Annotated in this window: 94 protein-coding genes and 1 tRNA gene (2 of these 95 running past the window's edge); 46 read left to right on the top strand and 49 right to left on the bottom strand. The window is 36.3% G+C overall.

All coding sequences use genetic code 11. The features are described 5' to 3' along the window. Nucleotides 1-18 carry the 3' end of an ADP-glyceromanno-heptose 6-epimerase gene (gene rfaD, locus JKP34_RS05960; protein ID WP_201919338.1) on the top strand. 936 nt of this gene lie to the left of the window's left edge, so the window shows 18 of its 954 coding nt (coding positions 937-954); the start codon falls outside the window, past its left edge; its stop codon occupies nt 16-18. Here the strand turns inward: rfaD and JKP34_RS05955 are convergent. The 5 genes from JKP34_RS05955 to JKP34_RS05935 form a co-directional block, all read right to left on the bottom strand. After that, nucleotides 15-389, bottom strand: coding sequence for a hypothetical protein (locus JKP34_RS05955; RefSeq protein WP_201918686.1), 375 nt, complete (start codon nt 387-389; stop codon nt 15-17). The genes rfaD and JKP34_RS05955 overlap by 4 nt on opposite strands. A 56-nt stretch (nt 390-445) precedes the next feature. After that, a complete protein-coding gene (locus JKP34_RS05950; RefSeq protein ID WP_201918684.1) occupies nt 446-4195 on the bottom strand; it encodes a T9SS type A sorting domain-containing protein in 3750 nt (1249 codons plus the stop codon). A 100-nt stretch (nt 4196-4295) separates the two neighbouring features. Beyond that, nucleotides 4296-5882 (bottom strand): SusD/RagB family nutrient-binding outer membrane lipoprotein, encoded by a 1587-nt coding sequence (locus JKP34_RS05945; protein ID WP_201918682.1) that lies wholly within the window; start codon nt 5880-5882, stop codon nt 4296-4298. Between the two features lie 18 nt (nt 5883-5900). Continuing rightward, nucleotides 5901-9134 (bottom strand): SusC/RagA family TonB-linked outer membrane protein, encoded by a 3234-nt coding sequence (locus tag JKP34_RS05940; RefSeq protein ID WP_201918680.1) that lies wholly within the window; start codon nt 9132-9134, stop codon nt 5901-5903. Nucleotides 9135-9280: 146 nt separating this feature from the next. After that, on the bottom strand, nt 9281-9577 hold the full coding sequence (locus JKP34_RS05935) for a HesB/IscA family protein (RefSeq protein ID WP_201918678.1): 297 nt from the start codon (nt 9575-9577) through the stop codon (nt 9281-9283). Between the two features lie 121 nt (nt 9578-9698). Between JKP34_RS05935 and JKP34_RS05930 the strand changes: the two genes are divergently transcribed. Further along, nucleotides 9699-10220, top strand: coding sequence for a DUF7935 family protein (locus JKP34_RS05930; protein ID WP_201918676.1), 522 nt, complete (start codon nt 9699-9701; stop codon nt 10218-10220). Nucleotides 10221-10222: 2 nt separating this feature from the next. On the opposite strand, the gene JKP34_RS05925 is transcribed toward JKP34_RS05930, so the two are convergent. Further along, nucleotides 10223-11125, bottom strand: coding sequence for a hypothetical protein (locus tag JKP34_RS05925; RefSeq protein ID WP_201918674.1), 903 nt, complete (start codon nt 11123-11125; stop codon nt 10223-10225). A 119-nt stretch (nt 11126-11244) separates the two neighbouring features. Between JKP34_RS05925 and JKP34_RS05920 the strand changes: the two genes are divergently transcribed. The 4 genes from JKP34_RS05920 to dtd are packed head-to-tail and all read left to right on the top strand — an operon-like array spanning nt 11245 to nt 12991. Continuing rightward, a complete protein-coding gene (locus JKP34_RS05920; RefSeq protein WP_201918672.1) occupies nt 11245-11466 on the top strand; it encodes a hypothetical protein in 222 nt (73 codons plus the stop codon). Continuing rightward, nucleotides 11459-11884: a YkvA family protein gene (locus tag JKP34_RS05915; RefSeq protein WP_201918670.1), complete on the top strand. Its 426-nt coding sequence runs from the start codon at nt 11459-11461 to the stop codon at nt 11882-11884. Before JKP34_RS05920 ends, JKP34_RS05915 begins: the two co-directional genes overlap by 8 nt. Beyond that, nucleotides 11871-12542 (top strand): NAD(P)H-binding protein, encoded by a 672-nt coding sequence (locus tag JKP34_RS05910; protein WP_201918668.1) that lies wholly within the window; start codon nt 11871-11873, stop codon nt 12540-12542. Before JKP34_RS05915 ends, JKP34_RS05910 begins: the two co-directional genes overlap by 14 nt. Further along, nucleotides 12539-12991 (top strand): D-aminoacyl-tRNA deacylase, encoded by a 453-nt coding sequence (gene dtd / locus JKP34_RS05905; RefSeq protein ID WP_201918666.1) that lies wholly within the window; start codon nt 12539-12541, stop codon nt 12989-12991. Before JKP34_RS05910 ends, dtd begins: the two co-directional genes overlap by 4 nt. A gap of 2 nt (nt 12992-12993) precedes the next feature. Here dtd and JKP34_RS05900 read toward each other — a convergent pair whose 3' ends face one another. From JKP34_RS05900 to acnA, 3 genes are all read right to left on the bottom strand, one after another. Further along, nucleotides 12994-15219 (bottom strand): efflux RND transporter permease subunit, encoded by a 2226-nt coding sequence (locus tag JKP34_RS05900; protein ID WP_201918664.1) that lies wholly within the window; start codon nt 15217-15219, stop codon nt 12994-12996. A gap of 59 nt (nt 15220-15278) precedes the next feature. Then, nucleotides 15279-16772 carry a cryptochrome/deoxyribodipyrimidine photo-lyase family protein gene (locus JKP34_RS05895; protein ID WP_317193653.1) on the bottom strand — a complete coding sequence of 498 codons (1494 nt, stop codon included), beginning with the start codon at nt 16770-16772 and terminating at the stop codon, nt 15279-15281. Nucleotides 16773-16841: 69 nt separating this feature from the next. Beyond that, a complete protein-coding gene (acnA, locus tag JKP34_RS05890) occupies nt 16842-19616 on the bottom strand; it encodes an aconitate hydratase AcnA (protein ID WP_201918662.1) in 2775 nt (924 codons plus the stop codon). Between the two features lie 125 nt (nt 19617-19741). On the opposite strand from acnA, the gene JKP34_RS05885 reads away from it, so the two are divergent. Next, complete coding sequence (locus JKP34_RS05885; RefSeq protein ID WP_201918659.1) at nt 19742-20389, top strand: hypothetical protein; 648 nt, start codon at nt 19742-19744, stop codon at nt 20387-20389. Between the two features lie 84 nt (nt 20390-20473). On the opposite strand, the gene JKP34_RS05880 is transcribed toward JKP34_RS05885, so the two are convergent. Next, nucleotides 20474-23923, bottom strand: a complete 3450-nt coding sequence (locus JKP34_RS05880; protein WP_201918657.1) for a pyruvate carboxylase — start codon at nt 23921-23923, stop codon at nt 20474-20476. Between the two features lie 206 nt (nt 23924-24129). On the opposite strand from JKP34_RS05880, the gene metG reads away from it, so the two are divergent. From metG to JKP34_RS05860, 4 genes are all read left to right on the top strand, one after another. Then, the gene (gene metG, locus JKP34_RS05875) at nt 24130-26199 is read left to right on the top strand and encodes a methionine--tRNA ligase (RefSeq protein WP_201918655.1); all 2070 of its coding nucleotides are present in this window, start codon (nt 24130-24132) and stop codon (nt 26197-26199) included. A gap of 24 nt (nt 26200-26223) precedes the next feature. Continuing rightward, nucleotides 26224-26883 (top strand): phosphoadenylyl-sulfate reductase, encoded by a 660-nt coding sequence (locus JKP34_RS05870; protein ID WP_201918653.1) that lies wholly within the window; start codon nt 26224-26226, stop codon nt 26881-26883. Nucleotides 26884-26948: 65 nt separating this feature from the next. Continuing rightward, nucleotides 26949-27878, top strand: coding sequence for an NAD-dependent epimerase/dehydratase family protein (locus JKP34_RS05865; protein WP_201918651.1), 930 nt, complete (start codon nt 26949-26951; stop codon nt 27876-27878). Further along, complete coding sequence (locus JKP34_RS05860; protein ID WP_236664902.1) at nt 27875-28285, top strand: hypothetical protein; 411 nt, start codon at nt 27875-27877, stop codon at nt 28283-28285. The genes JKP34_RS05865 and JKP34_RS05860 overlap by 4 nt, the downstream gene beginning before the upstream one ends. On the opposite strand, the gene JKP34_RS05855 is transcribed toward JKP34_RS05860, so the two are convergent. From JKP34_RS05855 to JKP34_RS05835, 5 genes are all read right to left on the bottom strand, one after another. After that, nucleotides 28282-29172 (bottom strand): flavin reductase family protein, encoded by an 891-nt coding sequence (locus tag JKP34_RS05855; protein WP_201918647.1) that lies wholly within the window; start codon nt 29170-29172, stop codon nt 28282-28284. The two genes, JKP34_RS05860 and JKP34_RS05855, sit on opposite strands and share 4 nt — an antisense overlap. A gap of 30 nt (nt 29173-29202) precedes the next feature. Next, a complete protein-coding gene (gene asnB, locus JKP34_RS05850; RefSeq protein WP_201918645.1) occupies nt 29203-31023 on the bottom strand; it encodes an asparagine synthase (glutamine-hydrolyzing) in 1821 nt (606 codons plus the stop codon). Nucleotides 31024-31121: 98 nt separating this feature from the next. Beyond that, nucleotides 31122-31415 carry a type II toxin-antitoxin system RelE/ParE family toxin gene (locus JKP34_RS05845; RefSeq protein ID WP_201918643.1) on the bottom strand — a complete coding sequence of 98 codons (294 nt, stop codon included), beginning with the start codon at nt 31413-31415 and terminating at the stop codon, nt 31122-31124. Continuing rightward, nucleotides 31400-31627 carry a hypothetical protein gene (locus JKP34_RS05840; RefSeq protein WP_201918641.1) on the bottom strand — a complete coding sequence of 76 codons (228 nt, stop codon included), beginning with the start codon at nt 31625-31627 and terminating at the stop codon, nt 31400-31402. The genes JKP34_RS05845 and JKP34_RS05840 overlap by 16 nt, the downstream gene beginning before the upstream one ends. A gap of 68 nt (nt 31628-31695) precedes the next feature. After that, nucleotides 31696-32424 (bottom strand): NUDIX hydrolase, encoded by a 729-nt coding sequence (locus tag JKP34_RS05835; RefSeq protein ID WP_201918638.1) that lies wholly within the window; start codon nt 32422-32424, stop codon nt 31696-31698. Between the two features lie 100 nt (nt 32425-32524). On the opposite strand from JKP34_RS05835, the gene pfkA reads away from it, so the two are divergent. From pfkA to JKP34_RS05815, 4 genes are all read left to right on the top strand, one after another. Further along, nucleotides 32525-33496: a 6-phosphofructokinase gene (gene pfkA, locus JKP34_RS05830; RefSeq protein ID WP_201918636.1), complete on the top strand. Its 972-nt coding sequence runs from the start codon at nt 32525-32527 to the stop codon at nt 33494-33496. Between the two features lies 1 nt (nt 33497). Further along, on the top strand, nt 33498-34355 hold the full coding sequence (locus JKP34_RS05825) for a hypothetical protein (protein ID WP_201918634.1): 858 nt from the start codon (nt 33498-33500) through the stop codon (nt 34353-34355). Between the two features lie 48 nt (nt 34356-34403). Continuing rightward, the gene (locus tag JKP34_RS05820) at nt 34404-35384 is read left to right on the top strand and encodes an ROK family protein (protein WP_201918632.1); all 981 of its coding nucleotides are present in this window, start codon (nt 34404-34406) and stop codon (nt 35382-35384) included. A gap of 72 nt (nt 35385-35456) precedes the next feature. After that, on the top strand, nt 35457-37799 hold the full coding sequence (locus JKP34_RS05815) for a heparin lyase I family protein (protein WP_201918630.1): 2343 nt from the start codon (nt 35457-35459) through the stop codon (nt 37797-37799). A gap of 286 nt (nt 37800-38085) precedes the next feature. On the opposite strand, the gene JKP34_RS05810 is transcribed toward JKP34_RS05815, so the two are convergent. From JKP34_RS05810 to JKP34_RS05800, 3 genes are all read right to left on the bottom strand, one after another. Then, complete coding sequence (locus tag JKP34_RS05810) at nt 38086-38904, bottom strand: hypothetical protein (protein WP_201918627.1); 819 nt, start codon at nt 38902-38904, stop codon at nt 38086-38088. Between the two features lie 146 nt (nt 38905-39050). After that, on the bottom strand, nt 39051-40682 hold the full coding sequence (gene pruA / locus JKP34_RS05805) for an L-glutamate gamma-semialdehyde dehydrogenase (protein WP_201918625.1): 1632 nt from the start codon (nt 40680-40682) through the stop codon (nt 39051-39053). A 252-nt stretch (nt 40683-40934) separates the two neighbouring features. Beyond that, nucleotides 40935-43580: an AsmA family protein gene (locus tag JKP34_RS05800; RefSeq protein WP_201918623.1), complete on the bottom strand. Its 2646-nt coding sequence runs from the start codon at nt 43578-43580 to the stop codon at nt 40935-40937. A 141-nt stretch (nt 43581-43721) separates the two neighbouring features. Here JKP34_RS05800 and JKP34_RS05795 point away from each other — a divergent pair, with 141 nt between their 5' ends. From JKP34_RS05795 to JKP34_RS05750, 10 genes are all read left to right on the top strand, one after another. Beyond that, nucleotides 43722-45257, top strand: coding sequence for a cryptochrome/photolyase family protein (locus tag JKP34_RS05795; protein ID WP_201918621.1), 1536 nt, complete (start codon nt 43722-43724; stop codon nt 45255-45257). Between the two features lie 149 nt (nt 45258-45406). After that, nucleotides 45407-50752: a CARDB domain-containing protein gene (locus JKP34_RS05790; RefSeq protein WP_201918619.1), complete on the top strand. Its 5346-nt coding sequence runs from the start codon at nt 45407-45409 to the stop codon at nt 50750-50752. Between the two features lie 68 nt (nt 50753-50820). Further along, nucleotides 50821-53574 (top strand): alpha-amylase family glycosyl hydrolase, encoded by a 2754-nt coding sequence (locus tag JKP34_RS05785; protein ID WP_201918617.1) that lies wholly within the window; start codon nt 50821-50823, stop codon nt 53572-53574. Further along, a complete protein-coding gene (locus JKP34_RS05780; protein WP_201918615.1) occupies nt 53574-54305 on the top strand; it encodes an ion transporter in 732 nt (243 codons plus the stop codon). The genes JKP34_RS05785 and JKP34_RS05780 overlap by 1 nt, the downstream gene beginning before the upstream one ends. Nucleotide 54306: 1 nt before the next feature. Further along, nucleotides 54307-54648, top strand: coding sequence for a hypothetical protein (locus tag JKP34_RS05775; RefSeq protein ID WP_201918613.1), 342 nt, complete (start codon nt 54307-54309; stop codon nt 54646-54648). A 107-nt stretch (nt 54649-54755) separates the two neighbouring features. Further along, nucleotides 54756-57614: a M16 family metallopeptidase gene (locus JKP34_RS05770; protein ID WP_201918611.1), complete on the top strand. Its 2859-nt coding sequence runs from the start codon at nt 54756-54758 to the stop codon at nt 57612-57614. A gap of 126 nt (nt 57615-57740) precedes the next feature. Further along, a complete protein-coding gene (gene rlmF / locus JKP34_RS05765) occupies nt 57741-58628 on the top strand; it encodes a 23S rRNA (adenine(1618)-N(6))-methyltransferase RlmF (RefSeq protein WP_201918609.1) in 888 nt (295 codons plus the stop codon). Between the two features lie 74 nt (nt 58629-58702). Next, nucleotides 58703-59728, top strand: coding sequence for a carboxypeptidase-like regulatory domain-containing protein (locus JKP34_RS05760; protein WP_201918607.1), 1026 nt, complete (start codon nt 58703-58705; stop codon nt 59726-59728). Between the two features lie 4 nt (nt 59729-59732). Beyond that, nucleotides 59733-60218: an RDD family protein gene (locus JKP34_RS05755; protein WP_201918604.1), complete on the top strand. Its 486-nt coding sequence runs from the start codon at nt 59733-59735 to the stop codon at nt 60216-60218. 211 nt (nt 60219-60429) lie between these two features. Beyond that, nucleotides 60430-61722, top strand: coding sequence for a M20/M25/M40 family metallo-hydrolase (locus tag JKP34_RS05750; protein ID WP_201918602.1), 1293 nt, complete (start codon nt 60430-60432; stop codon nt 61720-61722). A 7-nt stretch (nt 61723-61729) separates the two neighbouring features. Here JKP34_RS05750 and JKP34_RS05745 read toward each other — a convergent pair whose 3' ends face one another. From JKP34_RS05745 to JKP34_RS05705, 9 genes are all read right to left on the bottom strand, one after another. Next, on the bottom strand, nt 61730-62158 hold the full coding sequence (locus JKP34_RS05745; protein ID WP_201918600.1) for a hypothetical protein: 429 nt from the start codon (nt 62156-62158) through the stop codon (nt 61730-61732). Between the two features lie 88 nt (nt 62159-62246). Then, on the bottom strand, nt 62247-63128 hold the full coding sequence (locus tag JKP34_RS05740) for a DUF808 domain-containing protein (RefSeq protein ID WP_201918598.1): 882 nt from the start codon (nt 63126-63128) through the stop codon (nt 62247-62249). Nucleotides 63129-63357: 229 nt separating this feature from the next. Next, complete coding sequence (locus JKP34_RS05735) at nt 63358-63840, bottom strand: hypothetical protein (protein WP_201918596.1); 483 nt, start codon at nt 63838-63840, stop codon at nt 63358-63360. A gap of 111 nt (nt 63841-63951) precedes the next feature. Beyond that, nucleotides 63952-64701, bottom strand: coding sequence for a hypothetical protein (locus JKP34_RS05730; RefSeq protein WP_201918594.1), 750 nt, complete (start codon nt 64699-64701; stop codon nt 63952-63954). Between the two features lie 66 nt (nt 64702-64767). Next, nucleotides 64768-65754, bottom strand: a complete 987-nt coding sequence (locus JKP34_RS05725) for a hypothetical protein (RefSeq protein ID WP_201918592.1) — start codon at nt 65752-65754, stop codon at nt 64768-64770. A 106-nt stretch (nt 65755-65860) separates the two neighbouring features. Further along, nucleotides 65861-66124, bottom strand: coding sequence for a hypothetical protein (locus JKP34_RS05720; protein WP_201919335.1), 264 nt, complete (start codon nt 66122-66124; stop codon nt 65861-65863). Between the two features lie 76 nt (nt 66125-66200). Continuing rightward, the gene (locus JKP34_RS05715; protein WP_201918590.1) at nt 66201-66701 is read right to left on the bottom strand and encodes a GNAT family N-acetyltransferase; all 501 of its coding nucleotides are present in this window, start codon (nt 66699-66701) and stop codon (nt 66201-66203) included. A 17-nt stretch (nt 66702-66718) separates the two neighbouring features. Continuing rightward, nucleotides 66719-66895, bottom strand: a complete 177-nt coding sequence (locus tag JKP34_RS05710; protein ID WP_201918588.1) for a hypothetical protein — start codon at nt 66893-66895, stop codon at nt 66719-66721. A 141-nt stretch (nt 66896-67036) separates the two neighbouring features. Continuing rightward, nucleotides 67037-68146 carry a GAF domain-containing protein gene (locus JKP34_RS05705; RefSeq protein ID WP_201918585.1) on the bottom strand — a complete coding sequence of 370 codons (1110 nt, stop codon included), beginning with the start codon at nt 68144-68146 and terminating at the stop codon, nt 67037-67039. 268 nt (nt 68147-68414) lie between these two features. Here JKP34_RS05705 and JKP34_RS05700 point away from each other — a divergent pair, with 268 nt between their 5' ends. From JKP34_RS05700 to JKP34_RS05680, 5 genes are all read left to right on the top strand, one after another. Beyond that, nucleotides 68415-68885, top strand: coding sequence for a YehS family protein (locus JKP34_RS05700; RefSeq protein WP_201918583.1), 471 nt, complete (start codon nt 68415-68417; stop codon nt 68883-68885). An 81-nt stretch (nt 68886-68966) separates the two neighbouring features. After that, nucleotides 68967-71255, top strand: a complete 2289-nt coding sequence (locus tag JKP34_RS05695) for an acyl-CoA dehydrogenase family protein (protein ID WP_201918582.1) — start codon at nt 68967-68969, stop codon at nt 71253-71255. 122 nt (nt 71256-71377) lie between these two features. Beyond that, complete coding sequence (locus JKP34_RS05690; protein WP_201918580.1) at nt 71378-72934, top strand: SDR family NAD(P)-dependent oxidoreductase; 1557 nt, start codon at nt 71378-71380, stop codon at nt 72932-72934. A gap of 131 nt (nt 72935-73065) precedes the next feature. Then, on the top strand, nt 73066-75204 hold the full coding sequence (locus tag JKP34_RS05685) for a glycoside hydrolase family 97 protein (RefSeq protein ID WP_201918578.1): 2139 nt from the start codon (nt 73066-73068) through the stop codon (nt 75202-75204). Between the two features lie 89 nt (nt 75205-75293). Further along, nucleotides 75294-75803: a hypothetical protein gene (locus tag JKP34_RS05680; protein WP_201918576.1), complete on the top strand. Its 510-nt coding sequence runs from the start codon at nt 75294-75296 to the stop codon at nt 75801-75803. Nucleotides 75804-75862: 59 nt separating this feature from the next. On the opposite strand, the gene JKP34_RS05675 is transcribed toward JKP34_RS05680, so the two are convergent. Continuing rightward, nucleotides 75863-76336: a DUF6265 family protein gene (locus JKP34_RS05675; RefSeq protein ID WP_201918575.1), complete on the bottom strand. Its 474-nt coding sequence runs from the start codon at nt 76334-76336 to the stop codon at nt 75863-75865. 73 nt (nt 76337-76409) lie between these two features. On the opposite strand from JKP34_RS05675, the gene JKP34_RS05670 reads away from it, so the two are divergent. The 9 genes from JKP34_RS05670 (at nt 76410) to JKP34_RS05630 (ending at nt 83940) form a co-directional block, all read left to right on the top strand. Beyond that, nucleotides 76410-77357, top strand: coding sequence for an alpha/beta fold hydrolase (locus JKP34_RS05670; protein WP_201918573.1), 948 nt, complete (start codon nt 76410-76412; stop codon nt 77355-77357). Between the two features lie 22 nt (nt 77358-77379). Further along, nucleotides 77380-77670: a hypothetical protein gene (locus JKP34_RS05665; RefSeq protein ID WP_201918571.1), complete on the top strand. Its 291-nt coding sequence runs from the start codon at nt 77380-77382 to the stop codon at nt 77668-77670. A gap of 17 nt (nt 77671-77687) precedes the next feature. Next, nucleotides 77688-78953 (top strand): hypothetical protein, encoded by a 1266-nt coding sequence (locus JKP34_RS05660; RefSeq protein ID WP_201918569.1) that lies wholly within the window; start codon nt 77688-77690, stop codon nt 78951-78953. An 8-nt stretch (nt 78954-78961) separates the two neighbouring features. Beyond that, nucleotides 78962-79519, top strand: coding sequence for a pentapeptide repeat-containing protein (locus JKP34_RS05655; protein ID WP_201918567.1), 558 nt, complete (start codon nt 78962-78964; stop codon nt 79517-79519). A gap of 40 nt (nt 79520-79559) precedes the next feature. Continuing rightward, complete coding sequence (locus JKP34_RS05650) at nt 79560-80633, top strand: hypothetical protein (protein WP_201918565.1); 1074 nt, start codon at nt 79560-79562, stop codon at nt 80631-80633. A 70-nt stretch (nt 80634-80703) separates the two neighbouring features. Next, nucleotides 80704-81489, top strand: coding sequence for a tryptophan-rich sensory protein (locus tag JKP34_RS05645; RefSeq protein WP_201918563.1), 786 nt, complete (start codon nt 80704-80706; stop codon nt 81487-81489). 62 nt (nt 81490-81551) lie between these two features. Next, a complete protein-coding gene (locus JKP34_RS05640; RefSeq protein WP_201918560.1) occupies nt 81552-82190 on the top strand; it encodes a transglutaminase-like domain-containing protein in 639 nt (212 codons plus the stop codon). 40 nt (nt 82191-82230) lie between these two features. Then, a complete protein-coding gene (locus JKP34_RS05635) occupies nt 82231-83217 on the top strand; it encodes a bestrophin family protein (protein WP_201918558.1) in 987 nt (328 codons plus the stop codon). Nucleotides 83218-83511: 294 nt separating this feature from the next. Continuing rightward, a complete protein-coding gene (locus JKP34_RS05630; RefSeq protein ID WP_201918556.1) occupies nt 83512-83940 on the top strand; it encodes a response regulator in 429 nt (142 codons plus the stop codon). On the opposite strand, the gene JKP34_RS05625 is transcribed toward JKP34_RS05630, so the two are convergent. Beyond that, entirely contained in the window at nt 83930-84343 is a 414-nt protein-coding gene (locus JKP34_RS05625; RefSeq protein ID WP_236664901.1) for a DUF7793 family protein, read from the bottom strand. The genes JKP34_RS05630 and JKP34_RS05625 overlap by 11 nt on opposite strands. A gap of 175 nt (nt 84344-84518) precedes the next feature. Between JKP34_RS05625 and JKP34_RS05620 the strand changes: the two genes are divergently transcribed. Continuing rightward, nucleotides 84519-85280: a hypothetical protein gene (locus JKP34_RS05620; protein WP_201918552.1), complete on the top strand. Its 762-nt coding sequence runs from the start codon at nt 84519-84521 to the stop codon at nt 85278-85280. Here JKP34_RS05620 and JKP34_RS05615 read toward each other — a convergent pair whose 3' ends face one another. The 5 genes from JKP34_RS05615 to JKP34_RS05595 all read right to left on the bottom strand — a co-directional run bounded on the left by JKP34_RS05615 (nt 85281) and on the right by JKP34_RS05595 (nt 91854). Further along, nucleotides 85281-86411, bottom strand: coding sequence for a DNA polymerase III subunit (locus JKP34_RS05615; RefSeq protein WP_201918550.1), 1131 nt, complete (start codon nt 86409-86411; stop codon nt 85281-85283). A gap of 1 nt (nt 86412) precedes the next feature. Next, nucleotides 86413-87240, bottom strand: a complete 828-nt coding sequence (tatC, locus tag JKP34_RS05610) for a twin-arginine translocase subunit TatC (protein WP_201918548.1) — start codon at nt 87238-87240, stop codon at nt 86413-86415. Between the two features lie 5 nt (nt 87241-87245). After that, the gene (locus JKP34_RS05605; protein ID WP_201918546.1) at nt 87246-88517 is read right to left on the bottom strand and encodes a serine hydroxymethyltransferase; all 1272 of its coding nucleotides are present in this window, start codon (nt 88515-88517) and stop codon (nt 87246-87248) included. A gap of 126 nt (nt 88518-88643) precedes the next feature. After that, nucleotides 88644-89075 (bottom strand): thioesterase family protein, encoded by a 432-nt coding sequence (locus JKP34_RS05600; protein ID WP_201918544.1) that lies wholly within the window; start codon nt 89073-89075, stop codon nt 88644-88646. A 1-nt stretch (nt 89076) separates the two neighbouring features. After that, entirely contained in the window at nt 89077-91854 is a 2778-nt protein-coding gene (locus JKP34_RS05595) for a triple tyrosine motif-containing protein (RefSeq protein WP_201918542.1), read from the bottom strand. A 235-nt stretch (nt 91855-92089) separates the two neighbouring features. Here JKP34_RS05595 and clpB point away from each other — a divergent pair, with 235 nt between their 5' ends. After that, nucleotides 92090-94711 (top strand): ATP-dependent chaperone ClpB, encoded by a 2622-nt coding sequence (gene clpB / locus JKP34_RS05590; protein WP_201918540.1) that lies wholly within the window; start codon nt 92090-92092, stop codon nt 94709-94711. A gap of 447 nt (nt 94712-95158) precedes the next feature. Here clpB and JKP34_RS05585 read toward each other — a convergent pair whose 3' ends face one another. The 11 genes from JKP34_RS05585 to JKP34_RS05535 all read right to left on the bottom strand — a co-directional run bounded on the left by JKP34_RS05585 (nt 95159) and on the right by JKP34_RS05535 (nt 105452). Then, complete coding sequence (locus JKP34_RS05585; protein ID WP_201918538.1) at nt 95159-95461, bottom strand: GIY-YIG nuclease family protein; 303 nt, start codon at nt 95459-95461, stop codon at nt 95159-95161. Nucleotides 95462-95763: 302 nt separating this feature from the next. Beyond that, nucleotides 95764-96288: a DUF4442 domain-containing protein gene (locus JKP34_RS05580; protein ID WP_201918536.1), complete on the bottom strand. Its 525-nt coding sequence runs from the start codon at nt 96286-96288 to the stop codon at nt 95764-95766. Between the two features lie 27 nt (nt 96289-96315). Beyond that, on the bottom strand, nt 96316-97335 hold the full coding sequence (locus JKP34_RS05575; RefSeq protein WP_201918534.1) for a Kiwa anti-phage protein KwaB-like domain-containing protein: 1020 nt from the start codon (nt 97333-97335) through the stop codon (nt 96316-96318). Then, the gene (locus JKP34_RS05570; RefSeq protein WP_201918532.1) at nt 97332-97952 is read right to left on the bottom strand and encodes a hypothetical protein; all 621 of its coding nucleotides are present in this window, start codon (nt 97950-97952) and stop codon (nt 97332-97334) included. Before JKP34_RS05570 ends, JKP34_RS05575 begins: the two co-directional genes overlap by 4 nt. A gap of 161 nt (nt 97953-98113) precedes the next feature. Next, on the bottom strand, nt 98114-98713 hold the full coding sequence (locus JKP34_RS05565; protein WP_201918530.1) for a hypothetical protein: 600 nt from the start codon (nt 98711-98713) through the stop codon (nt 98114-98116). Between the two features lie 6 nt (nt 98714-98719). After that, complete coding sequence (locus tag JKP34_RS05560) at nt 98720-99217, bottom strand: RNA polymerase sigma factor (protein WP_201918528.1); 498 nt, start codon at nt 99215-99217, stop codon at nt 98720-98722. 25 nt (nt 99218-99242) lie between these two features. Then, nucleotides 99243-100121: an alpha/beta fold hydrolase gene (locus JKP34_RS05555; protein ID WP_201918526.1), complete on the bottom strand. Its 879-nt coding sequence runs from the start codon at nt 100119-100121 to the stop codon at nt 99243-99245. Nucleotides 100122-100265: 144 nt separating this feature from the next. Beyond that, complete coding sequence (locus JKP34_RS05550) at nt 100266-100811, bottom strand: hypothetical protein (protein ID WP_201918524.1); 546 nt, start codon at nt 100809-100811, stop codon at nt 100266-100268. Nucleotides 100812-100942: 131 nt separating this feature from the next. Beyond that, nucleotides 100943-103429 (bottom strand): YbcC family protein, encoded by a 2487-nt coding sequence (locus tag JKP34_RS05545; protein WP_236664900.1) that lies wholly within the window; start codon nt 103427-103429, stop codon nt 100943-100945. 9 nt (nt 103430-103438) lie between these two features. After that, a complete protein-coding gene (locus JKP34_RS05540; protein WP_201918522.1) occupies nt 103439-105106 on the bottom strand; it encodes a proton-conducting transporter transmembrane domain-containing protein in 1668 nt (555 codons plus the stop codon). A 40-nt stretch (nt 105107-105146) separates the two neighbouring features. After that, nucleotides 105147-105452, bottom strand: a complete 306-nt coding sequence (locus tag JKP34_RS05535; RefSeq protein WP_201918520.1) for a hypothetical protein — start codon at nt 105450-105452, stop codon at nt 105147-105149. Between the two features lie 86 nt (nt 105453-105538). On the opposite strand from JKP34_RS05535, the gene JKP34_RS05530 reads away from it, so the two are divergent. Beyond that, nucleotides 105539-106432, top strand: a complete 894-nt coding sequence (locus JKP34_RS05530) for a LysR family transcriptional regulator (protein WP_201918518.1) — start codon at nt 105539-105541, stop codon at nt 106430-106432. Here JKP34_RS05530 and pafA read toward each other — a convergent pair. Beyond that, nucleotides 106429-108093, bottom strand: a complete 1665-nt coding sequence (gene pafA, locus JKP34_RS05525; protein WP_201918516.1) for an alkaline phosphatase PafA — start codon at nt 108091-108093, stop codon at nt 106429-106431. The genes JKP34_RS05530 and pafA overlap by 4 nt on opposite strands. Before the next feature lie 93 nt (nt 108094-108186). Then, on the bottom strand, nt 108187-110748 hold the full coding sequence (locus JKP34_RS05520; protein WP_201918508.1) for a tetratricopeptide repeat protein: 2562 nt from the start codon (nt 110746-110748) through the stop codon (nt 108187-108189). A gap of 159 nt (nt 110749-110907) precedes the next feature. Here JKP34_RS05520 and JKP34_RS05515 point away from each other — a divergent pair, with 159 nt between their 5' ends. The 3 genes from JKP34_RS05515 (at nt 110908) to JKP34_RS05505 (ending at nt 114001) form a co-directional block, all read left to right on the top strand. Continuing rightward, the gene (locus JKP34_RS05515) at nt 110908-111555 is read left to right on the top strand and encodes a protein-L-isoaspartate(D-aspartate) O-methyltransferase (protein ID WP_201919330.1); all 648 of its coding nucleotides are present in this window, start codon (nt 110908-110910) and stop codon (nt 111553-111555) included. A 62-nt stretch (nt 111556-111617) separates the two neighbouring features. Continuing rightward, nucleotides 111618-112250, top strand: a complete 633-nt coding sequence (locus JKP34_RS05510; protein ID WP_201918506.1) for a TlpA family protein disulfide reductase — start codon at nt 111618-111620, stop codon at nt 112248-112250. A 2-nt stretch (nt 112251-112252) separates the two neighbouring features. Further along, nucleotides 112253-114001, top strand: coding sequence for a GAF domain-containing protein (locus tag JKP34_RS05505; RefSeq protein WP_201918504.1), 1749 nt, complete (start codon nt 112253-112255; stop codon nt 113999-114001). A gap of 149 nt (nt 114002-114150) precedes the next feature. Here the strand turns inward: JKP34_RS05505 and JKP34_RS05500 are convergent, their stop codons facing one another. Both JKP34_RS05500 and JKP34_RS05495 read right to left on the bottom strand, forming a co-directional pair. Next, nucleotides 114151-114375 (bottom strand): GIY-YIG nuclease family protein, encoded by a 225-nt coding sequence (locus JKP34_RS05500; protein WP_236664935.1) that lies wholly within the window; start codon nt 114373-114375, stop codon nt 114151-114153. 87 nt (nt 114376-114462) lie between these two features. Continuing rightward, nucleotides 114463-114537: transfer RNA gene (locus JKP34_RS05495), tRNA-Val, on the bottom strand. 252 nt (nt 114538-114789) lie between these two features. Here JKP34_RS05495 and JKP34_RS05490 point away from each other — a divergent pair. Beyond that, nucleotides 114790-115343 carry the start of an AsmA-like C-terminal region-containing protein gene (locus JKP34_RS05490; RefSeq protein ID WP_201918502.1) on the top strand. The gene runs 1939 nt beyond the window's last position, so the window shows 554 of its 2493 coding nt (coding positions 1-554); its start codon is at nt 114790-114792; its stop codon lies beyond the right edge, outside the window.

Here is a 115343-nt window from a genome sequence, read left to right as displayed (position 1 = left end):
GAACTAATTAAAGCTTAGTTCTTAACTTCCACATTTAGTTTCTTATTCCTTTTACCAGTTTTCACATCAATCGTATAAGTATAATCCTCAAGGGTAGCTTTATTACCATTAGGTATACCCGGTGGCGATACTAGTTCAAGTTTATACTGATCAACCCATTTAACTGATCCATTACTCACACTTGTTTTATAAGTAACCTTATTGGTGGACTTTTCCACAACTGCTATTTTTAATGGTTCAGAACCAGGCACATCTGTTGGCTTCATGTAAGTACATAGCACGTAGTCATTCGATGAATTTTCTTTGAAATCAATCATAGGAGCATTTACCGCTTCATAGGCTGCATTCATAAAATCTTCCGAATAACCAGATTGTTGGCTGTTCGACATTTTAGGCGAACAACCAACAATCATTATTAAACAAATCGATAATAAATAATACCTCATTATTGCTTCACTATTCTTTTCGTTTTGATAGCTCCGTTTTTATCAGTTAACTGAACTAAATACATTCCTTCTTCAAGTTCCCCAACATTAACAGTTGTTAATCGAGAGGCTTCATTCAGTTTAAGTGATTTTACCAGTTTTCCGTTTGAAGTAAATATCTGTACTCTTCTCAAAGCTGAAGTTTCATCTTCGATATTTAGTTCTGAGACTACTGGATTAGGGTAAAGGCTGACCCCTCTTTCAAATGCTGATTGGTTAGAAGTAACTACGTTATTTAGAACACTCTCAAAGACAATATTGCCTAAATAGGACTTTACTGTAACAGTAAAAGTACCTTGATCCTGATATTTAAAACTAATAATCCTTTTCTCATCTTCGACAGTCAAAGTCTGATTATCTGTATGAACTAATTGATCATCAAAATAAACTTCAACTTTATTAAATGGCTCTGTATTTTCGACTTCCAACACAATAGGGTATCCATCTGCAACCAAGTCTCCCGTTTCAAACTTTAATATTTCAGGGGAGCTATCAATTTCTTCTATACTATAACTTGCTCTGAATTGTTGATTAATAGCTGAAGCTGAAATAGTTATTTTTGCCCCTTTCAGATATGTGAAAGAATCAAAAGAATAAACATTATCTCCCATTTCAGGGCTCTCGATTGTATCTAAAATTACTCCATTTGCTGATATTGTCAATTGTTCATAGGCGTTTGGCAATGAATATCTCATTTCAGCATTTCCATAACCATTATATGTGAAATCATTGATAGATAAGGCAGCGTATGATAAGTCATCGATTGTCGCTGTCCAAATACCACGTCCATGAGTCCCTATTACAATTTGATCATCCACTGCCTTCATTGACCATATAGAAACAGATGGAAAATCATTTCGGATATTCCATGTTTCACCACCGTCTAATGACTCAAATAATCCAATTTCAGTTCCAACCCAGATTATATCTGTGTTAAACGGCATAACCAATAAACTATGTACATATACATCTGGAAAACCATTATTACTTTGATCCGCTCCAGTACCGAAACCAGAAATATCAGTCCACGTTACACCCAAATTTTCTGTTTTAAGAATCTTTGCCCTATCTGCAACCGAAAATAAAATATAAGCTGTTTCTTCTTCTATAGGGTGCGTATAAATACCTGTACAATAAGCCCTTGGTGCTTCTAAAGGAATATCCGTTACTTTATAACTTTCTCCTTTATCTGTAGAAACGAACATTCTTACTACACCACTTGCCATACCAGCTCCAGCCCAAACAATACTATCGTTTGCTAACGACACTTCTACATCACTAGAGCTATTATTACCAGCCCATTCAGCTGAATTGATCGATTTAAGCGTCCAATTTGACCCGAAGTCTGTGCTTTTATATACACCTCCATCACCTATTGCATAAACTATATTCGGAGATGATTTCGAGTTTGCCAATCTCGTTATAAATGGACCATCGTCATTAGCAATTCCCGTACTAGACGGTTGAAAAATGGTTCCTCCATTAGTGGATTTGTAAATTCTATTATTATAAATAGTTCCCAATACTAAGTCAGAATCTCTGGAATTCCAAAGTACTTCAAAACCATCACCACCTAAAACAAAAGAGTAACTGTTCGTATTGTCAACATTCTCACCATTAGACACCCATGTCCCATTGTCTTGAGTACCTCCTATAAACTTATCTTCACCAGGTTTTTTATCTGCACCATAAAACTGAGAGGTTACATAGCCTTTTTCTCTTTCTTCAAATGTAATACCATTATCAGATGAAAAACCAAAAGCACCATCATTGCCATTAACCACCATAAATTCTTTGTTGGCCTCATTTGTCTTTACAAACGTTAAATTATGATGATCAGGGTGGAGTGTATTTCTATTTTCACCGTTCCAATCTCCATATGCATCGTAAATCGTGGTAGCCTGTGCTGATGCGAACACCTCTGCTCCATATTTAAATCTTAAAATTGCATCAGTAAAAGATGATGGATTCCAAATAGCTCCTTCGGCCAAAATAGGCCAAAAGTAATACATATTTTTGTACTCTACTCCACCTGATCTACCAGTTATATCTGAATCAGGATTCTCTGGGTCATATGTAATATCGTGAATATATAAATACTCTCTAGCGGTTAGTAATTCAGGATCTGCGTTATCGTCTCTAGGATTTAAATTAAAAGTCCCGTCAGCCTCTTGATCTCTGAAAGAAACCATCAACTGTCTATCATTTTCAATATCCCAAACCTCAAAAGGTACGTCAACATAATCCTGATAAGAGTAATTAGTTACTGGGACACCAGCCCCGCCATCGGAATTACTTCCACCATTTGAAGGAACCTCAAATCTATGAGCTTTTTGCACATTATCGCCTCCCCATCTAATCTCTACTGATACTGGATTTTGAGAAGGTGACAAACTTCCGTCAGAAATATTTAAAGAACCACTATTATAAGTAGCTCCGAAATTGACAAACGATAAAAATGAAGTGTTTTCTTCATCGATACCTAGAAACTGTCTATCAGATTCTGTGATAGAACTCGCATTAACTTTAAATTTGCCAATGCTTACTCCACCAACAAAAACCTCCGTAGCATCATAAGGATTTACTTCTATTGTATTGTCATACCAACCCTGTCCACCTAGAAAATCAGTGTTTTGACTCTCATCTTTCGCTTTTACCCAAGTTTCTCCGCTGTCTGTTGAAACATACAATATTGTTGTAGTTCCTACGTAAGTAGAAGTATAAACTACATCAGGATTACTTGGTGCCACTGCAACTTCAAATCTGAGACCCTCAGATATACCTTCGCTTGATTGAACCCAAGTTTGACCAGCATCGATTGATTTATAAATACCACGACTATTAACACCAGCATATTGTATCGAGAAATCATCTGGATTCACTTGTAAGTCTTGAACAGAAGAACCTGCAGGAGAATCAAAAGTTTCTATCCAAGAATTTCCACCATCAGTAGATTTGTAGATACCACTATTGGTTGCAATAACTAAAATATCTTCATCAAGAGGGTCTACAGCTATTCTATTCACAGAAATGTAATCGGTATTATCTACAGTAGAATTCAGAAGACTCCAAGTACCCCCCCTGTCCGTTGATTTATAAATACCATCACCACGAACAAAAGTTGCGTTTCCGGCAAAAACTTCACCTGTACCTACATAAATAACATCTGGATTACTAGCTGCCTGAGCAATAGAGTTTGTAGATAAATTAGGTAGACCCTCAGAAATATTTATCCAACTTAAACCACAATCTGTAGTTTTCCATAGTCCGCCACTGGCAGCACCTGCAATCCAGGTACAGTGTGTTTGGTCATCAGGATCAACAGCTATCGCCCTCGTACGACCTCCTACGTTGCCCGGACCGCGAGAAATAAAAGTAGCACTTAGGTCATTAATATTCTTAGATGCATGCTTAGAGTTCTTGTAATTCAGAAAAGACTGATTCAGTTCTCTCGTTCTATAACCTTTTGAATACGAGTCATGATTTTGTCCTATTTCCTTATTGACCTGATTAAAATATTCTATGAAGCCATCTGGTTTCATATATTCATCTTGTCCACCCTTTATTCTTGCCTTCTTAGAAGACCAAAATTCTGACTTAGGGTCATTTTCAGATAGAATTTGATCCTTGGGATAAGGAATAAAGATAATCATACCAATCAAACAACTAATGGATATGAGTATTAAGGCTTTCTGTAAATTTATCTTCATATTTTATTAATTTAGCTAGAGAAAATTCTTTTTCTACAATAATACAAAAAAAGGTCAGAAATAATTCTGACCTTTTAAAAATTTGTTGAGCAATTCAACCTTAGTTCATATCCCAGAAAATCTTGGTGGTAACTTCATCACCACCAATAGCTGAAGCAGCAGCACTCAGATTCTGACCATTAAGCTGGGCTTCTTCAAGTGGGTATGGTAAACGAAGAGGAATAGACAAATCTGTTTCACCAGGTAATGGGACCAACCCATCAAAATCAAGTCTTTTCCAAGTATTCCAAGACTCAAAACCCTGATTATATAAGGCCACCCACATTTGAAAACCAATTTTTTGCTTATAATCACCAGATGCAGTAGCATACGCTATTTCTGGTTGCGCGATATAATCGACATAACCTGAAGCACCCCATTGATCAAATGAAGCCTGTATACCTGCATTATAATGCTCCTCAGCAGTTCCGGTAACAGAATACCCTCCTCTTTCAACAGCTTCGGCCATCAAAAACTCTAGTTCTGCATAGTTCAATATTGTACCTGGATATTCTGGATCATCATAAAGTAATGCACTAACTTTAGAGAAAGCATTAAACGAATTATTAGTACCGTATACACCTCCTTGAATATAAGATACCGATCCCTCTTGATCAGCAGTAAGAGTTACTTCCCCAGACACATGAGTGGTTTCTCCATCAATAATCAGGAATAAACCATCAGTTGTAAAGGTCGTATCCTGTGTTACATCATTATCATCAGTTGGAAAAGGAAAATCTATCGGACCACTTGCATATCTAAATAGTCTACCATCCATGGTACTATTTAATTTATCTGCAAGAACATTTGATATCACATAATCACTCCTTCCACTTAATACCAATGCCGAATAAACTGGATTCGTATTAGGTGCTGCACTTTGGTATGCCATAGAAGCATTATCCGCGTTTGACGTAAAAACTCCAGCATTAAGCGCACTATTAACTACAGAAACTGACTTTGATGAATTGACATCAGCTAATCTCATTCCTAATCTGAATTTGACAGAATTAGCGAATTTTGTCCATGCCATCATGTCACCACTGTATAGTACATCTTGTCCTCCGGTAAAGCCGTCCTCAGACGCATCTACAGCAGATAATGCTCCATCAATCATTGTAAGTACATTATCATATACAGAGCTAGCATCATCATAAGCTGGTGTAATGTTATCAGGATCTAAAGCTTCAGTAAAAGGTACATTACCAAATACATCAACAAGAACAGCATAATTATATGCCATTAAAATGTCGATAACCGCCACCTGATTTGTTAACTGAACAACGTTTGTTGAAGGAGTTGGATTCTCAATCTCCAAAGAAATTAGTCTTTTAGCTTCTTTTAAATCCACTAAAACATCTCTATAAACATTTGTCCAAAAACCAGCAGGTATATTTCTACTAGTTAGATTATACTGTGATTCCTCAGGATATGTTGTCTGAGACCAATACTGACCATATAACTTAAATGGATTAGAGTTTACGTTAGGTGTCACCATGTTATTAAAAGTTTCTACTAAACCTCGAGTAAACAAAGATGACGGATCAACCTCTGCGGGGTTGATTTTATCTGTATTTAATTCATCCAATCTATCATCACATCCGAAGAATCCGATAGTTAGAAGGATGAGAAATAATATCTTTTTCATACTATATCTAATTTATAATTAAAATGTGATGTCTAATTTGAAACCAGTAGTTCTAACCGTTGGATAAGACCCTACCAAGAAACCCTGTGCTGGACCAGAACCTAAACCTGATTCAGGATCAGCATAAGGAACGTTTTTGTGTATTATCCAAAGGTTTCTACCTACAAATGAAAGATTAACGCTTCTAGCGAAACTTTCTACCATACTCTGTGGCAAGCTATAAGTTAAAGATGCTTCTCTTAATCTTACTGATGAAGCATCATACACTGTCATTTGGTTAGGTTGTCTACTTGAGTTACCCCAATAAAAGGCACCTCCATAAAAAGATGCATCCGCGTAAGTTGTATTAGGCTCTCCACTTTCAGTTACACCTTCATAAAGAAAACCACCGCCATCGGCAACAGGTTCACGCACATTCACACCATTAGCATTTAAAGCAGCTGTTTCAGGATATAGACCAGTACCTCTTCCATAATGCATATCCAGCGAATAAACATCACCTCCTTTTTGCACATCAACTAAGAAGTTTAAAGCAAAACCTTTATAAGATAAAGTATTATTCACACCCAATGTCCAATCTGGGTTAGGATCACCAATTATCTGATCAGCTACTGCTACAGGGTATCCGCTTCCGTTGATAACAATTTCTCCGTCAATATACTCGTAACCTGTACCTTTAAGAACACCGAAAGGCTCTCCTACTGTAGCATTTGATGTCACACCAGATTGGAAAGACCCAAATACATAATTCTCAGTATCACCAATTAAACTAAGAACTTCACTAACATTTTTAGTAAAGTTAGCAGTCATATTAAATTTGAAATCATTATTTCTAATGATATCACCACCTAATACTAACTCAACACCCTGATTTTGGATAGCGCCTGCATTTAAATAAGTAGATCCATAACCAGTGGCTTTAGATAGTTGAACGCTTAACAGTTGGTTAGACGTTTCTCTATTGTAATAAGCTAAATCAACGTTTAATCTTCTATTTAAACCTGTGAATTGTAAACCAACCTCATATTCCTTTGTAATTTCAGGCAATAAGTTACTGTTATTCTTGGTTGTTGGTAACGTTGTCTGTATTGCAGTACCAAAGTTTGGTTGCCTTAAGTAAATATCTTTCACTCTAAGAGCAGTTGCATCATTACCTACCGTACCATAACTAGCCCTGAATTTACCAAAATCCATCCAGTCAATATCAACTAATTCAGAAAATACGAAACCTAAACCAAGTGAAAAGTAATCATATTGATTATTATCTAGCGGCAAAGCTGAAGACACATCTACTCTATAGTTTCCATCTAAATATAGGAAGTCTCCGTAACCTAAGTTGATATTACCAAAGTAACCATACACTTCTTTCTCTAATATTTGCTCAAAAGGGAAAGGATTAGGGTTTACAGAATTCCCTAATGCATACAAACCAGGAACGGCTAAACCACCACTTGTAGATTTTTGAGAATACTCATAACGCTCTTTTCTAAGATTAAATCCTAACAAACCTGAAATAGAGAAATCTGCTGAAACTTCTTTGGTTCCTGAAAGAACACCATTATAGTTATACTCAGCACTAGTAATATCAGTTCTTTGATAACCTGATGACTCAGAATTTCTTTGCACACCAAATGCAGTTGGAACGGAACCAACAGCTCTGCGCTCTTCTCTTTCTTCAAAATAAGTGTCAATTGAAGCGCGACCAGAGAAATTTAACCAATCATTAATTTGGTAATTAATACCAATTTTTGATAAAATTCTATCTCTAGTATCTGAATTGTAGTTCTCATATCTTGTCCAATATGGATTATCCCAATAAATTGGATTAGTAGGATCTGCGAATGGGTCGGCAGCATTCCATGTGTAATTTTTTCCAGTTTTATTGTAAATATCTTCTTGTTCTTTAACATCAACATTTACCTGCCACCACTGTCTAAAATTGGACATAATGTTATCGCTATATCCAGTAGAATATCTACCAACTACATCTTGCCTGTTATATTGAAATAAAACATCAGTAGAAAGCTTTTCAGACAACTTAGTTGAACCAGTAAAATTGATAGTGTTTTTATCCATTGTACTGTTTGGCATGATACCACTCTCATCAACATTAGAATAACTTAATCTGAATGAATTATTTTCATTGCCTCCAGATAAGGCTATTGAATTGTTCCAAGTTGTTTGCGTTTCAAAAAACTCTGCAGGACCGTTTGCTGCTGCAACCCATGGTTTTGCGGTTCTGTAGTTATCTGACTCAGGAACAAATGCATCCCAATGAAAAACGTTTGATCCATCGAAAGCTCCTCCATAAGATCCATCCTCTGTTGTAGGTACGTAAAAATCCTCTGTACCATCTCCATCAACGTCACCATCTTCAAAGTAACCAGTACTGCCATAGTATGGACCATATCCAGCACCATATTTATCTTGGTATTCAGCAAACGTACTTCTATCGATAGATCCAATAGTTAGTCCTGAACTAATAGTAATTCCCAGGCCTTTACCTTTATTACCTTTTTTAGTAGTTATTAAAATTACACCATTTTGGCCACGAGCACCGTATAATGCTGTAGCGGCTGCGCCTTTAAGAACGGACATAGATGCAATATCCTCAGGGTTTATATCAGCAGCTGGATTACCGTAATCATAACCATAACCACCGTTTTGTTGAGCAGCTGAGTTATTAGTCTCATTACTAACTGGCACACCATCTATCACGAATAAAGGCTGGTTATTAGAAAATGAAGAATTACCTCTAATTGTAATATTCGTTGAACCACCCATGGTGTTATTTTGACGAACATTCACACCAGCTACTTTACCAGACAAAGAATTAATAAAGTTAGTTTCCTTAACTTTACTAACTGCATCGGCATCCAAGGTCTGTTGGGAATAACCTAATGAAGCCTTATCTCTAGAAACGTTCATAGCAGTCACTACTACCTCAGATAACTGCTGGACATCCGGAGCTAGACTAACATCAACTACCGACCTGGAGCCTACTGTAACTTCCTTTTTCTCCATTCCAATAAAAGTAAATACAAGAACGGCATCGCTTGAAGGGACAGATATTTTGAACTGACCATTAAGGTCAGTATTCACACCATTACTGGTACCCTTAATTAAAACATTCACACCTGGTAAGCCTTCACCTGTTTGTGCATCGGTGACTTTACCACTTACAGTGCGATCCTGGGCCCATGCGTAAAGCACGAACACCAACATGAAACATGTTAGTAGAATCTTCTTCATATTAGTTTGTTTAGGTTAAAAATTGTTTACTCAATAACAAACTTAACAAAGAATTAATGGTATAAAAATTTTATACGGGATTTTTAGTTAATATTTTAAAAGGATAAACTCCTATTATTCAAAGATTAAAAGTAAATATTCTTAGATTAAACCTTTTCAAAAACAAAACCGCTACTCTCATTGTCATTTACAAACTTCACCTTTGTTCCTATAATATACATAAAATGACTCTTCTCTATATATATAGTGACACCGTCCACCTTAAATTCTTTATCTGTTGCCTTCTTCTTGTCAAAACCTAATATATAATTCATACCAGCTACTGAACAACCTCCTCCACCTCTTACACCAATGCGTAAGCCATATCCTTCAGGGATATTCTTGTTTGCCATTATATTCTTCACTTCATCAAGTGCCTCTTTGCTAATATCTACAGGAATCATTGATTTTATTTTTTACTTTATAGGGCAACGAATAAAAACAAAAGTAAGTTTTCTGATTGCTTAAGCTATGTAGTAAAGCCATTTTAATTTACTTTTGGAAAAATTCAATACGTTTTCGCTTATGGAACCATTATGGGACTTACTTAAAATTATAATACCTGCTGCTATAGTTTTATACGCCATGTATCTGGCCATTCAAACAATGCTGCAGAAATCAAATGAGAGAAACCTTATCAATTTAAAAGGTAAAAATAAAGAGATCATTCTTCCGCTAAGGTTACAAGCTTATGAAAGGATGTGTCTCTACCTTGAAAGAATTTCACCTGAACAATTAATAAGAAGGGTTCAGCAAAAAGATCAGAATGTGGCGGAGTTACAGTTTTTGCTTCTTAACGAAATTAGAGAAGAATTTAATCATAACCTGGCTCAGCAGGTTTACATAAGCAATGATGCCTGGTCATCTGTAAAAACCGCAAAAGAAGAGCTGATTATGTCAATTAACCAGGCCGCAAAAGAGCTCAACCCGGAAGATAAAGCCTTATCACTGGTGAAACGTATTTATGAACAGGCGCTGAGTAAAACTAATGATTCAATTGCCTACAGCTTAGCCTTATTAAAGGAAGAAATTCAAAGAGAATTTTAAATCTAAAATTTATAAGAAAAGCCAATAAAAGGAATTCCTAAAACAGGAAGCTCTTGCGTTATTTCTTCTGTTGTTAGAAAGCCAAGGTCAAAAGTAGTTTTCATATTATGTAAGCGCATGGCGGCTGTTGTAAGATATTGATATTTGTCTTCACTGAATCGAAACAATAAATTATCTGCAATAAAACTTAATTTTCTGGTTACCCTTACCATTGCGGCTACCGAGTACAGAAAATCCGTAGAACCAAAATCAGAAGCATAGCCATAATATATTGATGAGGTTAAATGAGCATTTGGACTCCCTATTGTTACGCCTGTATTAAGAATGGCTGCAGCGGCACTTTCATTTTCAACGCTTGCGCCTACAAATGCATCCAGACCAAACTTAAGCCGTACATAGTCATTAATTCTTACAGTATATTTTGGGCTAATATATAATGCTCCTACTCCTCCCAAAATGGCTAGTACACTGGTTCCAAATCCCATTGAGAAATTATCGGAGAAACCATATCCAAAAGTCAGTATGTTATTTTTCAAGGTAGACTCACCTTGTTTCAGATTAAAGGCTGAACTTGAAAGTATGTAATACTGCTCATTTAAATATACTTCGCCATTTTTATTTGATAATGTCTTTTCCCTAATTTCAACTTCTGTTAAATCGTTTCGATCAGTATTAGCATCTTGTAAAACAATTTTATCAATTTGTTTCACTGAGATGGTTAATGTACCTGCTATTATACTTTCCATCTTTAGATACTCCCTATCTTGTGAAATTAAATATCCTTTGATAACATCACCTGTTTTTGTGTGTACTACAATCAGTGTCTTAGTAGTATCTGTATCAATTTGAGCCCTGGCTGATAAAGTGAAAAAAATTAGTAGTATTGGTAAGATAGTTTTAAGCATGATGTAACATTTCGGTTAACGAATTAACAGACACAGAAAAAAACTTTTTGGTTGTTATTAAGTAAACTCTTTCATTAATAATTGATTCATTAAATTAGACATCGATCAAATCATTATTTATGGAGGATAAATTTATTAAAACTCAAATAAAGGCTAATAATATAAGGATAGTGCTTGGTATACTTTTTACAATAGTTTTCTGGGCCATATTCATTTACAAAAATCTGCTCACAGATTTCTATCTGATCCTTTTAGGTTCTTTTACACTTTATACCCTATATGCTTACATCTATGTGCCTATAAAGAAGAATAAAAAATTAAAGCAGCATAATAATGAGTAAGAAGTTATCCTATAAAAATGCTGTAAGGCGTGCATCATTTATCTTGAGAGATAAGAAACTCAGCAATAAGCTTATCAGGAATGCCAGTGAAACACTGCAGTCAAAGGCAAAAGTTTCTAAGAAGGTAAGAGCTACCAGAAAGGTTTTTGCTGACTTTATCAGACTTATCAAGTCATACGTGAATGGTTCATACAGGGATATTTCATGGAAAAATATGCTCTACATTACAGCCGTCATCATATATTTCATTACTCCGACAGATTTAATTCCAGATTTCATACCAGTAAGTGGTCTTCTAGATGACGCCTCTCTTGCCTTATGGACCTATGATAGATTACAGTCTGAACTAAACGAATTTTTATTATGGGAAAGAAAAAGTAAAACTAATAACAAGGAAATAATAGATGAAAACCAATAAAAGAATAGCATGTATAACTGGGGCTACAGGCCTAGTTGGAGGGCATTTGCTCGATATGCTAATAGAAGATGATTCCTTTGAGCAAGTAATTGTAGTGAATAGAAGAAGTCAAGAACTGCAGGATGAAAGTAAGGTGAAAGAGGTTATCATGGATGATTTCAGCAACATGAATAACCATCAAACTGAATTAAAGGCAACTGATTACTTCTGCTGTTTGGGTACTACTATTAACAAAGCCGGCAGTAAGGAAAACTTTAAGAAAGTAGACTACCAATATGTTGTTGACTTTGCTGCTGTAGCAAAGGAACATGATGGTGATTCGTTTAGCCTTATTTCAGCAATGGGTGCAAAATCCTCATCAATGATTTTTTATAATAAAGTGAAAGGCGAAACTGAAGATGCTGTAAAATCACTAAAGATTAATAGAACTTATATACATAGACCTTCATTAATTACGGGTGAGCGAAATGAAAAACGTTCAGGTGAAGCCACTGCTAAATGGCTAATGACTAAATTAGACTTTATTTTTAAAGGTCCTTTAAAGAAATATGGCCCAGTAAGCGCCAAGCAAATTGCCCATGCTATGAAGCACTTTGCCTTAAATTCATCGGAGAACTTCAAAGTAATAGAATCTGATAAAATACAAGAAGTAAAATGATTGCTGTAATTCAAAGGGTAAGTGAAGCCTCTGTTAAAATAGCAGGTGATATAAAAGGTCAAATAGAGTCAGGATTAATGATTTTGCTTGGAATAGAGGAAGCCGATAATCAGGAAGATATTGACTGGCTAAGTAGGAAAATTGTAAATATGAGGCTTTTTAATGACGAAGAAGGCGTTATGAACAAGAGCTTGATCGATGTGCATGGTGAAATACTTCTAGTAAGTCAGTTTACACTACATGCAAGCACTAAAAAAGGAAATAGGCCTTCCTACATTAAAGCTGCAAAACCAGATATTGCAATTCCTCTTTATGAGTCCATGATTAAATCATTGAATAATTCGATCCCGACAGAAATTCAGACTGGAGAGTTCGGTGCAGATATGAAAGTAAATTTAATAAATGATGGACCTGTGACTATAATTATTGATTCAAAAGACAGAAAGTAGTTTTATCTATTCTTTGGTAGAATAATAGGTAGTAAGAAAATATCCGTCAATAGCGCTATTAGAAGCGATAAGGACAGAAATAAACCCAAATAAAAGGTAGTGGCAAAACTACTTAATATGAAAAGAGAGAATCCACTCACAATGATAAGTGTGGTGATTATGATGGAAAGTCCTGCTAGTCTAAAGGTTTTTAGCGTGTTCCATATGTGATTCTTAGCGCTTTGCTTTTTATAAGAGGCTATAAAATGAATAGTATCATCAACGGCAATACTAAAGGCAACTACAAAAATGATAGTTGTAGTAAGCTTAATAGGCACTTGCATTAATCCCATTAAACCAGCTGTTATTAAGAGAGGTACTAAATTAGGTATTAAGCTAATCAAAAGTATTTTGAATGATTTGAAATAAACTGCCAGAATAATTGAAATTAAACCAATTGCTATCAGCAATCCCTTTAGAAGATTCAATGATACAAGTTCATTGCTCTTATCAATCAAGAATGAGGTACCTGTCAGTCTATAACCGAGTACTTTTTGATCTACATTATCAGAAATAAATTTAACGAGTTTTGCATTTTTCCTAGTCGTTTTACTTGCTCCCCAATCGGGCATGAAAGCTAATATTCTGGCATAATTTCCTTCTTGATTGATTACTGCCCCATTCAAATAGCGATTAAGTTTTTCAGCTGTTCCCATTAAATCTTGAGTATTTTCATAAGGATAAGCATAGTTACCAACCAATCCGCCCTTATTTACCTGATTAGCATATTTCAATAATTGAGACGGTGCTACTACTCTTCCAAAGTCAAGAGAATCGTTTAAATACGAACTAATCTTATTCACCTCATTCATAAATTCAGCATTCCAAACAGTTTCCGAACTGTCCGTAGGCCACAATGCTATTTCCCAAGGTTTGGATCCTCCAAAACTGTTGTCGACCAGCTCAAAACTCTGCCTTACCTCATCATCTTCAGGTAAATCTCGTAGTAAATAACTATCGGTATTGAGCTGAAAGGTAAAATACGCAGAGAGCAATATGAAGCCACCAAAAATAACATAAATCAGTTTCCTATTTCGGAAAATGATAACCGTTAAGGCTTTCCACGGAAGCTTGCCTTGAGCTTGCTTGTAATTCTTAGCCAATAAAAGCGGGGCAAATAGAAAATTTACGATAAAGGCAAGTAGCACCCCAGTTGCAGCTAATATACCCAATTGTTTTATAGGACTCGATGGAAGAAAAATTAAGCTGATGAAGCCAATTGCCGTTGTTAAAGAAGTTAAAAATGTAGGAATCAAAACCTTATGAACAGCTTCTGACAATCGATTATTATGTGAGGATTTTTGAGTATGTCTGAAACTATTTAACAAGTGAATAGCATCAGAAGTTGAAACAAATAATATGATGGTTGGCAATAGTACGCTTAAGATACTGAGCGGAATTCCTAACATTGAAGTAAGCCCTAAAGTGAAGAACATAGCGGTTACGCTCATCAAATAAGGTACTAACATTAACCTGAATGAACGATAAATTAAGAGCAGAATAATAGCAGAAAGGATCAACGCCAGTGAGGAAAACCAAATAAAATCATGTTTGATGTTCTCAACGAATGACTGCTGAGCTGTTAGCCTACCTACAAGACTAGTTTTTGATAAATTTGAGCTGTTTAAGCTGGCTTTGAGTTGTTTGAGGAAGTCCTCTTCTACTTTTTTATCGGTGAAATGGACATGTTGTATAACAGCTATCATGGCCTTTCTCTCAAAACTAAAATATTGTTTGTATAAAGGATGTTGCGCAATTTTAGAGCTGTCGGCCGCTAACTTGGTACTATCTTCGAAATGAATTAATGGGTAAGCGGTCAGTCCAAAAGGTGTTTCAATTACTCGCTTTAAGGATAATGGCGAATTGATTTTCTCTACACCTTCAATGCGAGAAGCTTGCTTCTGCCATTGATCCAAGGCCGTAAAAACAGATGAAGAGAACAGTCTATTTTCGGCTTCAATGATGAGCAGTAAGTAATCATTATCATAACCAAAAGCCTTCTTATGTTCATCGTAGAATTGCTTATCGGGGCTGTCCTGAGCAAAGAATGACTCAAAGTCGAAAGCTAATTTTAAATATTGTAGCTGGTAAATAGAGATACCTATAAGGGAAATCCAGCAAATTAATAAGCATAGGCGGAAGGATTTTTTCCTGTAAAGACTATAAAAGTATGTGAGGCTATGCTTCAAAGTTGAAGAATTGGTTTATCACACAAACGTAAGTAATTAATTATTCAGATTGGAGGTCATTAAACGATTCTATTCTCAGTAGTGTGTTTTCTTAAAATACGCTTGGCTTCTTGTTTCACTACAGGATCTTTCTTCATAGCCCAAATTTCATTTCTCGCATGTTTACCGGCCTTTTCAAAATCAATAATAGGTTGAGGATAATCTTCTCCTAATGTAAAATTGTATTCACTCATTTCCATGGCTGTTAATTCCCAAGGCTGTAAAGCAAAATGAGCAGGTAACTCCCTTAATTCAGGCACCCATTTTTTAATAAATTCAGCCTTACCATCATGATCCTGAGACTGCTTAACAGGATTGTAAATTCTGATGGTATTGATACCTGTTACACCAGATTGCATTTGAAATTGCGGATAATGAATGCCTGGTTCAAAATCTAAAAATTGCCTTCCAAGAAATACTGCGCCTCTTCTCCAGGGTTGCCATAAATGGTATGTTAAGAAAGATACCAGCATGGCGCGCATCCTGAAATTAAGATATCCAGTAGCTTTTACGCAACGCATGCACGCATCAACAAGTGGAAAACCTGTTTCGCCAGCTTCCCAGGCTTCATATAAAAATTTATCTTCTTCCTGCCTGATAGAATTATAGCCTCGATTGATATTCTCAAACTCATAACGATCTTCCATCTCAAATTTCTGAATGAAATGGCAGTGCCACCGCAAACGAGACATAAAGCTATTGAGTGCACTTTTATTTCCTTTTTCCTTTGCCTTCTTAGCTCCCTGATAAACCTCTCGCATACTCAAATTGCCAAAGGCTAAATAGGGACTTAACCTACTGCACGATCTTCTTGAAGCTTCCGGTTTACTAATATTCTTATTGTAGGAAGCGTGCCTATCAAAAAGAAATGAATTGAAATATTTTATGGCTGTATCCGATCCTCCCTTTTGCATGTTATGATTCGCCAGAAGTAACTCCTTGGAAATTCTTTGGCCATTAAGCTCTAAAGGAATGTCAAGATCATTTACACCGTTTAATTTCTCTATTGAAATGCTTTCAATAGTTTCTTCCATAAAGGCATACCATTCTTTAGCCCAATCCGTCCGATTAGCCCGACCTCTTTGCACTCCGAATTGCTGATATTCAATCCACTCAATATTATTTTGATAACAAAAACGCTTAACTGCCTTGTCACGATCATAAGTGAGTTTAAGCCCAGTTTCTTCATGTGATAAGAGATATTTCACATCGTACTTTTCATCCAGATATTGAAAAACATCTACTACTTCACCTCTAAACTGATGAATGGATAAATTATATTTTGAAAGTTGGTCGGATAGATCATTTAGAGATTCAGCAATAAATCTCCAATGGCGCTCACTGTAATCTTCCGCCTTCATGAGGGATGGTTCCCAAACGTACAGTAACAAAGTGGGCAATGCGCTATCAACTGCTTTCTTTATTGGCGCGTGATCTGTTAAACGCAAATCCCGCTTTAACCATACTATTTGAATGGGTTGTGACATTAAAAGAGCAACACTGTAGTAAGACACATGTTTTAATCTTGAGACATAAAAAAAGCCCCAACAATGTTGAGGCTTCAATAAATGATTATTATGAAACTATTCCTTCAAGAACTGTCTTAGCACATACTGAAGAATACCTTCATTTTTATAATATTCTATTTCTATTCCTGAATCTAATCGGCAAAGTACTTTAAACTTAGTCTCTTTACCCTCTTTTGATTTAGCAATAACATCAAGTTTTTTACCTACGGATAAACCATCAGAAATTCCTGTAATGGTGAATTGCTCTGTACCATCTAATCCTAATGAATCAGCAGTATCACCTGACTCATATTGCAATGGAAGCACTCCCATTCCTACTAAATTACTTCTATGGATACGTTCGTAACTTTCAGCTATCACCGCTTTAATACCTAATAAGTAAGTGCCTTTTGCAGCCCAGTCTCTGGAAGAACCACTACCATATTCTTTACCTGCCAGTACAATAGTAGGTGTGTCGTTTTCCATATATTTGCTAGCAGTTTCGTACACTGTTGCCTCTTCACCACTCGGGATATGTGTTGAATAACCACCTTCCTGAGTTGCCAACTGATTCTTAATACGGACATTGGCAAATGTACCTCTCACCATTACCTCATCATTACCTCTTCTTGAACCATAAGAGTTAAAATCCTTTCGCTCTACTCCTCTTCCTTTTAGGTATTGTCCTGCTGCTGATGCTTCTGCAAAAGCACCTGCCGGAGAAATATGATCTGTTGTGATTGAATCTCCTAATTTTAATAAGACGTAAGCATCTTCAATATCCTTAGCTTCTTTTGCATCTACAGAAAGATTTTTGAAGAATGGTGCTTCTTTGATATAGGTCGAATTATCATCCCATTCATAATCTTCATTTTCAGGAGCTTGCATAGATTTCCATTGTTCATTGCCCTCAAAGATCTCTCCATAGTTTTTATCATAACTTTCAGGAGAAAGGACTTTGCTCATCACTTCATTGATTTCATCATTGCTTGGCCATACATCTTTCAAATAAACAGGCTCATTGTTGGCATCGTAACCAAGCGCATCATTATTTAAATCGATGTCTACTCTACCTGCAAGGGCATAGGCAACCACCAACATTGGCGACATCAAGAAATTCATTTTTACCTGAGGATGCACCCTTGCTTCAAAATTTCTGTTTCCTGATAATACAGAAGCAACAACTAAATCACTTTCTTCAACAGCTTTAGAAATATCAGCTGGTAATGGTCCAGAATTACCAATACATGATGTACAACCGTATCCTACTAAGTGGAACCTCAAGGCTTCCAGATCACCTAACAAATTAGCTTTTCGTAAGTAATCAGTTACTACTTTAGAACCTGGCGCTAAACTCGTTTTCACCCATGGTTTCACATCAATACCTCTTTCAACAGCTTTCTTAGCTACTAAACCAGCACCAATCATTACACTCGGGTTTGATGTATTGGTACAACTGGTTATGGCCGCAATGGCGATGGATCCATCACTCAAATCATACTCACCATCTTTAGTTTCAATGCTAACGGTTTTGAGACCGTTGTTTGATTTCTCTTCAACTACTACATCTTCTCCACCACCTTGGCTTTGCTTATTCATCTGAGCACCACCTTCTGCATACCAGGTACTTACCTGCCTGTCGTTAGGAGCTACATAATCTCTACCATGCTCAGTTTTTAACAAATCCTTAAATTTATCATGAAATTCAGATACAACAATTTTATCCTGTGGTCTTTTAGGGCCTGATACTGTTGGTACCACTGTGCTTAAATCAAGCTCTAATACGTGCGAATAATTAATTTTATCTTCATCTTCTCTCCATAACTTATTGGCTTTGCAATACTTCTCAACCAGCTCTATCTGATCTTTTGATCGATTGGTTTTGTCCATATAGGCCAAAGTCTGATCATCTATCGGGAAGTAAGTAACAGTACAGCCAAACTCTGGAGACATATTAGAAATAGTGGCTCTGTCGGGAACACTTAAATGCTCCAGTCCAGGTCCGAATACCTCCACGAATTTACCAACTACTCCATAGTCTCTAAGCAGTTTGGTAATAGTTAATACCATATCTGTGGCGGTTGTTCCAGTAGGTAATTTACCTGTTAGCCTTAAACCGATAACCTCTGGCATGATGAAATAAATAGGCTGCCCCAGTATGGCAGCTTCAGCCTCTATTCCTCCAACACCCCAGCCAACAACACCAATTCCGTTGACCATTGGTGTGTGCGAATCAGTACCTACTAAAGTATCAGGAATTAAATATCCGTCACGCTCTATAACGCCTTTAGCCAGGTATTCTAAGTTTACCTGGTGACAAATGCCCATGCCTGGAGGTACTACCGAGAAGTTGTTAAAGTATTTTTGTGCCCATTTTAGAAATTTATATCGCTCACCGTTTCTTTCATATTCAACATCCACATTCTTTTTATAGGCATAATTGGTTCCGAAATAATCAATCTGAACTGAGTGGTCAATAACCAAATCGACAGGTATTAGTGGATTTATTTCTTTTGGTTTTTTCCCTTTTCTTACTGCTTCTGCCCGCAATGAAGCAATATCAACTACTGCCGGTACTCCAGTAAAATCTTGCATCAATACTCTTGCAGGTTTATAAGGAATGTCTTTGTCAGATGGCTCTGGCTTCCAATTTAAAAGCGTTTCAACATTTTCTTTTGTAATGGCAAAGTCGTCAAAGTTTCGGACTGCATTCTCCAGTAGTACTCTGATGGAGAAAGGTAATTTTGAAATTTCATGACCTTGATTCTCCAGTTCTTTCAAACTGTAGTATTTAAGGTTTCCATTCTTGGTGGATAGTTCTTTTACAATTTTATAAGGGTCCTTTGCCATAATTAAAAAGTTTAATGTTCACAATAAGTTGTTCTCTATTAACATGGTAGAACATTAAGTGTTATAAGATCATACCAAAAACTTTGCTACTTTCGTTTATACCCAATAATCAAACCTTACTTAAGATGAAATACTTGATATTATTGCTATTGATTGCTGTTATGTCTTCTTGTAGCTGTGGACCTGATGTTAAAGTAGGTACTTCAAAATTAACTGAGCAATCAAAAAACTTTTTGCCCTACTCTGGAAAAGAACAACTGATTTTCATCAATCAAGACAATGAGAAAGTTGTATTCACCATTTCAGAGGACTTTAATGAAACTTCAAATAATATTCAAACTAAGAATTTATGCAATGAAAGCTATGTAGATAAGCAGTATGAATATTATGATGGGTCTTCTATTAAAGGTATTTTCACCAGTGAATCTGGAGAAATGAGTATTTATTTAAGAACAAGTTCTGGTCCAATTGGTGATGATGTATATTTATTTGATTATCTGCATATTATCACATATATAAACAACGAAGATAAAACTCCCTTCAAGCTAATTACGGATACAAAAGACTATCAATTTTCAACAGACGAGTTTTATTTAGATGTTGATGTCATGCATCTTGGAGACACTACCCTTTTTAGCAGACCTTTTAAAGATGTATACATGAATATTGATAACAACTCAGGTTCTAAGTCCTATTATAGTACCGAAAAAGGACTGATTGCCTTACAAGATAATGAGATTGAATACTGGGTTCTGGATCAGGTTATAAAATAGATTGTATACGTAATTCTGATATCAAAAAAGCCAGTTCCTGAAAACAGAAACTGGCCTTTTATTTAAACTTCTATTTTATAGAAGTTATTCCAAAGTAACTACTAAATCATCTTGAGCAACCATATCACCACCTTTCAAATGCACCTTTTTGACTACTCCTGCTCGTGGTGGAGTAATGGTAGATTCCATTTTCATGGCCTCAATAACAAATAATGGCGTGTTTTCGGTAACTTCTTCTCCTACTTTAACCTTTATTTCTGCCAGTTTTCCTTGTAAGGGCGCTCCAACCTCATTTTCTTCTACGGCCTTCACATTATTGACCTTATCAACCTTGGCAGATTCATCTTTCACCTTAACCCTTCTGGTTTGACCATTCAATTCGAAAGAAACCGTTCTCAGTCCTTCTTCATTTGGTTCAGAAACAAAAAGTAAACGGATAACAATGGTTTTACCCTCTGCTATTTCAACCAACATTTCTTCCCCATTTTTCAAACCATAGAAGAATGGCAATGTAGGGATGTACCAAACTTCGCCATAGGTTTGCAGGTGATTGTAATACTGCTCATAAACCTTAGGGTAAAGCAGATAAGAAAGTAGATCAAGCTCCGTTCGGTTTTTGTCAAATTTCTTTTTGAATTCAGCCATTTCCTTATCCAAATCAACCGGCTTCAAATGAGCATTTGGTCGATCTGTAAAAGGCTTTTCACCTTTAAGGATAATTTCACTTAGCTTAGAAGGAAATCCACCTTCAGGCTGACCAAGTTCTCCTTTAAATAAGCTCACCACTGATTCAGGGAATGAAAGTGATTTACCTTTTTCCAATATATCTTGAGTGGTAAGGTTATTAGAGGTCATATAAAGTGCCATATCACCCACTACCTTTGACGATGGTGTTACCTTCACCAAATCACCAAACATTTCATTTACAAGCGCATAATTCTTCTTAACTGTTTCAAACTTCTCTGCTAAACCAAGTGCCTCAGCTTGTGGCCTTAAGTTTGAATACTGCCCACCAGGAATTTCATGATCGTACACTTCAGCAGAACCAGCTTTTAAGCCTGATTCAAATGGGTAGTAGAACTCTCTGACATCTTCCCAATAGGTACTGTAATCATTTAAGGAATCGATATTGAGTGGTAACTCTCTTTCCTGCCCTTTCATGTAAGATGCAACAGAATTAAAATTCGGTTGCGATGTTAAGCCCGACATTGCGCCTAATGCAACATCAACCACATCAACGCCTGCTTCAATAGCTTTTAGGTAAGTAGCAGATTGGATTGATGAGGTATCATGTGTATGAAGGTGAATAGGTATATTAACCGCATCCTTTAAGGCTGCTACCAATTCTGTAGCTGCATAAGGCTTAAGCAAGCCCGCCATATCTTTTATGGCAATGATATGTGCTCCTTCGTTTTCTAATTGCTTGGCAAAGTTGGTATAGTAGTCAACCGTATATTTGGTCTGATTTGGATCAAGAATATCACCTGTGTAACAGATTGCGGCTTCCGCGATAGAATTAGTTTTTTCGCGAACAGTTTTAATGCTGACCTTCATGGCTTCTAACCAGTTGAGCGAATCAAATATTCTAAATATATCAATACCTTCTCCGGCACTCTTTATAATAAACTCTTCAATCAGATTATCAGGATAAGCCTTATACCCTACTCCATTCGAGCCTCTGAGTAGCATTTGCAATAAGATATTTGGAACAGCTTTTCTGAATTTAGCTAATCTTTCCCACGGATCTTCATTCAGGAAGCGCATACACACATCAAAGGTGGCTCCTCCCCAAACTTCCATAGAGAAAACTTCAGGATTATTCTTTGCAAAGCCTTCAGCTACCTTGAGCATATCAACCGTTCTCATTCTGGTTGCCAGTAATGACTGGTGAGCATCTCTAAAAGTAGTATCAGTATAATGTATAGACTTTTCATTCTTTAACCACTGAGCAAACTTTTCAGGCCCTAGTTCAGTCAGCTTGTCTTTTGTGCCTTTCGGGTATTGACCGTATTTATCATAATCCGGTACAGTAGGTGTTCTGAAGTACTTATTTTCGTGTTTTACTTTAATATCCGGGTGACCATTAACGGTAACATTAGCCAGGAATCTTAGGGTTTTCGTGGCTCGGTCAAACTTCTTACTTATTTCAAAGAGATCAGGATTATCATCAATAAATTTTACGGTACACTCACCATTATAAAAAGTAGGGTGTGCTATTACATTCTCAAGGAAACCAATATTGGTTTTTACACCTCTTATTCTAAACTCTCGTAAGGCCCTGTGTAATCTTTGTGATGCTCCTCTTAGCGTTCTACCAGAGGCAGAAACTTTAGCCATCATGGAATCAAAGAATGGCGATATGGTCACTCCCGGATAAGAACTACCTTCATCTATTCTGATACCGAAACCACCAGCATTTCTGTAGGCTATAATAGTACCATAATCCGGTTTGAAGCCATTTTCAGGATCTTCAGTGGTTATTCTACACTGTATTGCATAGCCATTGCACTGTACGTCATCCTGACTCTTTATATAAATACGTGGATCGTCTAAAGCATGGCCTCTAGCTATTAAAATCTGCGAGCGTACAATATCTATTCCTGTAACCTCTTCGGTAATGGTATGCTCAACCTGAATTCTTGGGTTTACTTCTATGAAGTAGATGTTTTCTTCTTTATCTACGAGAAACTCAACTGTACCAACATTATTGTAATTTACCTGCTTGGTTATAGCTAGCGCGTAATTGTAGATTCTATTCTTTGCCTCTTGTGACAAAGTCATACACGGAGCTACTTCAACTACCTTCTGAAAGCGCCTTTGCACAGAGCAATCTCTTTCAAATAGATGTACAAGGTTTCCATAATTATCGCCCATTATCTGCACCTCAATATGCTTAGGCTCTTCTATAAATTTCTCCAGAAATACAGTGTCATCTCCAAAAGCATTACCTGCTTCATTCTTTGCTTCACTAAATGATTTTTTCAAATCATTATCATTGCGAACTACACGCATTCCTCTACCTCCACCACCGGAAGCCGCCTTTACCATAATCGGATAACCGATTCTGTTTGCTTCTTTTAATGCAGTTTCTGTATCTACAAGATCTTCTTTGCTATCCTCAATAATAGGAACATTAGCTTTGAGTGCAATATTTTTAGCAGCCACTTTATCTCCAAGGTTCTGCATAACCTCAGGTTCTGGCCCAACAAAAATGATCCCTTCTTCTCTACATCTTCTGGCGAAGTTTACATTCTCTGAAAGAAAACCGTATCCCGGATGAATGGCATCAATATTCTTATGCTTTGCCAAGCTTATGATTTCCTCAATATCTAAATACGGTTTTAAAGGATCATCATCCTTGCCAATTTGATAAGCTTCATCAGCCTTATATCGATGAAGTGAATATCTATCTTCATAGGTATAAATGGCAACGGTTCTTATTCTTAACTCAGAGGCTGCTCGAAGTACACGAATGGCAATTTCGCCTCTGTTGGCAACTAATATTCTGTTGATATCCTTTAATTCAGTTTGCATAAGGTTGATGAAAAATTCTTAAAATATTATCTATCTGTATTTAAAATGGTATCCTAAGTTAGGAAGGACTTTGCTATTGTGAAAATAAATAAATCTTTTCCCCACCCAGATGTTTATAAAAGATGGAATAAGAAAAAAAGTTGATATCAAGCCACACATTCTTTTTACAATACTCTAGTTGCTATATTTGCCCCAAATATTAATACATGACACTTAAGAATAACAGATATACCATTACAGCAGCACTTCCTTATGCCAATGGACCACTACATATTGGTCACATTGCAGGTGCTTACCTACCAGCAGATATTTTTGTCAGATATCTGAGACTTAAAAAGAAAGATGTTGCTTTCATGTGTGGAAGTGATGAACATGGAGCTGCTATTACTATCCGTGCTAAAAAGGAAGGTATTTCTCCGAAAGAAATAATTGATAAGTATCATGAGTTGAACAAAGGTACTTTCGAAAAATTCGGAATAAACTTTGACATGTATCACCGAACTTCTGAGCCTATTCACCATGAGTTATCTCAGGAATTTTTCATGAATTTGTATGAAAAAGGTGAGTTTGTTGAGCGTGAAAGTGAACAATATTACGATGAAGAATTCAACCAGTTTTTGGCTGACAGGTATATAACCGGTACCTGCCCGAAATGCGGTAATGAAGGTGCGTATGGTGATCAGTGCGAAAAGTGTGGTTCATCATTAAGCCCTACTGACCTAATTAATCCAAAGTCAACTTTAAGTGGTAAAACACCAGTTTTAAGAACTACTAAACATTGGTTCTTACCCCTCGATAAATACCAAGCTTGGCTCGAGAAATGGTTGGTTGAAGGTAAAAAAGGCAAATGGAAATCAAACGTATATGGTCAGTGTAGTTCTTGGCTAAAAGCCGGATTACAACCCAGAGCTATGACACGTGATCTTGACTGGGGAGTTGATGTTCCCCTAAAAGAAGCGGAGGGTAAAAAACTTTATGTTTGGCTAGATGCTCCTATTGGCTACATTTCTGCCACCAAGCAGTGGGCCAAAGACAATAACAAAAATTGGGAAGATTACTGGAAAAAGCATCAAAATCCAGAGGACGATTCTACGCTTATCCATTTTATAGGAAAAGACAATATCGTTTTCCACTGCATTATTTTCCCAGCTATACTTCATGCGCATGGCGAATACATTTTGCCGGAAAACGTGCCTGCTAATGAGTTCTTAAATCTGGAAGGAGATAAGCTTTCCACAAGCAGAAACTGGGCAGTATGGCTACACGAATATTTAGAAGATTTCCCTGGTAAAGAAGATGTATTGCGTTATGCACTTGCCTCTACTTTACCTGAAACAAAGGATAGCGAATTTACCTGGAAGGATTTTCAGCAAAGAAATAATAGTGAGCTGGTAGCCATATTTGGCAACTTTGTAAACAGAGCAGTAGTTCTTACACACAAATATTATGATGGCAAAGTACCAGCAGCTGGAGAATTACAGCCTTATGACGAGGAAATAGTTGAACAGCTAACAGGCTACCCTCAGTTAATTGAAGATAAAATCGCTCAGTACAGATTCCGTGAGGCACTAGCCCACATGATGGATTTTGCCCGTCTGGGTAATAAATATCTCGCTGATACTGAACCTTGGAAATTACAGAAGGAGAATCCAGAGCGAGTTAAAACCATTATGAATATTGCGCTTCAGATAGTTGCTAACTTAAGCATTGTAGCAGAGCCATTTTTGCCTTTCACAACTGAAAAGCTAAGAAAAATGCTTCAGATAGATAGACTAGAATGGGAGCAAGCTGGAAGTATTCATTTGCTTGAAGCAGGCCATCAGCTCAATAAACCAGAATTGCTCTTTGAGAAAATTGAAGATTCAACTGTTGAAGAGCAAATACAAAAATTAGAAGACGCCAAAAAAGAAAACGCCAAAGATAAGGCTATAAAAGTAAGTCCTATGAAACCAGAAATAACATTTGATGACTTTATGAAAGTTGACATCCGTATTGGAACGGTTGTTTCAGCTGAAAAAGTAAAGAAATCTAACAAATTGCTCAAACTAAGAGTGGATACAGGTTTAGATGAAAGAACTATTTTAAGTGGAATTGCCAAGCATTACTCAGCAGAAGAAATGGTTGGTAAGCAAGTGAGTGTTTTGGTAAACCTTGCACCACGGCCTATGATGGGAGAAGTTTCAGAAGGTATGGTGCTCATGGTTGAAGATTCAGAAGGACAGTTAAAACTTTTAAGCCCTAGTGATCGTGTAAATCCGGGTAGTTCAGTGAGCTAATCTTTCGGATGATAAAAAACACTTATGACTTTTCAGGAACTTGAAGACAATATACACCAACTAAAAGCTGAAGGGAAGCAGTATTTTACTACTTCTTCCTTTCAAACACACAGCCTTGTTTTACTACACATGCTGAGTAAAATAGACAAGGCTATTCCTGTATACTTTATCAATACAGGTTATCACTTCCCTGAAACGGTGGCCTTCAGAGATAAAATCATGAGTGACTTTGGCTTAACCAATCTGGTTGATTTAAAACCTTTAACGCCAAAGAATATGCAGCGTGGTACCGATGGCAAAATGTTCTTCACCTCTGATCCTGATTATTGCTGCTATCTCAACAAAACCCAACCAATGGATGCAGTACTTATGAAGTACGATTATTGGATTAATGGTGTTCGTGCAGACCAAAGCAAGACCAGGGCATCTATGAAAGTGGTACAAGATGCTCCACATGGTACCAAAAGGCTACATCCTATGCTGGACTGGAACAGTAAAATGATTCATGACTACAGAAAGGAAAATCAATTACCAGAGCACCCGCTTGAGGCGAAAGGCTACTTCAGCATTGGCTGTGAACCTTGCACACGAAAATTTGATCTGGATATGCAGGAAAGAGAATCACGCTGGTATGGTATGAACAAAACCGAATGCGGATTGCACACCGATTTAATCGAGAAGTAGCTTAAATGTATTAAGTATTATGATTATTCTTAATACTTGAGACTTAATACATATTATCAAAAAATATGAAAAACATTTTAATAACTGGAGGAGCTGGATATATAGGTTCAGCCTTGGTTACCCAATTAGTTAATAATAAAGAGGTTAAGTCTATCACAATATATGATAACCTGGCCAGAAAGAATTATCATTTCTTCTTAGGAACTCCTCTTCAGCAAAGAGGAAAATTAAGTTTTATCGATGGCGAATTGTTAGATTCACGTAAGCTAACAAAAGCACTAAAAGGGATTGATACGGTTATTCATTTAGCTGCTAAGGTGACTACCCCTTTTGCCGATGCTGATCCACATTACTTTGAACAAGTCAATCATTGGGGAACAGCTGAATTAGTATATGCTGTGGAGGCATCATCTTCAGTGAAAAAATTCATTTTTGCAAGTTCCGTATCAGTTTATGGTTCGTCTTCTGATTTGATTAAAGAAGGTCATCACACCAATCCTCGTACGATATATGGAATCTCCAAAATGCGTGGAGAAGAGCATGTCGCGCGACTTTTCGACAAGATAAATACACAAATTTTAAGATTAGGAAATGTTTATGGCTATGCACAAGCTGTTCGTTTCGATGCCGTGATTAACCGCTTCATGTTCGATGCAAACTTCAACGGAAGAATTGCCATCAATGGAGATGGAAAGCAGCACAGACCATTTATTTCAATTAACAAACTTAGCTCTATTGTAGAACAGGTATGTTTTAATAATGAAATTCCTTCTGACTACTACAATGTAGTGGATAACAATTTACAGGTACTAGATATAGTTGATGTACTTAAAGAACTTTATCCGGAAATGGAATTTACCTTCATTAATCAGCACCTTAAGCTAAGGGAACTGCTTGTTAGTCCTGAAACCAAGCTTAAGCAATATGTTGATTTTGGTAAGCCGGGCGTTCTAAAAGATGATTTAATGACGTTTAAGGAGAACTTGAGGTTTTGAAAAGTGGCTTCCTAATAAAATTAATTTTTGCCTTAGCACTTATTGCAGTCTTAGCTGCGATGTTATTTGACTTATTTTTAGCTGAAAATATTAACAGTATTGAAGGTGACTTTGAACAAATTGGATTTGTTCGAAATAAGAATAATACGGGTCCTATCAAGAGATTGTATGCCTATAATGTGTCTGATACATTGTGGGAAAATATAGAAAAGCACGCTAATCTTTTACCACATACTAAATACGGTACTACCGAAGTTTATTACTTTTTAGATGTAGGTGAAACAACAATTCAATTGAATTTAAACAACAGTCAAGAATCATTATTAGGTAAAGAAAACTGTGTTGCCCATGCCCTGAAAAATGGCATGGGAGAGTTGCATTTCTCTAAATACCCAAAGGCTTATTAATTAGCACGAAGCAACACCTGCCAAGCCTGAGCCACACGATTCTCTTCAAGTAACTCATGTGCATAGCTATGCAAAGCAGATAAGCTTAAGCCTTTCAGTTTTTCCGGTTTCATGGTAGACCTGAAATTTTCGTCATTTTCTAGTATGGAATTATCAACCTCAGGAATTGCCTCCACATTACCCAGCTTTCCTAAATCATTACCTGTAAGTACATCACTGTTTTTTATAGTGTCTGGCAAGGCATCAACGCCAATTCCCAGCTTGGCCAGCGGCTTCTCCACTTCAAAGAGTGCCTGTTTAGATCGGGTATACCAATTACCTCCAAGTCTACCGATAGGGTCTAATTTAAAGGGATCAATCTTTCCAGCTTCGTCAAGTATAGCTTCATTCACATGTAGGTGAACCACTTCACAAATCACCAAATTTCCTGCGCCACCCTCCTGACCCGTTTCAACAACTTCTTTAACAATACATTCAAAGGCCACTGGCGCTTCCGCTACTCTAGGAGGTTTTACTTTCTCGGATTTCGCCTCGGTAAAACCTGCTTTAACAAATTCATTTACCCCTTTAGCATATTCTGTTGAAGAAAGAGACATCTGCTCAACCATAGGGTAATTAGCAATGTTGATCACCACTTCAGCAACTTCCTTCACATTTTCGTAGCTGTGTTTGACTGTATTATCTCTTCCTCTTCTGGCAGGAGAAAAAATAAGTGTAGGAGGGTTCGATCCAAATACGTTGAAAAAGCTGTAAGGACTGAGATTTACGTTTCCTTCCTTATCAATTGTACTGGCAAAGGCAATAGGCCGTGGTGCTATTGAGCCCAACAATAAGCCATGTAATTCGGGTGTTTTTAACGATTTGGGGTCGATTGATTTATAAGCCATTCACAAAGCTTGTTAAAGTTTAAATGTAAATCAAGTGTTTTCCTGAAGCCATAACTCAAGAATTAATAGAGCATAAATAATATAGTCAACATTCCTATCTTGGTACTTTCTATATTGAAGTATCAGCTGCACCTCTTCATACACCAGAAATTGGTAGATTTTTGCTTCTTTAGGAATTAATAGTTCCTCAACCAAAGACGTAAAATCATTCTGAAGCCATTGTTGCAATGGTGCTTCGAACGAAACTTTTTTCCCATTGACTACCTCCTCAGGAAGTTTATCACCATATAATTCTTTCAGTAAATATTTACGCTTAAAGTCCCTCACTTTATACTTATCTGGCAGGCAAGAGGTGTATTCAAATAATTTTTGATCTAAAAAGGGAGAACGGGCTTCAATAGAGTGCGCCATGCTAGCTCTATCCATTTTCACCAAAATACCCGATAGCATGTTAAACTTCCTGTCATGGTGCATAAGATTGTCGAGCCCAGTTAAATGAGGTTTAAGCTTGCGATTCAACTGTTTATCGATCAAATCAGTTTTTAACTCATTTCTCCAAATAAAAGGAATATCAGCTTGATTAAGCATATCCGTGGTATATGCCAAATATTGATCTGCACCAGACTGACCAATGATTTTACTTACTCTGTTTATAAAACCTTTTTGGGATCGTCTTGTGCCGGATGAGGATAGCTTTAAGTTCTTCAATAAAGAAAGTCGATTTACATTTCTAGCAAGGAAATACCTTCTATAACCGCCAAACTGTTCATCTCCTCCATCACCATTCAGCATCACCTTCACATGTTCAGAAGCTGCCTTAGCAATGGCCAGATTAGGAATAGCACTGCTATCAGCAAAAGGTTGGTCAAAGGTTTTCACTACATCCATTAGTGCTTCTTTAGGATTTAAGTCAACCTTTATAACCTCATGAGACAAGCCCAATGATTCAGCCGTTTGCTTAGCAACTTTCGCCTCATTCTGACTGGTTTCAAAAGGGTAAGTAACCGTGAAGGTTTTTATATCCTTTGTGAATTGACTGGCTTCATAAGCTATTACCGAGCTATCCCAGCCTCCTGAAAGAAATAAGCCAATGGGTACATCTGCTCTTAGCCTTATCTTAACAGCCTCAGAAATAATGCTTTTTGTTTCATTTAAAACCTCTTCTTTATCAGCTTTATTCTTTGGTGAATAATCATAATCCCAATATTTGGTAGTAGTAATCTTTCCTGCTTTAAGCTGCATAAAATAGCCTGCCTCTAAAGCACAAACGTTCTTATAAATAGTATCAGGTTCAGGAATATTTGAAAAGCATAGGTATTGATAAATCGCCTCCTCATTAATTTCTGGATTGATACCGTAAGTTTTCATCAGTCTCACTAATCCTTTTATTTCAGAGGCAAAAAGGAATAACTCCTCGGTTTTATAGTAGTAAAGTGGCTTTTGCCCTACCCTATCTCTAGCGAGCAACAACTCATCTTTTGATTGATCATAAAATGAAAAGGCGAACATACCTCGCAGTTTCTCAAGACAGAAATCCCCATATTTTTTTAATAATTCAAAAAGCACAACACTATCCGAAGCAGAATCTATTTCATGCTCATTTGCGAGTTCCGGGTAGTTATAAATGGCACCGTTAAAGACCAAACTTCGTCCTGAAGCATCGTAAAGCGGCTGATTTCCGAATTTAAGATCGATAATTTTTAGTCTGTTAGCACCTAAAATCACGTTTGCTGATTTCCTGATTTCTGTATGATCAGGTCCGCGATGACGCATTAATTGTAGGACTTCCCTGAAAGAAGATTCATTAAGCTGATTAGGATCTTTATGCCATATACCTGCGATTGCACACATAGACACAAAATTTACTCAACTTTTTGAGTATGCAATGGAAAAAGGAGAATTATAAACGGATTACTTTCAAACGACCGGGTGTATAGCCAAATAAGCACCTAAAGACCTACTTTATTTGGGTTTCTTCTGGTATCCCACACTCTTAAAATTTGAACTTCATCAATTCTTAAACGATAGAATATTTTATAATCCCTAACAATCTTGGCATACACATTTTTGTAATTGGTAGGAGTTCCGATAAGTGGAAATATTGAAATAGCTCTAGCTGACTTCTCAAATAATTCATCCAGATTCCTAGAGTAAACTTCAGACTTGTTTCGTTCAGCCCAATATTTATAAATTTCTACTCTATCCTTAATAGATTTATCAGTCCATTTTACTTCTTTAGCCATTGATTCATTAATGCTTTGGCATCCTCACTAGACTTTAGTAAGCCCTTATCAGCTTCAACTATGCCTTCATCAATTGCTTTTTTCTCGCTAGAATTTAATTCATGAAAATTTTCTATCTCATGTTCTAACTCAATTGCACTTAGCAATTCATTTAAAAGTTCGGGATCATTAATGTCATTAACCCTTTTTATTATCCTTTCTTTGATATTCATAATGTATTAAGGTAAGCCTTTAATAAAACTTTAGCTAATTATTTTAACACTAGCTAGGATTAATTAATTCAAAACAAAAACCATTGATCTTTGGCAAAGTCTTCTTTGTAGATTTCTTTATCGAAAGCAAAATACTGAGCAGGTTTATGAGAAACATTCTGCTCTTTCTCGTCAAGCGGTACTATAAATTTATTACGTAGCATACGTTTCCTGAAATTACGCTTATCCAGCTCATTACCAACTATGGCTTCATAGAGCGTTTGTAACTGACGCAAGGTGAATTTTTTTGGTAAAAGGTTAAAGGCAACTATTGGCTCACGCTTAATTTTTTCTCTGAGCATGGCCCATCCTGTATTGGCAATATCATTATGATCGAATGCTAATTTCTGAGGCTTTTCAATCGGATGCCACATCACCTCTTCTGCAAAAGAAGAAGCATGAATTTCAAAATCATTAGTCTTGATAATAGCATTATAGCCCACTGTAATTACCCGTGCTTCTGGATGTTCCCTAATAGACTTCAACCATTCAATATCAGCAGGATCCTGAATTCTATCTGGCGAACCAAATGTTTTAAACTGCTCCTGATACACGTTTGAAAGCCCTGTTAATTCGGACAATATACGCGCTGCGGCAACATCTAAATCCTCTCCTTTTTTAACCAAATCACCTGGCAGGGCATAAACTTTTTTATCTATCTGCTTACGTTTAATCAATAAAATATTGATTTTTTCGTCATCGAAACCGAAGATTACACAGTCGACTGAAATATGTGGGTTATAGTGAAATGTTGCCATCTTGTTCTAAAAAGTAAAGGACAAAGATAATAAAATACTATTGGGTAAGTGTACCTATTACACTATCTTTGGCAGGCTGATAAAATTTAATATGACAAACATGAAGCGGATTGGCGTTTTTACGTCAGGAGGAGACGCTCCTGGTATGAATGCTGCCATCAGAGCAGTAGTAAGGGCAGGAATTTATTACGACAAAGAAATCATAGGAATTTACAGAGGCTATGAGGGAATGATTGAAGGCGATTTTGTACCCATGGATGTACGCTCTGTTTCTAACATTCTTCAAAGAGGCGGCACCATTTTAAAATCGGCACGTTCAACAGAGTTTAAGACCCCTGAAGGAAGAGCCAAAGCATATGAACAATTAAAAAAGCATAATATCGATGGCTTAATAGGCATAGGTGGTGATGGTTCCTTTACTGGTATGCATCATTTATACAAGGAGCATGGTATACCTTATGTATGCTTACCCGGTACTATTGACAATGACATTCCGGGAACCGATTATACCATCGGTTTCGATACAGCAACCAATACCGCTGTTGAAGCAATTGATAAAATCAGGGATACTGCATTATCTCATAATCGTCTATTTTTCATTGAAGTAATGGGAAGAGACTCGGGCTATATAGCCATCAATGCAGGCATTGCAGGAGGCGCTGTTTCCGTAATCATACCTGAAGAGCAAACTTCCATTGACGAATTGGTAAAAAAATTAAATGAGGGTGGCAAACACAATAAGAGCTCAAGTCTTGTTATAGTAGCTGAAGGAGGAAAATCTGGCTCTGCAATGGAAATAGCCCAAAAGGTTAAGGAAAAATCCTCCTATTTTGACACAAAAGTAACTATATTAGGTCATTTGCAGCGTGGTGGTGCTCCTACATATTTTGATAGGGTATTGGCCAGCAAAATGGGGGTAGCGGCAGTTGAGAGCCTTGATGAAGGCAAAACTGACGTAATGATTGGTATTGTGAACAATAAAATGGTTTACAATAAATTTGAGGAAATCATGACCCAACCAAAATACGTTCATAAAGACGACCTTAGAATAGCAAAAATATTATCAATCTGATATGATCTTAATAGGAACAAGCGGCTCTACCAAATGCGATTGGCAATTAGTTGAAGACAAAAAGCCAACCGTAAGAAAAAGCACACATGGCATCAATCCATTTTTTATGGATGACATAGCCATTTCTGAAACCGTAAAAACCCTTGGTGACGACATCCTTCAACATAAGGATAAGATCGAGGTAGTTTATTTTTTTGGTGCAGGTTGTTCAAGCAGACACTTTTCTGCCATGGTTGAGCGTGGGCTTTCTATGGTATTCAACAAGCCTCACTTATATGTGAAAGAGGATATAGTAGCAGCAGCTTTTGCCACCTACACAGGCGAACCTTCAATTACTGCTCTAATTGGCACAGGTTCTAATGCCTGCCTTTTTGATGGTGATATTGTGAGGCAGGAAGTAAGCGGACTAGATTTTATTCTAGGCGATGAAGGAAGTAGAAGCCACTTCGGAAAGACGCTATTGAGCAAATACCTTAAAAAACAATTACCAGCAGAAATACATAGAGAGCTTGAGCAGGAGTTTCAACTATCTAAGCAGGACATTCAATTAAGCGTTTACATCAAACCTTACGCGAATGTATTCTTCTCAAGCTTCAGCCAGTTTTTGAAGGAGCGTATTGAGCACCCTTTCGTGCATGACATGGTAAAGAGTAGTATTAAAGATTTTTTTGAGATATACATTCTGCAGTATAAAAATGTAGAAAACTACAAGATCAATTTTGTTGGTTCTGTACCCTACCACTTTGAACAAATTGTTAATGAGTTAATAGAAGAAAAAGGGTTGAATAAAGGCCAGTTTATTGAAGAGCCTATCAATTTGTTGGTAGACTACCTAATAGACAAGCATTATAAAAATTAAGAAAAGCGTTTCTGTCAGAGAAAATAGCAACTCAAAAATAGAAGAATTATGAAGGTAAGCATTGGCATAGACATAGGAGGAACAGGTACTAAATTCGGTATCGTTAATATGGAAGGTAAGGTATTATACCAGGGAAGCTTACCTACTCAAACCGAAGCTATTTTTGAGGATTTCATAGGCGCAGTTGCCAAAGAAATAAGAAAAGGATTAAATGCTGACGAACATGACTTGATTGGTATTGGCGTTGGAGCCCCAAATGCCAACTACCATAAAGGTACTATTGAACATGCACCAAATCTTCGTTGGAAAGGCATACTTCCACTCGCCAATTGTCTGGAAGATGAGTTTAGCGTTCCTGTTGTGGTAACTAACGATGCCAATGCTGCCGCTGTAGGTGAAATGATTTTTGGTGGTGCCAAGGATATGAAAGACTTCATTGTAATCACCTTAGGCACTGGCCTGGGTGCAGGTGTTGTATCCAACGGACAAATAATCAATGGAGCACACGGTTTTGGTGGTGAGCTTGGACATACTACGGTAAATTATACCAATGGCCGTTTTTGTGGTTGTGGCAAACGCGGTTGTTTAGAGACTTATGTATCAGCTACAGGCATTAAAAGAACTGTTTATAAGCTCATTGCTGATTACACTGAACCTAGTGAATTGAGAAGTGTAAGCTTTGATGAACTCAGCCCAGAGATGATCACCAAATATGCACTAAAAGGTGACATTATTGCCAAACAAGCCTTTGAATATACAGGCCGCATTTTAGGGACCAAACTTGCCGACACCGTTGTGCATACTGACCCTGAAGCCATTTTTATCTTTGGCGGACTTTCTCAGGCTGGTGATTTAATATTTGAACCTACCAAGAAGCATCTTGAGAAACACCTGATGCCCATATTTAAAGGAAAAGTAAGAGTGATCTCTTCTCAACTACAAAACCAATCAGCCCCAATTATTGGCGCCAGCAGCTTAATTATTGACAAGCTCAAAAAAGACAAGGAAGATGTTTTGGTGGATAAGTAGCCACCTAAGAATAGATTCTTTATGTGCTGAGGATTATATTGTTTGTGTTTGAGAATTAACTCACCTAATAACATGAAAAAAATAATACTAATTTTAGCCATTCATTTATTTATTAATCAATTAAATGCCCAGCTATATTTTTATGATGATATAGAGGAGTATGACAATTACAACGACCTTATTGAAAACCCATATTACCAACCAAGCCAATCTGGAAGCTGGGTGGATCTCAACCAAAATAATCAACAAGAGGCATTTGAAGTATTCAAAAACACTTCAATTTTTAATGGACCAGATGGCAACACTGCTATAAAAGTTGAATTTAACCGGATAAGTGACTCCCTATTTTTTAACTATAATAAGAACACTACTGAAAGTCCAATAAATTTTCAAACTTTCATGAATAGAAATGAATTTACCGTAACAAACGAATGTGATTTAAAATATGATCCAAATAAAGAACATTGGTTTCACTACAGAATTAAATTAGATCCAGATTATGAATTAGAACCTATCTACTCTTTCAATGAAAGTGACCTAAGTAAAAATAGTCACGATATCATTGGACAATTTCATACTAAGAGCAAACCATCAAAACCACCATTAAACATTCAAATTATTGGTCATGATTGGTATGTGGTAACTCATGGAGAAACTTCTAATACCCAAAGATATCGAATTGCAAGTGTAATAAAAGATGAATGGGTAAGTTGGAAAATAAGAGTCAAATTTTCAATTGATAATAATGGACTGATAGAAATTTGGAAAGACAACGAATTAGTTTTTTACCAAATGAATGAAAGAAACCAACCAGTCTTATTTAATTTATATTGGAAGCTAGGTATTTATAAACCAAATTGGTGGAATTCACAGGCTCCTACATCTACAGAAAAGAAAGTTTTTTATATTGATGACATTTGGGCTTCAGATCACGATCTAAACCCTATTAATATTGAAGGTTCTCATTTAAGCTTAAAAGAAGAAGATTGTAATAAACAGATTGATGGTACTGATATGAAAATATCCGCATTTCCTGTTGATGGTAATTATACTTATAAGTTTAGAATACGTAATACAGCTAATGAAACAATTCATTTCGTTGAATCCTCTTCTCCCACTATAGACCTTTCTAGTAAAGAATGGATAGTACCAAACACCACTTATCAAGTACTTGTACGGGCGGTAAATCATCCCATTTTCGGTAGTTATGGTAATACTTTATGTACAATTAGTACACCTTCAAACTTATCACTTAAATTAATTGATGAGGATTGTAATAAGCAGATTGATGGTACTGATATGAAAATATCCGCATTTCCTGTTGATGGTAATTATACTTATAAGTTTAGAATACGTAATACAGCTGATGAAACAATTCATTTCGTTGAATCCTCTTCTCCCACTATAGACCTTTCTAGTAAAGAGTGGATAGTACCAAACACCACTTATCAAGTACTTGTACGGGCGGTAAATCATCCCATTTTTGGTGGTTATGGTAATACTTTATGCACAATTAGTACACCTTCAAACTTATCACTTAAATTAATTGATGAGGATTGTAATAAGCAGATTGATGGTACTGATATGAAAATATCCGCATTTCCTGTTGATGGTAATTATACTTATAAGTTTAGAATACGTAACACAGCTGATGAAACAATTCATTTCGTTGAATCCTCTTCTCCCACTATAGACCTTTCTAGTAAAGAGTGGATAGTACCAAACACCACTTATCAAGTACTTGTACGGGCGGTAAATCATCCCATTTTTGGTGGTTATGGTAATACTTTATGTACAATTAGTACACCTTCAAACTTATCACTTAAATTAATTGATGAGGATTGTGGTAATAAAATTAACGACTGGATAATTTCAACAAATTCATTGAACAATGATTTTACTTATGAATTTAAGTTTGAAAGAATCAAAAATAACGGAACAACAGATTCTATCATTTCTACTCATATTGAATATTCCTTAAAACCCTCAATTGATCTTTCAATGTTTAATTGGATAAAAAATGATTGGCTGTACCGTGTTTCTGTTAGGGTAACAAACAATTATAATTTCAATAACTTTGATTCATATTGTTATATTAGAACATCTTGCTTAGCAAGCACTTCGGAAAACAGAAGCACAGGGACATCTGCTTCAGAATCTAGCAAAGCCAAGTTATCTAATTTTACGGAAACCAGAACCATCGATGTATTTCCCAATCCATTTTTCAATAGGTTTTACATCTCCGAAATAGAGAGTTATGACCAACTAGAAATATACAGTATTGATGGTCAAAAGATTGAATTTAATACAGAAGGAAACTCCATTTTCATAAGAGAAAATATTCCAGCCGGAATATATCTAATAAATGCTACACGACAAGGAAAGGTTAGATTTGCAAAAATAATAAAGAAATAAATTGACGTTAAGTTATAAATATTTGAGATGAATGAGAGAATAAAGGTTTTTAAGATTAAACTATTATCCTAAACACCTATTGGAGATTGTATACACTATGCTTAGAAACAAAATTTATCCAATATTAAATAAACAGTTTGGCTAATAATTAGAACGAAAAAAAATATACAATATCCCTTAAAGACTACCTTAACTGTAAATAGGTAGATCTTCTGTGATTAACTTTATACAATCAAGCTTTAAAAGAAGTTAATAATAAAAACAAACCCGTTGATTTAAATATTATCTAAGGCAAAGGCACCATCTTCTTATTTTCTACCCCAAACAAATCTTCAGTTTCCTTAGTAAAGCGGATATTACTAATGCTGGCTTTTCCTAACTGCTCACCTAGGCCCGTTTCAAAGCTCCAATTATGGAAACTCCATTCTGTAGCCATTTGAACACCATCAATTTCAGTATAGCTATCGTAAACTATAGCATGCGGATTTTTCTCTGCTTTTTCCTGAGGAGTGTTTCCGAAAGTAACTATGTAAGCCATAGCTTTTAGCAAATGGCTGTCATCATATTGAAAGACGATATACCAATCGTCTGGTGCATCGCCTATGCCCTCTCCAAAAGTCAACTTCAAAGTAGGTTGTTTTTGTTTGCCAATATCTAACGGTAGCGAATCATTTTCCTCCCAATTAGTGCCTTCATCTTTAAATTTGAAAGGTGCTAAAGCAAAATATTGCCAGGTAAGCGCATCAAAGCGTACGCCTTTGGTATCAGCACTATCAGGACTTATATACACTTCACTCCCATCGAAAAATAATTTCACACCATCCTTCTTTTCAACCAATACCTTAGTTGAATTGGTTCTTGAGTAAATAGTACCATCCAATCTTAAGTTACCTCTGAAATATAATTCAATATCGAAGGCAATCACTTCCTTATTGTTAAAAGCTTCCATATTATGAGCTTTCGTTAAGTCATTTAATGACTGTGGATATTCAGTCTTTGACTCCATTTTAATTTCTTGTACTGATTCAGCTGACTGATTTTCTTGCTTTGTTGAGCAAGAAAATATAATTATTGAAGTAAGAAAGAAGGAAGTAAATATTCTCATAATATAAATTTTGGTATAAAGATGTTGAATATCATTTGAGCAAATACAATTAATTGAAGGTTTTTATTCTATTGGTCAGGTAGCTGACCACAAAAAAAGCCTCCCAATAGCTATCAGGAGGCTTCAAATACTCAATTTGAGTTAATCTATTCTTTTCCCATGAAAGGATATTTGTAATCAGTTGCTGGTACAAATGTTTCTTTGATAGTTCTTGCCTGAACCCATCTTAACAAGTTCAATTTAGAACCTGCTTTATCATTTGTTCCTGAAGCTCTTGCTCCACCAAATGGCTGCTGACCTACAACAGCACCTGTCGGCTTATCGTTGATGTAGAAGTTACCGGCAGCATTTGAAAGCCTTTTTGTAGCCTCTTCAATGGCATATCTGTCTTGGCTGAAGATGGCTCCTGTTAAGGCATAAGGAGATGTTTCATTCACTAAAGTGATGGTCTCATCAAAGTTATCTTCCTGATACACATAGATAGTCACTACAGGGCCAAAGATTTCTTCTTTCATTGTGGTGTACTGAGGATCTTTAGCTTGTATGACAGTTGGTTGAATGAAATATCCTTTTGAATCGTCACATTCGCCACCTGCAATAATTTCAGCCACATCACTCTCTTTAGCTGCGTTGATGTAACCTCTAATTTTATCAAAAGCCTTTTTATCAATCACGGCATTGAAGAAGTTCTCGAAATCTTCAGGGCCACCCATTTTGATGTCCTTAATGTCTTCCAATAAATACTTCTTCACGTCATCCCAAAGATTTGATGGAATGTAAACTCTTGAAGCAGCTGAACATTTCTGTCCCTGGAATTCGAAAGCACCTCTTGTAATGGCAGTTGCTACTTCTTTAGCTTTAGCCGTAGGGTGCGCAAGAATGAAATCTTTACCACCTGTTTCACCTACAATTCTAGGATAAGATTTATAAGTATCAATATTCTCACCAATAGTTTTCCAAATGTGTTTGAATACACCAGTACTTCCTGTAAAGTGAATTCCTGCAAATTCAGGATGCTTGAAGATTACATCACCTGTTGTTGGTCCATCAACATAGATTAGGTTGATTACACCATCAGGCACACCAGCATCTTTAAATACTTCCATCACCACCTTAGCCGAGTAAATCTGGCTATAAGCAGGCTTCCATACTGTAACATTTCCCATTAGGGCAGCACTTGAAGGTAAATTACCTGCAATGGCCGTAAAGTTGAATGGTGTAAGTGCAAATACGAAACCTTCAAGCGGTCTGTATTCCAATCTGTTCCACATGCCTGGAGAAGATTCCGGCTGCTCATTGTAAATTTCGGTCATGTACTGCACGTTGAACCTCAAGAAATCTGCTAACTCACACGCTGAATCAATTTCTGCCTGATAAGCATTTTTCGACTGAGCCAACATGGTAGCTGCGTTAATTTTATCTCTGTAAGGACCAGAAATCAAATCTGCGGCTTTTAAGAATATTGAAGCTCTGTGCTCCCAAGGGAGGTTAGCCCATTCTTCTTTTGCAGCAAGAGCAGCATCAATAGCCTGCTTCACATGACTGGCATCTCCTTCGTGAAAATGACCTAGAATATGTTGATGATCATGTGGCGGACTTAATGGCTTTGTATTATCAGTTCTAACCTCGTCCGCACCAATGTACATAGGAACATCAACCTTCTTAGAACGTGCTTCTTTCAAAGCCGCTTGTAGCTTTTCACGCTCTGGTGTTCCCGGTGCATAGCTGTTTACCGGTTCGTTTTCCGCAAAGGGTACATGGTAAATTCCTTTTGGCATATCTATCTAATTTTATCTGTTATTTTATAAAAGCAACCAAAGGTATAAAATAGTGTTTAGGATAACTAGGATTTCTGCTTTTGGGAGTGGGATATAAGCAGTAATGAGCTTCAAGTTTCGAGCTGCGGGTTACGAGCTTCAACAATTATCTTGAAGCTCGTAACCTTTTACCCGTACCTCTTAACTAAAAAAGTATAATTCAATAATTTGCAAGTCAAAGGCAATTGATCATTGTCCATTGATAATTGATAATTATTGAATTCCTCCTCCACCAAAGATATCTTTCAATTTGCTTTTTGCTTTATCTTTCAGTTTTTTGGCTTCCTCTTCAGCTTTCTTTTTAGCTTCTTCTTCGGCTTTTTTCTTCAAGCGTTCAGCCTCATTTTTTGCGCTGTCTTTAGCTTGCTGGATTGTCTCCTCTGCCTCTGCTTTTAGCTTCTCTTTTTCCTCATCAATTTTATCATTCACAGCTGACTTTACACTACCCGAAACAGATTGCCCTCCCTCAGTTGTGGTTTTACCTAGCTTCACTTGAGGATTATCATAAGTACCACCAATGTTGAAATTCATATTGACAGAATTACCTACTACGCTGGTTTTAGACCCAAGCAGATTTGATATAGCCTGATTTGCAGCTGTACCTAAACTACCTGTAGGCACATTAAGCATAAAATTGTAACCTATTTTACCGGTAAAAGTGGTGTAGCCGTCAATAGTAGCTTTATACTTATCATACTTAATATCGAAAGGCTCTACACTAAACCTGCCATCTTTAATTTGTGCTTTTAATTTCACATCATTCAACTCAATGGTATTGGTTTTATCAAGCTTCGAAAGACTAGTTATTCCACTAATCACTTTGGAATCTTTCACAGCTGCTTGAGCCAGTTTAATCAAACCTGCACCATTTAAGGTCTCAAAATCAGGCATCATTTCCTGTGTCATGGCACCGTTCAAGTTAAAATTAGTGCTGAATTTACCTGTCATTTTCTCAGCCACAGGAATAAATTTTTGCACCGTCACCACATTCTTGAAAGTTTCAGGAATACTCAATTCAGAAATATCAAGATCGAAATTGAATTTAGGATCAAGCTCGTTTTCAGTGTTATAGTTACCAACCATTTTAATGCTTCCACCTAAGGTTTGGAAACTCAAAGGATCCATGGTGAGTATGCCATTTTGGATTTTTAACACCCCAACAGCATTTTTTAAATTAAAATTATCATAAACGATGGTGTTTATGTTGGCCTTAAAAGTAAAGTCAATGTCTTTCGGAACCACTACTAATTCCATTGCAGTAGTGTCAGTTGACTCTTCTGTGCTCTCTTCTGATTCTCCCATCATCTCGTTTACATCGAGCATATTAGCATTCAAGCTCATATTACCCACTAAAAGAGCATTTTCATCAAGTGCATAAGCCAAATAGTTGCTCAGTTGGCCTGAAACGGTAAAATCTGTTTTACCGAAATTTCCTTGCATATCACTAAGGGCAATGTTTTTAGGATCAAAGCTCATGGATGCTTTGGATATTTTCACTTCAGGATATTCTGCGCTTACATAGGTGAAGTTTTGTAATTGTAAAGTACCGGAAGTTTTAAGTTGATCGTAAGCTTCTGCTTCTACAGCTGCATAATTACCGGCAGAATTCAAATTAGCAATGATCACTCCGCCAACAGTAAAGTCTGTAGTTGGCTGAATTTTAGAGATGATGTCTAAATTTAGTTTGCCATTGGCTGTTAAATCCCAGCTTGGTGAATCAAAATTATTGACTTTTGCTTTGGCTGTAAACCTATCTTTATCAATATTCAACCCAAAGTTGTTAACAACCAAAGTACCTTCTTTCATGTCACCACTTTTTGATTCTGCCACCATGTCCAGCGCAATTTTCTCTATCGGAACTGGTACTTCAGCCGATTTCACATAAGCATCCTTAACATTTAAGGCTACTTTAAAACCTGGCATTTGCGTTTCATTATAAACGCCTTTTACGTAACCTGATAAATCAAAAGTGCCGTTGGTTTCCAAATCATCAAAGCCTTCGGCATACATACCAGGCACTAATGAAAGCACACTTTTAAAGCTATTATTATCAGCTTTGAAGTTGATGTCCATTTCATAATCATCAGTTGGCATGGCAAAGAATCCATCGAAACCTAAGCCCAATTGATTGACCTTAGCTTTTGCATCCTTGAAAGTGAATTTCATATTGTCTAGATCCATCCCCAAAAGCATATCAGCTTCTAAAGTTTTGTTGGACACATATACCACATCCTCATAGGCGAAATTGAAACTCTTCACAGAAGTGGAAGTATTCATATCAAAAACTGAAAGGGTAAAATCTCCGCTTCCACTGTGGTCAACCCCCTTTAATGAAAGCGCAATCTGCCCAGCCTGATCAAAGTAGCCAATAGTACCATCAATGATCTCCCAATGATCTACCCCAATCTGAATAGGTTCCGAACTGCTATCGGTTGTTTCTTCGGCTGTTTCATCAGAAGGCACTGTTATGTCATAATTAGCAGTGCCATCCTCTAACACCAATATATTGATGACTGGTTTATTAAGACTGATACCATTGATATTGATCGGGTCATCTGAAATAACTGACAATAAATCTAATTCAATAGAAAATTGCTGGGCTGCAAAAAGGGTATCTCCTTCAAAAGGAGCTTTATTAGTAATGGAAAAATCTTCAATCCCTACAGTGATATTCGGGAAGTTGGATAAAAGTGACAAACTAAAATTGGAGGGATCAAGATTGATATTGGCATTGACAGATTTGTCGATCTCCTTCTGAACGGTTTCAAAAATTTTATCCTTGAAAAGAAAAGGAACTAATATTACGGTTAGAAAAAGTAAGCCAATAATGCTTCCGAGAATGATCAAAAGTTTCTTCATTGCTGTGGTTTTGATGTTTCTATAAAGTTATAATAAATATACGCACGTTCATAAAAAGAAATTGTTAAGGGTGCGCTTATGTTTGGTTTTCATTAAAATAACAATCAAACCGGCATTCAGTTATTTTCCAAAATCATTTGTATGCCTAAAACCCTTCGATTAATACTGGGCGATCAGCTCAATCAGCAACATAGCTGGTTTAAAGAAAAGAATAGTCAAGTCACTTATTTAATGATGGAAATGCTGCAGGAAACAGACTACGTCACCCATCACATCCAAAAAGTGGCTGGCTTTTTTGCCGCCATGCGCGCATTCAAAGATTGGCTAAGAGAAGAAGGTCATCAAATAGTTTATTATAAAATTGATAGTGAACAAAATCAGCAGGATTTAAGCAAGAACATCAAAGCCTACCTAAAAGAAAACGAATTTGATAAGCTCGAATATCAGTTACCAGATGAATACAGACTTGATCAACAGCTAAAAGATTTACGTAACGAATTAAATATTGAAACGGAGGCTTTTGATACAGAGCATTTTCTCACGCAAAGAAATGATGTTGCCGAATTCTTTAAAGGCAAGAAGCAATATCTGATGGAAAACTTCTACCGCATGATGCGCAAAAAGCATGACATCATGATGGAAGGTGATGAGCCGGAAGGTGGTAAGTGGAACTACGATGAAGAAAATCGCAAAAAGTACAAAGGTGAAGTACCTATTCCCAAAGCATATTCTTATAAAACTGATGTATCCGACATAGTCTCATCAATTGAAAAAGCCGGCATCAAAACCATTGGTTCTATAGATGCTGAAAATTTTCATTGGCCCATTGATCGGCAACAGGCGCAGCAATTTGCCCGATACTTCTGTAAAGAGCTACTCCCCCATTTTGGTCGTTTTCAGGATGCCATGCATACTGAGGAGAAGTTTCTTTTCCATTCCAGAATTTCCTTTGCACTCAATACTAAATTGATCAGTCCGACAGAAATGGTGGATTATGTGCTTAAATATTGGCACGAAGATCAGGACAACATTTCAATTGCGCAGGTGGAAGGTTATATCAGGCAAATTATTGGCTGGCGCGAATTTATGCGCGGTATCTATTGGGCTAAAATGCCTGATTACGCTGAAAAGAATTTTTTCGACCACAAAAGAAAACTTCCAGAATGGTATTGGACGGGTGACACCAAAATGAAGTGCTTAGAGAAATCCATCAAACAATCATTATGCGATGCTTACGCACACCACATTCAGCGACTGATGGTTACCGGTAATTTTGCCTTACTCAACTTAACCGATCCTGCCGTAGTGGATGAATGGTATTTGGGAATTTACATCGATGCCATTGAGTGGGTAGAAATAACCAACACAAGAGGTATGAGCCAGTTTGCTGATGGAGGCATTATTGGTACAAAACCTTATGTAGCAAGTGCCAATTATATGAATAAAATGAGTAATTATTGCAGTAATTGCCATTATAGCAAAACCAAGAAATATGGTGATAAAGCCTGTCCTTTCAACTCACTTTATTGGAATTTCTACCATGTGCATGAGGATAAACTCAAGGGTAACCAGCGCATATCCATGATGTACCGCACCTGGGAAAAGAAAGGCAAAGAAGAGCAGCAAAAAATATTGAAGCAAGCAGAAACTTATTTGGATAAGGTGGATGAGTTGTAAACATGCTATTTACAGATTTAACAACTCATTCAGCATAAAAGACATACTGTTCATCGATAAGTTAGTCTCATGTACTAAAAAACTTAGTTTTTATATATTCTAAAAGCTTGATTCTCATTACTTTTGCAACTTGATTTATGCAAAATTCTATGAGAAAAGTAATATTACTATTTAGTTTCATACTGTTTACTTCCTTAAATTCTTTTGGTCAGGATTTAACCATTACCTCCATGACCATAGAAGAAAGCTACCATAGGCACTCGGCTTTTACTTATAGCATTACTGTAAAGAACATTGGAGTAGTTACTTCCAATTCAGCAACTCTAAAGGTATATTTAGGAGGTAATGCAACAGAGTATACCCATTATGTTGACTCTTATACAATTCCAGCACTTTCTGCTGATGAAAGCTTCTCAAAGACTTTTGAAATTGGAGGTTCTGAAAATTTAAACAGCATTGGAGAAGAGGTAGGTACTTATTATGTAAATGCCATCGTTGATCCAAACTCCTACAATTTTTCAGATGTGGACCATTCAAACAACAGTTTTCAGGCAGGAACTATAGAAGTTATTGCTTCAACTGCGGATGTAATTTTAAGTAACATCAATTTAAACCCGCAATCCAATCTGGTACAGGGGGGTATGCTTTCTTTTAGTGTTGATGCCACTAATCCTGGATCAAATATAAGAGGAGCTTACGTAAAAGCTTATTTGTCAGAGGATAATACTTTTGATCAGAATGATCTTGGATTGGATGGTTTAGAATATTTAAGATTTGATTATCAAAATAGTACAACGGGAAATATTTTGAATGATTTTGAAATTCCATTTAACCAACCAGAGGGTGAATATTATGTGTTTTTAGAGTTTGATAAAAATAACCGCATTGATGAAATTAATGAAGATAATAATATCTTCCATGGAGGATCTGTTCAATTGAATACATCAGATGCTGTCCTGAGTATTGAACCATATTCTGCAATTGTAGATTGGAATTCTACAGGTGTTCATATAGCATTTCAAATTGATAATTTAGGCAATTCTGAGGTTTCCAACTATAAGTATGATATTTCAGACACATATGGCTACGGCTCTATTCCGAGTCAAATGGGTTTTCAGAGTATAAGAGGAGGCGAAAGTTCTTTAGAATTTATAATGATCGATGATTGGCAAATCAATGGAAGCTATATCACTATTTCAAATGATGACCCAAAATACCCCATTATCTCGCCAACAGAAATCTATATTGGAAGCAAACCTGTTTTCAACTACAATTTTAATATCTCGGATGTTTATTTAACTGATAGTGTAGAAACAGAATCAGCTAAAATACCAATTTCAATTGATTTGGAGAATCCAAATAACACCTACATATCAGAATATGCAACATTAGATATTCAGCTATTATCAGAGGACAAACAAGTTTTAGAAGTATTCCAAAAGAATGAAAGAATAAGATTAAATAATTACAGTAACGAAACTTTAGATTTAGAATTACCCAACAGGCCAAGTCTTCGAGCGGGTATTTATGATGTAACTGTTGAAATAAATCTGGATTATGAAGATGGTAGTGCTGGTCCTTTTAGCAGTCAAATAGAAATATTCAGTTCAGACAATACCATCGATGTAGACGTAGTTGGGCAAAATGGTGATATCATTAATGAGGGAACTGTATATTTCTATGAAAAGGAAACTGACGGAAGCATTACTTATATAAAAAGTCAATCATTAGCAGAGGTAAATGGCACTGGAAATGCTAGTTTCATAAGGGCTGATGGAAACTTTATGTTCTATGTTGTACCAAACAAAACGGCCTTCCCAAATTATATAAGAACTGTCTCTGGGAATACTTTTAAGTTAACCGAATCGAGCTTCACGCAGGTTAATAATGATACAACCGTAGTAATAGAACCTATTTATGTGGATCCAAATCAAATGAATGGGTCAAAAACCATAGAAGGAAATTTATCAGCTGGCATGGTAACAGAAGGAGTGTCTTTTAAAACCAATGCAACCCCTGACTCTACAATTTTTAGTGAAACCCCTGTTTACCTTATAAAAGATAGCGAGATAGTATCCGTTACTTATACAACTCCTTTAGGACAGTTTGCTTTTTACAATGTTGAAGAAGGAGATTATGAAGTATTTTTTGATGATGGTGAAATTCTGGAAACGAATGATATGGAGGCTGAGGTGCTTTTGGAAGAGACTGATGATGTAGCTAAATTGGTAATAAATCAAAGTGGACAGGCAAGTGTAGAGAATTTAAAACTGGAAATAGAAACACTAAACGTCACTTCGGCAGATATTGAAGCTCACCATTTAGAGCTACCTATTAATCTGGAAATTACAAATTACTATAAAAGCAATAACATTGACACTTTATTTACTGAGTTCTATGCACTTATCACAAGCAACAATAAACAGATTGATTCCATAAATTTCTCAGAAACTATTTCCATTGCACAAAATGACACTTTAAGACTTAACAAGAGCCTTGACCTTTCTGCCGAGCTAGATACTGGAAATTATGAAGTAGAAATATATTACTTTACACAATTTCAAGATTCTGTTAAACAAGCCAAAGCCAACTCATTCAAAGTATTACCCACTACATATGACATTGAGGTAATTGTAAAAAATCAGTCTGGGAATCCAATAGTTTCCGGGATTGTAAAAATGTATAATATCGAAGGAGTGGATACGCTCTATGACATTGCATCACTAGATTCAACTGGGAAAGTACTTTTTAATTCTACCAGTAAAAATTATATACTTAAAGTCTATCCTGATACTGTACTTTACCCGAATGCATTACCAACTTACCATTCAGGCAGTATAGAATATCCTTACGGACTCAACCTAACTGAGGATGTTACAAAACAAATTAGAGTTGCAGAAATAACTAATAAACAGTTTAAAGGTACTAAAGAATTAGTGATGGACTTTAGTGACACTGAGCTTGATTCAGCCTCTACTTTAATCATGCTGTTATCAGCTGAAGATTCTATCCCACTTCAATATTACACTCCCACAACTCAAACTCTTCATTTAGAAGATTTAGAAGCAGGAGAATACCTTATGTATTTTGACGATGGAAATATTCTAAAATCGCATAGAAGCTCCATGTTTACCATTGACAGCATAAACGACCTTTATGTTGCCAAACTTTATGAAAGCTATGCCGATTCAGTTAGAAAATTTGACTATGACATTAGATTCGCAACAAGTTATGATGATACTGTGCAATACAATGGTAGAACGGAACAGCATATATCTATTGCTGCTAGCGTCTCCAAAGATTCATTCGATGAAAACAATATGTTGCCAGTATCCTTTAAAATAGAGTTTGTTAACCAATCCAATGGTGACACAGCAACTTTTATTTTTGACGAAATAATTAATTACAATTCCTTTTCAGCGTTTTCCAAGTCGTTGATACCAGAAGACCTATTAAGCCCGGGTAGTTATGATATTACTCTAAGTTATAGAAATAAATATACAGGAGGATTTACCGGACATTTCACATACCAAAAAACAATACTTGATAGCCATGTCATTTTAAACAATTTAGGATTGCTTACTTTGCCTAATCAAGAAGCTAATAATCTCAAGATTAATCTTGATATACATGGATCAAGCAGCCACCTAACTAATATACCAATCGAATATGAGTATTATATTTTAGATGAAAGTAATGATACAGTTACTTCTCGTAACTTTAATAAAAGACTAGATATTGATGCACATGAATCATTAAACTTAATAGACACTATTAACCTTGAAACACCTTTACCTTATGGGAATTATAAATTGATAACTAATTTTTACCCAGTTGGAAAAGGGCACTTTACAGATCAGATGAAATTTCTTGATTTTAAAATAAAGGATGAGGAGCTATCCCTTAAGCATCTATCTATAAACAAAAAACCTTCTTCCTCACTTGATTCGCTATTTTACAGTTTCACAGTTTACAAACCCGGAAGAGACTCTATAAATAATCTCGATATAAATCTCAGTTATTTTATTCTTCAAGATAATGACACAATTAAGTCTGATTGGGAAGATTTAAGATTAAACTTAGCTCAATTTGATAGTCTAGCTATAGACAGGAAAATATCTTTTACCGGAAATTTAATCGCAGGCGATTATACTTTAAGAGTGTTGCTCAAACATCCTAATAGTGCTCTTAATAAAATTAAGGATGTTCAATTTAGAGTAATTAATGAAGAAGTGATAATCAAGGATTTTGAATTTACCAATCAACCTTTGGCATATGATCAAAAGATTAACACAATATTTAGGGTTGCAGCAAATAATGAGGATTCTATAGCTAATATGAATGCTCAATTCAAATATTACATAATTAATAATAGCGACACTGTTCAAAGTGCAACAAGGGAAACAGTTTTAAACATCCCTAGAGGAGAAGAATTATTATTTAATGAAGAAATTCTACTCGATGAAGAATTGCAAGTTGGTGATTATCAATTAATACTTGAGCTAAAGCACCCGAATAAAGCGTTGAATAGGAAAGAAGAAGTCTTGTTTAGAGTTAAAAACGAAGCAGTTACTTTGAACAATATTGAAATGTCAGTTGAACCAACAATTATCAGCGATTCTCTTTTCTACAATTTCAAGCTAAGCGGGAACAAAGATGACGCTGTTTCCAATTTAGATGTGAATCTTAATTTCCATTTAATCCAAGAAGGCGATACGCTACAAACTAATAAAGAATCATTAAATCTTGATCTTGAGATTGGAGCAGAAGCTTCATACAACAAACAATTTGTTTTGTTAGATTCATTAGAACCTGCATCTTATCAACTATTTATTGAACTAGAGCACCCGATTCAAGAATTAAATAAAAGCATTGTAACTGACTTCCGCGTAAAAGATCCGACTTTTAGTGTCTCAAACCTATTAGTACCTGACAGCATAAGCGTTGAAGCAAATTCCGTTAACATATTATTAGAATTGACAGGAAATAATAATGACCCATTAGACTCTCTGAATACAACTTTCTATTTTGAGCTAATAGAAAATGATGTAAAAATAGGAGAAGAATTATTCGAGCGGGTATTAAATATTGATAAAAACTCTCAAATTAATTTATCTAAAACATTAGAGCTTAGCTCTATTGATATCAATAAAGTTTATCAATTAAAAGTTTATTATAAAAATCAATTTACCTCTGAAAATTCAAGCGCTGTATACAAAAGCTTAAGTCTTTATAGTTCATCTGAAGTAATTACTGCTTCGAAAGAAATATCTCAAAATACTTATGAGGTCTATCCAAATCCTTTTAACAATGAGATAACCATTGATGGAGAATTTCAAAAGGCATTTCTATACAACTCTGAAGGAAAAGTGGTTCGATCAATTATTAAAGCAAATAGCTCATTCAAGAGTTTAATAGATTTAGAAGCTGGCATCTATATGTTGGTTTTGGAGATGAATGGAGAAACTAAATTTACTAAGCTAATTAAGCAATAATGAGTATCAACAAGCTCTAGCTAATCACTTCTAAAATCCGTATTTTTGATAGTCACAATAATCAAAACATGCGGATTTTAGCTTTTATATACCTTACACTTATTTCATTTCAGTCCATTGCTCAAACTACCTCTGTTCGTTTTGAGGTGAATATGAATGAGCAAATCAATCAGGATAAATTCAGTGCCGCTACAGAGTTTGTAGATATAGCAGGTTCATTTAATGCCTGGGGCGATCCTAATGGATTGATGCTTTCTGACGAGGATGAAGATGGCATTTACACTGCAAATACCAGCCTTTCAATCGGTAGCAATATAGAATTCAAAGCACGCATTAATGGTGAATGGGGCGGTCGTGAGGAGTTTGCAGGAGGTGGCCCAAACAGAAGCCATACCGTATCAGCAGATGACATCATAGCATTTTGGTACAATGATGAGGTACCTGATAACATCTTAGCCGTAGATATCTCAGCTTCCACTTATTTTGGGGTACCTGGAGAAGTCATTCAATTTTCTGATAATTCAAACGGAAACCCTGTAAGTTGGGAATGGACTTTTGAAGGAGCTAACCCAAGTAGCAGCACAGACCAAGACCCAGTGGTAACTTATGCCTCCGAAGGACAATACAATGTTACACTCACCATAACAAATGCAGAAAATGAAAGCTTGAGCAAGACCTTTACCAACTTTATCACCATAGGCAATACAGAAACTTATTGGTGGAATGAGTCTGTCTTTTACGAAATATTTGTCCGCAGTTTTTATGATAATGATGGAGATGGAAAAGGCGATTTTCAAGGATTGATTAAAAAATTGGATTACCTCAATGATGGCAACCCAGCTACACATAATGATTTAGGCATTACAGGCATCTGGCTTATGCCTATACAGGAATCGCCCAGCTACCATGGCTATGATGTAACAGATTACAGAAAAGTTGAGCCTGATTATGGCACTAATGAGGATTTCAAAGAATTCATTGCCGAAGCACATAAGCGTGGCATCAAGGTAATAATAGATTATGTGATGAACCATAGCTCAAGTGAGCATCCCTGGTTTATCGATTCCAAGAATCCTGCTGATGAAAAAAGAGATTGGTACGTTTGGTCAGACAGCAACCCTGGCGGATTAGGGCCTTGGGGACAACAAGTTTGGCATAACTCAAATGGAGATTATTACTATGGCATCTTCTGGGGAGGAATGCCTGATTTGAATTACAACAGTGCATCGTTGAAAGATGAAATGTTTGACATCTCTACCTTTTGGCTGGAAGACATGCAAACCGATGGCTTTCGGTTAGATGCGGTAAAATACATCTATGAAAGTGAAGCAGGCCTGGAAGATTTACCCGAAACCTTCGAATTCTGGAAAGATTTCAGAAATCATTATAAAAGCATAAATGAAGATGCCTTTGCAGTTGGTGAAGCATGGACCTCCACTGATAAAGCTAGAAAATATGTAGTTGATGGTGGGTTGGATTATGTTTTTGAATTTGATTTGTCAAACGCCATCATCAATGCAGTAATGAATGAAAATGGATCGCTCTTTAAAACCCAAATACAAAATGTAATGGGTAGCTATCCTTACCTGCAATTTGGCACTTTCTTAACCAACCATGACATTAACAGAATAATGGATGTTCTAGGTAACGATGAGGATAGAGCAAAACTTGCTGCCAATTTTTTACTGACCATTCCTGGCGTTCCTTATCTTTATTATGGAGAAGAAATTGGTATGCGCGGCACCAAGCCTGATGAAGACATCAGAAGACCTATGCAATGGAACAATAAAAATGCAGCAGGTTTTACTACTGGTAATCCTTGGAGAGCACCTTTTAATGATTTTAGCTCAAAGAATGTGGAAAACCAACAATTAGATACCGCTTCTTTATGGAGTGAATACCACCAATTAATTGCTATCAGAAATAACCAGCCTGCATTGCAAAAAGGTAATTATAAGGCCATTGACGCTTCTACTGAGCAAGTTTCCGCCTATTTAAGACAATTCGAGGATGAACATATCATAGTAGTGCACAACTTAAGTTCAGAGATTATTGAATCAGTTCAATTAAGTGCCAGCCTTACCAATATTAATTCCGGTACTTATACGCTCCTTGATTTAAAATCTGGGAGGGCAATACCTTTAACTGTGGCGTCAGATGAGCGTCTTTCCATTTCTCTAGAAAATTTAAGCCCTCAAAAGACTTATATTTTCAAGGTTTTATCAGCTGATGCACTTACTTCCAACTTAAAATTAATGGTAGATATGAACCATTTAATCAACAATGGTGAATTCGATCGGGCTACTGAAACAGTTGATTTAGTTTCAACAGAAAATGATATGGGGAATAGTATGGGAGTATTATCAGATTCAGATAAAGATGGTATTTATGAGTTGACACTTGAGAATATCCAAATTGGTAAATCGGTTAGCTACAAATACCGTATCAACAATACTGACAACGACCGTTCTGAATTTTCCAATTCCGATTATTTAAGAAGCTATAGAATTCAGGAAGGTGAAAATATAGTGCTGGATATTTACGATCAAAATGGCACTGTATTAAGTAACAGCAACAAACTTGAGAGCCAGATTCAGCTTTATCCTAACCCTGCCAAAGACTATATACAAGTTATATTCGAAGGTGAAATCTCTTCATTGAAATACATGATTCTTGACATGCAGGGAAAACTTAAGCTTCAGGGAACATTAATCTCTGGCCAACAAAGTATCAGCATTAAGAATTTAGCCGAAGGTCTGTACTTTGTTCAGCTTAGTACCGGTAAAAGCACTTCTGTTAAAAAGATTTTGGTTGATAGGTAATGAAAAGATTAAGGGATTATCTAAGAGAAATAGTTTCCGATAACACTACTCGAAAAGGAAGAATATTTGATTATTGTATTCAAGCTTTAATCCTAATCTCCCTTGTAAGTTTCTCGATTGACACATTGCCTAATTTGGATAGTCAAACGCAGAAAATCCTTGACCTAATAGAATTAGTAAGTATTATTATTTTCTCTACAGAATATTTTCTAAGAATTTTCGTAGCCAAAAGACCATTTAAATACATTTTTAGCTTTTACGGACTTATTGACCTTCTTGCTATTTTACCTTTTTACATTAGAACCGCTTTAGATTTAAGAGTACTAAGAACATTTAGAGTTTTCAGGATTTTCAGATCACTCAAACTAATCCGTTACAACAGAGCTCTTGAAAGATTTCATATTGCAACCAGAGTGATCAGAGAGGAAATAGTATTATTCTCTGTGATGACTGGGGTCCTGCTATTCATCTCTGCTTCGGGTATTTATTATTTTGAGAATGAAGCCCAGCCAGCGCTTTTTCAATCTATCTTCCACAGCTTATGGTGGGCCATTGTTACACTCACCACGGTTGGCTACGGTGATGTTTATCCAATCACAGTTGGTGGAAGAATTTTCACTTTCTTTGTATTATTGATAGGGATTGGTGTGGTAACAGTTCCAGCAGGTTTGTTTGCTTCTGCCCTTTCAAAAGCCAGAGAAATGCAAGATAAAGAACCTAAACACTTATAATTTGGAAACAGCACTTTTTACACTAGCAGGCACACTCTTCGGAGGACTTATCTCCTACTTTCTTAACAGACAACAGTTTAAACAACAACTCAAGCTTCATCAGGAAGAAAATAAAACCGAGTTTATGGCTGAAAGTACTGCCAAACATTTTCTGAGTCATAAAGCTTATACCGATCGGTCTTTTGAAACCTTGCAAAACCATATGGGAGGTTTTGAGGATGACGAATTGCGCAAAATACTGGTTCGTGCAGGAGCCATCAGAGTCTATCGTGAAGATGGTACCGAATGGTGGCGTTTGTTAGATCGAATGGATGAGTATATTGAGAGTAAAAAGAATAAATAAGTAAATTAGTTCAAATCTTCATTAGATTATTTAATATACACAACAAGTTAAATCACCACATCTTCTAGCTTCTTTTACTATCTTTAAAAAAACTAAAACTTTTAAAGATGAAGAAAATACTATTTGTGTTGTTTGCTTTTATAAGCACAACTGCTTTCAGCCAAACTAAGCTGATAGAGAAGGTACCTCAGGTAGAGGGCAAAATCGTAATCCCCTACGAAAAGTATGAGCTAGACAATGGCCTAACCCTGATAATTCATGAAGACCATTCCGATCCGGTTGTTCATGTAGATGTAACTTATCATGTGGGTTCTGCAAGAGAAGAACTCAACAAATCCGGGTTCGCACACTTCTTTGAGCATATGATGTTTCAAGGCTCTGAGAATGTAGCTGATGAAGAACATTTTAAATTGGTAACGGAATCAGGTGGTAGATTAAACGGAACTACGAACAGAGACAGAACAAACTATTTTGAAACGGTACCAAGCAACCAACTTGACCGCATGTTATGGTTAGAAGCTGACAGAATGGGTTTCTTATTACCAGCTGTAACGCAAGAGAAATTTGAAGTTCAACGCGCTACTGTTAAAAATGAAAAGGGTCAGAATTACAACAACAGACCTTACGGTTTATTCAGAGAGGTGAACGCTGCATCTCTTTATCCTTACGGACATCCTTATTCATGGCTTACCATCGGTAAATTAGAAGATCTGGATAGAGTTGACGTGACAGATTTAAAGAAATTCTTTTTAAGGTGGTACGGTCCAAATAATGCTACATTAACTGTAGGAGGAGATGTAGACCCAGAAGAAGTTATCAAAAAGGTTGAGAAGTACTTTGGAAGTATTCCTTCAGGTCCGGAAGTTGATCCAATGGCCTTAAAGCCAGTAACTATAGATGAAGACAGATATGTGAGCTATGTGGATAGTAATATCAGATTTCCTTTATTATTATTTACTTACCCAACAGTGCCTCGTTTTCATGAAGACGAAGCTGCTTTAGATTGCTTATCTGAAATTCTAGGCGCAGGAAAAAGCTCTTATTTCTACAAGAAATTTGTATTAACACAAAAGGCTATTCAGGCCAGTACATTCCACCCAACTAGTGAGCTAGCGGGTGAGTTCACCATGTTTACACTTCCCTTCCCTGGACAGAAATTAGCAGATTTTGAAAATGAGGTTAGGGAAATCCTTAAGGATTTTGAGGAAAATGGCGTAACTGATGCGGATATCGAGAAGTTCAAGGCCAATTATGAGTCTAACACTATAAATGGTTTAGCCAGCGTAAGTGGTAAAGTAAGTCAGCTAGCTTCTTATGAAACCTTTAGAAATGATCCGAATTACATCCAAAAAGATTTAGACAGATATTTAGCTGTAACTAAAGAGGATGTTATCAGAGTATTTAACAAATACATTAAAGGTAAGCCAGCGGTTATTCAAAGCGTGCTTCCTAATGATCAGGTAGAACCTGCCGCTCCTGATAATTATGAGCCTAAAACTGAAGGCGAAAATCCTTTCCCTACAACTGATTACTCAGGCTTAAGCTATAACAGACCTGATGATGGTAAGTACGATAGAAGTAAGAAGCCTGTTCCAGGTCAGAGCCCATTGGTAAAAGTACCTACAATTTGGAATGAAAAATGGAGCAACGGTATGAAAATCATAGGAACGGAAAGTAATGAAATACCTACTGTTGCTATTCAGCTGACTTTAAATGGAGGTCACCAGTTAGATGCTAATGATCCTACTAAATCAGGACTTGCAAGCTTAACTGCAAGTATGATGAACGAAGGAACCACTTCACTAAGCTCTGAGGAATTTCAGGAAGAGCTGAGAAAAATAGGAAGCTCAGTTTCATTCTATGCCGGACAAAACTCAACAGTGTTATCTATCAATACATTGGTTAAAAATCTGGACAGAACATTGGAGTTAGCAGAAGATGCTCTAATGAATCCTAGATTTGATTCTGCCGATTTTGCAAGAAATCAAAAGCAAACAATCGAAGGAATAAAATCTAATGAAACAGATCCTTCTTCCATAGCGAGTTTTGTTTATGATAAATTAATTTATGGCGACAACCATATCTTCTCGGTGCCGTCTTCCGGACTTGCCGAAACGGTTGAGAATATCACTTTAGATGACGTAAAGAGCTTCTATAAAAAATATTATTCACCAAAAGTTGGCGAATTAGTAGTTGTAGGTGATGTCTCAAAAGAGGACATTCTACCTAAACTTTCGTTCTTAAAATCATGGACAGGTCCAGATGTCAAAATGCCTTCATTAACATTTGAGGCTGATACAGATAAAACAAAGATTTATTTGGTTGATAAAAAAGATGCTGCACAGTCACAAATAAGAATAGGTTATTTGACAGATATGACCTATGACCCAACAGGAGAGACTTACAAAGCATACTTGATGAACTACAATTTAGGTGGTGCTTTTAATAGTCGTATCAATTTAAAGCTAAGAGAAGAAAAAGGATGGACCTATGGTGCCCGTTCTTACTTTGAGACAGGTGAAAATCCGGGACCATTTACTGCCAGCGCTGGTGTGAAAGCCGATGCTACAGATAGCTCTGTATATGAGTTCATGACCGTAATTACCGATTACAGGGAAAATGGTGTAACACCTGCAGAGGTGGATTTCATGAAGAAATCTATTGGTCAGCAAGATGCTTTAAACTATGAAACGCCAAGACAAAAAGCCGGTTTCCTGCGTAGAATTGTACATTATGATTTAGATGAAGATTATGTGAAAGAGCAGATGAAGATTCTAAACAAAATTACTAAGAAAGAACTTGATCAGATTGCCAAAGACAGACTGAAAACAGACCAAATGGTGATTGTTGTAGTTGGTGATGAAGCTTCAAATATAGAAGGTCTGAGAAAATTAGGATATGAAATTGTAAAACTTAACGCCAAAGGTGAGCCAGTAGAAGGCGAATCCATGGAAAGCGGAAAATAACCTTTCTAAAATTATAAGCTTAAAAGCTCGATAGACTTCTATCGAGCTTTTTTATTCACATCAGTTTATATCAATTGCATTATTTCTAATACCTTGTAATCAAGGCATGAAATAAATGCTGATAAAATGGCAAAAAAAGGTAGTTTACATCCTCAAAGCAAACATCACGGCAGGTATAGCTTCCCTCCTCTTACAAAGGCTAACCCTGCTTTAAAACAGCACCTTTTTGTAAATGAACATGGTCAGGAGACTATTAATTTCTTCGATCCTGAAGCTGTAAAGGAATTGAATAAAGCATTACTGTTGCATCATTATGAGCTACAATACTGGGATATCCCAAATAACAACCTTTGTCCTCCTATACCAGGACGAGCCGATCACCTCTTGTATCTAAAAGATTTACTAGATGCTACGCCAGCAGGCACAACCGAGCAAACAACGGTATTAGATATTGGAACAGGCGCCAATTGCATTTATCCTTTAATTGGCGCTAGTCTTTTCGGGTGGCATTTTGTAGGCAGCGAAATAGCTAAAGACTCTGTTGAAGCTGCTCGAAAGAATGTTACCAATAATACAGCTATTGCCAGGAAAATTGGTATTCGTCTACAAAAGGACAAGCAATCCATTTTGAATGGAATTATCAGGCCTGATGAGTATTATCACCTCACAATGTGTAATCCACCTTTTCATGCTTCGGCAAAAGAGGCTGAAGCTGGCACAAAACGAAAACTGAAGAATTTAAAGGGCAAGGTAACTGCAAAGGTTGAATTAAACTTCGGTGGCCAAAGCAATGAGTTATGGTATCCGGGAGGAGAAATTCAGTTCGTAAAAAACTACATACGAGAAAGTAAAGCTTTTGGCGATCAAGTATTATGGTTTAGCTGTTTAATCTCGAAAGAAGATAATCTACACAAACTTAAAAAGGTGTTACAGAAGCAAGAAGTTAAAAGATTTCGAGTATTAGATATGGCTCAGGGAAACAAAAAAAGTCGAATTTTAGCCTGGAGCTTTTAAGGCATAAATTTGATTATTAATCCACTCCGATGAGCTAATTAACTTTGGTGAATTGTAAACTCAAATCATTAAGCATGAAGAATCATTTACTCCTAATATTATTTTTTAGTTGTAGCATTAATTTATCAGCTCAGTTTATTAAAGGTAAAGTTTCAACTGAGGAAGGTGAAGCACTCGTTGGAGCCACAGTTTATATTGATGGTACCACAATAGGAGACGCTACTAACACAGAAGGTGAGTTTTCCTTCGAATATAAGAACAACCTCAATGCCCTGATGGTAATAAGCTTCTTAGGTTACAAAAAAGCATATATAGAACAACCAAGGGCAGATACAAACTATAATATTATCTTAAAAGAAGATGTATCAGTTATGAATGAGGTAGTGGTTTTTAATAATCCATTTACTCGTGAGCAAATGATGAAAGCCTTTAAAGAGCAGTTTATTGGTGATAAATCTTTACAGAAGAAATGTGTGATTCTCAACGAAGAGGATATCCGTTTTAAGTATAATCCTAGAACCTTGTCATTCTCAGCTACTGCCTCCAAACCACTTCACATAATGAATAACTATTTAGGTTATGAAGTAAATTATGATCTCGTTCAGTTTCAGAGTATCTACTACAGTTTCACACTAAATGTCAATGAGATCAGATCTAACACTTATTCAGGTACCGCACAATTTATAGAAAAAGAAAGCAACAAAAAGCTTCTGAAAAGAAGAAATAAAGCATTTGAGAATTCTACTATTTCCTTTTTCAGGGCACTTAAAGCAAATAAACTAAAAGAAAATGGCTACCAGCTTTATTTTAAAAGTTTCCCTGTTGAACCGGAGCGATTTCTAAGTTTAGAAAATGCTAACCAGATGACCAGTGTGACCGTAGAGCAACAAGAAAGAGGTTTCAATCCGAAAAATTTTGTAGCTCGTCTGAGCATCCTTTATAATAAAAAGGAGCAATCAGCTGTCAGTTTTTATACTAATAACTTTTTGATAGACACGAATGGAATTCACACCAATTTCAATGAAATCCTGTTTTCAGGTACAATAGCCAATAAGAAAATGGCTTTAATGTTACCTGCCAACTACCAACCAAATCCATAAAACTATGATTTTGTTAATAATCAAAAGAGCTATCGCCACATTCATTGATTACCTAATTATTGGCAGTTATGCGTTTATTTTATGGGCCACTTTCTCAAATATGAGTATACCTGTTCTAGGCCCTATTGAAGGCCAATTAACTGGTCTAATAAGTTTAACAATACCAGCATTTCTGTATGTATATCTTACTGAGAAAGGAAGACATAAAGCCACACTGGGGAAAAGAATCCTTAAAATTAAACTTCGAACTTCTACCAATGAAAGCTCCATCTTTATTAGAAACTTCCTAAAATTTCTTCCCTGGGAGCTCGCGCATACTGGCATTCATTGGTTGTTTTATTATGAAAACAAGGGTTTGCAAATTCCATTCTGGGTTTGGGCTTTAATGGTTTTACCACAAATTCTAGTCTTCGGATATTTTATAAGCTTGTTTTTTAGTAAAGGTGAAAGAACTATTTATGACAGGCTTGCCAAAACAAGTGTACATTAGACTCCTCTTCTCAAAGTTATGAGCAGTGAAATACTGAAGAGTCAAATTTATCTAAATATAAGAGCCATTTAGCAAGCACACTTTCTGGAACAGATTCCCGATTTCTCGGGAATGACGGGTTGGAAAAAGATTATCCACTATTGTATAGATCCACTTTAAACAAAACCTCTCAAATTTTATTAATTTGAACAGACCAATAAACCTTTAATTCATGTTCAGATTTTTTCTTTCAATCGTTCTTACCTTATTCCTCATAACTTCATCTTTTGCACAAAAAGATAAGACTGAGCGTAAACTGGTGCAGTCTGTAGATAAACATACAGCTTATTATACTGATTTGCTGAAAGAGCTAGTAAACATGAACAGCGGCACCATGAATTTCGAGGGTGTAAAATCCGTAGGCATGCGACTTAAAAGCGAATTTGAAAAACTCAATATGGATGCCACCTGGAAGGATGGTGCCTCATGGAACAGGGCAGGTCATCTAATCGCTGAAACCAAAGGCAATAAAGGTCCAAAGCTTTTATTAATTGGTCATTTAGATACCGTATTCGAGCCAGACAGTCCTTTTCAAAGCTATGAAATGCTTAACGATAGCATTATGAAAGGTCCGGGAGTAGCAGATATGAAAGGTGGCGATGTGATTATTCTCATGGCACTTAAAGCCTTAAAAAAAGCAAAGCTACTTGACCAGATGCAAATTAAAGTAGTGATGACAGGTGATGAAGAAAAAAGTGGAAGCCCAATAGAAGCCTCTAAAAAAGCATTAACTGATGCAGCCGAATGGGCTGACATTGCCCTTGCTTTTGAAAATGCAGATGGTGATCCAAAAACGATTGTAGTGGCTCGTAGAGGTTCATCTAGCTGGTCATTAAAAGTCAAAGGAAATGCCGCCCATAGCTCACAAGTGTTTACTGATAAAGTAGGTGTTGGTGCTATTTATGAGGCTTCTCGCATTCTCGACAGCTTCTATCAGGAATTAAGCAAAGAAGAAAATCTAACTTTCAATCCCGGAGTAATAGTGGGTGGTACACAGACTACTTTTGACGCAAATACCAACTCAGGCACCGCATTTGGTAAAACCAATGTGGTAGCACAAGAAGTAACAGTTCAGGGCGATATTAGAGCTGTAAGCAAAGAACAATTAGCAATGGCTAAAGCTAAAATGGAGCAAATTGTAAATGAAAACTATCCTGGTACTTCTGCCGAGTTAACTTTCAAAGCTGGTGGCTATCCTCCACTAGCCTCCACAAAGGGCAATCACCGATTATTAAGTTTATATAATGAAGTAAGTGAGGATTTAGGTTTTGGCACAGTGGAAGCTGTAAATCCTCGTAATGCCGGTGCTGCAGATGTAAGCTTCACAGCTGGCTTGGTAGATATGGCCATAGACGGTATGGGTCTAAGCGGTGCTGATGACCATACCATCAACGAAACTGGTGATCTGAGTAAATTAGCTGTTCAGGCTAAAAGAGCAGCTGTTTTAATGAAGCGATTGAAATAGCAGCAGTTTATCTTTCGAATTTTAAGATATGACCATCCACACAGGCATTGCTTATTGTTAAAATCCCCTTAGGGATATCATCTTTAATTAAAACTCCTAGTCCGTTCGATTCAACTTTGATAAACTTGTTATCGTCATAATTACATCCATTATCACCAAATTCGTAGGTATGAATTCCCTTTTCAATTACATTAAAATCAACACCGGCAGCCATTTCAATAAATAATACTTTTTCCTCTGTATTAAAATGCCATACAATTTCACCTCTATCAAAAGTTAGTTGATCATCTTGAAAAAAGACATTGGGCATATATTCAACCAAATGCCAGCTACCTTCAATTTCACTTCCTTGATTGAAATCATCGGTTGAATTCTTACATGAACTTATCAAAAGAGAAAAAAATAATAGGGGGATTAAGTAATTAGAAACTTTCATTTCTTTTTAAGTTAAAAACTATGATTAACTCAAAATATTTCATTTTTCTCAACTTTATTGAAGCTAAGTGTTTCCCCTCTTTCTAATATTAATCTTTATTATTAACAGCCCCTTTCACCAGTTTAAACAATTTAAAAATGAGCAGGGCGATTATGCCAACTACTAAACCAACAAGTAGCTCAGCCAGCATAGAAGGCAAAGCATGCAAAAGCTCATGTAAATAATGAATGTTGTGTACGTAAAGTCCACCCCCAACTAATAACATGGCAACAGTACCCAACACCGTGAGTGCTCTGATTAACCAAGGCAATAATTTAATAAGTCCAGCTCCCAGCTTAGCCATAAAGCTTTCTTTTGAATCACTCCTGGCTATCAGTTTATAACCTAAATCATCCATTCTTACCAGTAGTGCCACTACCCCATAAACACCTATTGTTGCCAGTACAGCTATAATCGTTACCACTATAATTTGCAGGAGAATTTCTTCTTCCACCACATTACCCAAGGCAATCATGATAATTTCTATAGAAAGGATAAAATCAACTAAAATGGCGGATTTAATTTTGGCCTTTTCGCGAGCCAGTATTTCCTTTTTTGAAAGCTTAGTATCCAGGTCATTCTGCTTTTTCTCTCCTTTATGAAAGAAATACCCATAGATTTTCTCTACGCCTTCAAAAGCTAAATAAGTACCACCAATTAAAAGGATGGGGGTAATCACTACAGGCAGATAAGCACTTAACAGAAAAGCTACTGGCAGTATAATCAGTTTATTCAGTAATGAGCCTTTGCTAATTTCCCATAACACGGGTAGCTCTCTGGCTGCCACAAAACCTGAAGCTTTTTCTGCATTTACAGCCAAATCATCGGCCAGGAGGCCTGCTGTTTTTTGAGTGGTACTTTTGCTCATGGCTGCTACATCATCCATAAGCGTTGCGATGTCATCGAATAAGGCAAAAAATCCTGAGGCCATAATATTTATAGAGTTTAAGAGGCAAAACTATGTGAATTTTAGGAAATAAGAAGGGTGGAGAAGGAAGTTTAGAGTTGTCAGGCTTCGCTAGCGCGAGCTTGTAGCTCGTGCTATTTTAACCGATGATCTTTGCTGGCGCGAGTTCAATGTCGTTAAGTTAAGTTTTTTTTCATATGATTTGATAGTGGATTGATTTGTAAACTCACTCAAAATAGGTATATTAATAAATTTAATTTGTTAATTTTTCTGTCTTGCTGAATTGCTTTTTCTTGAGTGAAACTCCTGTAGTTAAATCTTCTAACACCATAATCGTATCTGATAATTCTGAAACCAGATATGTAACATAGCTCGGTTTGTCATTTTGCTTTATCTCTTTGCCATCAGACCCATGTACTACATAATTAGGATCGATTTTTGACTCGATAACTAAAGTATCATTCACTAGCTTCCACGATTTCATCAAGAGTGACATATAAGGCAATATCACATCCTTTCCATCGGCTTGCATAACAGGACCAAAAATACCAGATCGGTCTTCGTGAAACTCCAAATACCAGCCTTGAACTTGTCCATTATCTATCACCCTCATCCAATTGCCGACCAACAGCTTTTCCCTTTGATTTAGTTTTTCATAATTACTTTGACTACTAGAACAGGCAGAGAGTATTAAAAGAATAAGCGTGAATAGATACTCCGTTGATTTAGACATCATAATTTAAAATTAACGAGTTCCTTATTATAAGCAAGTATTGGGCACATCATCAATGGTAATGGCCACTTTTTGCTCTGAATCAACTGTTAAGAAAAGGAATAAAAAAATAGGCTAAGGATGTATTTGATCATGTAAATCTTTGATTATATCCAATGGATAATATTCTTTCTTTGAGTAGCCTTCTTTTCTAAATTCGAGATAAAAGTAATGAAATCTATCTTGCGTAGTTAATTCACCATCTTCATTTACATCTTCTAAAGTTCTATAATAAAGTCCATTATCTCCTTTTAGCATTCGGTAATCATAAAACTCATGTAGTTCTGGTGTAATCTTGGTTAATTCTGTTCCATTCAATTTACTTATGTAGAGTGATTCAATATCCTCACTATTCAATTTGGAATCACCATTAGTATCTCTATCATAGACAACATAAAGTAGATAAGCCTGCTTAGTTAAATCATAGAGTTGTCTTAAAAAAACACCTCCCTTTATAGTAATTTTATTTTTCGTTAAAAGTCTTCTTCCTGAACTGTCTTCAAAAATAATATTGATGAAGTCTCCTCTAAAATTGTCTGACTTAAAATAATTAGAGGCAATATCTGAACTACTATAGGAAGTCGAAGAGTATTTACTGTACTTTCCTCTTCGCTTGAATTCAACCAGTCCTACAGTATGAAGTAACACATCTGTGCTGTCAAATCGAATAGGTAAATCTGAAACTAGAATCTTTGTAGAATCCTGCATTCTATCGTCAACAATAGCCACACTATCAATAGTTGTTTGGCGATTGATTTTTGGCTTGGGACTACTACAACTGACTATAACTACAAACGCGGAAAGTATTATAATTCGATTTTTCATTTTGATAAGATTCAAAGTTCTATTTATTGCATTGCTGACTTATAGCTATACGATTAACTTTTTTACTTAAAGACAACTACATCCGAAAAAGTCAATTTCTTCATACCATAAATAGATAATTTCATTTTCCTTATTTCTGTATACCAATGCTCTAGAAGGTGTATCTAATTCATCATTAATTGGAAATGTATCAGCATATACAAAGAATAAATTATCTGATCCTTCAATTCTGGCGAAGGTTTTTTGATACTGATTACTATTTGGGCAATCAAGACATTCCTTTTTATAATCACTTCTTATTATTGAATCAACTGTAGGATTACTTTCGAAAATTAAATCTAGTTTTAAAGGACTGCTGAATAGAATCTTGTCACTTTTAGAAATAGAAGTTGTGTCAAGTGAGTATAAGTAAAACTCAAGGCATTCATCAAAGTAGGAACCCAACTCTGTTATTTTAGTAGTGCCAGTGCCATTAATTTTATAGTAATTAATTGTTGGCTTAGAAGTAGACTTATACATAGAATCTAACACCATTGGATAGAACTTTAATTTACCTAAATCCTCAATTGAAAATTCTGATGAAGTATCAACCTTATTGATTAAGTCCATTTCTTGTGAAACGGGAATTTGCCTGTTATCAACACGTTTGTATTTCGGATAAGTTAAAATACCAATTGCCGAATCAGTCACTCTAAAAATTGGGGAAAGCACTTCCTTGAATGCTAGACTTTGCTTCTCGTCATTCTTTAATGCACTCAAAAGATCCCTATTATTTTCGGAAAGTTCAGCTCTTGATAGTACTTGATTGATATAATTAACCTTCACAGAATCCTTTGGAAATCGCCTCCTCCAATACTTATCACAATCTGACAGTTCAGATTTGGGAACAGGCTTAAGCTTTTTAGTACCCTCTACATTTGCTGGACTCTCTTTGGTTAAGGTTTTCTTTTCCAAAGCAACCTTTGGCTTCTCTCTGTCAGTTTTTTCTTGAGTCTGTTTACTGCAAGAAACCAATATAATTAATCCTAATAAAATTGAAATTTTATGTATCATGTTGATTCATGATGAGTTTCAGACTTCATGCTTTACTAATAATAAACTGAAAAATTACTTAAAATTCTGTTGCCAAAAACTGATTTAATAACATTAATATTATCAGTCAAAGCCCTCGCTCTTTCAATAAGGCTTCCAACTCTGCATGTTTGTTAGGCTTAGTCAGCATTTTATACATGAAGTATATAGGGAATAACATAGGTATGATAATTACAAAATTCTTAGACTTAAAGGCAGCCACAAGTCCCACACCTACAACACCTCCCAGAAAGCCAATGACCAGGGCATTGAGCATCTTTGATTTCTGCATTTTCTTCTTTTCAAGCAGTAGCTGCTCATCAGTCATTTCAGCCAGTAAGCTATTTTCCATCATTTACGCATTAATTCAATAAGTAGCTTAAAGATAATTTTTTATTGATTATTAAGAATAGAAAATTGGCCTCTTGTTACTTTTTAATGCTTGCTTGTTCTCTGCTTAATTCATAAACATAGCAAATACTGGTATCAAAAGTTCTTTCCTCCACAAATTGAAAGCCAAGGCGCTCATAAAATTGGTGGGCTTTGGTGTTGCTTTTTAGTGGATCAATAAGAATGCTTGTTATAGCAGGGTCACTGAAACATTTTTCAATAGCCAGTTGCATCATTTGGCTGCCATAGCCTTTATTGAGGCAGTCTGCTTCACCTATCCAAATATCAATAGCACGTTTGTTAGGTGGCACCTTTCCCCAATAGTGGCTATCTTCCAGGTAAGGATCAATGATTTGAACAAAGCCGATAGCTTTGCCATCCAACTCAGCTATCAGCTGCTCACGCCATTCAGGGTTTCTTTTGAGTTCTTCTTCCCACATCCAGTCGTCATCAGGGTCGCAATCAATTACATGCTGCTGGGTATCCCAATATTGGAGTAAGTCCAAATCATTTATAGTGGCTGGCCTGAGCTTAATCATTTTTTATGATAATATATTTAACGCTTCTCAGCTTTTTGCTCAAATGCTCTGCGAAGGAATAAATCAGAAGCAGTATAACCCAAAATAAAGATCATACCTGTGAACTTTGCATACTCATGATCTCTGAATAAGTACGTAACTACCAATAATAGTATAGCCCAAAGCAATGCGTTTAAAGTCTGTATTTTTTTCATAGTCATATTTTTTAGTTGCCTTTTATTGGGTTAGTGTCATGATCAGTAAGTTTATTACACCTTATTCAATTTTTTATAGGAGTACACTCATTCTGGTTTGGGTATTTCAATTTGATATTCATTCTTTCGACTCTCTTATTATTAACCATTGGGATTATTCATCTTTTGCCTTTGTTTTTTCTTGGTATAAATTTTATTTAGGTTACGAGTGAACTCCTCCATTTGATTTGTTATTTCTCTCATGTAACTCAAATAGTTTCTAAATTTATCTTCAGAAAGGTCTCGATCGTTTTCAATTAAATTCATAAGCCCTAACATAGAGGTAACTGGCCTACGTAAAACATGAGAAATATCAAAGCATATTTGCTCAAGGGCAGATGAATGTTCATAGTGTTGGCTAACATCAATAAATGAACCGTGTAAAATTGACTCACCATGCTCATTTTTAGAAGGGCTTCCACTTACGGCATGCCACTTATAAGCTGCCTCATGCTTTACCCTATATTCGTGATAAAGAGGCGTTCCCTTATTTGCTGATTCCAAAACGGCATTTCTCAAGTCCTCTACATCATCAGTATGCATCAAAGAAAAGCCAATAGTTGCATCCTTTAACCATTCTTCTAAATTAACAGTAGGGTGTAGTTTTTTCATGCCCTGACTCAGATAAGTAAATTTAAAGGCTCCTGATTCAGATACTATCATTTCAAATAAACCTACAGGTAAGTTTTCAGTTAGTTTAACTAATCTGCTAGAATTAAAGTCTAAAGATCTGTTTAGGTTCTTAATTACTTTACGAGCTTCTATTCTATCAATTGCCTTTTTTGCCAGAATTTGAAGTGCACGTTTCTGGTCTTCGGTGATTTCCCTCGGCTTCCTATCAATTATACATAAAGTACCCAGTACATGGTTATTCTTGCTTACAAGAGGTGCTCCTGCATAAAAGCGAATATTAGGGTCATCTAAAACCAATTTATTATCTGCAAAACGTTCATCTTTTAGAGCATCGTTTACAACAAGTACTTCATTTGGCTTATGCAAGGTGTGTTTACAAAAAGAGTCTTCTACCTTGGTTTCATTCACTGTAAGTCCTTTATTGGATTTAAACCATTGTCGCTTTTCATCGAGTATGGTGATCAGTGATATAGGAGTTCCACAAATAATGGAAGCTAGCTCTGTTATATCATCTAAGTCTTTTTCGGAAGCGGTATCAAAAAGTTCATATGAGTTTACCTCTTCTAGTCTACTATTCATATGTTAGTAATCTTGTTATTATACTAGAACTAAGGGGAGATTTATAGCTAAAAAACAATTAAAAAGGCTTTGGCGGTTGTACTCAGAATTGTGAATATAATAGATTATTACAATTCTATATCTTAATTTTCACATCTTTAGTCGAAAAATTTATCGCCAATAATACAGGCATCTTTGGTTTTGCTCCTTAAGCTATTTTTACTTAACAGGTTATGTCCGTTTCGACTTGTTTTAAATAATATTTAAAATCCCTTAAATTTGCCAGCCTATGGCAGCATTAAGCAATAACGACATCCTCCGCAGACTTAGATACACATTCGATTTTTCAGATGAGCAAATGATTGATATCTATGAGCAGGCAGATGTAAAAGTAACTCGTTCTCTCATTTCAGATTGGCTCAAGCCTGAAACCGATGCCGATTATAAAGAAATGCACGATAATCAGCTGGCTGCCTTCCTCAATGGTTTTATCAACCTGAAAAGAGGTAAAAAAGAAGGCGTGCAACCCCCTATCGAAAAAACGTTGAATAACAATCTTATCCTTAAAAAGCTCAAAATCGCACTTACGCTCAAAACGGAAGACATAGTTGAGCTTTTTGAATTGACTGATTTAAAGGTAAGCAATACGGAAATTACCGCCTTTCTTCGGAACCCCAAGCAACCACAATATCGGCCATTCATGGACCAGTTTTTAAGGAACTTCATGCTTGGCTTGCAGATAAAGCACAGAGGTAAATAAAGGATTTACCTTACCGAAAAATTATATTTCTTTAATCAAAATAGGCCTTGCATAGTTATTTGGTTTTAAAACCTTATACCTATGGTCAACTCCACTTATTTTGAGAATAATCCCAAGCTTTATCTTTTCCTACCAATGCTTTATGTGCTTTGGGCCGATTCAGTGCTTTCTAAACGAGAGCTGCAATTGCTTGAAGAGCTGATTAAAAGTCAGAAATGGATTAATGCTGAAGAGCAGGATTTTTTAGAGCAATATTTAAATCCTGAAAACCCGCCAAGTCCGCAAACACTCAAAAAGTGGAGAAAAACAATACTCGAAGCAGCCGAAACTCAGGAAGAATCATTAAGCACTTTGGGTAAGGCGTTGGTGAAACATCATGACAAAGAGCATGAAGCCGCTATCAGTCCTGAAACCTTAGAAAGCTTTCAAGAAGCTGAAGAAAAAATCGGCCTACTACATAAAGAAACCAATTACATTTTTCAGAAAAAGCATGATACGGTTACATCTCAACTACAGACAGAGTCCGACTTTCCGGTAAAAAAGCTGACACAACTATTGGAAGGCACACAAGGTGAAACCATCCAAAAAGTAAAGGCTGTTATCAGCGATCCTTCTTTTAAATATCCTGATAAAGGCGATCTTCAAACAGAGCGGGAACAGGTTTACGCCTTGTGCAAAACTTTGGCAGAAAATGGTTTTGGAAGTTGGGCATTCCCGAAGGAGTACGGAGGTAAAGGTGATATGGAAGGCTACTTCACCATCATGGAAACCTTGAGCTATCATGACTTGAGCCTTGTAATCAAATTTGGCGTTCAATTTGGCCTGTGGGGAATGAGCGTATTCTTTTTGGGCTCAGAAAAGCATCATCAGAAATACCTAACCGATATTGGGAGCTTGAAACTACCTGGCTGTTTTGCAATGACGGAAACCAACCATGGTAGTAATGTGAAGGGCCTTGAAACTACCGCTACCTACAGTAAAGCAGATAAAACCATAACCATCAATACGCCTCATGAGAAGGCTTGCAAAGAATATATTGGCAATGCAGCCATGCACGGACAAAAGGCTACAGTTTTCGCCAAGCTCATTATAGATGAAGTAGATTATGGCGTTAGCGCTTTTGTAGTGCCGCTCAGAACTTCAGAAGGAAACCTGATAGATGGTGTTCGCATAGAAGACTGTGGCAGAAAAATGGGACTCAATGGTGTTGATAACGGTAAAATCTGGTTCGATAATGTGGCGATACCAGTGGATGACATGCTGGATAAATTTTCAGGAATAGATGACCATGGTGAATTTTTTAGCTCTATCTCCAGTGATAACAGACGGTTTTTTACCATGCTAGGTACGCTGGTAGGTGGCCGTATTGGTATTCCACGGTCCGCACTAGCAGCTGCAAAAAAAGGCTTGACTATAGCCATTAGATACAGTGATCAGCGTAAGCAATTCGGACCAAAAAATGGAGAAGAAGTACCTATCCTCAATTACCGCATGCATCAAAGGAGGCTATTGCCCCCTTTGGCAACAAGCTATGCGCTTCACTTCAGCTTGCAATATTTAACCAAACGCTTCCTCAATAAAACTGAGGATGATGCCCGCGAAATAGAAGCACTCGCAGCAGGACTTAAAGCTTATACTACCTGGTTTACCACTGCTACTTTACAGGAGTGTAGAGAAGCGACTGGCGGCAAAGGTTACCTGTGGGAAAATGCTATACCAGCACTAAAAGCTGATACGGACATCTACACCACTTTTGAAGGCGATAATACTGTGCTAATGCAACTGGTAGCCAAAAACAGGCTCACCGAATTCAAACAGGAATTTGGCGATATGGATTTCATTACTGTGTTTAACTACCTCACCAATAGCGCAAAGGTTAACCTGATAGAGAAAAATCCTATTGCTGTAAGACGCACGGATGATGAACATCTACTTGATTTGGAATTTCACGAAAGTGCCTTCCGCTACAGAGAAGAGCACATTTTGAGCGCTGCAGCTCAAAGACTAAAAAGATTGATTGATGACGGCATGGATTCCTTCGATGCCTTCAATGTAAGTGGACATCATTTGGTGAATGTTGGCATCGCCTATATTGAAAGAATTGTTTTAGAGCAATTTCATGAAGCCATCAAGAATGTAGAAGATGAATCTTTAAAGCCAACTTTAGATAAACTTGCTAGCTTATTTGCTCTTTCAGTGATAGAAAAAAATAAAGGTTGGTATTTAGAAGATGGCTATATGGAGGGCGTAAAGACAAAGGCTATAAGAAAAATGGTAAATCAGCTGAGCTGGGAGTTAAGAAAAGATGCGGTGGCCTTAACAGAAGTATTTGATATCCCTGAAAATTGTTTGGCAGCAGCAATTGCCTGAAAGACTTTATTTATAGAATGGGATTTGAGATTAAAAACTAGGCATAATTTTCATATTGAAAGTAGCAATTTTTAGTCTTTTACCTCACTTATTTTAACTAGCTTTGCCACAATTTTTTACATATGTGTCAAGTGGATCAGAACGGTCATCAAGAAGAATTAAGTGAAGAGCAAATTGCCCAATGCATTGCCACTTTAGAATTACTCAATAAGAATACTCATCAAATTTTTGAAATTGCTGAAGAGCAACGCATTGCCTTGTTAAAAGCCGCAGGTTTGCTATCAAGACCAAGCAGAGAAGAATTTGCTCGTAGAAAAAAAGACGCTAAGAAAGCTCAAAAGCGGAAGTTGGCTGAGCGGGATAAGCACGCCCGAAATGGAACTGGAATTAGGAGTGCCAGAGAAGCCACCATCTTTATTGCTCCTCGCATGTTAGATGACACCTCTTCGTTGGAAGATATGCCTGAGCTAGAGTCTCCTAGAAACTGTTACGTTTGTAAAAAAGTATATACCAAGTTGCACCATTTTTATGATACCATGTGTCCGGAATGTGGTGATTTCAACTATGCCAAACGTTTCCAAACAGCGGACCTAACAGGCCAGGTAGCCTTGGTTACAGGCTCCCGCTTAAAAATTGGTTACCACATTACTTTGATGATGTTACGTGCCGGAGCAACCGTTATTGCTACTACACGCTTTCCTGTTGACTCAGCCTTACGCTTTGCCAAGGAAGATGACTTTAATGATTGGGGCCATCGATTAAAAATTCATGGTCTGGATTTAAGACATATACCAAGTGTTGAAATATTCTGTAATTACATAGAACAGCAATATGATAGACTGGATGTGCTAATAAACAACGCAGCCCAAACGGTAAGAAGGCCGGCTGGTTTTTACCAGCATTTAATGCCAAATGAAGAAAAAAGTTTTAGCAGTCTACCACCTTACGCTCAGGATTTACTGAAAGACCATGAAGCTTGCCTGGCTGAACTAAGAACTTTGAGTGAGCCCTTCCAAAAAGGAGAAAATAAAAACTTACCAGTCACCTGGCACGGAAAACAAATAGGCATTGGGCTAAGTGCTTCGGCCAAACTATCGCAAATTCCCTATAGTATTGACAACTCGCTTTCGGCTGATGAAGTATTTCCTGAAGGTAAACTTGACGCTGACCTGCAACAAGTGGATTTAAGAAAAACCAATAGCTGGCGTTTGAGACTTGGAGAGGTGCATACCAATGAAATGCTGGAAGTTCAGTTAGTGAATTCTGTAGCGCCATTTGTGCTTTGCAACAGGCTTGCTAAGCTTATGCAAAAAGACAATACAGGTAAAAAACATATCATCAATGTTTCTGCTATGGAAGGCAAATTCCATAGATGGCACAAAGAAGACCGCCATCCGCATACCAATATGGCAAAAGCAGCCTTAAATATGATGACACACACTTCAGCACAAGGCTTAGCTAAAGATGGCATTTACATGAATGCCGTTGACACAGGTTGGGTAACTGATGAAGACCCAGCAGAATTAGCCAAAAAGAAGCAAGAAATTCACGATTTTCAACCTCCATTGGATATTGTTGATGGAGCTGCCCGTGTAATGGATCCATTATTCGATGGTATCAATACTGGAAAACACTGGTGCGGAAAATTCCTGAAAGACTACTTTCCTATTGATTGGTAGATAAAGCTGACAATTTATTAGCCGTACATTTGACTACTGAAACTTACTAAGTGTACCTATTACACTTAATTGATTCATTCCTTTCAGGCATGAAAACGATTTCCTATTTTGCATAAAAAACAGCTACAATCATGCAACGCATACTCATTTTCATCTTGTCATTCGCGCTAATAACCACAGTGAATGCACAGCAGCATAAATCCCCTAATGGAAATTTCGAACTGATCTTCCAGCTGAATAAAGGGATTCCTACTTATCGGTTAAGTTATAAGGGCAAGCCTATTATAAAAGAGAGTAAGTTAGGCCTTGAAATAAAAGATATGGAGCCACTTACAGGCAATTTTATGGTGGCCGACACCAAAGAAACCACCTTTGATGAAACCTGGGAACCAGTTTGGGGAGAAACTGCAACCATCAGAAATCATTACAACGAACTCTTGGTGACCTTAACTCAGGAAAACACTAAGCGCAGCATGATGATCCGTTTTAGGGTATTTGATGATGGTTTAGGTTTTCGTTATGAATTCCCTAAGCAAACTGACCTCAATTACTTTATAGTAACTGATGAGAAAACAGAATTTGCTATGGCGGGTGACCACACCGCCTGGTGGCTCGCAGGCGATTATGATACGCAAGAGTATGATTATACCAAATCTAAGCTTTCAGAAATCCCTTCTAAAATGGAAAATGCCATTGGGCCTAATGCTTCGCAAACTCCTATTTCAGAATCTGCTGTGCAAACATCTTTGATGATGAAATCAGATGATGGCCTATACATCAACCTGCACGAGGCCGCTTTATTAAAATATTCATGCATGCACTTAGAGCTGGATACAGATCGCATGGTGTTTGAATCTACCTTAACGCCTGATGCCGTTGGTAATATGGCTTATATGCAAACACCAGCTAAAACCCCGTGGCGTACTATTATTGCCAGTGAAAACGCAGGTGATATTCTTTTGTCCAATATAACTTTGAATTTGAATGAACCTAATGCCATTGAAGATGTAAGCTGGATTGAGCCTGTAAAATACATTGGCGTTTGGTGGGAAATGATAACGGGAAAAAGTGATTGGGCTTATAATCAGTCGATAGGTACTGTTAAACTAGGCCAAACGGATTATTCCAAATATGAAGCTTCTCCACGTCATGCGGCCAATACTACCAAGGTAAAAAGGTATATCGATTTTGCTGCCGAACATGGTTTCGATCAGGTTTTAGTTGAGGGCTGGAATGAAGGTTGGGAAGACTGGTTCGGTAAGTCGAAAGATTTCGTTTTTGACTTCATCACGGCTTATCCTGATTTTGATGTAGTAGAATTAAGAGAGTATGCCAAGAGCAAAGGGGTTCGGTTGATGATGCACCATGAAACTTCAGGAGCTATCAGAAACTACGAACGTTGGATGGACCAGGCTTACCAGTTTATGGTCGATAACAATTACAATTCAGTAAAAAGTGGATACGTAGGTGATATTATCCCTCGTGGAGAGCACCATTATGGTCAATGGGCTATCAACCATTACAATTATGCTGTAAGAAAGGCTGCAGATTATAAAGTAATGGTGAATGCACATGAGGCTGTTAGACCAACGGGCTTACGCAGAACATGGCCAAACATGATAGGTAATGAATCTGCCAGAGGAACTGAATATGAAGCTTTCGGTGGAAATACTCCTGATCATACCACCATACTTCCGTTCACAAGGTTGATTGGAGGCCCTATGGATTACACACCAGGTATTTTCGTAATGGATATGACTAAGCTGAATCCTAATAACAACTCAAGGGTAAGATCAACCATCGCTCGTCAGTTAGCATTGTATGTAACTATGTACAGTCCGTTGCAAATGGCTGCCGACTTACCAGAACATTATGAAATGTATATGGATGCTTTCCAATTCATTAAAGATGTAGCGATTGACTGGCAGAAAAGCTTAGTCTTAGAAGCTGAACCTGGAGACTTCATCACTTATGCTCGTAAAGAGAAAAATGGAGAAAGATGGTTTGTAGGGAGAACTAATGATGAAGAAAAAAGAACTTCTAACATAAATTTCGGCTTCTTAACTAAAGGGCAAGATTACATCGCTACAGTTTATAGCGATGCGGCTGATGCTAGCTGGGAGAAAAATCCTGCAGCTTATGAAATCAAGAAATATGTAGTAAATAGTAAGTCTGATATTAGCATCAACTGCGCATCGGGTGGTGGTTATGCTATTAGCCTTGTGCCTGTGAAAGACAAAAAAGAGACTAAAGGATTGAAGAAATTATAACAGAAGAAGTCAATTTATAAAAGAGGGAGGTTTTGCGCTTCCCTTTTTTTGATTATCTTTCAACTAAATAATTAGTTGATTTTATGAAAATGACAAAAACATACTTACTTGCACTTTTAGTATTTCTTTCAATTATAGCCTGTTCTACAAAAAAGGATGAAGATAAAGCTTTAGTTACTGAGTCAAAAGTTGAAGTAATCAATCTTGATAATAGAGACAGCTACACTATGGAATATGTGAAACAACTGGATTCTATTCACCAGAATTTGCTAGACCCTTCCAAAAGTAAAGAACAATATGATGCGGTACTAAAAGCCTGGCAAGACTATCACACAGGCTTGGGCGAAATATTGAATAAGTCGGAACTTACATCCGATGACACGGCTGAAACCACGCTAAAAATATTTCACAGAATTTATTTTAAAGCCGATGGTCAGGTGAAAACTCATCTATTCAAGGTACTTTCCCCTGAGTTAAGTGACTCTATTAAAAACCAATTTACCAATAAAATTGCCACTTTCGATTCCGACTTTGATATGCCTCTGGAGCGCATAAACGATTATGCACAATGCGGTAAAGCAGCATATTTGATAAATTGATTAATCCATCATTAAGTCATCCCATGACTTAAAGTCATAGGATAACTGTTATATTCTATTTACTTACGCTTCATATGAAAAACTTCGGTTCTCACACCTCCGTCTTTCGTTTTCATTTTTAAATAGATGTTCATACTATCAGGCGGCAAGTATTCATATTTCAGTCCTTTTAGCTCGATTGTTTTATCATCGAATGATATCATCTTAAAAGTAAGATAATCACCCTTTTCTTCCCAACCAGTCATATCAGGATTAAAATGTTTTAAATAAAGTCCTTCTTCATCGAGCACAAAAAATTCATAAAAGTTGAGGCTACTATCTGCATTGTAATGTCTGTAAGTACCCATTACTTTTCCATCTAAGCCAGGTGGCGACCAAAGTTCTTCCGAATAACCTCCAAATCCATCTCCTACCCAACTGCCTTGAATCCAGCTATAGGCGGGGGCCTCTTCTACATTTATTGACTCACTTGTTGCTGCCGTCAACAGCAGCGTTAAAATAAGTATTAAACCTATTATTTTAATTTTATTCATAATTGATAGTTATTAATGGCGAGCATTTCTTTCTATTAATTTACATCAAAAAAACTTCTGTTACTTTTACCTAATGAAAATCATTTTCAAAACACTCAGAACACTAATCATTCTATTAGTAATTGCTATAATATTGATTGTTGTTCTATTCGGGCATGCTGATATTCCTTTAGAGGAACTAAAAGCAAAATATGCAAATGAGCACTCTCAATTTATGCCATTAAATGGCATGGAGGTGCACTATAGAGATGAAGGTAATAAGCAGGATTCTCTCCCCATTATACTGATTCATGGTACAGGAGCTAGCTTGCATACATTTAACGACTGGGCAGCATCACTAAAAGAAAATCATCGCGTCATACGAATGGATTTACCGGCTTATGGACTAACGGGGCCATTTCCTGATGGCAACTACAACATAGAACACTATGTCGATTTTCTCAATGGTTTTCTGAACCAATTACGTATTGACCAATGCATTATTGCTGGTAATTCTTTAGGTGGTCAAATTGCCTGGCGCTATACAGCTGCTTATCCTGATAAAGTTAACAAGCTGATTCTGATAGATGCAGCAGGTTATACCATAAGATCTAAAAGTGTACCTCCGGCTTTTAAAGCTGCCAGAATTCCGGTAATCAAAAACCTTTTCACCTATATCACTCCTCGATCTGTAGCCAAGGCTAGTGTAGAAAATGTGTATTATGATCAATCAAAAGTGACTGAAGAATTAGTTGATCGATATTTTGAGTTAACACTTAGAGACGGAAATAGGCAAGCATTTGTCGATAGATTTTCTGCCAGCTACGATACAACTGCTGTAGACTTCATTAAAGCTATTCAACAACCTACTTTGGTGATGTGGGGTAAGCAGGACGATTTAATTCCAGTTTATATGGCAGAGCAATTCCATCAAGATTTACCTAATGATACGCTGGTAATTTTAGATAAAGCTGGCCACGTGCCCATGGAGGAAATCCCTGAAAGGAGTTTGGAGGTGGTTAGAGAGTTTCTAAAGCAGTAAAATATTAATATAAATTTGTGAAATGATAGGAGCAGGATTTATAGCAGATATGGCCAAAAAGATGAAGCAAAATAGTGCTTTACTCAGGAGGAAGTCATATTTTGAGATGCAAAAGGAATCCAACAAAAAAGCTAGCCATCAAAAGATTAAAATCCCCAAAGCCAGCCCAGAACAACTTAAAAAGTATAAAGCCAAAGCCCATCATGACAATAAAAATGGCCTAACAGCCGCAATTTTAAAGACAAGCCTAATCGTTATTTTTATACTTGCCTTTGGACTGTTATGCGTTATATTAATTTCTAAACGGATTTAATTATTTATTCTCATTCAATGAAATTAAACCTTTTTAGCATCATTCTTTTATTAGTTTTCTCACAAAAGTTATATGCACAACATACTCAGAAGGAAATAGAGAAAATAAAGAACGGAGAGATTTTCTTCACATATGCTTTTGATAACAAAGAAGCAGCTGAAATAAGCCAAGAAGTATTGGATAATTACAGGTTAAAAACTGTGAATGCACTTATAGATAGCAATATGAGTGAATTCAATTCATTAGCTTTGGTTAAAATAGCATATTTGCCAAAGCAAAGTTTCTACATCTTCAATCCTACCGACTGGGAAATTTTGCTACTTCTTAGAAAAAAATACGATGCATTTTTTAAAAGTATTAAATCTGACAAGATTACGAGTAATGATCAAGATCGCTATTGGGCGGAGGATCGGGAAACAATAACTCTCTATTTCTCATTCGAATCATTCAAATACAACCTTCCTCAATATGTACTTAAGCATAAGTCTGCGATTATAGATGAATTACTTGAAAGTGATCTCAGCTCGAGTGAATTGGAATTTATAAAGCTTTACTTAGATGATTACTTATATAAATTTAATCCATGCGAAGAAAATCTAGAAAAAAGAATTTCTGAGACTACAGAAGTTTTTATTCAAAAATATCACGGAAGTGAACTTGCAGTATTTGCTGAAAAATTCTTCAAACAAAGGTTCAAAACAAGTAAATTTACTTATTCAGCATTTTTTGAAACGGGTTTAATCCTTCAGTCAAAACCGTTAAATGAATATCTATCATTCTCGGTGCCTATAATAGCGAGGTTAGCACTTTCCTATGAGAGATTTACTTTATCAGGAGGTTTTGGCAGGAGTTTATTCCAAAACATTAAGCAGGATTTCGATTATGGTTCTACATGGCCTAAAGACGAAAATGCGGGCTTTACACTTATTGATGTTTCTGTTTCATATGACCTTATTAACACATCAAAAATAAAGGTTGCACCATTAGCTGGTTTAAGAGGAATTATCATTATTAAACCATCCGATGAAGAGAATAGCCTGAATATTCCATTTTACAACCCATTGATGTTTGGGGTTAACATTGATTTCACAAAGGAGCTCAATAAATGTAATTTCATTTTCAACAAAAAAGTGCACAAGAGAAGAGATTATAAAATAAAGCGAATAGGGTTTAGTTATCAAAATCCGGGCTTTGATGTATTAGTTCCTCCTCTAAGTGGATCAGTTTATTCAATCACTATCGCTTTTGGGCGAAAAAGTCATTTTGTAAAAGAAATAAAATAGACAAGGAAATGGACACCTACTTCACTGAAGAAACCTATAAAAATAGCTCCTCAATTGAAAAAGGCACTTATGAGGATTGCACTTTTATCGATTGCAAACTAGCCTCCCATGATCTTCGTGATTATGTATTTATCAACTGCGAATTTAAAGGATGTGATTTAAGCAACACCAATATATTAAGAGCCGCCTTTCGTGAAGTTGATTTTTATGACTGTAAACTTATTGGGTTGAAGTTTGACGAATGCAATGACTTTCTCTTTGAAGTTAATTTCAACAATTGCCAATTGGATTTTGCCTCATTTTATCAGCGTAAAATGAGTAAAACCAACTTCATTAACTGCCAGCTCAAAGAGGTTGACTTTTCAGAAGCTAATCTAACTGAATCAAATTTTGATGAATCGGACTTATCAGGTGCTATCTTCGAGGCAACGAATCTTCAAAAAGCTGACTTCTCTACTGCCCTTAACTATCAAATTGATCCTGAAAGCAATCAAATGAAAGCTGCGAAATTCTCAAGTCAAGGTCTATCAGGTTTATTAGCTAAGTATCAACTGAAAATTGTATAAACGGCTTCAATAAATTAAATTGCGAGCTGATTTTTATCTTATGCATTTAAAACTCACAGTGTTCATCTCTCTTTTTCTGATTCTCCTAAATCAGAACACTTCTTTTGGTCAAGCAGATTTTAAAGCTGGCTTTATAGTAAACCATGTCAATGATACCATCTATGGTTTAATAGACTATCGGGGTGATTTAATGATGGCTGAGAAATGCAGGTTTAAGCAAACTAAAGAGGCTAATATTGAAATATATCTACCAGCCGATATTAATGCTTACAAATTCCTCGATGGTAAATATTATGTAAGTAAAAGCTACAAAGGCAAGCAGCTTTTTCTTGAGTTTTTAGTCAACGGAGAACTTGATGTTTTCTATTACAGAGATAAGGCTGGTGATCATTATTTAGTAGAAAAGGAAAACAAAGAACTTACTGAACTCCCTTACTCAGAAGGTACCAGAATGCAGAATGATGTAGAATATGCCTTTAAAAGCACAAAACACATCGGTTTGCTTAGTATTTACACAGAAGATGCCCCAGAAATTCATCAAAATATTCAGAATCTAAAAGAACCTAATCATAAAGGCTTAATTAACATTGCTAAAAAGTATCATGAGCAAGTTTGTACAGATGGTTCAGAATGTATTGTTTTTGAAAAACAACTCCCATTATTCAGTTTAGGAGTTGAGCTTTTTGTTGGTAATGTGACTTTGGCAAAGTCTTTAAGAAAAGAGGTCGATAGCGAAATAAAATACTTTTTACAACAGGGTGTTCTGCTACACTTATGGATGCCAAGAACCAATGAAAAGCTTTTTTTTAAAACAGGTTTGCAGAGATTACATTTGAAACTTGATGAATCTGGAGAGACTGAATATAAAATCCCTATTCACTTCCAATATGTATTTCCTAAATGGAAGGTAAGACCTACTGCTTCTTATGGTATCAATTTTTATGTCCCCGCTGTAATCACTAATTCATTTAATATTGGTAGTCAGTTTTTGATAACTGATAAGCTAAGAATTAATCTTATAGCTGAAGCCGAATTTTTTGGTGAATTCGTTCCATTTATACCAGCACATCTTTTCTATTACTCTTTTAATGGAGGCTTGATGTACAAATTTTAGTGTTCTGGGTTCAGAAACATTAAGCCCTGATGAATGTTAAAAGTACAGAACTTCATTTAACATTAGGCTTATGAAAAAATTCTGGAGCATCTTTAATTTGGCATCAGTTATCGGAATTATTTATTGGAACTACTTGGCTGCAACAGGCTTCATTAATAACCAAAAAATGGGTCAGTTAAGTGATGAAATCAATAGCTTATTTACACCTGCAGGTTATGCCTTTTCTATATGGAGCCTTATTTACCTTGCACTTTTAGTTAATGCGGTATGGTATGTTATCAAAGCTTTCAAAAATGAGGAAGGTAAGATTCTAGAACAGCTCGGCCCCTGGCTATCATTTGCCAATGTAGCATCTGGTTTTTGGCTGTGGTTTTGGCTCAACGAGCAGTTTGCACTATCCGTGGTATTTATGCTCTTAATACTTCTTTCATTACTCATCGCCATCGTTAAACTTAATATGGAAAGGTTGGATGCACCAGCTACAATAATTGGCTTTGTGTGGTGGCCTGTTTGTCTATACAGCGGTTGGATAACGGTAGCAACAGTCACCAATATTTCAGCCTATTTAAAGGTTAATGATTTTAACTGGCTTTTTAGTGAGCCCCACTGGGCAATCATTCTAATTGGTATTTCTACTGCCATATATTTGTATATGCTGTGGAGCAGGTATATGCGTGAATTTGCTGCTGTAGGCATGTGGGCTTTTATAGCTATAGCTGTAAGGCATTGGGGAGAAATACAATCTATAGCAAATGCTGCAATTCTTGCCACTGTGGTACTCGCTTTTTTCTCAGCTTTACAAGGCTTTAAGTACCGAAAAAGTAATCCTTTCTTCAAAATGGTTTTCGGGGGTTAAAAAGTATCTTTAATTTTAAAGATACGTTTGACATTATTTAACACATTAGCAAGCAATTATTAATGGATAAATATTTAGCTGAAAGCTTCTTTTTTGATTACAAATCTGAAGAAATTCAAGAACTCATAAAAGAGTTTAATACTTATGAGTTATCCGACAAAGAAAAGGCTATAGCGCTTTACAATAAAATTAGAGATGGCTGGTATTATAAACCAGATCATATCTCTTTCAATCCTGATTTCTTAAAATCAAGCAACATCTATAAAAAGCCCTACGGCCACTGCATTGATAAATCTGTGCTATTAGTTTCTGGTTTAAGAGGATTGGGAATACCGGCCAGGCTACATCTTGCTAAAGTAAAAAATCATATTGCCGTGGAAAGCTTAACAGAATGGCTGGGCACCAATGAGCTTACCCCTCATGGTATGGTTGATATTTATTTAGATGGAAAATGGCTAAAAGCTTCTCCAGCTTTCAATAAGGAACTATGCATTAAATGCAAGGTCGATCCGCTTGATTTTGATGGTGAAAATGATTCCCTCTTTCAGGAATATGATAAAGAAGATAATCAGTTCATGGAATATATAGAAGATTATGGCTCTTTTGATGACATCCCTGTTGAATTTATGATGGAAAACATGCGAGCTCATTACCCTAAATTGATGGAGTCAATGGAGGCTAACAAAGAATTCCGCCTATAACGAAATAATCCTTATCTTGAACAGCTAAAGATGCTGCTCCATGTATATTAAAAGACACTATGGCTTTTGGATGACCTTTAGTTGGTCATATGTACCCTTTCTCCTAGGTCTTATATATGCGCTTTCAATTTCGGCTATAGCCTATTATTTTGATTTTAATCTTTTCTTGCCTTGGCAACCTTTGAGTGTAATAGGCATTGCCGTTGCATTTTACCTGGGCTTTAAAAATAACAGTTCTTATGATCGTACTTGGGAAGCCCGAAAAATTTGGGGAAGCATTGTAAATTTCAGCCGTTCTTTTGGGGCTGCCACCGTCACATTCATTCAGGGTGATAATGAAGATATCCTTAAAAAAGAATTGATTTACAGACACATTGCATGGTTAACGGCATTACGTTATCAACTTAGACTTACCAAAGAATGGGAGCATACTAATGAAAGAATTAAGGGGCGCTATAGCCCAAAAGTATGTGAAGAATTTATTGATAAACTTGATGGCGAATTAGCATTCTATTTAAATGCTGAAGAGCTAAATTCTTATAAAGAAAACTCCAACATTGCCACTCAGATAATGCGTAGGCAATCTGAACGATTACAGGAGCTAAGAAACCAACAATATTTTGATGATTTCCGCCATATGGAGTTTCATCAGTTAGTAACCGCCTTTTATACCGACCAGGGGAAATCAGAAAGAATAAAAAATTTCCCTTTTCCCAGACAATATGCTTCTACAACTTTGTGGCTTACAATGGTATTTGCTGCACTCACCCCACTCGGAATGGTAGATGTTTTTCATAACATAAGTGGGTGGGCTTATTGGCTATCTCCTTTTATTTCTGCCTTAGTCATCTGGATCTTCTTTTTGATGGAAAAAATAGGAGACTATTCTGAAAATCCATTTGAAGGTACTTATAATGATGTACCCATCACTTCAATTGCCAGAACAATTGAGATTGATTTAAGAGAAATGATCAATGATGCTGATATACCTTCTCCAACTAAGGCAGAAAACGGATTTCAGCTATAACGACCATAAAAAAGTTTTTTACATTATATTTCCTGAGGTAAGAAAAACTAAACAATGATACCTTTTCACTTCTTAATATTAAGCAGGTTCTTTAAAATCATTTATTTAACGGCTTAAATAACTAGTATTAAGAGTAGGTTCAATTCAATCTAGGACACTTCTTATTTATTTTATTTAAAGTATGAAACGTTACATTAGTGATTTTTGCCTGGTTATAGATTTAAATAGGTGATTTACCTAGTGATAATTAAGGTACATTTGTATTCTAATTTTTAAATGAATCAATCAAATTAAATGCTAAAGCAAATAAATTGTGTATTACTAGTGGATGATGATGAAGCAACCAACTTCATTAATCAAATGGTAATAGAAGAGTCTTGTTGTGCAGAGAAGATAGTTGTTAGGGAGAGCGGATTTGAAGCTTTAGAATACCTTACATCAACCGAGAATGGCGAACACCCTCAGCCGGATTTAATTTTTCTAGACATCAATATGCCAGGTATGGATGGATTTGAATTTCTGGAAGAATATGAAAAATTAACCACAGAGCAGAAAGGTAAACACGTTGTTGTAATGCTTACAACTTCAGTAAACCCTGACGACAAGGATAGGGCTGCCAAATTTAAAGAAGTGGATCAGTTTATGCATAAACCACTTACATCAGAAATGTTTGTAGAGGTAATGGAAAAACACTTTCCCACAATAATGTCGTCTAGAAACTAATATTATTGCTTAACATCTGATTTTGACACCAAGAAAGGGCCTCCTCATATTTTGTAAATAATTCATAATGTATGGGGGGACTTTTAACTCTAAATATATTCTCTAACACTATTTGCATAGAAGGATTTGGTACTACATAGGCCATAGCTTGTAAAGAGTGCTCTATATCATCTTTGTATTTTTTTATAAACTCACCAACCATTAATCGTTGTTCGGCATTAAGAGGGCGTGCCATTGAAATATCATTAATTAATATTAATGGGCTCTCTGATGTCCTGAGCATGTTAAGGAGTTCAATAAGGTAATCCTTTAGTAATTGCTGGTTTACTTCAATATCACTTATTGTACCAACCAGAATTCTCTCATTGGGGTAAAAGAACTTTGCAAGTTTTGTTTTATTCATCATGGCAACGTCTAACGTTCCTATTAAATATAAGGATTATCTACAATTAATTTCACCTATCAATTATTAATTAATTTCTCTAAAAAGCTTACACTCATCGAGTAATGTTACCTAAATATTAATTTTTGAATCAATTTCTTTAGATATTTGTTAACAATTAGTTAACATTGACTATATGAATTATAAAAATTATATATTTTTTATTTCTATAATACTATTTTCTCTAGCTGGGATACAAAGCGAGCTTAGGGCAACACATACTTTTCCAGTTGATAATGCAGTGCAAAAACAAATCCCTGACAGCATTAAAACGCAGTATTTCGCTCAACTTGAACCTCTATTAAATAAGTTGGCAAAGAAAAAAGGCAACTCCATTGATTACTTTCTTGAGCATTTATTCTACAAAACGCATAGGAAAATTCTGAAGCATTACACTAAGTATAATAGTAGTTTAGATGAAGTTTTAGCAAACGGTAACTACGATTGTGTAACAGGTTCACTGCTTTATGCCTTTATTCTCGATCATTTCAATATTCCATATAAAATAATAGAGACTGATTTTCATGCTTTTCTTATTGTTAAACCAGAGGGTAAGGAATTTATTTTTGAAGTAACCGATCCTCTTGGAGGCTTTATTACGGATAAAAAAGAAGTGCTAAAATTCAAGATTAAGTATTTTCCTGATAAAAATTCATTAGGATTAAATTCAGCAGATGAAATAGGAAGAGCTTACTTTACTTCATCTGAAGGCAACACCATTTATAATGAAGTAAATTTTATGCAGCTATACGCACTGCAATATTACAATCAGGGAATTTTGGCATTAAATAATAAGGCTTATCAAAAAGCGGTTGAAGAATTGAAGATTGCCAGAAATATCTATCCCTCAAGAAGAGTAAAAGCCATCATGGCTATTTCTGAAAGCCTTTCAGATTAATCAGCTCTCACGAAATAACTTCATGAAGTTTATAGAAAGATTCATAAAGGCCATTTTAGCACTGGCATTACGTTCTAGATGATAAGCAGTATCATTCAATAAAGTAGCCATTGCAGATCCTCTTTCAAGGGTAATAGTCTTGCTAAAATTTTCAATGAACTTCAGATGGGCCTCGGGAATTCTCAATAATTCCTTTGATTGTATACCTGCCATCAGTGCTTCTCTGATTACATTTTCAGCATGAATCAGCCATTGTTGTTGATTCAGTTTACTCCATTTATGAAAGTCCTCCGAACGTTTTACTAACTTGGTAAAGTCGCCAGTATAGCATTCACGCATCCATTGTTCAAATTCCTGCTGTGTATCATCAGAAACATCATCAATTAAAGAGACTGCCTTATGTAAATCACCTTGAGCCAAATGGGCTAATTGTTCGGCCTTCTGAGCTGTAAGTTCATACCAACTCACTAAAATATCTTTGATCTCTTCATCAGAATAAGCAGGTACAAATACACTTTGCGTTCTGGATGTAATAGTTCCTAAAAGCTTACCTTGATTGTTACTAACCAAAAGAAACACTGTTTTATCAGATGGTTCTTCAATAATCTTAAGAAGTGCATTAGCTGCTGAAGGATGTAAATATTCAGGCAACCATATAAGCATTACCTTATATTCACCTACAAATGCCTTTAAGGATAAGTTTTTAATGATCTGTCGGCTCTCTTCTCTTGAAATATTCAGTTGTTTATTCCCTACACCCAAGGTTTCAATCCAATCTGCTGCAGAACCAAAAGGATTGTTACTTAAAAAAGTTCTCCAGTATTTTAAAAAACTACTACTAACTTTTGCCTGGTCAGCTTTTATGGAATCATTTGCCGCTACTGGGAAGGAAAAATGGAAATCAGGATGAATAAACTTGGCATTTTTACTGCACGAATCGCAGTTTCCACAGGCATCTTCATCACCCTTATTCTGGCAATTTAAATAATTAGCATAGGCCAAAGCCATTGGTAGATTTGCAGTACCGGCCTTACCGAGAAACAATTGTGCGTGAGCAATATGGTTTTGCTTAACACCCTTAATCAGTTGTTTCTTTAAATCATGTAATCCTGGTATATCTGCAAAAAGCATATTATGGATTTAGTTTCTGTTTCTTCAGTTTTCTTTTGAGCACTGCTCCGGATACTGAAATACTAATTTCATATAAAATTAGAATAGGCAATGCTATTAACACCTGACTAATAGGATCAGGTGGGGTTATAATAGCCCCTAATATCAAAATAACCACAATGGCGTGCCTTCTATAATTTCTTAATACGGAAGGTGTAACTATGCCTGCCTTACTCATAAAAAAGACTACCATTGGCAATTGAAACATTAAACCACATGCCAGTACTAACATTGTAATAGTAGATACATATGAGGTTATATCAAACTCATTTAATACACTAGGATCAACCTGGTAATTGGCCAGGAAGTTGATTGAAATAGGTGAAACGATGAAGTATCCAAACAATACTCCCAGGGAGAATAGCAGACTCACAAAGAATGTTGCTCCCCTACTGTTTCTTTTTTCAGTGTCATACAAAGCAGGGCTTATGAATCTCCATATCTCCCAGAATACATATGGGAAAGCCACAACAAAGCCAAGAACCAGCGATACAGTTATGTGCATAGAAAACTGGCCTGTCATTTTTCTACTTTGAATAATGAAAGGAAGCTGCTCAATACAAAAAGCTGTTGAACCAGCTACTTGCTGGCCGAACTTACAGGCCATCTGGTAAAACCAAAAGTCGGGTCTTGACGGCCCAAGTATTAAGGTACCAAAAACAAATTCTTTGGCAGCAAATGCGGCTACTGATAAAACAATTATAGCCACTACTGAGCGCACAATGTGCCACCTCAGAGCTTCCAGATGCTCCAGAAAGCTCATTTCATCCTGCGGCTGATCTGCTGGCATAAATATTATTTAAATAAAGGAAAACCAGACATCCATGAATTGATCTCTAGCTTGATATCTTTTAGCTTTTGCTCGTTTTCATGATTGGTTAATGCAGCATCAATATAACCTACTACTTTTTCCATATCACTTTCAACCAAGCCTCTAGTTGTAATAGCTGCAGTACCTATTCTCATACCTGAAGTAACAAATGGTGATTTATCATCAAAAGGCACCATGTTTTTATTTATGGTAATTTCTGCCTGCCCTAAAACAGCCTCAGCTATTTTACCTGTAATATTCTTCGAGCGAAGATCAATCAACATCATATGGTTATCAGTACCACCAGAAATGATATCGTAATCTTTATCATTAAATGCTTTTGCCATTGCTGCAGCATTCTTCTTCACTTGCAGTATGTAATTGAAATAATCATCAGTTAACGCTTGACCAAACGAAACAGCTTTAGCAGCAATTACATGCTCTAATGGGCCACCCTGCGTACCAGGAAAAACTCCAGAATCAAGCAGCTGAGTCATCATTCTCAATTCACCCTTTGGGTTTTTAATACCAAAAGGATTCTCAAAATCTTCACGCATCATGATCAAACCTCCACGAGGACCTCTCAGCGTTTTATGTGTAGTTGTAGTTACAATGTCACAATACTCAAGTGGATCATTCAATAAGCCACGCGCTATTAAACCTGAAGGGTGAGAAATATCAGCAAGTAGCACGGCACCCACCTCATCAGCGATATCTCTTAGTCGGGAATAATCCCAGTCTCGGCTATAAGCAGACGCTCCACAAATAATCATTTTTGGTTGTTCCTTTTTAGCGGTTTCTTCAACCTTATCCCAGTTTATTAATCCAGTTTCTTTTTCAACCCCATAAAAACTTGGCTGATAAAGCTTACCCGAAAAATTAACAGGAGAACCGTGTGTAAGGTGACCACCATGAGATAAATCAAACCCCAAAATTTTATCACCAGGGTTTAAACAAGCCAACATCACAGCTGCATTAGCCTGAGCACCAGAATGTGGCTGAACGTTAGCCCAGGTAGCACCAAAAAGTTCTTTAACTCTTTCAATAGCTAAATTCTCAACCTGATCAACCACTTCGCAACCACCATAGTATCTTTTTCCTGGAAGACCCTCAGCGTATTTATTAGTTAAAACACTGCCCATAGCCTCCATCACTTCAGGGGAGGTAAAATTCTCTGAAGCAATTAATTCTATTCCTTCTTCTTGTCTTTTTCTTTCTTGCTGAATTAAGTCAAATACTGCGGTGTCTCTCTGCATAACGTTATGAATTTGCTGCCAAAATTAGGTCAGATAATTATTATAAACAAGCCTCAAAGGCTATTTACCAAGGCATGAGCACTACATTAAAATATGTGAGCACTTTCAAATAATTGTGAGTGATAATTAACTTTTAGGAAATACCTTATCCTTAAACACTGCTGGCATTTCTGCTATTTTTCTTGCCTTATAATCAAAGAATACTATTCCTGTTTTTCCTAATGCGGCAAGCTTCTGATCTTTTTTGGTGAAGCGGTATACCAAATCACATCCATATTTGTTAGGCTCTAAAACACCTACTGCTATTTCAACTACTTCATGCTCGAAAATTTCAGCTTTATAACTAATGGCGGCATCTGTTTGGATGATTCCCAAACCATCAAAGCTTATTTCGTCTTTAAAGCCTAAATATTTAAAGAATTGCACCCGCGCATCATGCATGAAAGCAAAAATTCTATCATTACCTACGTGGCCTCCATAGTTCAAATCGGTTATTCTTGTATGTATTTGTGCTGTAAACAAATATTTAAGTGGTTCCTGAATTTTAACTCTTGCCATTTCAGTTATTATTTTGATCTTCATCTCTCATTTTGGAGACTATGTTTTTTACCTTCTTGCTGTTCATAACTACCAGCATCTTGTTCATTCCTCGTTCAAGCGGAGTAATGGAAAGCGCAAGGACTACATTTAGTAGAAAGCCATAAACGGGAGACTCATCTAAATAGCCTTCAAGGTTATTTTCCAACACTGTAGCTAAAAATTCTATGAAGAGTATTAACGTTAAGAAGGTGATTACATTAGTTAAGTAGGTGTTTTTGCTACTTCTATTTAAACGTTGAGAAAGAAGAATCAAGCTACTAAAGAAACCTATTTCCAGCATATAAAACCACCAGGTTTGCCAGTAAGGTGGTAGCACCTCAAACTTAAAGTCAAACTCATTAACATTAGCATAAATCCCCGTTTTAGACTTAATTTTCAAGGTGTAGTCCCCTGTTGGGATAAAAGGAAATTCTATTTCACTTGCACCTGACCATGCCGACCAATCATCCATTAGGCCCTTGATGTAATATTGATATTTCACTCCTTCAGGATAAAGATATTCCGGTGTGCTTAAACTGATTTTTAAGGTATTATTATCATGAGTAAGCTCTATTTCCTCATCATCTAAAAGCTCTGAACTAGATTGATACGCACCTCTTATAAAGCTCTCATTTTCCGTGTAATCATATTCCTGTTGATTATTCAACCTGATAATCTTTCCCTGGGATACAAAATAAATCATGTCATCAGAGATATAATGTATACCATTCATATTGGGTACAATTTTAAGCCAGGTGAGCTCTTTGCCTAAATTATCGTTATTGAGAATTTGCCAGTTTTGATCAGAAGATAGCCAAACCTGATTCCTGTCGTCTTTCAGATAAAGTGAATTTTTACTTGTAAGTGATTTATTAAGTATTAAGCTGTCTTGATCACTATTATAGGTAAACATACCATCTGCATTTAAGACATGTAGCTGCCCTTTTTGATGGTATATTAATACTTCTGCAGCATATGCATTATCTAGGGCAGACTCATTTATCAAGCTCAAATTTCCATCAGCTGAATAGTTGTATGAGGCAATTTTACTACTATTGGCTATAGCAACTTCATCACCCTGAATGCTTAAATCTCTTACTTCAAAATTCAGTTTCTGCCTAAGCTTTGGATTATCCTCACCCAGATCAAAAGTATAAAGGCCATCTACACCATAAAGCCAAAGTAATTCCCTGGGTTCGTCATACATAAAGTTGTCAAGGAATAGCTTGTTGACTAATTTCACGGCTTCAGTTCCCTTAATCAAATACAGACCTTCAGAAGCTAAAACAACCAATCCTTTGGACGTTGCTTTAACAGCAACAACTTTCTTATCAATACCACTATATCGCTTAAACTGATATTTAACTGATTTCAGTTTAGATACATTAACGACTTTATTGACCGTTCTGTAAGTATAGCTGGCACCTTTACTTTTTCCCTTTTTCACATCACTAACTGAAGCAATAGAATCTCTTAAGGCATTCTCTTTGGCATCAAGCTTTTCTCTGAGACTTTTAAATCTATATCCCTGCTTTCGGTATATAGATTTATACTTCTGCATCTGCGCATCTATGTATTCTTCCTTTTCAGAATCTTCTCCACCAAAATCAAAAAGATTATCAAAAAAACCCTCAGTACTTTCTTCCTCTTTAGTGGTTTCAGGTGATTTCACTTTAACACGCTGCTTAAAAACTTTCTGAAGCGTTTCATAATCCCGCACTTCCGCCAGATAAAATAAACCTTCATTTGTTCCCACTACGAGTGTGTCATTTCGTTTATACACTACTTCAGGAAGACCTTCCAAACCAGGGTAATGCTGAAATTCCTTTAAAGGTAAATCAGGAATAGCCCTGGACAAACCAGCTTCGTGCGCCAACCAAATACCACCCTGCTTATCCAAGGTGATTGCTTTCACCTCATCTGCAGGTAATCCATTATAATATTGAATGGTGTAATCGATTTCTGAAGAAGCAATATCTACTACAACAGCACCACCGCTAATTGTAGCAATCAACAACTTATCTTTTATTACTTTACCGGAAACAGGATAATTCTCTTCTAAATATTGATTCAGCTCATTTGAATACTTCTTAAGTTCATCTCCATTGAAAGAAAAGAAATCTCCATTATCGTAAGCAAAAAACACCTGATTTTTAGTTTGACAAGAAAAGACAAACTCACTATTCTCGGCTGCATATTTGTTCAAATCTACCCATGTACCATCAATCAGCTCAAGTAGAAAGTTGCCCTCAAATGCGAATAATCTATTCTGAAGCACAAAAATATCTTCATAGCCTAAATTACTTTTATAGGTAGTATCCTCTGAAAAGTCTGCTATCGATAATTTTTTGATACTCTTGTTAATCAAATAATAAAAAGCGCCATTATACTTGAGAAGGTCCTTACCTGTATAGCCATTCTCATTTCTGTAAATATTCTCAAGCACATTTTGGTAATATATATCTTCTTTAAGAAGCCCTATTCCGTTTCTGGTGAGTACATAACTTGAAGAATCAATAGTCAGAAATTTATAAGGAGTGCTTTCTGTTTTTACTTTATCCCAAATGCGGCCATCAAATTGAAGGATTCCTTTTCTGTGCGCCAAAAGTACTCTGTTGTGTACGTCTACTGTTAGATCATTAAAAACGTGATCTTGTTCAGGGAGAGGAACTTTGTAGTGCTTTAGAGAAAGATATCCGTCCTGTGCTTGAGCAGACCAGTAAAAAAATAAGGTTATGGCCAAAAATAATTTTCTCATTGTTGCATTTGTGTGCACGCACTAAGCTACAATAATTTGTGCTTAGTTTCTTTCAGTAGCGCCTAATATTTAAGTAAACATGTCAGTTCAGAACTTGTTTTTCATGTGAAATTCTGTTTAAAATCAGTCATTCTGTCTTTTAATAATTCAATAAATTATCAAAATAAGACATAATGTCATTTTAGGTAATTTGGACGAGCTTTTGATATATGCTGACTGAATAAAATAATACGAAATGAACTTCAACGAATATACTATAAAATCACAAGAGGCACTTCAGAAGGCCACTGAGCTTGCTCAGGCTGAAGGGCATCAGGCGATAGAAACAGGCCATTTAATGAAAGCCATTCAGCAAGTTGATGAAAATGTGCTTTCATTTGTATTTAAAAAATTGAATGCCAATAGCCAGCTTTTAACCAAAAAGGTGGATGAGTTAATTGGTTCTTATCCTAAGGTGAGCGGACAACCCTATTTATCAAATGATGCACACAAAGCTTTAACCAATGCAAAATCATTCTTAAAAACATTTAAAGATGAATATGTAGCTATTGAACATCTGGTTTTAGGGCTACTAAAAACTGGTGATAAACTAAGCACAATTTTGAAAGATGCCGGTTTATCAGAAAAAGAACTTATTGCTGCTATTAAAGAATTGCGTGGTGGTGAATCTGTGAAAGATCAGAATGCTGAATCAAAATACAGGTCATTGGAGCGTTATTCCATCAACTTAAATGAGCAGGCCAAGAATGGCAAAATTGATCCTGTAATAGGGCGTGATGAGGAAATAAGAAGGGTGTTACAAATTCTTTCCCGAAGAACTAAGAACAACCCAATTCTTCTTGGTGAACCTGGAGTTGGTAAAACTGCCATAGTAGAAGGCATGGCTCAACGCATAGTGGATGGGGATGTGCCTGAAAATTTGCGTGACAAAATTCTGATTTCCCTGGATATGGGCTTGCTAGTAGCAGGAGCCAAATATAAAGGTGAGTTCGAAGAGCGCTTGAAGGCTGTTATTAAAGAGGTAACTGACTCTGATGGACAGATCATCCTGTTTATAGATGAGATTCATACCCTGATTGGAGCAGGTGGAGGTGAAGGCGCAATGGATGCAGCCAACTTATTAAAACCAGCACTAGCAAGAGGTGAGTTACATGCCATTGGCGCTACAACATTGAAGGAGTATCAGAAATATGTTGAAAAGGACAAGGCTTTAGAGCGTAGGTTCCAATCTGTAATGGTTGATGAGCCATCACAAGAAGATGCTATTTCCATTCTCAGAGGTATTAAAGATAAATATGAGGTACACCATGGTGTACGCATAAAAGATGATGCAGTAATTGCTGCTGTGGAGTTATCTACCAGGTATATTTCTGACAGGTTTTTACCAGATAAGGCCATTGACCTAATGGATGAAGCCGCGTCAAAAATGCGTATAGAAATAGACTCTTTACCGGAAGAATTAGACGAGTTGAACAGGCGTATCATGCAGCTCGAGATTGAAAGAGAGGCCATGAGACGTGAGAAAAATAAGGATAAGGAGTCTGTAATCAATAAAGAACTCGCTGACTTGGAAGACAAGCGAAAATCACTCAAAGCTAAATGGCAGGGTGAGAAAGAAGTGATTCAGGGTATTCAACATCAGAAGGAATTACTCGATAAACTGAAACTTGAAGCAGAGCAGGCCGAACGTGCAGGTGAATATGGCAAAGTGGCTGAAATCCGCTATGGTAAGCTAGCCCAGGAGGAAGAGAAACTGAATGAGTATCAGTCCAAAATGAAGGAGATGCAAGCCTCAAGCCATACGCTGTTAAAAGAGGAAGTTGGTGCAGAAGAAATTGCAGATGTGGTGGCTCGCTGGACTGGTATTCCTGTTAGCAAGATGTTACAAAGCGAGCGCGAAAAACTGCTTCATCTGGAAGAAGAGTTAGGCAGAAGAGTAGCAGGACAGCGTCAGGCTATTGAAGCCTTATCAGATGCAGTGAGGAGAAGTAGAGCAGGTTTGCAGGATCCTAACAGACCAATTGGTAGTTTCATTTTTATGGGTACTACTGGTGTTGGTAAAACTGAGCTGGCTAAAGCATTGGCTGAATATCTCTTTAATGATGAGAATGCGATGGTTCGTATTGACATGAGCGAGTACCAGGAAAGGCATAGTGTGAGCAGACTCGTTGGAGCACCTCCGGGCTATGTGGGTTATGATGAAGGTGGCCAGCTGACAGAGGCAGTGCGAAGAAAACCATATTCTGTAATCCTACTTGATGAGATAGAAAAGGCACATCCTGATACTTTCAATATTTTATTGCAGGTGTTGGATGATGGTAGATTAACCGACAATAAAGGTAGAATTGCCAACTTTAAGAATACCATCATCATCATGACAACCAATTTAGGTTCTCAATTGATACAAGAAAGATTGAAACCGGAGAATATGGAAGGTGATGAATGGAAAAAGGCAGAAGTACTGGAGCAGACCAGAAATGAAGTTTTTGAGCTGCTCAAGCAACACATGAAGCCTGAGTTCTTAAACCGAATTGATGAAACCATCATGTTTGAGCCATTAAGCAAGGATATTTTAAGGGCTATTGTAAACATTCAGTGGAAGCAAATTCAGAAAACGCTTAAACAAAATGGGGTTAATATTGATGCGACTAAAGAGGTGCTGGATTACCTGGGAAGAGTAGGTTATGACTCTCAGTATGGAGCAAGGCCGCTAAAACGTAAAATGCAAAAGCTGATTTTGAATGAATTGTCTAAAAAGATTCTTTCAAATGAAATTAGCAATGATGCCACGGTGCTTGTTGAAATGGAAGGTGATGAAATTAGCTTCAAGAATGTTGATGAAGTTGAGATTAGCTAACAATTAATATACAATAGGCTCGTTAGAGCTATGAAGTTTGTAAATGATGGGTTTGGTTAATGGCAGGTTGCGGAAGCGGCCTGCTTTTTTTGTTTCAAATCGTCATCCCTTAAAATCTTAGAAGTTAACAAAAAGCATTTTCAACCTTCGGTTGAAAAGAGCAGATTCCCCTTTTCAGGGGAATGACGTTTTCATACGCTAATCAGAAAATTCTAGCGTCATTCCCGAGCAATCGGGAATCTGTTCTTAGAAAGCTAAGCTTTCTATAAATTAATACTTGAAATTCACCTATTCTTAGAAAGATTCAACCTATGGTTGAATTAATAGATTCTCTCTTTCGAGGGAATGACGATCTTATTAAGCGGAAATCCTTATTCTAGCCTCATTCCTCCCGATAGCTATCGGGAGGGATCTTGTGTTAGAAAGTTGACTTTCTACAAAATAATATTATTTAAAATCTTCTACCTCATCGTATAAGTCCTTCAAATTAGGATTCATTTTACGGATCAGTTCCAACTTCCATTTTCGATTCCATTTCTTTAAAACTTTTTCTCTTGCTATAGCCTCCTCTATTGATTCAAAAACTTCATAATAAATTAAATCTGTGCATTTATATTTTTTAGTGAATTGAGAACCTTCTCCATGTTTATGCTCAGAACTTCGTGCAGATAAGTTAGAGGTTACACCAATGTAAAGCACACTTCTTATAACATTACTGACTATATAAACATATCCTCCTTTAGCGCGCATAATTCAATTTAGTATTTTTCAGACTTTATCTGAACAGAACAGATTCACCTTTTCAGGGGAATGACGGTTTATAGAAACTCACCTAATTATTCTAGCGTCATCCCCTTGAAAAAGGGGATCTTGTATTAGAAAGCTTGACTTTCAATAAGTTTAAGTATCCTTTTTACTACATTCATCAAGATCCAACCTATGGTTGAATTAATGGATTCCCTCTTTCGAGGGAATGACGGCTTTTTCTAGCACTTTTTAGTTGAACGTCATTCCTACCGATAGCTATCGGTAGGGATCTTTAACTAGAAAGCTTAGCTTTCTTTAGACCGCTTCTTCTCCTTAAAGAACTCCTTATCAGCGATATAAATGGTTTTATGTACTTCGCAGAAGGTTTTGTCTCCGGCTTTATTGGTGAGTAAAGTAGTTTTCACAATTTCGATTTCATCCTGAGCCTCCACCCTACTTTTAATGTCATTCAATTCAGATATTGAATATATAAACTCCGCGAAGAGGTCTTCTCTGGCTGGGCGCTTAAAGCGAATTTCAGCAGTCTTGTCCCACACCACATAATCGTTACCTAACAAATTCATGAGTTGTACCATAGGGATGGGATCAACAGCAGAAAACATACTGCCACCAAATATGGAATTCACATAATTCCGGTTTTTATAGTTGATGGGCAACTTGATTTTTATATATAGTAAATCATCAGAAACAGAAATGATTCTCCCCGTACTTCTTCTGTACATAGGCGACCAGTTGAAACCGTATTTAAAGGTTCTTGATTTACCTAAGTATTTGGTGCCAATGGCAGCTATTTTTTGGTAGAGGGACATTTAATTACTATATGCTTAACCTAGATATTAAGATATTTGCTTACCACTATAAGTTCCATATGAATTACCAGAAAATTCTCCTTTTTTAAAGTAGTCAACCAGAACCTTAATAGTTAAATCAATATCTTCCTTACTTTCTATTAAAAGTTTACCAGACTTGTCCTTTCTTAGTATGCCTCCATATTTTTTAGCAATTTTAAGCATTCTATTGATATCTTTAATTTTAAGGTTTTGATAGGTATTAACCTTTTTTAGTCTTACCAACTTTTTATGAAGAGGTGGTTTGTCTTCTACATGTTGCTCTAATAGCTCAAGTCCTTCAAACAGATTAGTCTTTTTCAGTTCTTCAACAACATTCTGCGCCTCCACTTTAAATTCTTCCGCCATTCCAGTAATCTGTTCAAATTGCGTTCTTTGAAGAATATAAAAGACTTCATTATAAAATATGCAATCAACTTTTTCATCTAAATTGACTGTTTCTCCATGAAGCATCTCTAGCTTACTATTATCAACATCAAATTTTGCTCTGAAAAAATTAACTTTCTGCTTTTTACTTTTTCTATTTTCTTCATCAACAACCACTTTTCCACGAAGTATTTTACGGAAAGTATAAAACCAGTCATCATCAGATTCGTCATAAAAGCCTACAGAATAAGCCCACAATTCCTCTTCCTTTAATAAATCAGAAAGATCATTAATTTTATTCAATAAAGATTTATTGGCTAATTGATTATTTACTACATCTGCAAAAGACATAGCTCTATTAGTCATGTCATAAGTGAAAATCTTTTTAATATCATCAGAAATGACTTCAAAGGGGGTCGTCTCAAGCTCTTTTTCTACAACGTTGTCGAACTGTTTAATTGTCAAATCATATAAATGTTCACGTATCTCATCATCAATATCAACACTGTATACAGTAAACTCGTACTTCTCCAATACTTTGGCTCTAGCCTTTATCCCTTTCTTTAGTTTTCTTGTTACAAAATATAAATTGAGATTATCTGAATCACTTTCTTTTATTTTTCTTAGTAAGTCTTTTATCACTTCGATTTTGGTTTAATTGAATAATACATCTTATGTCCAACTTCATACAACAAAACTTTTTGATTTTCAGAAATATATTTATCCCTAGATATTAGAAAGGCACTTCTGATCTTTCCATTTTCCTCGTATTCAATTTCAAAAAGTCCATATTTAAAGCTTAACATTGGATTTACTAATATTAATGATGAGCTTATATATATGCGATAAACGATAAAAATTATAGTTAATATGGATATTAGGTCTAGCCAACTATCAAATGATTGAAAAGCAAATGGAATGATATACGTTGCGATGTAATTAATAGCTTCGCTATTTCTATTCTTTAGGTCAGTTATTTCAACCTGAAATCCGTTTTTAGCTCTTTCATGTATATTGGATAGAGTTTTGTATGTTCCGTAAATACCAACAACTCCAATCATCAAAAGGATAGTTGACAACCCAAACCTTTCTATAAAAATTGTGATTGAAGCTGAATTAAGTCCACCCCAACTAAGAAATTGTATATTTTCATAAACTTGCTTAAAAATTATTAAAAAGAATAATGGAGCATAAGAGGTTACAAAAAGTGAGAAGCTCGCTGAATTATGCAGTGCGTTTATTTTCCTCTTATTTTTCATTATTAAAAATCAATGAGAGCGGTTTTATGGAAACCACCTCTGTTTAGGTTTTGATTGATTTTATTTGTAAAATACAACTTCCAATCTATATAATTAAATCCCATAGACCAAGCCGTTCATCGAAAGGCATAAAAAAAGCAGCTAATCAGCTGCTTATCTTTTTATCCTTCCAGAGTCTCCAACATTTCTTCCAACTCCTTAATTATTGGTTCAACATTTTTTCTTTGCTTCTTCCGATGCTTTCTATAACCAAAAATTAAAACCACTAACATATAAGCTGTGGTTATACCTGATGCTATCCAAAACATTTTCATATCTGAATGCATCAGCTCATACATATACAGCATAAGACTTATCCATAGTAAAATCACATAAACCGGTGTGGCTACTTTCGTGAGAAAAATAGTTCTTCTTAGTCTTTTAAGGCTATTCCTGATAAAGACACCTGTTTCTTGCTCCAGGCTAAGCTCTCTCTTCAAAATGGTTCTCGACCAAAAGAAACTTACCATGGCAATTATTAATAACTCAATGCTCACGATACTGGCATGAAAAGCCCAGCTCCTGCCCTCTCTGAAAACATACCATATGCAGGCTATGAATATCATGGTGATACTCATCACCACTGTTTGGAAGATATTCGTTTTCAGTATTTTCTTCCTTAGTCGTTCCAGCTTTTGTTGCAAGCTATCAGCTGCAATTTCTATATGTGCAGAGGAACTGGTTTCTTGTTGCCAATCGTTTTTTAAATCATCTATATCCATAATTGATTAGCTTAATTTTTTTGATAACTGTTTCTTAATTCTATTCAGCTTTACACCAACATGGTTTGTTGTTGTACCCAGAATAGTCGCAATTTCTTTGTAGGAAATATCTTCCAGGTACATACCAATCAGCAGTCTTTCAGCTTTGGGTAAATCCGCTATGGCTAAATGAAGCCTTTCTAACTGTGCTTCTTTTTCCAGCTGGGCGGATCGGTGTGAAGTATCATCTGTCAATTCACCTTTATACTCACCAGCATTTTTCCCCTGATAAGTCTTCTCCTTTTTATTAAAAGAGATAGCTGTATTAACCGTTACCCGGTAAGCCCAGGTAGTGAGCTGCGATTGACCTTTGAAGGAGGCCAGACTAGACCAAAGGTTTATCAGAACCTCCTGCATAAGATCATCCGTAAGTTCAGGATAGTACACATAAGCCCGGCAAATCCGGTATATTTTATCCTTATGATTTAAAAGAAAGGATTCAAATTTTTGCTTCTGATTGTGCATGCTATAGGCTAATGTAGTGCTAAAATTAAAGAGATTTAGCTGAAAGAAAACCCTTTACCTGACTCATAAACCATTCTGGCGAATCATACATAATGAAGTGCCTGGCATTATCAGCCATCTTTAACTGCAGCTTATCAAGCTTCTCGTATTGTGAGGCATAAAGTGCTTCTGTTTGCTCCTTCGGATAAGGCGACTGAGGATACCATGCACCCAAAACCATAACAGGAATTTCAATAGCCGCAATATCATCTCTTAAGTCTGTAGTCATCATTTCATTCATAGTGTAAGCCATGGTGGCTCTGTCAGACTTCATGGACCAATCCAAAACTTTATCATGATAAGCTTCATTAGCCAACATACTCGTTACCACTTGGCTTTGCATATTGCGGAATTGCTCTTCACCCATCTCCTTATATTGTTTCAGCATAGGCTCAACAGGATACTGCTTTGCCATTTCTTCCGTCATGGCTGGATTGTTGGCCGCTACCAAAAATGGAAGCGCATCAACCACAATGGCTTTTTGGATTAAGTCCTTATTTTGGATAGCCAACTCAAGCGTAATAAAACCGCCAATGCTGTGCCCCATTACAACTGGTTTGGGTGCTTCTTTTAGGATGTAGTTTGCTAATGCCTTTTCGATCTGTGGTAAAATTGGTGCTTCTTCCAATGGCTTAGCTCCTGCATAGCCAGCAAGCGTAAAAACATGGCAGGTGTACTGATTCGATAATTCTTTTACAGTTTCATACCATACTGCCCCACTGCATGTTGCACCCGGGATTAATAATAAATTCGGTCCCGAGCCTGTAACTTCTACCTCAAATTCAGAATAGCTCTTATTAATTTGAGCGTTAAGCGTAAAACTTATTGTAAATAATAAAGCGATTGCAAATACTAATCTTTTCATTTTAATAGTGATTAAAGGTTTCAATTCAATTTTCACCTTTATGCATAAAGTAGATTTTTTCGAACGTTCAGCACTTTAGTCCGCATGCTCTACTTTTTATTACACTATTTCGAAAAGTTTTTTAACAATTTTTCTAATCTCTGTTTATTCATAGACTTTAAAGTTCTCCAAGAACTTCCTGGTCCACTTTTTATTGGTATTAACATCAGTAAGGTAAACTGTGATAACACGCTTTCGGCTAATCCACATAACCATAGTCATGGTTTCTTTTATGCCTTTATATTCCAGGTATATTCTCTTTTCATTCTGGATAGGCTCAAGATTTTCGTAAACCAAATCCTTATTATCCAGCTTGTCAAGTTCATCTTTTAAAGCCTGCATTAATTTAGTTGAAACTCCTTCTGTGCTCATTTCCTCCTCAAAGGCTGTAATCTGCACTGTACAAAAGAATTCGTCATTAGACCCTCTATATTCTAAGAAATCATGTGCATTAACAGAATTAAGAATTCGCTTTACCACACTCTTTTCAAAAGGAACTGCAACCGGTCTGTAATTTGTTTTTGACACAGGCATACTGAGTTCGAACTCAGTATTTACATATTTTACCCACTCCTTTTCTAAATTACTTTCTGGCTGAGCAAAAAGCATTTGACTCAAAAAGAATAAACTGAGGCTAAATAGTTTGGTCATAGTCATTCAATCAGGTTGATAGTAGACTATAAAACTATATAAAATTTAGAGAATGTATAATTCATTTATATGGAAATTAAAAAAGCTAATCCATTTCTGGATTAGCTTTAGAGTTGAGTAAAAATATTAACCTACTGTTCAATTGGGTTCCATTGTAAATTGCCATTATAGCGCTGATCAACCCTGCCTTCCTCGTTCATCGCTAGTAATTGCAACCAGCCATTATCACATAGTTGCTTTACATTATCATGTTTAGCGAGCACTTTATTCATAGCTTCAATTGGTGCTTCAATAACTACTTTTAATCTAACTGGCTCGTGCTGATATTTTTCTCCATCATGAACGGCCTGCCATGGTAAGCCTACTCTTAAGTCTCCTGAATAGCCTTCTAAAACTCCTACTCCTGCAGATACATTATGTAGCGTTTTGTTACCTGAACCGAAATGTAGGTTATCCACAGTAGAAGCAAAGTATTGTAAATTAATCCAATTTGTAACCACCATAGGTGCTGTCATGATCGATTCAAGTACAGCGAAATTTTCATCTTGCTGCCAATTGTAAGAGTGCAAAAATGTTTTGCCATCAAGGTTGACAGCTTTTGTACGTTCCCTTGAAGCTACCACAAAAGAAGAGCATCCCGCCAAACCCCATTCAGGCCTCACTTGCGACCAGTCTTTCGTTCTTTTGAATATCTCCTTATTAACATCATCACCTTCTGACTGAAACCTGAGCAATCTTTCTGCTCTGGTTAAATGGCCTGCCATTGCTAATGATTCTTTCACTGATTGAAAAGCATTTAACTTGTCTGCATCTAGTTCGTCTTCATGATAAACTTTGATTTCGTCAGTTGTAGTATTATGCAGGCAAGCCATGAAAACGGTTTCTTTCGGGGTATTTATACCATCAACATTTAGTGCTTCACGTACTTTAACATCATTAAGCACTTTGGCAGCAACCTTTGCATTTGGTGCCCCGCTTCTACCACCACAGGCCCCACAATCATATCCTGATGCATGTGGGTTGTTCACCATATCTGCCGCATGGCCAACGATTAAAACAAACTCTCCAAATCCGGAAGTTAAGCTCATAGCTTTCAATGCATTTTTTGCCAGCTTAACTCTGTCTTCCAGCGGTATACCAGTAGTAATTTCTGCCCCACTTATGGTTGATAGATTGACTGCCTTCTTACTTTCAATCTTATCACCAAATTGACTGGATGGCTTTTTTACCGGACTTGTCAGTCCAAAGGAATCAGTAAATAGTTTTGGAAGAAATGACAGTCCTAATGGACTTACAAAACTGAAGCAAGTAATGGCTCCAGACTTAAAAGTTTTTACCAATTGTTGAAACTGTGTGAACAGCTTGCTTGAGTTGAAAGCTCTTTTGTTTAAGTCACTGTCAGGAATATACTCTTCAATAGTGTGAGAAGTTGTAATTAAGGCTGGACAATGATCATCACCTTCTTTTTGACCAATAGGCACATGTTTAACTGGAAAGCCGAAGAAGCCTGCAAAACCTAATGTTTCAATTGCGTTATCTACATGTTCTAAATTCCTTCTAAACACCTCCGAGCGAACGTCAATACAGAAGATCGCCTGCGCTTTAACCTTAACTTTGTTTTCTTTTGTAGGACTAGCCATATTAAGTTTCTCTATCAACTCACGTTGCTTGGCATGATCAAAGGCCTCTTGTAAAATCAAGTTATTTACGAGTTGTCCATTTGTCATATTATCAAACTCAATATCTGATAAGTTCCGCATGTTTGAATCCCAGCGATTCATTAACTCATGATTCTTTATACAAGAAAACAGACCTAACTCCATAGTGAGTAGAATTGCTACAAATTGTGTGAGCACGTTTGACTCTTCGCCTTTGAGTTTAGCATCCCAATCTATTTTAGCGATAAAAGCTGCCCAGCCACCATTGCGCAACAATAAGCTTTGTAAGTAAATAGGTAATACTTTCTGGTTTATGCCTAAAGTTTCACAAGCATATTCAATAGCCAGCAAATGATCATCAGGCATCGCCTTTAATAACCTCCTGAAACCTCTTATTCCTGATATATCCGATGTTCTGTCTATTTCGGCTTCTTTCTTCCAGGCATGGAAAAGCTTCTCTCCAGTAAATGAGGCCTGCCAGCTAGCCTGACCTTTATCAAAGTAAGAAGTAGCCCAAGTTGTAATTCTATGTTTAACGTATCTATCCCAATCTTTACCTGTTAATTCTGAAGCTAAATCAACCACAAGCTGAAAAGATCGGGCATCTTCATATTTGTAGTTTTTTAAGGCGTGTATGAAATCATCGACATCCGAATAATTATGATGCTGTTTTCTATCTAAAATCGCAGCCAAATCAGTTTCTTTAATGGTACCTTCATCAATCTTCTGAAGGTAAAAAGCAGTTGGCAGAGTCATCTGAATATCAGCAGTAATAGATAATTCATGAGCTACTCTGTTAAAGCTTTTATCACTCATACCCATAAAAGGATTGACTGCAACAAAGTTCTCAAGTGGCCATAGAGGTGCTACTTTCTTGGCAGCATCGTTTACTATCTCAAAAAGATGCTTCTTATTTATTGAAGTCTTATTATCCATATCATTCATTACTTTATTTTCCATGAGATTGGTTTAATGATTTAAAGTAGCTTCCTCTTGAGTAGCTTTAGTTAGTTCAGGATAAGTGATTTTCGAATTTATTGCTTCATTATAATCAATAGATTCTGGTCTTACATAGAAAGCACCAATCATTCTATCAAATAGTGCATTGATATAAAGACCATTTTTTAAATGTATTGAAAGCACCTTAAAAGCAGGACGTGAGCTTATAAAAGGATCGCAAACCTGTATGAAAACAATTATGGCGAAAGCAGTGGTCAATCCACCAATCATTACATATTGAGAAGTAGCTAAAGCAGCTAATTCAGGAACAGCATCTGTTAATAACACCGCCATAGCACTTTCAAGAACAAAGAAAGAGGTCACCACTAGAAGACCAAATAAAGCGGCCTTTGAAGTAAAACTGAGGAGATTGCTTCCATTAAAGGCTAAAGAGAAAATCCGTGTCATCCCTAATAGGATAACAAGACCAATAGCCAGTAATGGTATTTCATTTACTAAGTCTATATCCTTTATGTAAGCGAAACCAGCATATATACCAGAGGCTAACACAATACTAAGAATTACAGAAAGAATGTTTTTCTTTGGATTAAGTTTAAAGCCCTTAGAAGATTTTAAAGCATCTATAACACTTCCTGAAGAAAGGAAAGCGTGCGATTTATAAAATGAATGAGCTACAAGATGAAGCATAGCAGCACCATAGGCACCCATGCCACATACCATTAAGCTGAACCCCATATGTGCAATACTTGAATAACTTAATGCTGTTTTTACAGAGCTTTGAGTCATAAATACTACAGAGCCGAAAATAGCTGTAAACCCTCCTACCAAAATCAGTAAGGAACTTGCCGCATGAGTAGCTTCCATCACATAAGCCATTCTAATAATAAGGAAAGGACCGGCATTTAGTAAACCGGCATGTAACATAGCCGAAACAGGAGTTGGTGTTTCCATTACTTCAATTAACCATGCATGAGTAGGAAATTGAGCCGATTTCAGCATAGCAGCCATAACCAAAAAGGTAGCTACCAAACCTAAATTTCCATTTGTTAAAAAGGCCGGTGTTAACTCACCAATTCCAACAAAAATTGCCTCAAGATTGATCGTATCAAATTCCATAAACAGAAGAATACAAGCAACCAGCAGTGAAGCGTCAGCCAACCTCGCCATTATAAATTTCTTTTTAGCAGCTATTAGTGCAACTGGCCTGTCAGCATAAAATGTTAATAAACTACTTAAGCATATACTGGTGAAAACCCAGGCAACAAAAAGCATGGCCAAGTTTCCTGCTAGCACCAAAAGTTGAACAGATGCTATTGTCGCAGACAACCTACCTAGAAATACTCCTTGTCTTTTGTCACCATCTAAATAGTTTTTGCTATATCGAATAATAACAAAGCTCAATAAAGCAATCATCCCAAACATAATTAGGCTGACAGCATCAAGTCTTATATTGGCGACCTGGAGGAATTTGTCCGCATCAGTTGTTTGTAAAGAGCCATAATTGAGCATCAGTACTGAACCAAAAACAGCTGCTATTATACCAAAGATGGTTGCCAGATTAGCTGCTTTAATAACCAAACGAGGCCTTAAGCCAACTTGATAACGAGAGAGCATAGCCACTATTAAAAAGAATAGTGGTGATAGTAAAATGAAATAAAGTAGGTTCGAACTTGTCATGAGCTATGTTTTTTGTTGAAAATCAGGATATGAAGTTTGCCTAAACAAGCTCTATTTCAATATTAGCCTTAATCTTCATTGACTTACCTCTTAGCTCAGCTTCTTTTACGATGTCGGAAACTCGTTCTCTTACCTCTTGTAGTTCTTCAATTCGATTCGATGAGCTATTCTCATTAATACCGAACCTTATTTCTCTGCTAAAGTCTCTTACTTTGTGGAAGTTGATTTTCTTATCAATTAAATGACACAAAATTTCTTCCGCCTCTGAAGGTGAGAACTCTCCTTTGATAAGATTTACCTTCTGTTCGATGTTCTTTTCTAATTCGCTATTAAATGCTGTTTCCATTATATTTTATTTTATAAAGGCAAAAATGAATAATACTGTTCATAAATTTTTATTTATATTTATTATGTGAATCATAAATATATTTTATGAATTATACCATTAACCAACTTCAGATATTTCTAAAAGTCACCCAGAAAAAAAGCATAACTAAGGCTGCAGAAGAGCTTTTTATGACTCAGCCTGCGGTTTCTATTCAGCTTAAAAACTTTCAAGATCAGTTCGATATTCCCTTAACCGAAGTAATTGGAAGGCAACTGTATGTTACAGAGTTTGGGGAGGAAATAGCTCTAATTGCAGAAAAGATAATCCAGGAAATTGCAAATATTAATTACAAAACACAGGCTTATAAAGGTTTACTTACCGGTAAACTAAAAATCTTCTCAGCCTCAACCGGAAAGTATGTTATTCCATTTTTTTTATCAGGATTTATTGAACAGAACACTGCCGTTGATCTTGTTTTGGATGTAACCAATAAAACTATGGTGATGGAAAGTTTAAAAAATAATCAGACAGAACTCGCCCTTGTTTCAGTGGTTCCCGAAAACGTGCAGGTGGAAGAGGAAATTATCATTGCCAATAAACTTTTTCTTATAGGCAGTCAACCTAACAGATCAGCCAATATACCTTTAATTTATAGAGAAAAAGGCTCTGCCACCCGAGCAGCTATGGAAAACTATTTTCTTACGCACGAAGGCAGTAAGCGCAAACGGCTGGAGCTAACTTCCAATGAAGCAGTTAAGCAAGCCGTAATTGCCGGACTTGGCAATTCTATAATGCCTGTAATAGGCATTAAAAATGAGTTATTGAACAAACAGCTCTATATAATTGAATCAGAAGGCTTACCCATTAGCACAGAATGGCGTTTGATTTGGCTTAAAGGGAAAAAACTATCACCAGTAGCCCAGGCTTTTCTCGATTACGTAAGAAAAGAAAAAACCAGAATACTGGATGAGCAATTCAAATGGTATATGAAATTTTAATTATCATGCACCCCAAGAACTTCCTTGATTGGCTCACCTATAGCTCCATTTGGTAGCTTAACATCAAGCATAAATGACAAGGTGGGAGCAATATCAGTTATGTTTTGTCTCTCAAAAGATTCACCTGAAGAAATGCCGGCTCCATACCATAGAAGAGGAACATGCGTGTCGTATGTGTAACCAGAACCATGAGTTGTGGCACTACCTCCCTTTCCAAACCAGCCAGGCTCTAAAGTAAGTAATACATCTCCCGATCGTTGAAAATTATAACCATTCTGTAAGCGCATCTTCATGCCCTGAGTGAATTCATTTTCTCTAATTTCAAGTGCACTGTAGGCTTCTGCCACTCCCTTAAATTGAAGTACTTCTTGAATAGTTGCTTCTATTACCTCTTCAAGTGCTACCTTTCTATCTAAAACAGTTTGATGATTAATAAAGAATTGACCGTTTGAGAAGCTTTCAATCCATTCACCTTTCCCAAACCTTTTAGTTAACACTTCTTCAACTTTGCTTCTTAACGCTCTATTATCAAAGTAACCAGCAGGAATATCCTTATCCATTAAATATTGAGGCACTTCTGCGGCAGCATGATCTGCAGTAAGAAATACGGTATAAGCTCCTTTACCAACGTTTTTATCTAAAAAATTTAATAAGCCTTCAATCTCCTGATCAAGCTTAATATACATATCTTCCAACTCAATTGAACGAGGACCAAAAGCATGACCTATATAGTCCGATGATGAATAACTCATGGCAAGGAAATCAGTAATCTCATCTTTTCCCATTTCTTCTGAAGAGATAGTTGATTTAGCTAATTCTGTCAAGATGGTGTTCCCGTAAGGTGTACTTTTAATCAGGCTATATCCTCTCTCAGGATTCCATAACTTGCTCAGCTCGTACGGAAACACAGCTCCTTTCACCGTATCAATCACATGCTCATATGGCATATTATCAGCAGTTGAAGCCGTGTATTTTTCCATTGACATACTTAATTCCCAACTTCCTTTTAAATATTGCTCCGCTAGTTTTCTGTTATTAAAATCCCTTACCCAGTTAGGCAGCTCGTTGGTATAATAGGTGCTGGTAATAAAATTTCCGCTTTTACCATCAAACCAATAAGAAGCTGTTGGTGTATGACCTGCCGGAAGTATTGAGCCTCTATCCTTAATAGAAATACCAACCACCTTAGATTTAAAATTAGTGGCTAGCATGAGTTCATCAGTAATAGTTGTGCTTAACAATCTATGTGGTGACATTTTTCCATCATCTGAATCAGTACCAACTGAATTAACAGAAGTATCTTCAGCACAGTAAACATATCTGCCAAGGCCTCTATCATACCAATCATTCGCTATAATACCATGAGTAGCCGGGGTTGTACCCGTATAAATGGACGCATGACCGGGGCCAGTATAAGTAGGGATATAATTGTAATGTGTATTTCTATTATAAAAACCTTCTTTTACTAATCTTTTAAATCCGCCATCAGTAAAATGCTCAGAAAACCTGCTGATGTAATCTGGTCGCATTTGATCTACCACTATACCCACTACCAGTTTAGGCTTCACTTTGTGATCTGCCTTTTTTTTAGGGACACATGAATACACTAAAATAACACTTAAAAAAGCTGACAGTCTAAAAAATGATTGGTAGCTAAGCATAGAATTTGATGGTTTGGTTTTCCAGCCCACAAAGATAAGCTTTTAAAGAAAAATGAAAATTCGGTATGTTTTCTAATTGTTAAATCTGAAGAATTAATCACAGCTGTTAACAAGAAACTCTTCAGAGCTAAAGCCTTGTTTAAATAATATTTCCCCATCCTTATTAATGTAGGCCAACACTTTATAGTCGAGTTCTTCAAGATTTCTTTCTGCTATCCACAGTAGCTGATCTTTGTGATTATATAATGTAAGTGAATTAAAAATAGCCGGTACGATCAAATCTGCCTTGTTATTTAATATACCAAAACCTTTATCTTCTCTTATTTTAAAATAGTTTTCATTCTTAACTTTCAAAACCTCAACTGTTTGAAGGTTGTCCGACAAGCTATCTTGAGTTAGTATATTAATCAATTGCCATTTATTGGAATTTTCAACGAAGGCCATTCTATCATTCAATTTTAAGATCTTATTGAATTGAGCATCAACTATTATGTCTGAATTTGAACATAAGCCAAGCTTTCCACTTTCTTTAAAAATGTAAACCGAATCTTTATTAAAGACTTGAAGTCTGGCATCTGACTCTGGTGAAATTATTTGCTTAAGATTTACGGAATATGCACCAAACAATCCTTCTTTTAACAAAGGAATAAGTCCTTCATTATAGCTCCCCACAGCTGTAACACCTTCTAGTTTGGTAATACCTTTGTTTAAATCAACCAGTAAATCTTCTCTCTTCTTTTTTATATAAATTAAATCTGGTGTCAAAATTTTAAGCTCCACGTATTCTCCTTCCCACACCTGTTTACCACCACCATCAAAAATTCTGGAATAACCCTTTTCATTAGTCACCTGTAAAAACCGGACTTCTTTATCCATTTGAAGTACGACCTCATTATAGGTATTCAATAGCTGAAATTTACTCTCATCATCAATTTGAACAGTAATACTGTCTTCAAATATTAGCTGCCTTCCTTTCTCATTCTCAGCATAAGCCAACCAATCCGTAAAAAGTCGAACAGAGTCGTAAACAAAGGAAGGAAATTGATTTTTACTCCAATTGACTAAGGCCCACTTATTGTCCTTTTCAAGTGCAACCGTTTCATCCTTTACCACTACTTGTTGGAACCTATCATCGATCAGCTTAGTAAATTCTTTATTATAAAGAGTAGTATTACCTTCTTCTCTAACCAACCAATAAGATCCTTTATTGGTAATGGTTGCAAACTGCAACGGAAGCATTATCTGAAGGTCTGATTTGTTTAAAACAGTCTCAAAATTGTCTGAGGCTAACCATATATAATCATCCAGAAAGGCATAGTCTGTATAAAGAAAGGCCAATGACTGTAAATCTGTTAGTGAATTCTTTTCAAAGCTTTGTTGCCTTGTTATAGCTATCTTTTCACCCTTTTTTAGAAAGAATATATCATTTTCAAACCAGATGGAATCGACATAACTTTTTAGTAATGGTTCTCCCGTAAAAGTACACAGTTGCCAACCCTTAGCTTCTTGCTTTGCATAATAAAAAGGATTCAGCATGTTAAATTCCAATCCCTGGTCATTTAAAAGTTCATGATTGATGATATGCTTGATGTTAAAGAGGTATGAATTTGATTCTGGATATTTAATCCATCCGAAACTTAATTTCTCAGAATTGGAAGATTTATCCAGAATTAACTCTCCTTTCTTATTCAATAACCTACGCTGATCTTCCGCCTGAACTTCGATGTATCCATTTGTAATCCATTTGCAACTGTCAGGAATCACATTTTTGAGCTTTAGGTCCAGAAACTCCTGCTGATTAACATCAAAAAAATAATAAATAGAATCTTCATAGTGGGTTAAGAGCGGGTTACCCGACTGTTCACTTTTTACAAAATTGTAATAGTCTGAGGCTAATTGAGCCGCCTTGTAATCACTAAATTGCTGTGTGAATTCAGCTAACTTCTTTAAATTAATGTTTGTACTTGCCAGCTTTAATAAGTTTAGTGCAGCTTCCTCCGCAAAAATGGTATTTGGCCTTTGTAAAATATACTGTTCATAGGCTTCCTTACTTTTTGAGGCAGTAAACTCTTCATAATATAAATTCTCAAACACATCCCTGGCTTTTTTAGCCTGAGGAGCATCAGGGTAATTCCTAAAAAAATCTGCAAGTGCCTCTGGTGTATTAACGCTTAAGGCTTCTTTATAAGCCAACTCATTTCTTAAAAGAATAGCATCTTTATATTGCCTTGAATCAGGATAAACCTTAATAAAATGATTAAAGGCTGCCGCACTATTTTTACTTTCAGCCAGAGAAAAGGCTAGGCTATCAATTTTCAAGGACAACTGTTCTATTTTAAGAGAATCCATCCCCTTCCGATCATATTTTTTCTTAAGCTTTACCTTAAGATTATTCCAACTCGTGTCGGCCACTTGAATGTAATAATGAGCAGAGTCTACTGATTCAGCATAAAAGCTAGGAAGACTATATAGATGTGCTAAAACAAAATAATTCGCTGGTGCCCCGGTATCCTTTTCTATTCCTTTCTCTAGTTTCTCAATGCCCTTTGTAATATCACCTTCATCAAAATATTTTAAAGCCTTTAGTGCATCCTGAGCTTTCGATGATTCCAAAAGGGTGAAAAGTAAAAGAAAAGTGAAAAAAAATGATCTCATAAAAAGCGCAACGAAGAAAAGTAAATTTAATGATTAACAATTGCCTTAAGAAGCATAACTACAACTTTAAGGCATAATAGTTTTGGCAAAAGTATAAAATCACGAACCACTCTTTTTTTCTCTTTTCTAAAGGCATAATTTGATTAAGTTTGAGTTATGATGGAGGATAGCTATAAGCATAAGGGCATGCGCAGAAGACTAATTCAGAAACTGCGCGAAAAAGGCATAATGGACCAATCTGTATTGCAGGTAATGGAACAAATTCCTCGTCATGTATTCTTTGAAAAAGCATTTCTAGAACACGCCTACCAAGATAAAGCCTTTCCCATCGGCCATGGGCAAACCATTTCACAACCTTTTACCGTAGCTTTTCAGACCGAGCTTTTAAAAGTAAAAGCAGGAGATAAGATTTTGGAAATAGGAACAGGTTCCGGATATCAGGCGGCAGTATTAGTTAGTTTAGGAGCTAAGGTTTATACCATTGAGTACCAAAAACCGCTCTATTTAAAAACGAAAGAGTTTTTACCAGAGCTAGGCTACTCACCATTCTTTTTTTATGGTGATGGTTCTAAGGGTTTAGCGGCTCATGCTCCTTATGATAAAATTATTGTTACAGCAGGAGCACCAACTGTCCCTACTGCTTTACTTAGTCAGCTAGTGGAAGGTGGCATATTGGTCATTCCTGTTGGAGATAATGAGGTGCAAAAAATGTTACGCCTTACAAAAATTAGTAATAAAAAGATTGAGAAAGAAGTATTTACTGACTTCAGCTTTGTTCCTTTAAAAGGAGAAAGTGGCTGGAAATAACATAATGGACAAATATTAGTTTGCCATAACAGTTTTCATTTTTAACAAATAAGAAACATCAATTGAGAGTATTCTTTGTTATCTTACTGGTATTGATATGCCTTTCCGGGATTGGCTATATCTTCTGGCGTCAAGAATTGCGCTTTACTAAACCCACCAAAAAACCAAGTGATTTAAAACTGGTTGAGGTTAACGATAGCATCCATTTGGATTTTGTAAATAAAGCTTCAAAACCGTTATTCATTCATTTTTACAATTATGACTGCCCCTGCTCCAGATTTAATATTAAGGAGTTTAAGGCAATGGTTCGCGATTTTTCTGACAGTATCGATTTCATAGCAGTTGTTCAAGCGGGTGATAAATCTGAGAATGCAGAAAAATTATTCAAAGAAAAGTATAACTTGGGAGTTGAAACAATTAACGATAAAGACGGGTTAATTGCCGATGCCTTAGGCATATACAGCACGCCACAAGCCGTCATCATTAAAAACAGTAAAATATTTTATAAAGGAAATTATAATAAAGCAAGATTCTGTACTTCGCGTAACACGCGCTTTGCAGAAATGGCACTTGAAGCCATGATAAACGGTAAACAACCGCCTGAAATGCCTCTTTTGGCAGAAATACCTTATGGCTGTGAGTTACCTTCAAATGGCAATACAAGTACAAGATTGGGGAGCATCTTTAACTTTTAACAATGACAGATAAACAACAAAAACTAGAAGAATACAAAGGAGAAATTAACAAAAGAGCAGACAGAGTACTAAGTTTTACCATAGCCGGATACTTCCTATTCGGCATTTTCTTAGCCTTTTTTTACGACACCTGGTTGGTCGGGCTGTGTGTTGGCTTCTTAAACCTGGCACTTTACTTCGGCACTAAACTTCTATTACCTAAACAAAAAGCTCACCACTACATTGGTAGCCTGGTGATGGCCATTTTCATGGCCCAATTTATTTATCAAATGCATGGCCTATTTGAAATGCATTTTACCGCCTTTATAGCCATCATTGTTCTTATTGGCTACCAAGATTGGAAAGTAATGCTTCCAGCCACTATTTTTATCGTAATCCATCATGCCTCTTTCGCATATATCCAATATCTGGGTGTAACAGAAGGAAATGAGGCCTATCAACAAATTTACTTCACTCAGTTAGATTACATGGATTTGCAGACATTCCTTTTCCATGTAGGTCTGGTAGCCGTGGCAGTTGTAATTGCAGGAGCTACATCTATTTATATGAAAACCAGATCAATGGTGATTTTTGATAGAATGCATTTGGCAGATATAAGAGCCATGCAAACAGAAGTAAACATAGAGTTTGCCAAAGAAATTGCTAACAGCAATTACGATTACCAGTATGAACTTTCAACTGACGACCAATTAGGGAAAGCCCTTGTAGATATGCGCGACAGTCTTAAGGTGAGTGCTAGGCGTGAAAAACAGGAAAAATTTATGAATGCAGGTCTTGCTAAGCTATCAGATATTATAAGAGACCATAACGGAAGCATGGAAGAACTTACCTACCAAACCATCACTTTCCTTGTGAAATACATGGAACTTAATCAAGGTGGTATTTTCATTGCTCACAATGATAAAGGAGAGAATGAAGAGACATATCTTGAGCTTCAAGGTTGTTATGCATTCGAGAGAAGAAAACGCATTAATCAAAAAGTGGGCGTTGGTGAAGGACTTGTAGGGCAGTGCTATCTGGAAAAAGATACGCTATACTTAACCGAAATCCCTGTAGACTACATCAGAATAAAATCCGGGCTGGGCGATGCCAACCCAAGAGTGCTCATTATAGTACCTATTAAGCGTGATGCTATGGTGGAAGGTGTTATGGAACTCGCAGGATTCCAGGAGCTAGAAGATTATCAAATTGAATTCCTTAAAGAAGCTGGTGAAAGTATAGCCGTAGCCATCAATACAACAAAGGTAAATGAACGTACAAATTCGCTATATCAGCAGTCTCTGCAGCAAACTGAGGAAATGAAGGCCCAAGAGGAAGAAATGAGGCAGAATATGGAAGAAATGGAAGCTACACAGGAAGAAATCAGTAGAAAAAATAAAGAAATTGAGAAGCAAAGTGCTGAAAGCAGGTCTTTATTAAATGGTTTGCAAAGTCTTATGGCAATAATTGAGTTTGAACCTAACGGTACTATTATTGAGGCAAATGATAATTTTTTAAATGCCATGAATTATTCTTTAGAAGATATTCAAGGTAAGCATCACAGAATATTTGCATCTGATGAGTATGCAAAATCCGATGAATACAAATCATTTTGGAAAGAGCTTGGGAATGGACATTCTAAAAAAGGAGTTTTTGAAAGATTTTCTTCAACTGGAGATCTGGTGAAGCTAAATGCAGTCTATACACCAATTTTAGACGACACAGGGTCTGTTCAAAAAGTTGTTAAATTGGCTACTGTAGAAAATGAGTAACTAAATTCTTAAAAACAATTATACCTAAAAAGAAAAAGGTCAGAATTGCTTCTGACCTTTTCTTCTTGTGGGATTAGTAGTACCGAAAGCTTTCGGTAGAACCTACGACCCTCCCGATCTTAAAATCGCGATGCTATAAACTAGTTGAGCTATAATCCTTTTTTACGCTGGATCAGCGAAATTATCTTCTTCCTGCTCTTCCATTTTTTCACTTCCATCTCCCTCCTCTGTGCTGTTTGCTTATCATCAAATTGTTCTGAATATACTACTTCCCAATCGGAGGCTTTCCCTGTATATCCATTATGATTTGAGTTGTGTCTTCTAAGTCTTTCTGAGAGTTTATCACAGGTGTGTCCGCAATAATACTTGTCCAGAGATTAAGAGTACAAGATATAGAAATGGCACATAACATTTGAGTAAACAAAAAAAGGTCAGAATTGCTTCTGACCTTTTTCTTTTAGTGGGATTAGTAGGATTCGAACCTACGACCCCCTGCTTGTAAGGCAGGTGCTCTAAACCAACTGAGCTATAATCCCCTTTATTTTTCAACCCGTTCCGTGCGAATGGGAATGCAAATGTAGTACAGAAAATTATATTGGCAAACCATTTTTCAAAAAATAGAAAATATTTTTTCACCCTTTAAAATAACCAGTTGAAAATCAGACCTAAAGACTTTTATTTTTTTTCTGACAATTAAAAACAAACTCTGCTAACTAAGCTTTAACTTTTGCTTTGCTTTTATACCGCTATTTTGCAACTTTCGTTTTCAAGTAAACATCTTGATTTTTTTGAAAAAACTGCGCAAATTTTTCTTCCTGCTTATTATCAGCTTCGTAGTATTATTTGGAGCTGTTTCTGCCTACTTATATTTCAATCAGGATAAAGTAGTTCAACAACTTATAGGTGCTATCAATAAGCAACTCAATGTTCCTGTTGAAGTAAGCAATATCAGCATAAACTGGTATACCGATTTTCCTCATATAGCGGTTGTTTGTACGGATGTTAACATCCAGGAAGCTATTGAAGGTAGCACCTATCCTTTAGCTAAATTGGAACAACTTGCACTCTCCTTCAACCTACTTTCATTAATAAAAGGAGATTATGTATTCGAGAAAGTTAGCCTAACAAATGGCGAGGTAACCATCAGAATTTCTGAATCGGGTGAAAGAAATTTTCTGATAGTAAAGCGGCAAGATAAACCAATAGATAACAAAGAAGTAAATTTTAACTTATCGCGGATTCATATAGATAAGGTCAAGATTAATTATGTGGATGAATCAATTGATCAGTCGTATATAACATTTGCCGAATCATTGAATGCAGCATTAAACAAAGTAGAAAA

It is taken from the genome of Marivirga atlantica, assembly GCF_016734805.1.
In the GTDB taxonomy this organism is placed as follows: Bacteria; Bacteroidota; Bacteroidia; order Cytophagales; family Cyclobacteriaceae; genus Marivirga; species Marivirga atlantica.
The sequence above is the reverse complement of the archived record's forward strand: the minus strand, read 5'-3'. Positions and strand labels throughout refer to the sequence as shown.

What these genes read in the sequence shown, in the direction of transcription:
- JKP34_RS05955 (WP_201918686.1), bottom strand. Translation starts at nt 389, where the DNA reads ATGTCGAACAGCCAACAATCTGGTTATTCGGAAGATTTTATGAATGCA.
- JKP34_RS05950 (WP_201918684.1), bottom strand. Translation starts at nt 4,195, where the DNA reads ATGAAGATAAATTTACAGAAAGCCTTAATACTCATATCCATTAGTTGT.
- JKP34_RS05945 (WP_201918682.1), bottom strand. Translation starts at nt 5,882, where the DNA reads ATGAAAAAGATATTATTTCTCATCCTTCTAACTATCGGATTCTTCGGA.
- JKP34_RS05940 (WP_201918680.1), bottom strand. Translation starts at nt 9,134, where the DNA reads ATGAAGAAGATTCTACTAACATGTTTCATGTTGGTGTTCGTGCTTTAC.
- JKP34_RS05935 (WP_201918678.1), bottom strand. Translation starts at nt 9,577, where the DNA reads ATGATTCCTGTAGATATTAGCAAAGAGGCACTTGATGAAGTGAAGAAT.
- JKP34_RS05930 (WP_201918676.1), top strand. Translation starts at nt 9,699, where the DNA reads ATGGAACCATTATGGGACTTACTTAAAATTATAATACCTGCTGCTATA.
- JKP34_RS05925 (WP_201918674.1), bottom strand. Translation starts at nt 11,125, where the DNA reads ATGCTTAAAACTATCTTACCAATACTACTAATTTTTTTCACTTTATCA.
- JKP34_RS05920 (WP_201918672.1), top strand. Translation starts at nt 11,245, where the DNA reads ATGGAGGATAAATTTATTAAAACTCAAATAAAGGCTAATAATATAAGG.
- JKP34_RS05915 (WP_201918670.1), top strand. Translation starts at nt 11,459, where the DNA reads ATGAGTAAGAAGTTATCCTATAAAAATGCTGTAAGGCGTGCATCATTT.
- JKP34_RS05910 (WP_201918668.1), top strand. Translation starts at nt 11,871, where the DNA reads ATGAAAACCAATAAAAGAATAGCATGTATAACTGGGGCTACAGGCCTA.
- dtd (WP_201918666.1), top strand. Translation starts at nt 12,539, where the DNA reads ATGATTGCTGTAATTCAAAGGGTAAGTGAAGCCTCTGTTAAAATAGCA.
- acnA (WP_201918662.1), bottom strand. Translation starts at nt 19,616, where the DNA reads ATGGCAAAGGACCCTTATAAAATTGTAAAAGAACTATCCACCAAGAAT.
- JKP34_RS05885 (WP_201918659.1), top strand. Translation starts at nt 19,742, where the DNA reads ATGAAATACTTGATATTATTGCTATTGATTGCTGTTATGTCTTCTTGT.
- JKP34_RS05880 (WP_201918657.1), bottom strand. Translation starts at nt 23,923, where the DNA reads ATGCAAACTGAATTAAAGGATATCAACAGAATATTAGTTGCCAACAGA.
- metG (WP_201918655.1), top strand. Translation starts at nt 24,130, where the DNA reads ATGACACTTAAGAATAACAGATATACCATTACAGCAGCACTTCCTTAT.
- JKP34_RS05870 (WP_201918653.1), top strand. Translation starts at nt 26,224, where the DNA reads ATGACTTTTCAGGAACTTGAAGACAATATACACCAACTAAAAGCTGAA.
- JKP34_RS05865 (WP_201918651.1), top strand. Translation starts at nt 26,949, where the DNA reads ATGAAAAACATTTTAATAACTGGAGGAGCTGGATATATAGGTTCAGCC.
- JKP34_RS05855 (WP_201918647.1), bottom strand. Translation starts at nt 29,172, where the DNA reads ATGGCTTATAAATCAATCGACCCCAAATCGTTAAAAACACCCGAATTA.
- asnB (WP_201918645.1), bottom strand. Translation starts at nt 31,023, where the DNA reads ATGTGTGCAATCGCAGGTATATGGCATAAAGATCCTAATCAGCTTAAT.
- JKP34_RS05845 (WP_201918643.1), bottom strand. Translation starts at nt 31,415, where the DNA reads ATGGCTAAAGAAGTAAAATGGACTGATAAATCTATTAAGGATAGAGTA.
- JKP34_RS05840 (WP_201918641.1), bottom strand. Translation starts at nt 31,627, where the DNA reads ATGAATATCAAAGAAAGGATAATAAAAAGGGTTAATGACATTAATGAT.
- JKP34_RS05835 (WP_201918638.1), bottom strand. Translation starts at nt 32,424, where the DNA reads ATGGCAACATTTCACTATAACCCACATATTTCAGTCGACTGTGTAATC.
- pfkA (WP_201918636.1), top strand. Translation starts at nt 32,525, where the DNA reads ATGAAGCGGATTGGCGTTTTTACGTCAGGAGGAGACGCTCCTGGTATG.
- JKP34_RS05825 (WP_201918634.1), top strand. Translation starts at nt 33,498, where the DNA reads ATGATCTTAATAGGAACAAGCGGCTCTACCAAATGCGATTGGCAATTA.
- JKP34_RS05820 (WP_201918632.1), top strand. Translation starts at nt 34,404, where the DNA reads ATGAAGGTAAGCATTGGCATAGACATAGGAGGAACAGGTACTAAATTC.
- JKP34_RS05815 (WP_201918630.1), top strand. Translation starts at nt 35,457, where the DNA reads ATGAAAAAAATAATACTAATTTTAGCCATTCATTTATTTATTAATCAA.
- JKP34_RS05810 (WP_201918627.1), bottom strand. Translation starts at nt 38,904, where the DNA reads ATGAGAATATTTACTTCCTTCTTTCTTACTTCAATAATTATATTTTCT.
- pruA (WP_201918625.1), bottom strand. Translation starts at nt 40,682, where the DNA reads ATGCCAAAAGGAATTTACCATGTACCCTTTGCGGAAAACGAACCGGTA.
- JKP34_RS05800 (WP_201918623.1), bottom strand. Translation starts at nt 43,580, where the DNA reads ATGAAGAAACTTTTGATCATTCTCGGAAGCATTATTGGCTTACTTTTT.
- JKP34_RS05795 (WP_201918621.1), top strand. Translation starts at nt 43,722, where the DNA reads ATGCCTAAAACCCTTCGATTAATACTGGGCGATCAGCTCAATCAGCAA.
- JKP34_RS05790 (WP_201918619.1), top strand. Translation starts at nt 45,407, where the DNA reads ATGAGAAAAGTAATATTACTATTTAGTTTCATACTGTTTACTTCCTTA.
- JKP34_RS05785 (WP_201918617.1), top strand. Translation starts at nt 50,821, where the DNA reads ATGCGGATTTTAGCTTTTATATACCTTACACTTATTTCATTTCAGTCC.
- JKP34_RS05780 (WP_201918615.1), top strand. Translation starts at nt 53,574, where the DNA reads ATGAAAAGATTAAGGGATTATCTAAGAGAAATAGTTTCCGATAACACT.
- JKP34_RS05770 (WP_201918611.1), top strand. Translation starts at nt 54,756, where the DNA reads ATGAAGAAAATACTATTTGTGTTGTTTGCTTTTATAAGCACAACTGCT.
- rlmF (WP_201918609.1), top strand. Translation starts at nt 57,741, where the DNA reads ATGGCAAAAAAAGGTAGTTTACATCCTCAAAGCAAACATCACGGCAGG.
- JKP34_RS05760 (WP_201918607.1), top strand. Translation starts at nt 58,703, where the DNA reads ATGAAGAATCATTTACTCCTAATATTATTTTTTAGTTGTAGCATTAAT.
- JKP34_RS05755 (WP_201918604.1), top strand. Translation starts at nt 59,733, where the DNA reads ATGATTTTGTTAATAATCAAAAGAGCTATCGCCACATTCATTGATTAC.
- JKP34_RS05750 (WP_201918602.1), top strand. Translation starts at nt 60,430, where the DNA reads ATGTTCAGATTTTTTCTTTCAATCGTTCTTACCTTATTCCTCATAACT.
- JKP34_RS05745 (WP_201918600.1), bottom strand. Translation starts at nt 62,158, where the DNA reads ATGAAAGTTTCTAATTACTTAATCCCCCTATTATTTTTTTCTCTTTTG.
- JKP34_RS05740 (WP_201918598.1), bottom strand. Translation starts at nt 63,128, where the DNA reads ATGGCCTCAGGATTTTTTGCCTTATTCGATGACATCGCAACGCTTATG.
- JKP34_RS05735 (WP_201918596.1), bottom strand. Translation starts at nt 63,840, where the DNA reads ATGATGTCTAAATCAACGGAGTATCTATTCACGCTTATTCTTTTAATA.
- JKP34_RS05730 (WP_201918594.1), bottom strand. Translation starts at nt 64,701, where the DNA reads ATGAAAAATCGAATTATAATACTTTCCGCGTTTGTAGTTATAGTCAGT.
- JKP34_RS05725 (WP_201918592.1), bottom strand. Translation starts at nt 65,754, where the DNA reads ATGATACATAAAATTTCAATTTTATTAGGATTAATTATATTGGTTTCT.
- JKP34_RS05720 (WP_201919335.1), bottom strand. Translation starts at nt 66,124, where the DNA reads ATGGAAAATAGCTTACTGGCTGAAATGACTGATGAGCAGCTACTGCTT.
- JKP34_RS05715 (WP_201918590.1), bottom strand. Translation starts at nt 66,701, where the DNA reads ATGATTAAGCTCAGGCCAGCCACTATAAATGATTTGGACTTACTCCAA.
- JKP34_RS05710 (WP_201918588.1), bottom strand. Translation starts at nt 66,895, where the DNA reads ATGAAAAAAATACAGACTTTAAACGCATTGCTTTGGGCTATACTATTA.
- JKP34_RS05705 (WP_201918585.1), bottom strand. Translation starts at nt 68,146, where the DNA reads ATGAATAGTAGACTAGAAGAGGTAAACTCATATGAACTTTTTGATACC.
- JKP34_RS05700 (WP_201918583.1), top strand. Translation starts at nt 68,415, where the DNA reads ATGGCAGCATTAAGCAATAACGACATCCTCCGCAGACTTAGATACACA.
- JKP34_RS05695 (WP_201918582.1), top strand. Translation starts at nt 68,967, where the DNA reads ATGGTCAACTCCACTTATTTTGAGAATAATCCCAAGCTTTATCTTTTC.
- JKP34_RS05690 (WP_201918580.1), top strand. Translation starts at nt 71,378, where the DNA reads ATGTGTCAAGTGGATCAGAACGGTCATCAAGAAGAATTAAGTGAAGAG.
- JKP34_RS05685 (WP_201918578.1), top strand. Translation starts at nt 73,066, where the DNA reads ATGCAACGCATACTCATTTTCATCTTGTCATTCGCGCTAATAACCACA.
- JKP34_RS05680 (WP_201918576.1), top strand. Translation starts at nt 75,294, where the DNA reads ATGACAAAAACATACTTACTTGCACTTTTAGTATTTCTTTCAATTATA.
- JKP34_RS05675 (WP_201918575.1), bottom strand. Translation starts at nt 76,336, where the DNA reads ATGAATAAAATTAAAATAATAGGTTTAATACTTATTTTAACGCTGCTG.
- JKP34_RS05670 (WP_201918573.1), top strand. Translation starts at nt 76,410, where the DNA reads ATGAAAATCATTTTCAAAACACTCAGAACACTAATCATTCTATTAGTA.
- JKP34_RS05665 (WP_201918571.1), top strand. Translation starts at nt 77,380, where the DNA reads ATGATAGGAGCAGGATTTATAGCAGATATGGCCAAAAAGATGAAGCAA.
- JKP34_RS05660 (WP_201918569.1), top strand. Translation starts at nt 77,688, where the DNA reads ATGAAATTAAACCTTTTTAGCATCATTCTTTTATTAGTTTTCTCACAA.
- JKP34_RS05655 (WP_201918567.1), top strand. Translation starts at nt 78,962, where the DNA reads ATGGACACCTACTTCACTGAAGAAACCTATAAAAATAGCTCCTCAATT.
- JKP34_RS05650 (WP_201918565.1), top strand. Translation starts at nt 79,560, where the DNA reads ATGCATTTAAAACTCACAGTGTTCATCTCTCTTTTTCTGATTCTCCTA.
- JKP34_RS05645 (WP_201918563.1), top strand. Translation starts at nt 80,704, where the DNA reads ATGAAAAAATTCTGGAGCATCTTTAATTTGGCATCAGTTATCGGAATT.
- JKP34_RS05640 (WP_201918560.1), top strand. Translation starts at nt 81,552, where the DNA reads ATGGATAAATATTTAGCTGAAAGCTTCTTTTTTGATTACAAATCTGAA.
- JKP34_RS05635 (WP_201918558.1), top strand. Translation starts at nt 82,231, where the DNA reads ATGTATATTAAAAGACACTATGGCTTTTGGATGACCTTTAGTTGGTCA.
- JKP34_RS05630 (WP_201918556.1), top strand. Translation starts at nt 83,512, where the DNA reads ATGCTAAAGCAAATAAATTGTGTATTACTAGTGGATGATGATGAAGCA.
- JKP34_RS05625 (WP_236664901.1), bottom strand. Translation starts at nt 84,343, where the DNA reads ATGAATAAAACAAAACTTGCAAAGTTCTTTTACCCCAATGAGAGAATT.
- JKP34_RS05620 (WP_201918552.1), top strand. Translation starts at nt 84,519, where the DNA reads ATGAATTATAAAAATTATATATTTTTTATTTCTATAATACTATTTTCT.
- JKP34_RS05615 (WP_201918550.1), bottom strand. Translation starts at nt 86,411, where the DNA reads ATGCTTTTTGCAGATATACCAGGATTACATGATTTAAAGAAACAACTG.
- tatC (WP_201918548.1), bottom strand. Translation starts at nt 87,240, where the DNA reads ATGCCAGCAGATCAGCCGCAGGATGAAATGAGCTTTCTGGAGCATCTG.
- JKP34_RS05605 (WP_201918546.1), bottom strand. Translation starts at nt 88,517, where the DNA reads ATGCAGAGAGACACCGCAGTATTTGACTTAATTCAGCAAGAAAGAAAA.
- JKP34_RS05600 (WP_201918544.1), bottom strand. Translation starts at nt 89,075, where the DNA reads ATGGCAAGAGTTAAAATTCAGGAACCACTTAAATATTTGTTTACAGCA.
- JKP34_RS05595 (WP_201918542.1), bottom strand. Translation starts at nt 91,854, where the DNA reads ATGAGAAAATTATTTTTGGCCATAACCTTATTTTTTTACTGGTCTGCT.
- clpB (WP_201918540.1), top strand. Translation starts at nt 92,090, where the DNA reads ATGAACTTCAACGAATATACTATAAAATCACAAGAGGCACTTCAGAAG.
- JKP34_RS05585 (WP_201918538.1), bottom strand. Translation starts at nt 95,461, where the DNA reads ATGCGCGCTAAAGGAGGATATGTTTATATAGTCAGTAATGTTATAAGA.
- JKP34_RS05580 (WP_201918536.1), bottom strand. Translation starts at nt 96,288, where the DNA reads ATGTCCCTCTACCAAAAAATAGCTGCCATTGGCACCAAATACTTAGGT.
- JKP34_RS05570 (WP_201918532.1), bottom strand. Translation starts at nt 97,952, where the DNA reads ATGAAAAATAAGAGGAAAATAAACGCACTGCATAATTCAGCGAGCTTC.
- JKP34_RS05565 (WP_201918530.1), bottom strand. Translation starts at nt 98,713, where the DNA reads ATGGATATAGATGATTTAAAAAACGATTGGCAACAAGAAACCAGTTCC.
- JKP34_RS05560 (WP_201918528.1), bottom strand. Translation starts at nt 99,217, where the DNA reads ATGCACAATCAGAAGCAAAAATTTGAATCCTTTCTTTTAAATCATAAG.
- JKP34_RS05555 (WP_201918526.1), bottom strand. Translation starts at nt 100,121, where the DNA reads ATGAAAAGATTAGTATTTGCAATCGCTTTATTATTTACAATAAGTTTT.
- JKP34_RS05550 (WP_201918524.1), bottom strand. Translation starts at nt 100,811, where the DNA reads ATGACCAAACTATTTAGCCTCAGTTTATTCTTTTTGAGTCAAATGCTT.
- JKP34_RS05545 (WP_236664900.1), bottom strand. Translation starts at nt 103,429, where the DNA reads ATGGAAAATAAAGTAATGAATGATATGGATAATAAGACTTCAATAAAT.
- JKP34_RS05540 (WP_201918522.1), bottom strand. Translation starts at nt 105,106, where the DNA reads ATGACAAGTTCGAACCTACTTTATTTCATTTTACTATCACCACTATTC.
- JKP34_RS05535 (WP_201918520.1), bottom strand. Translation starts at nt 105,452, where the DNA reads ATGGAAACAGCATTTAATAGCGAATTAGAAAAGAACATCGAACAGAAG.
- JKP34_RS05530 (WP_201918518.1), top strand. Translation starts at nt 105,539, where the DNA reads ATGAATTATACCATTAACCAACTTCAGATATTTCTAAAAGTCACCCAG.
- pafA (WP_201918516.1), bottom strand. Translation starts at nt 108,093, where the DNA reads ATGCTTAGCTACCAATCATTTTTTAGACTGTCAGCTTTTTTAAGTGTT.
- JKP34_RS05520 (WP_201918508.1), bottom strand. Translation starts at nt 110,748, where the DNA reads ATGAGATCATTTTTTTTCACTTTTCTTTTACTTTTCACCCTTTTGGAA.
- JKP34_RS05515 (WP_201919330.1), top strand. Translation starts at nt 110,908, where the DNA reads ATGGAGGATAGCTATAAGCATAAGGGCATGCGCAGAAGACTAATTCAG.
- JKP34_RS05505 (WP_201918504.1), top strand. Translation starts at nt 112,253, where the DNA reads ATGACAGATAAACAACAAAAACTAGAAGAATACAAAGGAGAAATTAAC.